Source organism: Pedobacter sp. KACC 23697 (assembly GCF_045348445.1).
Taxonomy (GTDB): domain Bacteria; phylum Bacteroidota; class Bacteroidia; order Sphingobacteriales; family Sphingobacteriaceae; genus Pedobacter.
On sequence record NZ_CP157485.1, the window covers coordinates 403,699 to 519,041 of the forward strand.

103 protein-coding genes (1 of these 103 running past the window's edge) are annotated in these 115,343 nt (G+C 38.3%); 48 read left to right on the plus strand and 55 right to left on the minus strand.

Annotated features, from left to right (window positions below; translation table 11 throughout):
* The first annotated feature begins 71 nt into the window (after positions 1–71).
* Positions 72–359 (plus strand): hypothetical protein, encoded by a 288-nt coding sequence (locus ABEG20_RS01470; RefSeq protein ID WP_406825649.1) that lies wholly within the window; start codon positions 72–74, stop codon positions 357–359.
* Positions 360–436: 77 nt separating this feature from the next.
* On the opposite strand, the gene ABEG20_RS01475 is transcribed toward ABEG20_RS01470, so the two are convergent.
* Both ABEG20_RS01475 and ABEG20_RS01480 read right to left on the minus strand, forming a co-directional pair.
* Entirely contained in the window at positions 437–2,710 is a 2,274-nt protein-coding gene (locus tag ABEG20_RS01475; protein ID WP_406825650.1) for a GH92 family glycosyl hydrolase, read from the minus strand.
* 536 nt (positions 2,711–3,246) lie between these two features.
* Entirely contained in the window at positions 3,247–4,002 is a 756-nt protein-coding gene (locus ABEG20_RS01480; protein WP_406825651.1) for a hypothetical protein, read from the minus strand.
* A gap of 452 nt (positions 4,003–4,454) precedes the next feature.
* On the opposite strand from ABEG20_RS01480, the gene ABEG20_RS01485 reads away from it, so the two are divergent.
* Positions 4,455–5,726: an MFS transporter gene (locus ABEG20_RS01485; protein ID WP_406825652.1), complete on the plus strand. Its 1,272-nt coding sequence runs from the start codon at positions 4,455–4,457 to the stop codon at positions 5,724–5,726.
* Between the two features lie 136 nt (positions 5,727–5,862).
* Here ABEG20_RS01485 and pepE read toward each other — a convergent pair whose 3' ends face one another.
* The 38 genes from pepE to ABEG20_RS01675 form a co-directional block, all read right to left on the minus strand.
* Positions 5,863–6,558: a dipeptidase PepE gene (pepE, locus tag ABEG20_RS01490; protein ID WP_406825653.1), complete on the minus strand. Its 696-nt coding sequence runs from the start codon at positions 6,556–6,558 to the stop codon at positions 5,863–5,865.
* A gap of 201 nt (positions 6,559–6,759) precedes the next feature.
* Positions 6,760–7,155: a hypothetical protein gene (locus ABEG20_RS01495; RefSeq protein WP_406825654.1), complete on the minus strand. Its 396-nt coding sequence runs from the start codon at positions 7,153–7,155 to the stop codon at positions 6,760–6,762.
* A 196-nt stretch (positions 7,156–7,351) separates the two neighbouring features.
* Entirely contained in the window at positions 7,352–7,906 is a 555-nt protein-coding gene (locus tag ABEG20_RS01500) for a WcaF family extracellular polysaccharide biosynthesis acetyltransferase (protein WP_406825655.1), read from the minus strand.
* A 22-nt stretch (positions 7,907–7,928) separates the two neighbouring features.
* Positions 7,929–8,510, minus strand: a complete 582-nt coding sequence (xrtY, locus tag ABEG20_RS01505; RefSeq protein WP_406825656.1) for an exosortase Y — start codon at positions 8,508–8,510, stop codon at positions 7,929–7,931.
* Between the two features lie 13 nt (positions 8,511–8,523).
* Positions 8,524–9,384, minus strand: a complete 861-nt coding sequence (locus tag ABEG20_RS01510) for a glycosyltransferase family 2 protein (protein WP_406825657.1) — start codon at positions 9,382–9,384, stop codon at positions 8,524–8,526.
* A 1-nt stretch (position 9,385) separates the two neighbouring features.
* Positions 9,386–10,618, minus strand: a complete 1,233-nt coding sequence (locus ABEG20_RS01515) for an XrtY-associated glycosyltransferase XYAG1 (RefSeq protein WP_406825658.1) — start codon at positions 10,616–10,618, stop codon at positions 9,386–9,388.
* Positions 10,619–10,671: 53 nt separating this feature from the next.
* Positions 10,672–12,084 (minus strand): exosortase Y-associated Wzy-like protein, encoded by a 1,413-nt coding sequence (locus ABEG20_RS01520; RefSeq protein WP_406825659.1) that lies wholly within the window; start codon positions 12,082–12,084, stop codon positions 10,672–10,674.
* A complete protein-coding gene (locus ABEG20_RS01525; RefSeq protein WP_406825660.1) occupies positions 12,074–13,339 on the minus strand; it encodes a glycosyltransferase family 4 protein in 1,266 nt (421 codons plus the stop codon). The genes ABEG20_RS01520 and ABEG20_RS01525 overlap by 11 nt, the downstream gene beginning before the upstream one ends.
* Positions 13,336–14,643 (minus strand): glycosyltransferase, encoded by a 1,308-nt coding sequence (locus ABEG20_RS01530; protein ID WP_406825661.1) that lies wholly within the window; start codon positions 14,641–14,643, stop codon positions 13,336–13,338. The genes ABEG20_RS01525 and ABEG20_RS01530 overlap by 4 nt, the downstream gene beginning before the upstream one ends.
* On the minus strand, positions 14,633–15,853 hold the full coding sequence (locus ABEG20_RS01535) for a hypothetical protein (RefSeq protein ID WP_406825662.1): 1,221 nt from the start codon (positions 15,851–15,853) through the stop codon (positions 14,633–14,635). The genes ABEG20_RS01530 and ABEG20_RS01535 overlap by 11 nt, the downstream gene beginning before the upstream one ends.
* On the minus strand, positions 15,853–16,575 hold the full coding sequence (locus ABEG20_RS01540; protein ID WP_406825663.1) for an FkbM family methyltransferase: 723 nt from the start codon (positions 16,573–16,575) through the stop codon (positions 15,853–15,855). Before ABEG20_RS01540 ends, ABEG20_RS01535 begins: the two co-directional genes overlap by 1 nt.
* 1 nt (position 16,576) lies before the next feature.
* A complete protein-coding gene (locus ABEG20_RS01545) occupies positions 16,577–17,572 on the minus strand; it encodes a glycosyltransferase (protein ID WP_406825664.1) in 996 nt (331 codons plus the stop codon).
* Positions 17,573–17,589: 17 nt separating this feature from the next.
* Positions 17,590–18,567 carry a glycosyltransferase gene (locus ABEG20_RS01550; protein ID WP_406825665.1) on the minus strand — a complete coding sequence of 326 codons (978 nt, stop codon included), beginning with the start codon at positions 18,565–18,567 and terminating at the stop codon, positions 17,590–17,592.
* A 91-nt stretch (positions 18,568–18,658) separates the two neighbouring features.
* On the minus strand, positions 18,659–19,801 hold the full coding sequence (locus ABEG20_RS01555; RefSeq protein ID WP_406825666.1) for a glycosyltransferase: 1,143 nt from the start codon (positions 19,799–19,801) through the stop codon (positions 18,659–18,661).
* A gap of 3 nt (positions 19,802–19,804) precedes the next feature.
* On the minus strand, positions 19,805–20,512 hold the full coding sequence (locus ABEG20_RS01560) for a hypothetical protein (RefSeq protein ID WP_406825667.1): 708 nt from the start codon (positions 20,510–20,512) through the stop codon (positions 19,805–19,807).
* The gene (locus ABEG20_RS01565; protein WP_406825668.1) at positions 20,509–21,486 is read right to left on the minus strand and encodes a glycosyltransferase family 2 protein; all 978 of its coding nucleotides are present in this window, start codon (positions 21,484–21,486) and stop codon (positions 20,509–20,511) included. The genes ABEG20_RS01560 and ABEG20_RS01565 overlap by 4 nt, the downstream gene beginning before the upstream one ends.
* Positions 21,483–22,418 (minus strand): glycosyltransferase family 2 protein, encoded by a 936-nt coding sequence (locus tag ABEG20_RS01570; RefSeq protein ID WP_406825669.1) that lies wholly within the window; start codon positions 22,416–22,418, stop codon positions 21,483–21,485. The genes ABEG20_RS01565 and ABEG20_RS01570 overlap by 4 nt, the downstream gene beginning before the upstream one ends.
* Before the next feature lie 28 nt (positions 22,419–22,446).
* The gene (locus ABEG20_RS01575; protein WP_406825670.1) at positions 22,447–23,691 is read right to left on the minus strand and encodes a glycosyltransferase family 4 protein; all 1,245 of its coding nucleotides are present in this window, start codon (positions 23,689–23,691) and stop codon (positions 22,447–22,449) included.
* An 89-nt stretch (positions 23,692–23,780) separates the two neighbouring features.
* Positions 23,781–24,776, minus strand: a complete 996-nt coding sequence (locus tag ABEG20_RS01580) for a class I SAM-dependent methyltransferase (RefSeq protein WP_406825671.1) — start codon at positions 24,774–24,776, stop codon at positions 23,781–23,783.
* A gap of 39 nt (positions 24,777–24,815) precedes the next feature.
* Positions 24,816–25,886, minus strand: a complete 1,071-nt coding sequence (locus ABEG20_RS01585; protein ID WP_406827379.1) for a hypothetical protein — start codon at positions 25,884–25,886, stop codon at positions 24,816–24,818.
* A 71-nt stretch (positions 25,887–25,957) separates the two neighbouring features.
* The gene (locus tag ABEG20_RS01590; protein ID WP_406825672.1) at positions 25,958–27,160 is read right to left on the minus strand and encodes a glycosyltransferase; all 1,203 of its coding nucleotides are present in this window, start codon (positions 27,158–27,160) and stop codon (positions 25,958–25,960) included.
* The gene (locus ABEG20_RS01595; protein ID WP_406825673.1) at positions 27,144–28,262 is read right to left on the minus strand and encodes a DegT/DnrJ/EryC1/StrS family aminotransferase; all 1,119 of its coding nucleotides are present in this window, start codon (positions 28,260–28,262) and stop codon (positions 27,144–27,146) included. The genes ABEG20_RS01590 and ABEG20_RS01595 overlap by 17 nt, the downstream gene beginning before the upstream one ends.
* A complete protein-coding gene (locus tag ABEG20_RS01600; protein ID WP_406825674.1) occupies positions 28,259–29,017 on the minus strand; it encodes a class I SAM-dependent DNA methyltransferase in 759 nt (252 codons plus the stop codon). Before ABEG20_RS01600 ends, ABEG20_RS01595 begins: the two co-directional genes overlap by 4 nt.
* The gene (locus ABEG20_RS01605) at positions 29,014–29,439 is read right to left on the minus strand and encodes a cupin domain-containing protein (RefSeq protein WP_406825675.1); all 426 of its coding nucleotides are present in this window, start codon (positions 29,437–29,439) and stop codon (positions 29,014–29,016) included. Before ABEG20_RS01605 ends, ABEG20_RS01600 begins: the two co-directional genes overlap by 4 nt.
* A gap of 2 nt (positions 29,440–29,441) precedes the next feature.
* Positions 29,442–30,386 carry a hypothetical protein gene (locus ABEG20_RS01610; RefSeq protein ID WP_406825676.1) on the minus strand — a complete coding sequence of 315 codons (945 nt, stop codon included), beginning with the start codon at positions 30,384–30,386 and terminating at the stop codon, positions 29,442–29,444.
* A 12-nt stretch (positions 30,387–30,398) separates the two neighbouring features.
* A complete protein-coding gene (locus tag ABEG20_RS01615) occupies positions 30,399–31,370 on the minus strand; it encodes a glycosyltransferase family 2 protein (RefSeq protein WP_406825677.1) in 972 nt (323 codons plus the stop codon).
* 13 nt (positions 31,371–31,383) lie between these two features.
* The gene (locus ABEG20_RS01620; RefSeq protein ID WP_406825678.1) at positions 31,384–32,247 is read right to left on the minus strand and encodes an alpha-1,2-fucosyltransferase; all 864 of its coding nucleotides are present in this window, start codon (positions 32,245–32,247) and stop codon (positions 31,384–31,386) included.
* Entirely contained in the window at positions 32,244–33,185 is a 942-nt protein-coding gene (locus ABEG20_RS01625; protein ID WP_406825679.1) for a DUF6492 family protein, read from the minus strand. Before ABEG20_RS01625 ends, ABEG20_RS01620 begins: the two co-directional genes overlap by 4 nt.
* 13 nt (positions 33,186–33,198) lie before the next feature.
* Entirely contained in the window at positions 33,199–33,993 is a 795-nt protein-coding gene (locus tag ABEG20_RS01630; protein WP_406825680.1) for an FkbM family methyltransferase, read from the minus strand.
* Positions 33,990–35,264: an ABC transporter ATP-binding protein gene (locus tag ABEG20_RS01635; protein WP_406825681.1), complete on the minus strand. Its 1,275-nt coding sequence runs from the start codon at positions 35,262–35,264 to the stop codon at positions 33,990–33,992. Before ABEG20_RS01635 ends, ABEG20_RS01630 begins: the two co-directional genes overlap by 4 nt.
* Positions 35,265–35,312: 48 nt before the next feature.
* A complete protein-coding gene (locus ABEG20_RS01640; RefSeq protein ID WP_406825682.1) occupies positions 35,313–35,684 on the minus strand; it encodes a four helix bundle protein in 372 nt (123 codons plus the stop codon).
* Between the two features lie 111 nt (positions 35,685–35,795).
* Positions 35,796–36,650 carry an ABC transporter permease gene (locus ABEG20_RS01645; protein WP_406825683.1) on the minus strand — a complete coding sequence of 285 codons (855 nt, stop codon included), beginning with the start codon at positions 36,648–36,650 and terminating at the stop codon, positions 35,796–35,798.
* Positions 36,651–36,683: 33 nt separating this feature from the next.
* Positions 36,684–37,835, minus strand: coding sequence for a glycosyltransferase family 4 protein (locus tag ABEG20_RS01650; RefSeq protein WP_406825684.1), 1,152 nt, complete (start codon positions 37,833–37,835; stop codon positions 36,684–36,686).
* Positions 37,825–39,612 (minus strand): asparagine synthase (glutamine-hydrolyzing), encoded by a 1,788-nt coding sequence (asnB, locus tag ABEG20_RS01655; RefSeq protein ID WP_406825685.1) that lies wholly within the window; start codon positions 39,610–39,612, stop codon positions 37,825–37,827. Before asnB ends, ABEG20_RS01650 begins: the two co-directional genes overlap by 11 nt.
* Positions 39,613–39,814: 202 nt before the next feature.
* Positions 39,815–40,321 carry a UpxY family transcription antiterminator gene (locus ABEG20_RS01660; protein ID WP_406825686.1) on the minus strand — a complete coding sequence of 169 codons (507 nt, stop codon included), beginning with the start codon at positions 40,319–40,321 and terminating at the stop codon, positions 39,815–39,817.
* Positions 40,322–40,397: 76 nt separating this feature from the next.
* Positions 40,398–42,806 (minus strand): GumC family protein, encoded by a 2,409-nt coding sequence (locus ABEG20_RS01665; RefSeq protein ID WP_406825687.1) that lies wholly within the window; start codon positions 42,804–42,806, stop codon positions 40,398–40,400.
* On the minus strand, positions 42,806–43,621 hold the full coding sequence (locus ABEG20_RS01670; protein WP_406825688.1) for a polysaccharide biosynthesis/export family protein: 816 nt from the start codon (positions 43,619–43,621) through the stop codon (positions 42,806–42,808). The genes ABEG20_RS01665 and ABEG20_RS01670 overlap by 1 nt, the downstream gene beginning before the upstream one ends.
* Positions 43,622–44,058: 437 nt before the next feature.
* Positions 44,059–44,496: a hypothetical protein gene (locus ABEG20_RS01675; protein ID WP_406825689.1), complete on the minus strand. Its 438-nt coding sequence runs from the start codon at positions 44,494–44,496 to the stop codon at positions 44,059–44,061.
* Positions 44,497–44,986: 490 nt separating this feature from the next.
* Between ABEG20_RS01675 and ABEG20_RS01680 the strand changes: the two genes are divergently transcribed.
* The 5 genes from ABEG20_RS01680 (at position 44,987) to gap (ABEG20_RS01700) (ending at position 49,419) form a co-directional block, all read left to right on the plus strand.
* Positions 44,987–45,553 carry a hypothetical protein gene (locus tag ABEG20_RS01680; RefSeq protein ID WP_406825690.1) on the plus strand — a complete coding sequence of 189 codons (567 nt, stop codon included), beginning with the start codon at positions 44,987–44,989 and terminating at the stop codon, positions 45,551–45,553.
* A gap of 155 nt (positions 45,554–45,708) precedes the next feature.
* Positions 45,709–46,116 carry a hypothetical protein gene (locus ABEG20_RS01685; protein WP_406825691.1) on the plus strand — a complete coding sequence of 136 codons (408 nt, stop codon included), beginning with the start codon at positions 45,709–45,711 and terminating at the stop codon, positions 46,114–46,116.
* A 113-nt stretch (positions 46,117–46,229) separates the two neighbouring features.
* Positions 46,230–46,970, plus strand: a complete 741-nt coding sequence (locus tag ABEG20_RS01690; RefSeq protein WP_406825692.1) for a glycosyltransferase family 2 protein — start codon at positions 46,230–46,232, stop codon at positions 46,968–46,970.
* 215 nt (positions 46,971–47,185) lie between these two features.
* A complete protein-coding gene (locus ABEG20_RS01695; RefSeq protein ID WP_406825693.1) occupies positions 47,186–48,265 on the plus strand; it encodes an MraY family glycosyltransferase in 1,080 nt (359 codons plus the stop codon).
* Positions 48,266–48,423: 158 nt separating this feature from the next.
* Positions 48,424–49,419 (plus strand): type I glyceraldehyde-3-phosphate dehydrogenase, encoded by a 996-nt coding sequence (gene gap / locus ABEG20_RS01700; protein WP_406825694.1) that lies wholly within the window; start codon positions 48,424–48,426, stop codon positions 49,417–49,419.
* Between the two features lies 1 nt (position 49,420).
* Here gap (ABEG20_RS01700) and ABEG20_RS01705 read toward each other — a convergent pair whose 3' ends face one another.
* Entirely contained in the window at positions 49,421–49,810 is a 390-nt protein-coding gene (locus tag ABEG20_RS01705; RefSeq protein ID WP_406825695.1) for a hypothetical protein, read from the minus strand.
* 383 nt (positions 49,811–50,193) lie between these two features.
* Here ABEG20_RS01705 and ABEG20_RS01710 point away from each other — a divergent pair, with 383 nt between their 5' ends.
* Both ABEG20_RS01710 and ABEG20_RS01715 read left to right on the plus strand, forming a co-directional pair.
* Positions 50,194–50,631, plus strand: coding sequence for a GNAT family N-acetyltransferase (locus ABEG20_RS01710; protein WP_406825696.1), 438 nt, complete (start codon positions 50,194–50,196; stop codon positions 50,629–50,631).
* Between the two features lie 6 nt (positions 50,632–50,637).
* On the plus strand, positions 50,638–51,831 hold the full coding sequence (locus ABEG20_RS01715) for a phosphoglycerate kinase (protein WP_406825697.1): 1,194 nt from the start codon (positions 50,638–50,640) through the stop codon (positions 51,829–51,831).
* 102 nt (positions 51,832–51,933) lie between these two features.
* Here ABEG20_RS01715 and ABEG20_RS01720 read toward each other — a convergent pair whose 3' ends face one another.
* Positions 51,934–53,505 (minus strand): PepSY-associated TM helix domain-containing protein, encoded by a 1,572-nt coding sequence (locus tag ABEG20_RS01720; protein ID WP_406825698.1) that lies wholly within the window; start codon positions 53,503–53,505, stop codon positions 51,934–51,936.
* Positions 53,506–54,016: 511 nt separating this feature from the next.
* Between ABEG20_RS01720 and mraZ the strand changes: the two genes are divergently transcribed.
* The 16 genes from mraZ (at position 54,017) to ABEG20_RS01800 (ending at position 73,698) form a co-directional block, all read left to right on the plus strand.
* Positions 54,017–54,484 (plus strand): division/cell wall cluster transcriptional repressor MraZ, encoded by a 468-nt coding sequence (gene mraZ, locus ABEG20_RS01725; RefSeq protein ID WP_406825699.1) that lies wholly within the window; start codon positions 54,017–54,019, stop codon positions 54,482–54,484.
* Entirely contained in the window at positions 54,474–55,379 is a 906-nt protein-coding gene (gene rsmH, locus ABEG20_RS01730) for a 16S rRNA (cytosine(1402)-N(4))-methyltransferase RsmH (RefSeq protein ID WP_406825700.1), read from the plus strand. Before mraZ ends, rsmH begins: the two co-directional genes overlap by 11 nt.
* A complete protein-coding gene (locus tag ABEG20_RS01735; RefSeq protein WP_205056701.1) occupies positions 55,376–55,798 on the plus strand; it encodes an FtsL-like putative cell division protein in 423 nt (140 codons plus the stop codon). Before rsmH ends, ABEG20_RS01735 begins: the two co-directional genes overlap by 4 nt.
* Entirely contained in the window at positions 55,788–57,890 is a 2,103-nt protein-coding gene (locus ABEG20_RS01740) for a penicillin-binding protein (protein ID WP_406825701.1), read from the plus strand. Before ABEG20_RS01735 ends, ABEG20_RS01740 begins: the two co-directional genes overlap by 11 nt.
* Before the next feature lie 78 nt (positions 57,891–57,968).
* Complete coding sequence (locus ABEG20_RS01745; protein ID WP_406825702.1) at positions 57,969–59,426, plus strand: UDP-N-acetylmuramoyl-L-alanyl-D-glutamate--2,6-diaminopimelate ligase; 1,458 nt, start codon at positions 57,969–57,971, stop codon at positions 59,424–59,426.
* Positions 59,426–60,673, plus strand: coding sequence for a phospho-N-acetylmuramoyl-pentapeptide-transferase (gene mraY, locus ABEG20_RS01750; RefSeq protein ID WP_205056698.1), 1,248 nt, complete (start codon positions 59,426–59,428; stop codon positions 60,671–60,673). The genes ABEG20_RS01745 and mraY overlap by 1 nt, the downstream gene beginning before the upstream one ends.
* Before the next feature lie 136 nt (positions 60,674–60,809).
* Positions 60,810–62,198 (plus strand): UDP-N-acetylmuramoyl-L-alanine--D-glutamate ligase, encoded by a 1,389-nt coding sequence (murD, locus tag ABEG20_RS01755; RefSeq protein WP_406825703.1) that lies wholly within the window; start codon positions 60,810–60,812, stop codon positions 62,196–62,198.
* 15 nt (positions 62,199–62,213) lie between these two features.
* Positions 62,214–63,407, plus strand: coding sequence for an FtsW/RodA/SpoVE family cell cycle protein (locus ABEG20_RS01760; RefSeq protein WP_265849519.1), 1,194 nt, complete (start codon positions 62,214–62,216; stop codon positions 63,405–63,407).
* A gap of 237 nt (positions 63,408–63,644) precedes the next feature.
* Complete coding sequence (gene murG, locus ABEG20_RS01765; protein WP_406825704.1) at positions 63,645–64,754, plus strand: undecaprenyldiphospho-muramoylpentapeptide beta-N-acetylglucosaminyltransferase; 1,110 nt, start codon at positions 63,645–63,647, stop codon at positions 64,752–64,754.
* Between the two features lie 141 nt (positions 64,755–64,895).
* Positions 64,896–66,251 carry a UDP-N-acetylmuramate--L-alanine ligase gene (murC, locus tag ABEG20_RS01770; RefSeq protein WP_406825705.1) on the plus strand — a complete coding sequence of 452 codons (1,356 nt, stop codon included), beginning with the start codon at positions 64,896–64,898 and terminating at the stop codon, positions 66,249–66,251.
* Positions 66,244–67,464, plus strand: a complete 1,221-nt coding sequence (locus ABEG20_RS01775) for a cell division protein FtsQ (protein ID WP_406825706.1) — start codon at positions 66,244–66,246, stop codon at positions 67,462–67,464. The genes murC and ABEG20_RS01775 overlap by 8 nt, the downstream gene beginning before the upstream one ends.
* Before the next feature lie 5 nt (positions 67,465–67,469).
* A complete protein-coding gene (gene ftsA / locus ABEG20_RS01780) occupies positions 67,470–68,828 on the plus strand; it encodes a cell division protein FtsA (RefSeq protein ID WP_406825707.1) in 1,359 nt (452 codons plus the stop codon).
* Between the two features lie 129 nt (positions 68,829–68,957).
* Complete coding sequence (gene ftsZ, locus ABEG20_RS01785; protein WP_406825708.1) at positions 68,958–70,589, plus strand: cell division protein FtsZ; 1,632 nt, start codon at positions 68,958–68,960, stop codon at positions 70,587–70,589.
* 165 nt (positions 70,590–70,754) lie between these two features.
* A complete protein-coding gene (locus tag ABEG20_RS01790) occupies positions 70,755–71,996 on the plus strand; it encodes an aminotransferase class I/II-fold pyridoxal phosphate-dependent enzyme (protein ID WP_406825709.1) in 1,242 nt (413 codons plus the stop codon).
* Positions 71,997–72,251: 255 nt separating this feature from the next.
* On the plus strand, positions 72,252–72,428 hold the full coding sequence (locus tag ABEG20_RS01795; RefSeq protein ID WP_406825710.1) for a histone H1: 177 nt from the start codon (positions 72,252–72,254) through the stop codon (positions 72,426–72,428).
* A 100-nt stretch (positions 72,429–72,528) separates the two neighbouring features.
* Positions 72,529–73,698, plus strand: a complete 1,170-nt coding sequence (locus ABEG20_RS01800) for an alpha/beta hydrolase-fold protein (RefSeq protein ID WP_406825711.1) — start codon at positions 72,529–72,531, stop codon at positions 73,696–73,698.
* 67 nt (positions 73,699–73,765) lie between these two features.
* Here the strand turns inward: ABEG20_RS01800 and dapA are convergent, their stop codons facing one another.
* Positions 73,766–74,653, minus strand: a complete 888-nt coding sequence (dapA, locus tag ABEG20_RS01805) for a 4-hydroxy-tetrahydrodipicolinate synthase (RefSeq protein WP_406825712.1) — start codon at positions 74,651–74,653, stop codon at positions 73,766–73,768.
* Between the two features lie 88 nt (positions 74,654–74,741).
* On the minus strand, positions 74,742–76,754 hold the full coding sequence (ligA, locus tag ABEG20_RS01810; RefSeq protein ID WP_406825713.1) for an NAD-dependent DNA ligase LigA: 2,013 nt from the start codon (positions 76,752–76,754) through the stop codon (positions 74,742–74,744).
* A gap of 284 nt (positions 76,755–77,038) precedes the next feature.
* Here ligA and ABEG20_RS01815 point away from each other — a divergent pair, with 284 nt between their 5' ends.
* On the plus strand, positions 77,039–77,254 hold the full coding sequence (locus tag ABEG20_RS01815; RefSeq protein WP_406825714.1) for a hypothetical protein: 216 nt from the start codon (positions 77,039–77,041) through the stop codon (positions 77,252–77,254).
* A gap of 187 nt (positions 77,255–77,441) precedes the next feature.
* Complete coding sequence (locus tag ABEG20_RS01820) at positions 77,442–77,780, plus strand: hypothetical protein (protein WP_406825715.1); 339 nt, start codon at positions 77,442–77,444, stop codon at positions 77,778–77,780.
* Between the two features lie 124 nt (positions 77,781–77,904).
* Here the strand turns inward: ABEG20_RS01820 and ABEG20_RS01825 are convergent, their stop codons facing one another.
* On the minus strand, positions 77,905–78,579 hold the full coding sequence (locus ABEG20_RS01825) for a hypothetical protein (RefSeq protein ID WP_406825716.1): 675 nt from the start codon (positions 78,577–78,579) through the stop codon (positions 77,905–77,907).
* Positions 78,580–78,715: 136 nt separating this feature from the next.
* Between ABEG20_RS01825 and tyrS the strand changes: the two genes are divergently transcribed.
* A complete protein-coding gene (tyrS, locus tag ABEG20_RS01830) occupies positions 78,716–80,002 on the plus strand; it encodes a tyrosine--tRNA ligase (protein WP_406825717.1) in 1,287 nt (428 codons plus the stop codon).
* A gap of 484 nt (positions 80,003–80,486) precedes the next feature.
* Here tyrS and ABEG20_RS01835 read toward each other — a convergent pair whose 3' ends face one another.
* Complete coding sequence (locus ABEG20_RS01835) at positions 80,487–81,689, minus strand: GTP-binding protein (RefSeq protein WP_406825718.1); 1,203 nt, start codon at positions 81,687–81,689, stop codon at positions 80,487–80,489.
* 86 nt (positions 81,690–81,775) lie between these two features.
* Here ABEG20_RS01835 and ABEG20_RS01840 point away from each other — a divergent pair, with 86 nt between their 5' ends.
* Genes ABEG20_RS01840 through ABEG20_RS01875 form a run of 8 tightly spaced genes read left to right on the plus strand, consistent with a single transcriptional unit; the run spans position 81,776 to position 85,957 of the window.
* On the plus strand, positions 81,776–82,177 hold the full coding sequence (locus tag ABEG20_RS01840) for a MerC domain-containing protein (protein ID WP_406825719.1): 402 nt from the start codon (positions 81,776–81,778) through the stop codon (positions 82,175–82,177).
* Positions 82,174–82,332: a hypothetical protein gene (locus ABEG20_RS01845; protein ID WP_406825720.1), complete on the plus strand. Its 159-nt coding sequence runs from the start codon at positions 82,174–82,176 to the stop codon at positions 82,330–82,332. Before ABEG20_RS01840 ends, ABEG20_RS01845 begins: the two co-directional genes overlap by 4 nt.
* The gene (locus tag ABEG20_RS01850) at positions 82,325–82,951 is read left to right on the plus strand and encodes an ABC transporter ATP-binding protein (RefSeq protein ID WP_406825721.1); all 627 of its coding nucleotides are present in this window, start codon (positions 82,325–82,327) and stop codon (positions 82,949–82,951) included. The genes ABEG20_RS01845 and ABEG20_RS01850 overlap by 8 nt, the downstream gene beginning before the upstream one ends.
* A complete protein-coding gene (locus ABEG20_RS01855; protein ID WP_406825722.1) occupies positions 82,951–84,165 on the plus strand; it encodes an ABC transporter permease in 1,215 nt (404 codons plus the stop codon). The genes ABEG20_RS01850 and ABEG20_RS01855 overlap by 1 nt, the downstream gene beginning before the upstream one ends.
* A gap of 3 nt (positions 84,166–84,168) precedes the next feature.
* Complete coding sequence (locus ABEG20_RS01860; protein WP_406825723.1) at positions 84,169–84,606, plus strand: hypothetical protein; 438 nt, start codon at positions 84,169–84,171, stop codon at positions 84,604–84,606.
* 12 nt (positions 84,607–84,618) lie between these two features.
* A complete protein-coding gene (locus ABEG20_RS01865) occupies positions 84,619–85,053 on the plus strand; it encodes a hypothetical protein (protein ID WP_406825724.1) in 435 nt (144 codons plus the stop codon).
* Positions 85,050–85,499 (plus strand): hypothetical protein, encoded by a 450-nt coding sequence (locus ABEG20_RS01870; RefSeq protein ID WP_406825725.1) that lies wholly within the window; start codon positions 85,050–85,052, stop codon positions 85,497–85,499. Before ABEG20_RS01865 ends, ABEG20_RS01870 begins: the two co-directional genes overlap by 4 nt.
* 20 nt (positions 85,500–85,519) lie before the next feature.
* Positions 85,520–85,957, plus strand: coding sequence for a Fur family transcriptional regulator (locus ABEG20_RS01875; protein ID WP_406825726.1), 438 nt, complete (start codon positions 85,520–85,522; stop codon positions 85,955–85,957).
* A gap of 3 nt (positions 85,958–85,960) precedes the next feature.
* On the opposite strand, the gene ABEG20_RS01880 is transcribed toward ABEG20_RS01875, so the two are convergent.
* From ABEG20_RS01880 to ABEG20_RS01890, 3 genes are read right to left on the minus strand one after another with little or no spacing between them, the layout of a single operon-like run.
* Positions 85,961–86,959 (minus strand): acyl transferase, encoded by a 999-nt coding sequence (locus ABEG20_RS01880; protein ID WP_406825727.1) that lies wholly within the window; start codon positions 86,957–86,959, stop codon positions 85,961–85,963.
* 4 nt (positions 86,960–86,963) lie between these two features.
* Positions 86,964–87,323 (minus strand): hypothetical protein, encoded by a 360-nt coding sequence (locus ABEG20_RS01885; protein ID WP_230146602.1) that lies wholly within the window; start codon positions 87,321–87,323, stop codon positions 86,964–86,966.
* 6 nt (positions 87,324–87,329) lie between these two features.
* On the minus strand, positions 87,330–89,759 hold the full coding sequence (locus tag ABEG20_RS01890; protein ID WP_406825728.1) for a penicillin acylase family protein: 2,430 nt from the start codon (positions 89,757–89,759) through the stop codon (positions 87,330–87,332).
* 222 nt (positions 89,760–89,981) lie between these two features.
* Between ABEG20_RS01890 and ABEG20_RS01895 the strand changes: the two genes are divergently transcribed.
* The 5 genes from ABEG20_RS01895 (at position 89,982) to ABEG20_RS01915 (ending at position 99,550) form a co-directional block, all read left to right on the plus strand.
* A complete protein-coding gene (locus tag ABEG20_RS01895) occupies positions 89,982–92,891 on the plus strand; it encodes a TonB-dependent receptor domain-containing protein (RefSeq protein ID WP_406825729.1) in 2,910 nt (969 codons plus the stop codon).
* Between the two features lie 365 nt (positions 92,892–93,256).
* Positions 93,257–95,719, plus strand: a complete 2,463-nt coding sequence (locus ABEG20_RS01900) for a glycoside hydrolase family 31 protein (protein ID WP_406825730.1) — start codon at positions 93,257–93,259, stop codon at positions 95,717–95,719.
* 62 nt (positions 95,720–95,781) lie between these two features.
* On the plus strand, positions 95,782–97,746 hold the full coding sequence (glgB, locus tag ABEG20_RS01905) for a 1,4-alpha-glucan branching protein GlgB (RefSeq protein ID WP_406825731.1): 1,965 nt from the start codon (positions 95,782–95,784) through the stop codon (positions 97,744–97,746).
* A 777-nt stretch (positions 97,747–98,523) separates the two neighbouring features.
* On the plus strand, positions 98,524–98,844 hold the full coding sequence (locus ABEG20_RS01910; protein ID WP_406825732.1) for an RNA polymerase sigma factor: 321 nt from the start codon (positions 98,524–98,526) through the stop codon (positions 98,842–98,844).
* A gap of 217 nt (positions 98,845–99,061) precedes the next feature.
* On the plus strand, positions 99,062–99,550 hold the full coding sequence (locus ABEG20_RS01915; RefSeq protein ID WP_406825733.1) for a Crp/Fnr family transcriptional regulator: 489 nt from the start codon (positions 99,062–99,064) through the stop codon (positions 99,548–99,550).
* Positions 99,551–100,039: 489 nt separating this feature from the next.
* Here ABEG20_RS01915 and ABEG20_RS01920 read toward each other — a convergent pair whose 3' ends face one another.
* The 4 genes from ABEG20_RS01920 to pfkA form a co-directional block, all read right to left on the minus strand.
* On the minus strand, positions 100,040–101,263 hold the full coding sequence (locus ABEG20_RS01920; RefSeq protein ID WP_406825734.1) for an ATP-binding protein: 1,224 nt from the start codon (positions 101,261–101,263) through the stop codon (positions 100,040–100,042).
* A gap of 837 nt (positions 101,264–102,100) precedes the next feature.
* Positions 102,101–103,099 carry a type I glyceraldehyde-3-phosphate dehydrogenase gene (gap, locus tag ABEG20_RS01925; RefSeq protein WP_090499152.1) on the minus strand — a complete coding sequence of 333 codons (999 nt, stop codon included), beginning with the start codon at positions 103,097–103,099 and terminating at the stop codon, positions 102,101–102,103.
* A 6-nt stretch (positions 103,100–103,105) separates the two neighbouring features.
* The gene (locus ABEG20_RS01930) at positions 103,106–103,948 is read right to left on the minus strand and encodes a hypothetical protein (RefSeq protein WP_406825735.1); all 843 of its coding nucleotides are present in this window, start codon (positions 103,946–103,948) and stop codon (positions 103,106–103,108) included.
* A 1-nt stretch (position 103,949) separates the two neighbouring features.
* On the minus strand, positions 103,950–104,936 hold the full coding sequence (gene pfkA, locus ABEG20_RS01935; RefSeq protein ID WP_406825736.1) for a 6-phosphofructokinase: 987 nt from the start codon (positions 104,934–104,936) through the stop codon (positions 103,950–103,952).
* A 111-nt stretch (positions 104,937–105,047) separates the two neighbouring features.
* On the opposite strand from pfkA, the gene ABEG20_RS01940 reads away from it, so the two are divergent.
* On the plus strand, positions 105,048–105,737 hold the full coding sequence (locus ABEG20_RS01940; RefSeq protein WP_090499147.1) for an NrtR DNA-binding winged helix domain-containing protein: 690 nt from the start codon (positions 105,048–105,050) through the stop codon (positions 105,735–105,737).
* A 173-nt stretch (positions 105,738–105,910) separates the two neighbouring features.
* Here ABEG20_RS01940 and ABEG20_RS01945 read toward each other — a convergent pair whose 3' ends face one another.
* Positions 105,911–106,771 (minus strand): N-acetylglucosamine kinase, encoded by an 861-nt coding sequence (locus ABEG20_RS01945; RefSeq protein ID WP_406825737.1) that lies wholly within the window; start codon positions 106,769–106,771, stop codon positions 105,911–105,913.
* Positions 106,772–106,990: 219 nt separating this feature from the next.
* On the opposite strand from ABEG20_RS01945, the gene ABEG20_RS01950 reads away from it, so the two are divergent.
* The 5 genes from ABEG20_RS01950 (at position 106,991) to ABEG20_RS01970 (ending at position 113,850) form a co-directional block, all read left to right on the plus strand.
* Entirely contained in the window at positions 106,991–108,016 is a 1,026-nt protein-coding gene (locus ABEG20_RS01950) for a threonine aldolase family protein (RefSeq protein ID WP_406825738.1), read from the plus strand.
* Between the two features lie 104 nt (positions 108,017–108,120).
* Complete coding sequence (gene accC / locus ABEG20_RS01955) at positions 108,121–109,632, plus strand: acetyl-CoA carboxylase biotin carboxylase subunit (protein ID WP_406825739.1); 1,512 nt, start codon at positions 108,121–108,123, stop codon at positions 109,630–109,632.
* 207 nt (positions 109,633–109,839) lie between these two features.
* A complete protein-coding gene (locus tag ABEG20_RS01960) occupies positions 109,840–110,424 on the plus strand; it encodes a riboflavin synthase (RefSeq protein WP_406825740.1) in 585 nt (194 codons plus the stop codon).
* Positions 110,425–110,570: 146 nt separating this feature from the next.
* Positions 110,571–113,219 (plus strand): family 78 glycoside hydrolase catalytic domain, encoded by a 2,649-nt coding sequence (locus tag ABEG20_RS01965; RefSeq protein WP_406825741.1) that lies wholly within the window; start codon positions 110,571–110,573, stop codon positions 113,217–113,219.
* A gap of 169 nt (positions 113,220–113,388) precedes the next feature.
* Entirely contained in the window at positions 113,389–113,850 is a 462-nt protein-coding gene (locus ABEG20_RS01970; protein ID WP_406825742.1) for a DUF4268 domain-containing protein, read from the plus strand.
* Here ABEG20_RS01970 and ABEG20_RS01975 read toward each other — a convergent pair.
* Positions 113,847–115,001, minus strand: coding sequence for a tetratricopeptide repeat protein (locus tag ABEG20_RS01975; RefSeq protein ID WP_406825743.1), 1,155 nt, complete (start codon positions 114,999–115,001; stop codon positions 113,847–113,849). The genes ABEG20_RS01970 and ABEG20_RS01975 overlap by 4 nt on opposite strands.
* Before the next feature lie 134 nt (positions 115,002–115,135).
* On the opposite strand from ABEG20_RS01975, the gene ABEG20_RS01980 reads away from it, so the two are divergent.
* Positions 115,136–115,343, plus strand: the 5' portion of a protein-coding gene (locus ABEG20_RS01980; RefSeq protein WP_090499133.1) for a hypothetical protein. Its footprint extends 89 nt past the window's final position; 208 of the gene's 297 nt are visible here — the first part of the coding sequence; it begins with the start codon at positions 115,136–115,138; its stop codon lies beyond the right edge, outside the window.

Here is a 115,343-nt window from a genome sequence, read left to right on the forward strand (position 1 = left end):
AATATCCCTTGTCAACTATTATAAAGTTTTACGTTTATTTTGTATAATAGTAAAAATAGAATTAGATGTTAATGATGAATATAGCTGAATTTAAAAAGTTGTTAGAAAAAGACAGGCCTGATGGCCATTTGTCGGTTCAGCTGCGGGCACTCTGGTACGATGCAAAAGGAGATTGGAATACCGCTCATAACCTGATTGATCATTTAGGCGATTTGGCCTCTGCCCGCATTCACGCCTACCTGCACCGTAAAGAAGGCGATATCTGGAATGCAGATTATTGGTATGCTAAAGCTGGCGAGAAAAGGCCACAATTATCATTGGAGCAGGAGTGGGAAGAATTGGTACAGCGTTTTTTATAAGCATACCGTAAATTAGTTAAACTAATGGTAAACTACAGTGGTTTAGCTGTGGAAGATATACCAAAATGATGCCGACCTTATTTTGCAGGCATTTTAAATGAAGGTGGTAGGGAAGCCTCATCCGCTGCCCAAAGTTTGTTTGGCCGTTTGCCCATTACCAGCTCTAATTTGCCCCCCTGCATTAAATCCTCATGAGTAAACCACGATTTATTCCATACCAAACCGTTCAGTTTAGCAGACTGAATGTATTTATTTTCAGGAGAATAGTTTATACAGTTCAACTCAAATTTTTTGTTATTTCCCAAATCTAGTTTGACATTGGCAAAAGTCGGACTACCAATCACATACATGGGTAAGCCCGGGGTTATCGGGTAAAAACCCATCTGCGAAAATACCACAAAAGAAGTAAGCCCACCGCCATCTTCATCGCCAGGAATCCCCATCAGGTCATTACGGAACCACTGGGTTAGTAAACTCCTTACCCTTTTTTGTGTTCGCCATGGTTGACCGGCATAATTATAAAGATAAGGAATATGCATGGCGGGTTCGTTACCCATCGAAAACTGACCAACATTTCCGGTGTGGTCGGGTAACTGTGAATAAAAATCAAACCTGCTTTTACCAAGCGGGGTATTATACATTTTCTCCAGTTCATCAACAAAGGCCTGTTTGCCGCCCATCATATTCACCAGATCCCCGAGGTTATGCAGTACGTCCCACCGGTAGAGCCAGCCATTGTTTTCATCGTAAGTTTCCCTGGCACCAAGTCCTCCCGAAAAACGGTAATCTAACGGTTTAATAAATCTGCCTTCCGCATCCTTAGGATGAAAAAACCTGGTTTCGGGATTAAAAACCGTATGGTAGCTGGTACTTTTATCTAAAAAGTGTTTTGCCTCTTCGGTTTTACCCAGCTGCTGGGCGATATTGCCCAGGCACCATTCATCATAAACCGTACCGAGCGTTACCGCTATAGGTTGGCGTTTTTCGAAGCCATGAACCTCTGCTGCAGTTTCTTTTTCGCCTTGAGGTAGAGCAGGAAAATAGCCCTTATCTTTAAAAAACTGATCTAAAACACCTGCTTTTTTTGACGACCACGGCGCCAGGGTTTTTTCTGTAATGGCTGCTTTGCAATACTGGTAGGCTTCTTCAAGGTTAAAACTTCTTAAACCCTTGTTATAAGCATCAATTATAGTAGCCACACCATGGTTGCTGTTCATCCTTCTGCTATCGCCGGTTACTTCCGGAAAAGTTGGCATCCAATGGTCGTTCATCTGTTGAGCCATTCGCAGATAAGAATTAATCATGTTACTTTCCATTTTTGGCTCAATAATCACGCGGAGCGGATGTGTTGCCCGATAGGTATCCCAAATCCAGTCGTCAGTAAAAAATGGCACGCCATTATCCTCATGCACTTTTCCATCGAAAGCGCTAAAATATTTTCCATCTTCAGATAAACGGATCATCCTTTCATAAGTACGATAAAGGGAAGTGTAAAATATGGTTTTTGCTGTTTCATCCGTACCCGTTACCAGAATCTTTCCAAGCGTGGCATTCCAGATACTTCTTCCCGTCTGCGCCACCTGATTCAGGTTGTAATCCTTAATTTCGCGACGGAGATTATTCTTTGCCTGTTCCACGCTAATAAATGATATGCCATATCGGGTACTAAGCTGACGGGTTTGAGCAGGAAATTTTAAAATAAGATATGCATTACGACCGGAAGCAGACTGTTGCCCCGGATTTATGTTATTTCCACTGTGCATTCCTGATTCAACAGGTGTCAAATCAGTTTCCAAATAAAGATAAACCCTGGTATTATTATCCAGTTTCTGAAAACCACTTACCACATTTTGGCTTACCTTTAATTCACCGTTTTTGCTGTTCAAAATAAGATAAGCCGGAATATTTGTCTGCGAAAAGTGGAGTGCATATATGCCTGATTGATGAGAAGGAGCAAACTGTACATTAATTCCATTGTCATCCAGATCGACCTGGTAATAATAAGGTTTAATCACCTCATTGTCGTAGCCATAAGAAATTACGTTGCCTGCATTTTTAAGCTCGCCCTGAAAAGGACTTAAATTAAAGGCGGAACTGCCCCGGTGACTGGTAACCACAACAGGTAAACCATGTATCGTATTACTGGTAAAATTATCACGTTCCGGGTAAACCCTTAATAAGCTGTTCGGTAAGTGAACGGTTGGGTATGTGGGGACCAGTAAATGGCTGATATTGCCAATGTATGGGTTAACGTAGTCTACGGGCTGATTTTTTGGTTGAGCAAGCGCAAGATTAATACCAACTGTTAGTAAAAATATTGTGGTTAGTACAAAATAGGTATATTTTTTCATGTCAGGACTTTCAATTTGATTTAGAAAAAAGAATACTTTTCAAAAACAGTATTAGCTGTTAATGAGGGTATCCTTATCATTACTCATGTAAATATTTTTAAGATGCCCAAAGTAGTAAAACGATTTATTAAATCTCATGTAAGGGATCAGTTTATCAAAAAAAATACATAAAAAGTTCGTCCCTATTTCGGCGTGCTTACGTTTTTATCCCGGTAAATTATACTGCTTTTGCAAGGTGCAGACAAATTTTAATTAATATTTGTTGTTGTTTGTAGATAAGATGTGATGATGGGCAAAACTTCGCGGCATCCTCAATTATACCGATACAGTTTAGTTATCGACTAAAGAATTTAAAATCTACATTATAAATGCATAATTATCATCCTGAGCTTCCACAAGTTTTGTACAAGTAGTCGAAAAGTTTGGTATAGATGCCTAACAAATTATTTCACTACCTCGTCAAGCTGACCAACAGCTAGTCTCAATATGAAGTTTCGAGTGGATTAGAAGTTACGCGCTACTAATTACTGTAACTACTAAAATTTAATCAATAACTTTTCAGAAACCAGCACATTGTTTTTATAGTACTCAAAAAACCAATTGCCATTCTTTTTTATAACGATGCCGTTTGCGTTGCCGTTGTTTGAGATATAACAATCCGCTATAGAGGTTTTTAGTAAAGTCATTATAATTTTGGGTGTCGCATCTATGAGTTGGTAGCCGTTGCTAACGGGCTGTGCATATAATAGCGCCTCCTGTTGTTCTGTTTTATTGGTCGTAATTTGATCAACAGGTACAGGCACGGTTTTGGTCTCTGCGTTAGTAGTGGCCGGCAGTGGTACTGTGCTGGTTGCGGTTGTTGGTTGATCAGCTACATAATTAAAATCGTTAAAGGATGTAAAAGCGTCCCGCAGTGCCAGATTATAAGAAGTATTATATTCTTTCTCTCTGCTTTTACCTTCATTGCTTTTTATAACTACAGCGCCTCTACAATCTTTAAGTAAAATGGAGACATTAGTTACAAACATGCTGTTTTTTTCCTGGAGTTCTACTACCAGGGCTTTGCATCTATCAGCTGCGATTTCTTGTGGTATTTCGGTGTTGTCAAAGTAAACCGTAAAGCCCTTTTCCTCAAATAAAGTTTTGGTAAGGGTATTTAAGCCATACTGATTAACTTGTTTAAGAAAACTGAATTTCTCCGGCACAATGATATATTTATAATTTGCTACGTTAGACTGTGCCTGAACAGAAAAGGAGATGGCTAAAAGGATAATAAAAAGATATCTTTTCATAACGTTTATTGGAGTTTCAAAGATTCCGCCTCAATTTATAGATTAACACGGAGAAAATCAAATTTATCGTTCCGTAACATAAACGTATTCTTCGATCACTTCGTCGATCAGATCTCACAGGTAAAAGAACAAAGTTTATCATCAGCCATTGCATTAATCGATTCAATTGTTTATTATTATAGCATTTAACGATCATCATCTACTCATAACACTGTTTTTTGGTGTTATAAAACCAAATATTCCAAAAATGGAGGAGCGCCAACTCACTAAATTAGCAGACTGGTTTAAAAACCGGCACATTTCCTGCCTGAAAATTTTACCCAAGGTGTTAGAGAAATCATCGACCTGGCTTCCTGTTAAAACAACAGTACCTGATGTTTGCAAATGAGTTTTTTTCTCAAAATCTTTCTTTATGCTGAAATTAAAACCAACTATAACCTAAATCTTAGCTCATGCTTAACATTCAAACCACAAAACTATTCTGGGCAAGTTGCCTTGCATTACTCGTCACCTCCCTTTCTTTCGGTATTCGTGCGGGGATCATGAACCAGCTGGGGGTCGATTTTCAATTAAGTACCGCTCAATTGGGCACTATTACAGCTGCTGCCTTCTGGGGGTTTCCACTCGCCATTGTGGTTGGAGGATTTGTAGTCGACATGATCGGCATGAAACGTTTGCTGGTCATGGCTTTTATCTTTCACCTGGCCGGTATTATCCTTACTATTTTTGCACAGGGGTATTGGAGCCTGTTTTTATCTACGCTGCTTGTTGGTATTGCCAACGGTACTGTAGAGGCTGCCTGTAATCCGCTGGTTGCCGCTTTATATCCGGAGAATAAAACCACCAAATTAAATCACTTTCACTTATGGTTTCCTGGTGGTATTGTAATCGGTACATTGCTGGTTACCCTGTTTGTTCATCTCGGATTGGGCTGGAAGGTGCAGGTGGCGATGATGATTATTCCAACTTTAATTTACGGATACCTGTTTTCAAAGTTGGATTTCCCCGTTACCGAAAGGGTATCGTCTGGCTATTCCAGTTCAGATATGTATAAAGCTGTACTTTCTCCACTGTTTATTTTTATGTTCATCTGCATGTTCGGTACGGCCATTACGGAGTTATTTACAGGGCAATGGATCGGTTTATTGCTTAAAAACGTAACAGACAATGCCATTTTGTTACTTACGCTTACAACGGGGATTATGGTAATTGGCCGTGGTTTTGCCGAGCCTGTGGTGCACCGGCTTGCTCCTCAGGGGGTACTGCTCTTATCTGCCGTATTTGCTGCAGCCGGACTTTACATGCTGAGCACTTTTACGGGAAATTCAGTTTTTTTCGCGGCAATCGTTTTTGGGATAGGTGTATGTTATTTCTGGCCAACTATGATCGGTTTTGTGGCTGAAAACGTTCCCAAATCAGGCGCACTTGGCTTAAACTTAATGGGCGGTGCCGGGATGTTTGCTGTTTCCATTTATACCATGTTTATGGGTAGTTTCTACGATAGCCTGATTGTTAAACATCTACCTGCTGGTGCCTCGTTTGATGCGTATTTAAAAGCTCCTGAAAATTCTGAATATGCACTGGCGCTGGCCAATGCAAAAAATCAGGCCGGGCCTGAAATTTTACGGGCTACATTAATTATCCCCATCATATTGATTGTGGCTTTTGGCGGATTGGTGATCTACCTGCGTTCACGAAAAAAGACGAATGCTGTGGTAGCCTAATTAAGGGATTACTGTATAGACGATTTTTTCAAAAATTTTAGATATAATAATAGCTACAAGTTAATGATGTCAAATTTATCATCACTTGTAGCTATTTAAGTTTTATTTTTGGATGGCTTTATCCTTATTCAATACATTATAATAGCGAACTGCCAGGCGGGCATTCATATGGGGCTTTGCCTGCTTCAAAAATCCTGGTGTTTTCACTGCCTTCTGTAGTGATTTTTTGATCCAATATCCTGATCCAATTGCCTTCGCGTAAGCCTATAACTTTGATGTTGTTTTGTGTTAAAAATTCCATAATCCTGGTTTCCCTTGTTTCTCCGTTGTGTTTTAATTCCGGATTTGGGTCTAGATAGTGGGGATTGATATTAAAAGGAACCATGCCCATGCATTCAAAGGAAGAAGGATATACAATTGGCATGTCGTTGGTAGTTTTCATATTCAGCCCGCCGATGTTGCTTCCGGCGCTACAACCCAAATAAGGTTTGCCCTTTTTGATGTTTTCACTAAGATGTGTCATTAGCCCGAGTTCATGAAGGGTTTTTACCAGTAGAAATGTATTACCTCCGCCAGTAAAAAAACCTTTGGCCTTATTGATCGCACTAATCGGGTCTTGAAACTCATGCAGGCCTTTAACGCTGATATTAAGTTGGGAGAAAAAATCTCGTGCTTTGATCGTATACGCTTCATGAGAAATACCTCCAGGTCTTGCAAAAGGGATGAATATAATTTCATCTGTTCCTGCAAAGAGCGTAATTAGCTCATCTTTTAGGTATTCGAGGTAATTGCCGCCGAACAGCGTGGAGGTAGAGGCGAGTATGGCATTCATATGGTTTGCTTTATGGGCAATTATAGGCTTTTTCGTTGAAATAACTATTTAGTCAGGAGCGTTTTATATAACAGTTTTTCAGCAAATGATTATTGATTTCATGTTGCTAAAGATACCTGATTAAAGAAAAATTAAAAATAAATTGATCAGGCAAGATTTTGCTTGAAGGTAGTAGACGTTGTGCTCAGAAAATACGATAAACTAATGCTGCGGATTTGTTACTGATGTTGGAGAAAAATATTTCCTTCTGTCATTCATCCAGTCTTTCATTTTTGGGAAAATAAAGAGGACCGCAAAGGCCATTACCGACATCACAAATTGCAATATCAGGTTTATTTTGGTAACCGGGACGGCATCTGCATCTGCAAACACAACCCATAAACGATAGATACTTCTTAAAATGATGAATACTAAAAGGTATTTACTCCATTCAAACCGCCGTTTAATAAGGATAAAGAGAATATAACGCATCATCAGGATAAAGATAAGTACCACAAATTCCTGCGTACTCTCATAATCATAGAAAAACAAGTTTACTATCCCGATTAAAAATGTAATTAAAATAAGTTTGGAGGATAAGGAATACTTATTCTTCATTAATTTGAAATTTACCAACTTAAATAGGTTTGAGGCGACTTATGATGCAAATGTCCTGATAATTTTTTAATTGAAGTAATTTTGAAGGTTAAAGAAATCTTTATTTATTGATATTTGTCAATAAGTGGCAATTAACTATGAAAAATGAGGGTTGCTGTTTAGCCATCTGCATCATGCCTTTATGCTGAATATGCTATTAAGCTTTCATTACACGATCTTTAACCTTCATTGCAGGGTTACCCTGATAAATGCTATAAGGCATTAAGTTTTTAGTCGCTACGCTTCCCATAGTTAAAACAGCATGACTATGTAAAGTTACACCAGGGCCAACTGTGGCGTTGGCACCAATCCAGGCGCCGTCTTCGAGCACAATAGGGCCGGTTATTAAGTCAAAACCAGTATTGATATAATTGTGATTTCCGGTGATGAGAACTGCCTTTTGTGAAATGCAGCAGTTTTTACCGATCTTTATTTCATCCAGGTTGTCTATGTAACAATCTGCCAGCCAGCTGTAATCGTCAATTTCGAGTTTCCAGGGGTATTTAATATGAATACCTGGTTTTATGCGTACCTCTTTACCAACCTTTGCTCCAAATAATCGCAGCAATGCAACCAGTATGGAACTAACCGGCATTATTCCACTTTTAAATAAAAAAACGTTGGTAAAATACCAAAGCAATTGCTTCAGTTTGCTGGCCCCAATTTTAAAATCGCCCGTGTCAAAGTTTTTATGAAGTTGTGTTTTTAACAAAATAGTCTTTTAGTATTGCCACTTATGGCTGAACTGTTTTTGATTTATTGTTTCTTTTAATCCAAAAATAAAGCATGGTAAACACACATATATACACAATAATATTAAAAACTTCGTGGTGATAGGTGAAATTGTTCCGCTGTGATTTAAAAACGGCCATTAAAATGCCCAACCCTGCAATGCGTAGTATATTGAGTATATAAATGGTTAAAATACCGATAAACAACATTTTAAGCGTCGATTTCCATGAAGCTGGGAATGCGAGTACAAATGCAGCTAAAAAACTCATTACACCCAGACCCAGACAAGAATAGTTGATTCTGAGGTATGGTCCGGCAACCACCATTACATCCATCTCATTATAAATGGCATAAAAGCCAAATGCTTTAATCATCCATACTGCCGGTACAATTAATGCTGTTTTTAAGCCCTGGATATAGTTAAAATGATCGGCAATATAGGCATTGTAGAATTTTGAACCAGGTGTTATTACACTGTGCATAAACAAATTGCCCTGGCTAAACAGTATGTACAATATAAAAAGTACAACCAAAAACCTGATGGCTTTTTTATTCGCTTCTTTTTTAGCTTGTTCTGGGTTCATATTTTGTCGGCATTTATAAATATAATTTCTGCTTTTTTATTCCCTTGATTTTTCTATCTACCATTTTCCTGAACCAGAAACCCTGCAGATAATGGAACTTAATTCCGGTGCGACCTTCAAATATACCGAGTTTAAAAAACATCCGGTAGCCAAAGTAAAGATAAGGGCGAAATCCTAATGGAAGTTTCCACCATAATTGTTTTAACCAGGCCCGCTTTTCATCAGGGCTGCCCAATAAATTTGGCTTTAAACTTTGCGTACGCAGTTTCAATATCCTTTCTATCTCCTCCTGTGCTACCAGATCGCTATAACGTTCATGTTTGGCTTTCCAGAATGAAATGTCGTTTTCTTTTAGGTTTTCTTCCAAAATCCAGCCTTTTTTCCAGATTTCGGTTTTGCCCGGAACGATAAACCTGTGGTCCATGTTCTCGTTCAGGTCAGAGAAACCAACTCCTGTTCTGAACATTTTCAGAAGATAAAAAGGATAATAGGTGCCAAACCTGATCCATTTTCCCTGGAAAATGTTTTTCCGGTTAAAATAAATACCGTTAACATCACGATGTTCATCTTCATTGAAATTAGCGAGCATTTCAAAAAGCTCAGGGGTTACCATCTGATCCGCGTCCAGGCCAATGGTCCAGGGGGTTTTTACTTTAAAGTTTTTTAAGGCGAAATCCCATTGTTTCGGGTGATTTATAAATGGATGCTGTCTTATTTCAGCACCATAACTATCTGCAATTTTCAAAGTTTCATCAGTACTTCCGCTATCCAGAATAAATATTTTTGCCTGTAGTGCTTTAATGGATGCTAATAATCTGGGCAGGTGGATTTGCTCATTAAAAGTTAAAATAATAAAGCTAAAATTCGGATTCATTTTAGGTTAAGGGCCATTGTGTAGCCAGAATTTTTTTATAGTATTCTATATATTGTTTGGCCAAGGTATCATCGTTAAAATCAGTATTCACTAAAAAAGGCGCAGTGGATCTGATTTCTTTTCGTTTTTTAATATCCTGATATGCCGAAAGGATTCCGCTTTTAATATCTTCAGTATTTAGTCCGGTTATCCAGCCCAGGTTTTTATCTGCAACATAATCAGCCAAACCGACAAATTTACTGATTATTACAGGTGTACCTACACTTAAACTTTCTACCACCACATTGGCAAAATTTTCATTATAAGAGGTGAGGGCTGTTAAATCATGCCTGGCCAATAAATTAAATTTATCCTCATTTGTTACCTGTCCAATCCAGGAAATTTGTTGATGAATTCTTAATTTTTCTGCTTTTAGCTTAAGGTTCTGCACATACTCTACTTTTCCTGTACCTGCAATAGTTAATTTCCAGGGGATATTTACTATTGCCAAAGCTTCAAAAAGTAGTTCAAGCCCTTTTTTCTCTTCAATACGGGAGAGGAAGAGCAGACGAAGTGTATCGCTATTGGATGTATGAGTACTGGAAACTGGAAATTGAAAACTGACCAGATTAGGAATAACAGTAATGCTTTTTGGTGTAATTATTTTAAGGATATCTTTCTTTTCCTGTTCGCTGGTGGCGTGGATATGGCAGTATTTTAATAATTGTTTTCCAAGGAGTATATGAATGATTGTTTTGGACAATGAATTACGGTTGCCGAGCGTGTATGAAGTAAGCATGCCTCGGGGAGAAAGTATCACAGGAACGCCATACCATTTTGCAACGAGGCAGCTCAGTACCGAAACTAAATTCCACCAGGCATGGATGTGTATTATGAGTTTAGCGTTTGGCGTCTGGCGTTTGTATACTTTATTATTACTGTCATCCTGAGGGTAACGAAGAATCTTTTTCCTTAGTTCTGATAGCAACCCAGGTGAGAAATGGCTGTGATCTTTTGTCTGGCGCTTAAAATAGGTAACGCTTACGCCATCGATCAAAACAGGAATGCCAATTTTTACATCTAGCTCCTTTGTCCCATTGGCTGTAGTTGTAAATACCTGTACATCATTAACGCCTAATCCCTCACCGCTCAGCGCTAACCCGACTAAAGCCTCACACAATTTCCCCACGCTCTGTATCGGCCCACCGTAAATATAGGCTGGCTTATAAGAAGCTGTGATGTGAATTACTTTCAATTTCTATAATACTTTAATCTGCTAACCATCTACCCCTAAACCCTTTCAATAGGCTAATCAAATACCGGCTTTAATACTTTTATTGTCCTCAGCAAGGCAAACAAAAACCACATAATTACATAGCCCCAAAAAATGTTGTTGAACATAAATTCGAAGTTGTTACCCCGCCAAAGCCCCTGAAAAATACTATTGAACATGATAACGCAGCCCAATTCGTAACCACCAAATATTTCCTCGGCTTTATCTGATAAATGTTGTACCAACATGCCATAAAGCAACATTAAAAAGAAGACACCAGGTATACCAAAGCTTAAATAGGCATCTACCACAGGTCGTGTTTTTGCGGAAACCATCGATAATGGATTAGCTACACCAGCATCGTAAACCCGTTGCATCGAAATCGTTTCCATATTGGGTTTTCCGGTCCACACAACTCTTGGAATTAGCCCCTCTAAAGAGTTTTCTACTATCTCCCAGCCGTAATATGAATGATGACTAGGTACATAGTCAACAAACTGGGTGAACATTTCTATTTCGCTCAGCCTTCTTGTTAAAAAACTCCAATTCGTTTCTTCGATTTGTTCCTTGTTTTTTGAATCCAGATTTTCAAATGCCTGATTCTGTGCCTCCTCTGCACTTACCTCACCGCTCCAGCTTTGCCGGACGGTATTGTTGTAGGTAGGTAAAAAATAAAGAAGTATATAAACCAATGGGATAGCTAAATAAAGAATGAGCTTTTTGTAGTATGGAAAAAATACGCAGGTGATCACGATCACATTGATGATAATCGGTTCTTTATATCCTGATAAGGAGGCATGCAAAAAGTTAACGATAAAAATGCTGGCACCAATGCCAAGGTATTTAACGTTCTTGGTAATAACCCCTTTAACAAATAATACTGCAGCACATGATATACCGACTATTGTGAGCGGGATGGCAATTTGATTAAGACTAGGGAACCGTTGGGTTAATGAGCCAATACCAAATACAATGATTCCGAGCCAGATGAGAAAATCATCACTATCAAAAGTTTTTGTGCTTTTAATTTTAATGCTGTTTTTTTGAACCAACAGCATACCGGTAACCAATGCGGCATGGGCCAATAGGCTCATGCGTTGGCAGCTGGCAATCAACATGGTTTGCTCATTTTCTTTAAACTGGGAACCGTAGTTAATCTCGGTTAAATACCGGTATCCTAAGTGATCCATAAAGTAAAATACAGAAGTAACGCACATAAAACCGGCAAAAATGAGTTGCAGCAGAAATATGGGTCGCATGATTTGTTTATGGATAGGCAGATCGGTTTTAATAATGGCTGCAGGAGATAATATGGTGGTATAAAAAATAAAAAGCGAACCAAACCAGGCCACAAAATATGATATAATCGGGCTATTGATCAATACATAAGAAATCAAAACCGGCAAGTATAACGTTAATATCAGTTTTGTAGGATTGTTATTTTGCATGTTTATTTTGAATGGCCTCAATAATCTGGTTCACTTGTTTTTCGAAAGACCAATCTTTGATGATTTTTTGTGAAGCCAGTCCCATTTGGGCTAATTTATTTTTATTTTCAGTGAATACTTTAAGTTTTTGTTTCAGATCAGTTAAATCTCCTGATTTAAATATTTCTCCGTTAATTCCAGGACTAACCAGATCAGTCGCGCAGCCAACTTTATCCGATACCAGGATTGCTTTTCCGGCTGCCATGGCTTCGTTAACCGCCAATCCCCAGGTTTCTCCGGGGCCTTGTGAAGGCAGACAGAATAAATCACAGGCTTGATACACAACAGGCATTTGGCTTTGATTCTGAAAATCTATAAAGTGGATCCTACTTTTGACACTTTCCTTCAAACGTTCAGCCCTCAACTCTGAACTAAATTTACTGTCATCCTGAACATATCCGAACGGAACTTTCTCGGTTAAGCCCTCACCGCTGAACCTTAACCCCTTAACTTTTATTTTTAGCCGCTCTTCCAACATCCCATTTCCAACAAAAAGCAAATGTGAATTTTTTAAATCAAGATCTATAAAAGCATCCAATAAAAGTTCTGGATTTTTTTTTGGCTCCAACTTGCCCGCAAAAAGTATTAAAATTTCATCAATTTTAATACCCAGTTGTGTTCTAAGCACTTCAGCCTCTAAGATATTTCCATTCGCAAATCTATCATTATCTACGGCATGCGGTGCAAAAATCAATTGATCGTCTTTCAGGCCAAAACGCTTAAAATAGGCTTTGTTAGCTGTGCCAACATAAAATGCCTTATCTATATGCTTATAAACCCACTTAAGAAAATATTTTCTTAATAAACGCCTGAAGTTTTGATGTTGGTCAAGTAAAGTAGAATCGCCTCTAAAATAAACCGGAGTTTTACCTTTGAAAAAATGTAAAACTTTTAAGTGGCTTTTCCATGCCCAGCCATAAATTAAAATAGCGTCTGGTTTAAAATCATTTATCTCTTTAATCAACGTAGGATTAAAGATGGCGCTGAAACGATGTGTGCCAGGATCCTTAGCGGTGTTTTCTAAAAACAAATAATCATAGCCGTTTAGCAGCGGTATGTCCCATTCAATTTGCTTTACAAAGCCCTGATCATATTTGGCAACCGATTGATTGCCCCAAGTATAAAATACCTTTAGCTGTATTTTTTCAGCGAGGAGTTTAAATACCGGCGCATAATATTGTATAGGGTGCGTGGTAATGATAGCTAGTTTATTCACAATCTAGTTTGTTTATAAAGATTGATAACCTGCTCGAAAACTGCTGTTTGTTTTGCTGTCAGATAAGAAGCATTAAAAGGCTTGAAGGCCTCCCAATTTATTAATGGCTGCTTTGAACTAAAAACATCTTCAATGTAAGACCTGAAAGTTTGATAGACAGCCGCTGATCCTTGAGTGATATCAATTACCTGACCAGCCTGACACTTTGAAAGAATTTTATAGGCACTGCTTTCTTGATGGAAGATACTCAGAAGGGGTTTATTTGCTAATATATATGGATAGAGTTTAGATGCGGTGTAAGAAGCCTGCTCAGATCCGATAATTATTAAGCCGTGTGCATTTTGAAGGTATTTAATGCTTTCATAAAAACCGATTCTATCAGTATGTTCTTGGATATAATCAGCTAAACCCATCTGGGCGGCTAAAGGCGCAACAGTTTTAATTCCTTTCCCTTTTGGTGCATAGCTTGTGCCAATAAAATGCATCTTTAACTGGTTGAATAATATCGGTTCATTTTTTAGTCCTTGCGCGAAGGCATTAAAAAGAAGATTTAAACTCAAACTCATGTCATTGCCCCCTCTGCCTACATATACCAAGTGTTTAAGCTCATCATCTTGGTTGTATATCATGGGCGAATCATATTCTGCTGATTTGGCAATATCAAAATCTGGCTCAAAGGCACCGAACGTAATGATTGATGTTGGTTTTTCCTTCAATATCGGATACCTTTCGTGTATGGTATCAATATAGGCTTTAGAAACGCTGATTAGCCCGTCTGCATCTTTTAATGCTTTTGGCTCCAGGTATTTGTTGAGCCGATAAGAAAACCAATATTTTTTGGGGCGCTCCTTTTTTGGTTTGAACTGATAATATTCGGAATGCCAGGGATCTTGCATATCGATGATGTAAGGGATATTAAATCTGCGTTTCCAATATGGGCCCAAGATACAAACAGGGAACTGAGTAGTAGAAAAATAAATCAGATCAAAATTTTTGTCTTTTAATAATTGATTACCCTTTCTCCGGATATACCATAAAGATCTTAAGGCAATACTACCCAAACCAAATTTACTAGTCCACTTTTTAGGTAAAGCTTTTACTTTATGTATAGCTATTTCATTCGGTATAGCCTTTAACAGCAAAGTATCCTTAACCATGTCTACATAGGTTTCATGTACCATTATTACCTCTGCTTCCCAGCCAAGGGCCTTAAAATAAGGCAGGCTCATTCTAACGCGTTGCATGTCTGCCGCATTAACAGGGGGGAAGTAGGGAGAAATAATTAAAAGTCGTTTATTTGCCAATAGTACCTACAATCTTTTTAAGGAATTTTTTCTCTTCGTGCTCCCAGTTTAAATCATCATGGGCATATTTCGAAGCGTTGGCCTGATGTTCTTCCAATAATTCTGGATTTGATAAATAATTTTGAATGATACTGGTTAAATGGTTAACCTCTGCTTTGTTATATATGAAGCCCATTTTTGGGTAGCTTTCTAAGAGCCATTTTTGCGCAGACGTATCAGATGCAATGATAGCTAGACCTGATTGTATATAGGTGAATATTTTGTTGGTTAAGCAAATGTCTCGATTTAAGGGTATCCCTGTTTCAGTAGCCAAACCAATATCAAATTGAGAAGCAAATTTTATGATTTCGTTTGACGGAATAGGAGAATAGTAATAGATATTTTCAGGACGAAAACAACTTTGTTCTGATAGTTTTCTGAAATACTCCTTGATTGATGGCATGCTAAAACCAAGTAAGTGCAATTCAACATTCTCTTGATAAGCTAAGGAACTTATTACTTCTTCTAAACCTCTTTTTTTTCCAATATTTTGAGAGAACCAGAATAGTTTCAGATTTTTTTTCTTCTTTTTTAAGCGTTTACTTTCAGATGGAAAAACATTCAAAATCGTTTCTGGATGAATTGCAGGATATAATTTTTTATAAGTTTCACTGATCAAGGGACTAGCAGTAGTTAGATAATCTACCTTTGGCAGATATTTGTCCTCGATATGTTTTTTGAGTTTAAAATCTTTTGAATGGTTATTATTAGTAACTTCTTGCCTATGGAAATCTTCCGCATCAAAACCACATTTAGCATGGTTGGTTTTGGCAGCCAATATAGCTGCTGGTAATGCGCCTAGATTATGAGCTATATATAAATCTGCTTTAAAACCCTTAACCTTACGCATAAGATTTAGACTGCCTCTTGCAATGCATTGTTCAGGTAGGCCAAAATGATAGCCAAATTTAGATGCAGATACTTGAGCAAGTTTGTGTCTTATTCTACTTAGCCAGTATATCCATTTGGCGCTTTTTGGATCGCCCCCAACTCGGATTGACTTCCATTTTTTTTCCGATAGTAATTGCTTATCTAAATCAGTCCCCCAATTGTTCCAATATAAATAGACAACTGTAACATCGTACCCCGCTTCAAACAAACTATCTGCTTCTTTCACTAAACGCGGATTAAGTGACGGTTGACCAGAGGTAACAAGTACTATTTTTTGCATTAGGCCCACCTAGTTGAAGACCTTAAGTAAAAATCCTTTTGTAAAAAAAGAAAATCCGATTGAAATAATGCTTTATCATAAGGTCTTCTCATCAACGAGCAAATGTCGTAGATCAAGAAATTATTTTTTTCCATAAATGCAATCACTTCGGCAGCCAAAGGTGCACCATTATAGATATGCAGAAATGAAACTTCCAATAGAACAGCATTCGCTGATTGAAGCGTTTTTGTAGCGCCTTTAAGTATCTCCAGTTCAAAACCTTGGGTATCTATCTTGATAAAATCTGGCTTGCAAAAAACAGTAGTTGATAAAATATCATCGAGTAATTGCAGTTCCATTTCTTCGATCGACGCTCCCGTTTCGTTATCTTCCTTATAAACCGAACTGGCCGTATCATAAATATTGAATTCAACTGTTTTATTTTCGGCCCCTAACAACGCAATTTTGACTTCAGAATCCGGAAGCAGTTTTTTCTTTTGCAGTAATATCTCTTGTTTTTGCGGTTGACCTTCAATCATCATGATTTTAGACTTGGGGAATGTTTGATTGAAATCTATTGCCCAATTTCCTTCATAAGCACCGATATCGAGTACATAATTAGGATAAAAGCCCAATTTTTTTAGTGACTCCAAACTTTTCCGTTGTGAGGGCACGCCTAAATCATCTTTTAGCTTCTGAATAAATTTGTTAGGTATAAATCTGGATACGAGTTTTTTGAACATCTTATAGATTTAGATATTGTCTGGCAATAATTGAGATATCGAATTTTTTAAAAGCAATTGCCCTGCAGGCAGTTCGATCAATAGATGTAATTTTTTGTAAGGACTGAATCATGGCTTTTTTATTTTTAACAATAAGACCATTTTTGCCATCTGTAATTACTTCAGGTACCGAACCTCTTTTAAAGCCAATTACGGGTGTTCCGCAGGCCATGGCTTCGATCATTACCATACCAAAGGGCTCATCCCACTCAATTGGAAATAGCAATGCCTTCGCTTTCCCCAGGTAATGATTTTTTTGCTCATCATTTAAAGCGCCTAAATAGATAATCTGCTCACCATCAAATTGAGGTTCTAATATTTCTTTATAATATCGATAATTGTCTGCTGTATCAGGAATATTTCCGCCAATCCAGAGTTGATTGTTAGTCGTTTTTGCTACTTCTATAGCCGTATGTAGTCCTTTAATTTTATCTAATCTGCCTAAAAACATAAGTGGGGCATTGGCTTCAACATTTTCCCGGAGCTGATATTTGGAGAAATCTATGGCATTGTAAACTGTCTCCCATCTTCCGGCCACATTGCCGGTACCCACACAATAATCACTACAAGCTGTAAATATCAAATGCTGATTGGCCATAGCAGTTATCTTTTTAATTCCCGCTTGTGCAACAGGTCTACCATAGGTCATTATTTTTTTAACAGAACTATTTAATATTGGAATAAGATAGGCTAATCGGCCGAAATTATGAATAAGGTCAAATTGTTTACGTTTTTGATATAAAAACTTCCAAACAAAGAGCAATTCCTTTGTCTTTTGCCATTTTGATCTTTGTAGATGATTTACACCAAAAGTGTATACCTTCCCAGAGATGACTGAATCTGGTCCGGCCAATAAGGTTACTTCATGTCCTAAATTAGTATACTCCTCTGCAAATATGTACACCAATCTTTCATGGCCACCATAATCAGGTGGAGGCACTGCAATTCCTGGATCCATGATCAGCAGAATTTTCATCAATATACTTCGTTAATGATGGTTAACATTCGCTCTGCACTTTTCTCTAAAGTGAGATGATTTAAAATATAGTTTCTTGGCCTAAATAAGCCATGCTCGATTTTGGTGTAAAAACTTGTAAAACCAAGTTTAAATTCTCCAAAATCCTTAAATGTATCACCGCAGGTTGAGTTGAAATAAGGAACTGAACTGGCTGCAACAGGTTCGGTTTCGCCCCAAGCCAAGAGGTTTTTATCTAACCAAAGGCCTTGGTTCCATGCAAAAATCGGCACATCCATAGCCATTGCTTCCTGACAGGCAAGCCCCTGGCTTTCATGCTCGCATAAGAAGATCATGGCTTTACTATGAGCTAATAACGCTTTATATGCCTTGATATGGTAATCTCCGTAGGTAATGAGTTGATAGGAGATGGCATTTTGACCAAGAAAATCTATAATCGGATTAAGGAGTTCTTTTTTATGCTGTTCCTGATGCCATAAGAACTTTACATAAATAAGAACATGAGTTCTTTCGGCTGCCTTATGGGGTTGCCAGTAATTGGTATCAATTCCAACCGGCCAAATTTTACAGGTATTTTCGCCATACCATTTACTATAAATATTGGCAGTCCATGCAGAATGTTGCAGATAAACTGCTATTGGATAATCTTTAAACAAGGTTGGCCAATCATTTGGATGCGTCATTAAACCTATTCCAGCTATAATTTTGTTCTTTCTATTGTAGCCTTTCAATACATTTTTACCTATCCCCAATACAATGATTTTATCTTCTTCCCTGATTTTATTAAAGGGTAAGTTTTTAATGTATGATATTTCTTTTACTTTAAGGGATTTGCAAAGGTTTATAAAAACACGCTCTAAACTGCTAATATTTTTTTTTCTGAAAAAATGAACCAGTAACCGCAAATAACGATCCCCCCAAAACCATCGGTCTTTTAAATTTGGTTTTTTAAAGTATATGATGAGTCTGCCCGCCAATTTGAAATACTTTATTTTTTAAATTTTAGTAATTGTTTTTATTTAAAAGTACACTGAAAAGTTAAATTCGAACTCCAGGTGAAGAATTGAGTTATTTAAAATACGCAATTATTTTAGCTATTGAATTGGGTATGGATAAAGTATGCAAAGCTTTTAGTTGGCCGTTTATTCTCATCATTTCCCTCTTTTTGGCATCTTTTTCGAGTTCTGTAATCTTTTCGTAAAGTTCTGCAGGATTTGAAAATACATCAATATCTTTCCCGATCTCATAAATTTGATCTAAGCCTGGCGCCAATTCGGTTAAATAACACGCACCGTACATAAGGGCCTCGATATCTCTCAATCGCGAGTATGTATTTGGCCTGTTGATTGGATAATCAAAGCTTGGATACCGGTTTATACCAAGGGTAATCAAGCTTTCACGAGTTATTTTAATATAGTTGTTAAAATCTGGTTTTGCTTTTAATCTGCGTTTCAGTTCGTTCGATAATACAGGATGAACTCTGCTATCCTTTAATTTATTTAAATAAGTTTTAATTCCAAATCTGGAAATAAAATCAATTTGATTTTTCGCCTTTTTCCAGATGAAATTACGCAATTCCTGATTGTTGTCATTTTGTTCCAACCACCCTGTACCACAAATATTGAGCTCAAGATTTGGATATTCCTTTACCAGCTTTTCGAAAAATAAATGCCTTTGGATATCCTTTGAGCCTATAAATGAAATTTCATTTTTTTCTATTGCAGGTTGAGCACGATATTGATAATCGACCCACATAGGCATCGGAAGATTGATATACGGATATTTGGCATTTTGATAAAGTGTGGTTGCCATATATTCGGGAACCCAATTTAAATCAAATATTGCATATTCTTTGGGCGCGCGTTTAAACATTCTAATGTTATCACAAAAGAAGTTAACGCACGGAATACCCATTTTTTTTATTTCGGAAATTGCCAGTACATCTATCTGCTGGGGATATAAATAGCTTAAAAATAAGTCTGGCTTATTTTTTTTTATATACTTTACAGTTTTTTCCCACGAAAAACTCTTCCATTCTTCCAGCTGATCTTTTGACTGGGGTATTAAACCTCTCGCCCAATCCACTTCTTCACATTCTATCCAATTACATTTAGCCTCGTTAATCCCATTTTTAATATAGTATTCCCAAAAGCTATAAGCTGCGATCGGATATTGATGAGGCGACTGCAGAAAAGCTAAAAATATGGTCATCTATTACTCCTGAATAAATTCGTATTTATTTGCACCGGCTATGATACCTTCTATACCCATTCTTTCAACTAATTCTACTTTGTATCCATCTTTTTTTAAGATTCTTGCCCCGGCAAACTCAATTGAAATATTTAATTTAGGATTAAAATCTGGTTTTAAAATAGCTGAAATTTTGCTGAAAAAACTTCTTATACCTACAATCCGATGCGGATAAGTAAATAGTTCATTTAATACCTTCAATAAAAATGCTTTGTAAATTATCTTATTCTTCACAAAATAAGCTCTTGTTGATATGGAACCAATTTTATGATGGTAATTGTAGGTCTTTATTTTAAAATCGTGTGATAAATTAAAGGCTGTTGAGAAACCGGTTACAGGGTAATATCTTCCGCTAATCTTAAAAATCGATTCGTCATCAGGTATTTCTTCTAAAACGGCTAACAGCATTAGCAGTTCATTTATACCCTTGTTTTTAAACTGGTATTGCCTAAAAGATATAATTTGTAAATGATCTGAGATACTACATCTTATTTTAGCATAATCATAAGTACTGATGGAATTATCAATTAAAATAATTTTTTTAAAACCAAATTTTCTGAGTTCAGTTAAGCTTTTAATCGTTTGCATTTCCCTGTCTGCTACTGAGACACTACTTTTAGGCAGGCCGTCTTTCTGAATCGGGTGAATGCAGGATGTTACGATTGCGATCATTTTTGATTAATTATGTATTGTATTAGTCTTGCGGTTTTCCAGCCCATTACAACAGATATTTTTCTGGTTATTGGTCCTCCACTTATTGGCGCGTATTTGTATTTTCCTAGTTTGTTAATTTCTTTAATGATTTTTTTTGTCAAATTTATATATCTTGGATAACATGCAACTGCAAGTGAAATAAGCTGTCGGGCAATGGCTCGCTTTGCATACTCATCCATAGAGTATTTAAAAAGTTCATTTCTTTTTAAGAGAATAGATGTGAAGTTCCTATTAAATGCGTCATAACTTCGTGATGAACTCAAGTTGTTATTTCCGCTAAATTTTCTGTAATAATTAAACACGTCATCCACTTTTACTATTCCTGTTGAATTCAATATTATTCTGGTAAAAAATTCGCCATCGTCATCTAAGCTTAGTTCCTCGTTCCATAGTCCTGATTTTCTGATCAGCGGCATAGGGATTAGCCATGCATTAGGTTGGATCATCGATCCTTTTCCATCAAATCCTCCCCAGAGTTTGATTAGAAACTTAACTGGTTCATCACTTGTTTTCAGAAAATCCTCTTCGTAAGGAGAAGGTGAAAATGAAGTATGTAGCTTTTGATCTTCGAAATGAATGGTGCTGCATAAGGCTAAAGCATCGGTTAAGTGGTATATGGCTAACACCTGTTTTTCAATTTTATCGGCAGAAAGAATGTCATCTGCATCCAAAAACTGTATAAATTCGCCTTTTGCTTCTGATAGTCCTTTGTTTCTAGTGGCGGCAGCACCTTTGTTGGCTTGCTGAAAAACCTTTAGCACCTGGTTATCAAATGACTTTATGATTTTGAGCGTCTCATCTGTCGATCCATCATCAATTACAATAATTTCTTTATTTGTCCAGGTTTGGTTAATTGCTGATTGTATAGTTTCTGCGATATGGTTTGCTGCATTATAAGCAGGGATAATTATTGAAACCAATGGTTTTTTCATCTTCTGAACCTGGGTTTTAATAACCTAATCATTTTTTCTCTGATCCAAAAAGCGGCGAATGGACTAAATTTGCTAACTACATTAAACAGAATGTTCCCATTTACAGTTACAGAACTTATGCCTAATTTTTTTGCAAACATTAACGAGGCTTTAGTTTTTTCCCAATTATTTATTGAGGCCAGATTAGTCGCGATTTCTATAAATTTTTTTGCTATATCTTTATAATAGGCAGGAGCAGCGGTACCAGCTGTTTTTTCCATTACATAAAACTGGGCCTGAAAACATTTGTCTTTGTTGCTTTGCGACATGGAATTATTAATCCTGTAATTGATAATGCTTATTTCATCTTCGCATGAAAAGCGAAGTTGGTGAAGCGCAAGCGAGATATGCAGGGCGCAGTCTTCATTGTATAAAACTTTGGGATCTAGATCATAACCTCCGGCATTCAGAAATGCAGTTTTATGATAAAGACCGCAAAAAGGGTTAATCTGTTCTGTGATGGCATATTTAATTGGATCGGTTTCGAGCATGTGTTTATCGAATTTTCTTAAACTGATAAATTTATTGGTGTCGTAATCCCGATACTCATAATTAAAAAGAACCACTTCTGGACATTCCTCTTTATTCATCCATTGGTGAGCGAGTGTGGTAAAGTTTGGAAGCAATTCATCATCTGCGTCATGAAAATGGATCCATTCAGATTTTACCAATTCGGCAAGTTTGTTTTTACCAAAAGAACAACCCCGGTTCACATCGCCGTCAATAACAACTGCACCATATGCTAAAGCCACGGCCCGGGTATTATCCGAACTACAATCATTGTATACCAAAATTTCATCAAACTTTATATGTTGATTTTGGGCCGATATTAACAATCTTGGTAAACACCAGGCAGCATTATAAGCAGGTATGCAAAGTGCTAGAGATTTCATTGATGCAAATAGCTGTACACTACATTTTTCATCCGTTACTTTGGCGCATGATTTTATTTTTCAATCTTTTGCCGATATATTTTAAAAGCTTACCTAATGGTTGTTGATTTAGAACAATATCGATGGTGTATTTTTTATCTGATGGCAGATATAATGCTTGATTAAATACATTGGGCGCAATTTTTTCAAATTTTTGGATCGCCTGAACCAGTAAATTAATGTTGTCTTTAACAATATCTATATGCATCAGGTTTTTAACAGTTTTCAATGCTTCGCTGGTCATCTTTTCGTATGCAACCTGATTCATATCATTAACAGCAGCTATACACGATGCAAGCGCTAAATGATCATTGGAAGCATATTTAAAACCATTTACTCCATTTTCAATAAGTGATGAAACACCTGCGCCTTCCGAACAGATTACTGGCGTGCCAACACTCATGTATTCCAGACAAGTGAAATTATACATGTCCCAAGTTGATGGAATAATGGCAAATTTCGCTTTTTTTTGAATGTCTGCTAACTGATGATGGGAAACTTGACCCTGGGGAACTATTATACGGTTCCATACTTCAGGGAATTTTTCGAGAAGTTGATCTGATAGGGATAAGCTTTCGGTAAACATGGTGTCGCGCCCATACCAGTTGATCAATAATGGTTTAGGTAATACTTTCACCGCCTTGCATAGCATATCCGGACCTTTCCATTTCTGGATACGGCTGCATACAATTGCAAAATTTTCCTTTTGAATAAATTTGGCCGGAGTAGAATCTGCTTTAAATAATGGTGAGATGAGATTAATCTGTTTATGAGGAAAAATATCTTGCCAGAATGTAAAGTTAGATTGACTATGAGTAACCAGTGCATCTGATTTTTGAAGTAAGGAAAATTCTGTTTGCCGGCATTGGTCTCCAAACAAAATTTCCTGAAGTTCACGTTCATATAGATCAATCTGCCCAGAACTTCCATGCAAACGGGTTACAACAGGAATATTGTGGTAAACTAGCCAGGGAATAAAGCCAAGTCCAAAATCGGTACATTCTACCAAATCAAAACCTGCACCGGCGTTAACCTGCTCCCACATGGCCCATGCGGAGGCAATTGCTTTTTTATAGTGCGGTATAAAATCAAATTTTTTAAACTGATCCAGATATTTCTGGAAAAGTTCGGGTTTAAGGTATTCGACTTCTATATCATGATGCAGAAAGCTATCTAAGGACTGGGTATATGCACTGCCTACCACGACTTTAATTTTTGCAACATGAGACCTCATAAAATCGATATGTTGCAGATAATATGTCGAAATCCCTCCACCGGAATGAGGATAGTATTCAGGTAGAATGAAAAGGATGTTTAAACGGTTTATTTCCTGATCCACATGCTATTAAAATTTCTGCCGAATTTATCGTCAGTTAAAGTCAGGTCATCTTCTTCAGCTTTATATTCTTCTGGCAAATCAGATTTCAACTTGCCAAAAAAACAATAGGTTTTAAAATAAGCCAGCGAAAGGTCCTTTGCCGACTCTTCAAGATTTTTTAAAGATATGCCATTATTGGCAGAATAGGGTAGCCCTTCTACGTGGATATCGGTAATGCTCCACATTTCTGCTGGAGTAAGATGGGTTTTAATTATATTTAAGCGTATCAGTTCTTGATTTACCTCTGCGATATAGGTTTCCGGTTTAATACTTCCCTTTAATATACGCTTAATTTTTCCTGTAATCCTTTGTTTAAGCGTTCTGTTTTGAAAATTAACCCTTATAGCCTGATTAAGGCGTGCTGTTCTATTCTGGTAAGTTTCCGAATTGATTGCCTCCGCAAGGGGATCATGCAGGCTTATAAAAACGCCGTTTGCATTTAATGTATTTTCTATGTTAGAAATGAATTGCGGAATATTTGGAATATGATGCAGAACGGAAGAAGTGATAATGAGATCGAATTTTTCTTTCACGTCTTCAATGTATCCACAGCCTGAATTTACAGGAATATTCCATTTTAGTGAACGCTGCTTGGCCTTCTGAAGCATAACATGGGAGGGATCTAACAGAAATATAGATGCTATTTTTCTGCCAACCAAAGAATTTATTAAAAGCTGTGCAGCCAGACCTGTTCCACAACCGAGATCCAAAACTTTTATTTTTTGTATATTCTGTTTGTCGAACCAGTCAAAAAGATGGTCAATCATGCGTTCCATCTGTTCGGGAAGGTTAATCCACATTTCAGCATGGATCTTATCATAATATTTTGCTTCAATATTATGGAAGGTAAGGTTAACCTTTTCATGAAAATCCCTTATCGAATCCACATTAGACTTTTGCTCGAAAAGCGGGATTAAGGATTTGAAAACATCATTGGTCATTTTAGGTGTAAATAGGCTTTAATGTCCATTTTAACGGACTCAGTTATTTTCTATTAATAATTTTAGCCTGTTATGTATTATCATCGGATTAAAATCCTTTTCTGCAAAATACTGGCATTGTTTAATACATGCTAATCTAAAATCCGGATTTTTAAGTTTATTTATGACTCCTACCAGATCCGTTTTTGTTTCATTGTTAACATAGCTTAACCAGGAATTTTTAATGGCCCATTTACTGATTGCAGCTGATTCGGGTGCGATGATCAATATTGGCTTACCTAGGTGGCAGAATTCAACAAATCTGCTTGGGAAACTGTATCTTGATCTGATTTCCTCATTTGTATCTGAAGAATAAAAAACAATAATTACATCTGTTTCTTCTACCAGGAATTTGAACAGGTCATAAAGCTTTTCAAATCTTGGATATATAGAAATTTTGATTTTATGTTGTAAGGAATCTTTGTATTCCTGATTAAAAGAACCGATCAGCGTAAGGTTTGTATCTGTTTCTTCAACTGCATCATTAATTTTTTCGACTGTTTTTTCAAAAAAATAGGGTAATAACATACCTGAAATAGCAAAAGTGAATTTTTCGGGTTTTATTCTTTTGCCATGGGCAACAAAGGCACCATCAGGTATGGGATAAATGACAGATACATTTTTCCCGCCATGAAGAGAAATCACCTCTTTCATTGGTTCTGAAACCACAAAAAAATGCCTGCAATTTTCAATTATGCTGTTGATTTGTTTTCTAGTGAGGATGTTTTCTTTAAAGTACCGGTTAAAAATATTATCATCATGGAAAAATAAATAAAAGGGGATATCAGCTTGTTTAGCCAGAAAACAGATTAAGTAACTTACATAATCTTCTAATAAACCGATTAAAATATCACCTTTGGTAAAGTTAAAAGTTTGGATTAAAGATTTTGCCTGAAAACGTGTTCTTACCCTGGTTAACAAAGGAGTAACTTTTCTTAAAGGCGGGTGCCAGAATTTTTTTTTGAGATTAATTTGTCTGAAGTTGGAATTTCCATGATCAACCGGACTGCAATTGATAAAGGTAACCTCATAACCTTCCTGTTCAAATCTTTTCAAGTGCCGGTATAACACAATACTTCCTCCAGCAGCATTACTTGATGGACAAAGAGAACTTGAAATAAAAAAAATCCTTTTTTCCAAAGTTATGAAATTTCATCTACTGTACCCCAAGTTCTTTTGATGTGCTTTGCTTTCAGAAAAAGAGAAGTTAGGGCTGCAATGGTCGCGCTTTCGGTATACTGAATTTCTACAGCTTTTTGTTGATATTTAGTTGATTCTTCGTAAAGGTTTTTCATTTGGGCAAAAATTTCGTCTGGATTTAAGGGATCAAAATACCGTGCTGCTTCACCCAGTTGCTCAATATGCCCGTCTAATCGGCTACAAATTACTTTGCATCCCAAATAGTAAGCCTCAACCAACGGCATGTTGGTTGGACCTAAAAAAGTTGGCATTACCAGTGAAACAGCATTTTTATATAGCCATTTCAGTTGTTGTAGGTTTACCACGCCTAGTTGAATAATATTGTTTTCGAGACCTAAGTCTTGAATGACATGATTGATGTAATCGATATTATTTTGGTTTGCCCCTGTAAATACGAGTTTTACCTCTGGAAAGTAAGATGTAAATTTTTGAAAAGCAAGCAGCAGATTATAATGATTTTTATGAGGCCAATACTTGGCCGGATAAATGAAGAATTCGTCGTTTGCTAGCAAATCTACCTGCTCGGGGGCAATTTGAACATTTACAATCGGGCCAGGAATCATGGGTATTACGTGGATTCTGTCGGGATTAACAGGGCAGTAACGGATCAGTTCTTTTTTTCCCGCTTCTGATTCTGCACAAATAATGAGTGCTTTATTGATGTCGCGATTTAAGTTTTCCATTCTGCTTTCAAGCTTTCCGTGCATACTTACTTCAGGGAAGGCAAACATAGAAATATGCCCAAGATCCCAAAGAGTTGATATATGTGGAAAATTGTCAATCTCGATTCCTGGGTTGATATAGTAGATGACTTCAATTCCGGCCCGCTTTAATTTATTGATTAATTTATTATTATAGTTTTTTTTGATTTTATGGCTTAATTTCATCCCGTAAAATGGTAACCGGATACATACGGAGTTGAGTAATTTTAGCCATTTGGTACTGTGGATGGGAGTAAGTGACAATGCATTTGACCCTAATGAAGAAATTTGATCAATGTTGTATCCAATATGAACAATTTCTGTATCTGGAAAAGAATTGTTACTTAAAATTTCATGTAATGCCTGCGTATAAGCAAATGCACCACCGTTTGCATAACTCCCGCCCTTGTAGTGCCAAACACCTATTTTAAACAATTTTTTCATGAATGCAGGTTATGATTGTTTTGAGCTCATCCACCGTTAAACCTAAACCACTAGGCAGATAAAAGCCATTTCTAGCTAATTTTTCAGCTACAGGGTAACGTTCGCCGCCAAATAATTTCATTTTTTTAAATACAGGTTGTTCATGCATACACCAGAAAAATGGTCTTGTACCGATTTTATATCTTGTTAAATGATCAATCAAATCCTGTTTTTTATTTTCAGTTGGTGCCACTATTCCAAAAACCCAATAAATATTTTCTGCATATGATGTGCTGGGAATAGGTAATTGGTATTCTTTACTTTCTAAATAAGCAAGGGCCTTTTGATAGTTTGAACCCATATTCCGTTTTATGCTGATAAATTTTTCTAGTTGTTCCAGTTGCGCTAAGCCAAGTGCTGCCTGCATATTGGTCATCCGGTAATTCCAACCTAATTCATGATGGACGAATCTTGGCCCATCAGGTTCAAAGCAAAGGTTACGCAATTTTTTGCATCTGGCGGCCAACTGATCGTCATCTGTTAGCAACATACCACCTTCTCCTGTTGTAATATGTTTATTAGGGTAAAAACTAAAAATACTGATGTCTCCGAATGATCCGCATTTTTTTCCATTATAGGTTTGTCCGTGCATTTCTGCAGCATCTTCTATAACTTTCAGGTTGTATGCTTTTGCAAGTTGAAGAACGGGTTCCATATCTACAGGTAAACCATAAATATGTACTACAAGTATTGCTTTTGTTTTGGCCGTAATTTTTGCTTCTATCTGAGTTACGTCCATATTCCAGGTTTGCTGATCTGAATCTACTAAAACAGGAATGGCACCAACAGCGGTTACAGACTGCGCCGGAGAAATTATGGTAAAGGTTGGCATAATTACTTCATCGCCGGCACCAATGTGCAAGGCCTTTACAGCAATATCTAATGCTGCAGAGCCATTGCTTACAGCAATTCCATGCTTACGGTTATGGTAAGTGCTAAAATTTTCTTCAAATGCGGCAACAAATGGTCCTTCGCTGCTTATCCAGCCCGTATTTATACATTCTGAAAGGTATTTTAGCTCATTCCCTTTTAGTAAGGGCGTATTTACCTGGATCGGGTTCATGAATTCATTTTTTTAAGCACGTATGCCACTCCCCATGTCGAATTTGAAGGGGTGTTTTTGGTTAAGAATTCTTCGCTTTTTAAAATTTTAAACCCTGTGGCGTAAGCCAGCAGGTCAATTTCATTTTTGCAGAAGTGTCGCATTGGGTGGGTCTCTTGAATAGATATTTGGCCCTTATCTGTTAAGGAAGTGACTAGAATGTCATAGTTTACTTCAACTATATTTTCTTCAGAAAAAATAGATGGTGTCGCTTTTCTGATAATCTGAATCTGATCGTTGCTTAATTTTTTAGTCCGTTCTTCTGGTATCTGGAATACAACTGCCGGCGTATGCCAAACATCGAAAATAAACAATCCGCCTTCACAAAGTGACTCATGAACACGTTGAAAAGTTTTGACCAAACTTGTATTATCGGTTAAATAACTGATGACGTGAAATAACGATAGTGCAATTTCAAACTGCTGATCGACCTTAAAATCAGAAATGTTAGCTTTTTTGAACTTCAGCCTCTCATTTTTATTCTGCCTTGCAATATTGAGCATATCTTCACTAAGCTCAAGTCCCAATACAGAGAATCCCTCTTTTGCAAAGATTAATGCATGTTTTCCTGTGCCAGATCCCAGTTCAATGATATTTTTGGCATTAGGGAAATACTCCCGAATTAGTTCAATTAGGTAAGCCGCTTCTGCAGGATAATCCTTATCGCAATACAACAGGTTATAATACTGACTGTAAAGTTTGAAGTTTTCGTTCATGATTTGATATTGTCAGGAATATGATCGAAACGTACTTTGTCTTCTTCCCCACAGTAAGGACCTTGCTTGATTTCAATAAGTTCTGATGATGTTAACATTTCAAAACCATGTCCACCGGCGGCCAGCAAAATTACATCTCCGGTTTCAACGGTCCTGCTTTCAAGATAAACCTGATTATCATTATAAAAATCTACCCGTACTTTGCCGGATTTCACATATAGTACTTCTTGAGTAAGGGTTACTTTCCGTTCTACTAATTTATGGACATGGGGAGAGATAACATATCCTTTAGGTCGGTTCATGTATCCCAATTGTTGCGAATAATCTTGTGGGGTAAAGAAAACTATCCCTTCCTTATGGAAATTTGAACGGATGATCAGTGCGAGTAGCAATCCTTCTACGGTGGTAACGCTTTCTATCATAGTTAAACCTGATTAAAAATAAATTTACTTCTTTCAGCGCTTATTGAATTCATTTTTTTCCAGAAGATTTTTGAGATCACTTTTCTGGCTATTTTATTCAGTAAACCAATAATTTTTGTGTTTGTCCATCTGTTTATAGGGCCAATTTTACAGCTGATTATTAATTTACGGTAAAAGGAAATGTTAAACTTATTAATAGAAATGTTTTTCGACCCGGCTCCATAATGAATAAAATCTGACCGATACTGATAGGGGAGGTGATGAAACCTTTTACCGGGTAATGCTCTTAATTCATTTTGAAAATAGGCCGCAGAATCAAATGCATGCACTTCACCATCACGGATTTCCTCATAATAGAAATGGGATCTTTTGGATAGTTGAAATGCTTCTTTTTTGTAAATGCAGAACCAGGTGTGGTTCCGTTCATACAAATGCATATTTCTTCCTGAATAGCTATCAAAACAAAATGCGGTTTCATTATAACAGGTGCTGGCGAGTATACAATCTGGATTTTGTAAAGCCAACAATAAATGAAAATAAAATTCAGGGTTTAAAACCTCAAAATCAGCATCAACAGTTGCAATGTAATCTGTATTAAATTTGGAAAGTTCTGAAGTCCAGAGTTCATCATAATTTTCATTGACATCATCTCTTACACGATCAATTCCTTCAGGAGACGTAATCGTTTCGCCGGCAACGAAATTTTTAGTCCTGATTTTTTCTGTATTGTCAAATATTTGAACATAAGGATATGCAGCCCACTTTATTGCATATTCATTAAGATTTTCTGGAGTGAGGGCATTTAAATAAATGAATAACTTAAAATTTTGTTTTTCAATATAGTTAAGTCTGTTGTATATTTTTTCAAAGCTTTTAATACCATAATCTCCAAACATACAGTCTCGGTTGGTTACCAGCATAAAGAATGTGATAGACTTCAATGTCATATTTTCTTTCATTTAGTTATTGAGGTCAATCCAGTTATCTCTCAATACAAGATTTCTCATTTGAGGCCTGGTCATCAGCTTTAGGTCGTAAGTAATGCGGTTGATGTGATAAAAAGTCTGTGCCATTGTAATTCTCCAATTATCCCTGGCCCTTAAAAAGTGCCACGGGGTAACTAACGATTTATATAAAATAGTCATAAAATTACGAAGTATATTAGCGAACAATTTTGAATTGCTCAAGCCATTGGCGGCCCTGTAAATGGTAAAACTATCGCAATTGGCCTGGTTGGCGAACCTTTTATTCAAATAACGTTGCGTCATCCTCGTCTCGGGAATAATATGGCGAATAATGGATGAACCATTATAGGCCTGCAAATAACCCAGATTGAGCAGTTTGATGGATAAACCAGTTTCTCCATCTCCAATCCATTCACCTTTGGTATTTTCCGGATTAAAGCCACCAGCCTTAATAATTGCTTCTTTTAAAATTGCTTCATGACAACTAAAAATATTGATCATCTGATCGGAGATAATTAAAGGAGTTTCGTCCAGATTGAGACTTAAATGGGCATTCAGGCAATACTTTAGTATCCAGTTCGGCGGTGTAATGGCCCATTTTGGCAATACCCGCCCACTCACTACTGCAATTTTATCATTAACTTCGAAAGTTTGAAGCAGGTTTGTTAATAAATCCGGATCCGCAATCATATCATCATCTGTATAATACAATACCTCGCCTTTTGCATACTGAATTGCTGTGTTGCGCGCATAATGTACACCTTGCCTTTGTTCTTCGTAATATTTTATTATTGGGTATTTTGCGGATAATTCTTTTATTACAGCTAATGTATGATCTGTAGAGTTATTATTTACTACAATAATTTCGAGCATATTTGGATAGTTTTGAAGTACAAAACTTTCCAGGGTCTGTTTTATGAATAATGCCCTGTTATAGGTTGGAATAATAACGGAAACAGTTTTCATTTTTTAATTTCTGTTATAAATGCGCGCCGTTAACCCGGATAAGATTCCATTCAGCTAACAAAATCGCGCAAGGGGATTCTATTTTTCCAAAATCTGGAAACCATTTGTCAGGTGCGTATACACGTGCATTTTTAATATTTAAATAAGCTCCCCACCAACTGAAAGTACTATTAGAAATAATACAGATATCAGCATGCATCATAAACTGAAAATCTATAATTTCTGTTGACCGTGAAATATATTTATTATCTAAATATCCAAATTCGGATTCTAAAAATGCTGTGTCGTCGCTAATTAAGATGTAGTAATTATTTTTACTTTCAATGGCTGAAATTGCATCGTGATAATAAGATGCCGGTAATTGTATGTTATAATGAAAATAATCTGATCGCCTAACATGAATAACCACATATTTGTAGCCTCTGGGCAAATCATCAAATATATTTCTAAAATCTGTCTGAAATTTTTCTTTAATCGTAAACCTAGCTTTTATTTCTTCCTTGTATGCAGCGAAATAATACTCCGATTGAAAAAAGCCTGTAAATAATTTTTGATCTTTCAGTTTTAAGCTTTCAAGCTTCGGATCTAACTGATCAGATATATAAACTTCCTCATAGTTCAGGATTTTTCTTAACAGGGTATAAAATTTTTGTTTGAGATAAACTGAAAAAAAATCATCAAATCCTTTAACAGAAAAAATAGTTTGATCTAGGTAATAGAAGATATCTGATGTCTGTTCAAAATATTTAGGAATAAATAAGGATTGAAGCCGCCTATCAAAATAAAACCTGGAACCCAGTTTTTTAGCGGTAGCGTAAGCAAAAGCATACTGGAATAGCTGATTGCCTAGTCTGCCTTGTAATTCAACTCCAATCATATCTGAGCGTAGGAATGAATAGATACAGTTTTGGTAAAACTATTATTTGCATCATGGAAAGAGGTTGCATTAAAGCAATATTCCCTCTTTATCTTTGTTTTCTCGCTGTTCAATAAATAATTTCCATAAAGTTCATACTCCGAAAATCCAGATTCATCATTATAATCAACATTTTCAAGAATAGCCTGATCCCAAGATTTTTTATGAATAATTTCAATTTTGGTTTTCAAATTATTTAAAAATTCTTTATTGAACATCATGTAGTGCGTAATAAAGGAGAGTAAAGAAGTGGTTTCATGATGAAGAATTTTCTTATAAGTTATATGATAGGGCATATGTCTTTCAGTTGAGTGGTCTAAAATAACTTTCCGGTTATGAAAAAAAACTTTAGGCTTTATAAATATTGTATCTGCATCTATAACTAACAAGTTATCCATTTCTACTACTTTATCTGCACCTAGTTTGAGTAGCTGTTGAAAGAGCCAGCCAGATCTGTCAATACCATTGACTATATATTTTATCATTGTTTTGTCATAACCCAAAACCGTTTTTTCATCTATAAAAGATAATTTAAGGCTGTTACAAATATTGAGAATAGATTGTTCTGGATTTGCCGCAACAAATATTTTATTGATAGGATGTTTTACAAATTTATTTATCCCATTAATAACCTGCGTCAGGTGATGAATATCTTTTATAGATACGGGAATAAAAACATCAATTGGTACTTCGCTAAAAATTTTTTTACGGAAATTAACATCATAGTTGATTAAAGGATTCAACACAGACAGTCGCCATAACAGTAAATCCCTTTTACTTGTAAAATTAGGTGCGTAAATCCTGTAGTTCTCATGAAATCCCCTGATTTTTTTTAATAGCCGAAGTAGTAAATAAATACTTACACTAATGGGATTATACTTTTTTAAAAAGGCTACCAAATCAATTTGGGTTTTAAAATAATTTTTTAAGTCTGTTAAAAATTCTTGCTAAGAATGTTTTAATCTTCGATTTGCGCCGTAGCAATGAGAATCTTTCAAATAATTGCCTGACTTTAACTTTAGTTGCAAATTCTTTATTTAGAAATATTGCATCGCCAGAATATTCACCATAATTAGTGAAACCAACTAAGGTAAAGTTTTTGCTTTTCAAAAAACTATTGATTTTTTTGAATAACGGTTGGTTTTTGTAAATTTCCATAAACTCAACCTCTAAATGGATAAGCTTCACTATTGAGATATTTCGTTCCAAACCGTGGAGAGCCATTAATTCTGCACCCTGTATATCCATCCAAAGAATGTCAACTTGAGCTATATTTTTTTCTTTAATAAAAGTGTTTAAAGTAATACTATCAACTTTTATCTCTTCCTGAACATATTGCTCTATAGGGTACTGACCAGATGATTTGAGCATGGATGAAGCACCTTGATTCCCATCTTCCCATGTTGTTATCGTTTTATTTTTATCTATTTTAAAAAATGAAACTTTACCATCTGAGTCAGAAATGGCTTTTTCAGTTAAGATGATATTAGAATAGTCTTCGATGTTTTTTCTGCATTTATCCAAAGTATTCGGATTACATTCGAATGCATAAATTTGAGCACTCGGATAAATTTTAGCGAATTCAATTGTGTCTTCGCCATATCTGGAACCAAATTCTAAAATAGTTTGAATATTACTATAACCGAATAATTCATTTGCAATTTCGGTAACTTTATTTATTGCCTCTGTTGATGCCTCGATAATCATAATTTGATCCAATTTAAACTGGGTCTCACAACTCCATGAAATTTGTCAGTATAATTGCCTTTTCGTGTATCCGAGTCAAAATCTTCCATTACTTCAAAAGAAATATCATGTTGTAAATGAATGTAGAAAGGGTTAGAGGTCGTTATGCCAAGCGTAAAAATATATGATAAATCATTTAATAAATCTTTGGGTATCCAGACAACCCATTTATGGATGCCTAAGGTATAGTCATTCGTTTGTTTAACGGCATGAAAAACTTTTTCTTCATTCGTCGTTGACAATAAAAACGAAAGATCTGGCTTGTATTCAATATCAATTATTTCATAGGTAATTAAAAATCCAATAGTTGTAGATACATGTATGATGTTGATATCTTCCATGTTTTCATTGACTATTTTTAGCTCTTTGAGTACTACATGACTATCTCCAACAGCGTAATCACTTATTCCCTCGGAAAAGTAACTATTGAGGGAATTCGCATAATTAAGTTGGTAAATATTGCTAACATCTTCAATTTTACCACTTTCTTTTATCATTCCGTCAGCTAGTAAAAACCCAGTTTGGCATAATTGCTTTACACTTGCCATATTATGGCTCACAAACAATACCGTCCTACCTTCGCCCTTACTCACTTCGCCCATTTTGCCCAAACACTTTTTCTGAAATTCGGCATCTCCCACGGCAAGTACCTCATCTACAATCAGTATTTCACTTTCCAGATGGGCAGCAACAGCAAAGGCCAGACGAACATACATCCCGGAGCTATATCGTTTTACCGGTGTATCCAAATATCTTTCTATCCCGGCAAAATCTACAATTTCATCCAGTTTGCGTTGGATTTCTTTTTTTCGCATGCCTAAAATGGCGCCATTTAAAAAGATGTTTTCCCGGCCACTCAACTCCGGGTGAAAACCTGTGCCTACTTCTAACAAACTGGCTATGCGGCCACGACCAGAAATTTTACCGGTAGTAGGCGCGGTCACCTTGCTGAGTATTTTAAGTAAAGTGCTTTTGCCAGCCCCATTTCTGCCGATGATTCCAACCGCATCACCCTGTTCAATTTCGAAATTGATATCTTTCAAACTCCATACCACATCGCTTTCACTTTTGGTATGTTGATCATTACTTTCACCAATGCGTAAAAAAGGGTCTTCCTTGCCACGAATCCTCGCATACCAACGTTCCAGATCGCGACTGATCGTACCAGTGCCAATCTGCCCCAACTGATAGGCTTTGCTTAGGTTTTCTACTTTTATAGCGATGTTCGACAAGAGTTTAGGGGGTTAGTGTTTATCAGAAAAAGGTTAGTGGTTAGTTAATTATGGTTTAGACTTGTTAATCTGTGAATTTCTAAGTCCACTAAGTTTAATCGTTATGTCTTCTATTTTTGATCGATGTAATAAATATTCTTCTTGTGTGATATAATCAAGATCCAAAGCTGCGATTAAATGATTTAATGTTTCGAGCGTAGTAGTGTAAGCCATATTGGTATAGTGAGCTTTGTCTTTCGGTGTAATTTTTCCAGAACCTTCAGCTAAACAAGCGCCAATGCTGCTAACAGATCTCTTCAGCTGACTAACCAATCCGAAAGTTTCTTCCTTCGGAAATTTTGGTGTTAACAAATAAATAGATTTTCTTAAACTTCTCGCAAGTTGCCAAACTTCTAATTTCTCAAATGAATAGGTGTACATTTTCCTTATTTTAATAGATGGATAAATAAGGGATGATTGAAATGAATATATGAAATTTTCTGTAAAACTCAAAACAAATATGGTATGCTAAACACTAACCTCTCTAACCATCTAAACCGTATCTACAAAATTCCGTTCTACCTTATTAAAAACCAGCGTACCAAATAACAGTAAAGCTATGGTTACCATTGTGGCGTAGCCCAAACTAAACCAGCTAAAACTTCCTTCGCCGAGAAAGCCATAACGGAATGTTTCTATAATGGGTGTCATTGGATTATACTGAATGATCCAGGCATACGAAGGGTATTTTTTAATGGCTTCAGAGAGCGGATAGATTACCGTAGTGGCATACATCAATAACTGCACGCCAAAACTGATGAGAAACGCGAGGTCCCGATATTTAGTGGTCATGGCGGAGATGATCATTCCTGCGCCTAAACCCAATAATGCCATTAATATAATAATGACAGGGAAGAGGCAAATGGCCCAGCTGATTCCAAAATGAGCACCTGAAAAATAATAGTAAGCCATTAAAATCAGCAACAAGGCCATCTGTACGGCAAAACGGACCAAATTGCTTACCACAATACTGAGCGGCATAATTAATCTGGGGAAATATACCTTCCCAAAAATGCCTGCATTGTCCTTAAAAACGGATGAGGTTTTGGTTAAACAATCGGCAAAGTAATTCCACGCGGTAATTCCGGCCATATAAAATAAAGGCTTGGGTAAACTATCGGTTGAGATACCTGCCAGGTTGCCAAAGATAAAGGTGAAAATGATGGTGGTAAACAGGGGCTGGATAAAAAACCAAAGCGGACCTAAAATGGTCTGTTTATAAAACGAAACAAAATCTCTCCTGACCAATAATACCAGAAGATCGCGATAGGCCCAAACTTCATGTAATTTGAGATCCAATAAAGAAGATTTCGACTCAATGGTCCACTCTTGCTCTTCTTTAAGCATATCAGTTTTGGTTACTTTTCATGTTCAATACTGTCAATAAACTTCAACCGGAGTTGGACTAATTTTCCCATTAAGCAACAGGTTTCTCAGGGATTTTAAGTATTGTTTATATCCAAATGCCTGCATACATTTTTCCTGAAGGTTTTTTTTATCCTCATCACTTTGGTGATGTTGTAACAGCATAGAAATACCATACAGTATGTCTTCCTGGTTATCCGGATCAACCAATAATCCAAGTGCTCCGTTTTGAAGGGCATCTACACTGCCATCCTTATTCCCTGCAATTACCCTGAGGCCGCTGGCCATGGCTTCGATAAATACAATTCCAAATCCTTCTTTTTTACTCGGGAGTATAAAAACGTCAGACAGTAAAAAGTGTTCGGTAAGTTCGGCTTCATCAATAAAACCGACCAGTCTGATATGCTCCTGAAGGTGGTTTATGGCAATTAAATCATCTAGCCGTTTTTTTTCTACAAGGTCCCATTTGCCGGCCAACACATAAACCAGGTTGGGGTATTCCTCCAATAGTTTTGGCAGCAGCTCAATGGTATGGTCATATCCTTTATATTTTTCTGAGGAAGACAACCGGGACAGGGAGAACAGAATTAAATTTTTGCGATTTAAATGATATCGATCTAATAAAATCTGTGGTTTATCGTAATCGCCGGGCAGATAATAAAATGGATCAAGGCAATTGTTTAACACTTCAAGCTGAGCTGAAGGAATGTGATGCATTTCCATGATCTTATCTGCTGTAAACTGACTTACGCAAATAATTTTATCCAACTGATTTAACATCTTAAGTTTGGTGTCTGAAAGCTTTTTCCAGATTTCTATTCCATGGGCCAATAAATAGATTCTTTTATGAGGATGTAATTTTTTGATGAAATAAACAATATTGATCAAATGGATATGACTTAACAAGATCACATCTGCTTTTAGCCCACTTAAAAAAGATTGTACCACGAATCTTTCTTTGTTTCCGTTAAAGCCCCGAAATTGGTTTTTGCTCAGGTATCTGGAATCGCGGTCGGCATTTTTGTCATACATGGAATATACTGTCGATTGAACAAGTTCTTCTTCGCTCAGATCGTATAACACACGCGATAAACTTCTGCAAACCTTCTCAATGCCACCGGTAAAGCTAAAAGTTTTAAGCGTTAAAAATAATACCCTAGTTGGCATGATATATTCTGTATAAGGCTAATGCAGAACTCCAGTGTAATTTGTTTTCTCCAAAGTTTTGTATAAGCGATTTTGCCCTTTTATTTGCATATCGTGATGGGTCGGCAATGTCGCAGCTTTTTCTCATCCATTCCTGAAAAGGAAAGGTAAAACCCATTTTAGATCTTTTCCAGGTTTCTACCGGCAGATCTTCTTTATAAGCTTCTACCAGGAGTTTTTTTTTCTGTTCGTAACTGAACTTGATATCATTGGAGATCGAAAGCACGAGATTGATAAAATTGTTGTCCAGAAATGGAACCCTTACCTCAACGCCATGGCTCATGCTCATAAAATCGGTATCTTTTAACAACTGATTTTGCATATACATGTTAAACTCATACCAGCTTGCCCGGGTTTCGTTACTGGTTTTTTTGATGCTGGGGTGAAGGGGAATCTCTTCGAGACAGTCGATAACTGTTTTCATATCAGTGTCCAGTAAATCTGCAATCACATCAGGTGAATAAACTCCTCTCAAACACAGGTATTCGCCAATAGGAGAGTTTAAACTAAGGTAATACAGCCGTTTAAACTTAATATTATTAGAGAATCGCATACTTCGTAACACGCTTTTACTCAGCCAATTCAGGTTTTGTATTTTATGTATCCGGTCAAAGGATGGGTAGCCTCCAAAAAGTTCATCGGCACCTAAACCCGAGAGCACCACTTTTATTCCGTGTGCTTTTGCTGTTTTGCACACAAACCAGGTATTGATCCCGTCGTTTGTAGGTTGGTCCATATCGGCTAAAACATTTTCGAAATTCTGTACGAAATCGCGATAGGTAATAAGCTGCTCAATTTTTTGAATATTCATTTTCTGAAGCAGGCTATTCCGCTGTTTTTTTTCTGAAAAATCTATTTCATTAAAATTGGCCGAAATGCTTGATAAGTGATTGTGATTGTACTGATTGGCCAGTATGGTAATGATGCTCGAATCAAGACCGCCGCTGAATAATACACCCAAATCAACATCAGAAATCATTTGTTGCTTGATCGAATAACCAAGCTGTTCGCGGATTCTTTCTATCGCGTAGCTTTCGTTGTTAATGCGCATATTGCTTTCAAACTCATGGTACGATTGGATAGTGTATTCCGCACTGCCGATGTTATATTTCAGAAAACAGCCTTTGCCCAGGCTATACACATTTTTAAGGGTAGTGTAAGGCTCAGGGATATGGCCAAAAGCAAGATAATAGATCCGCCAATGATCATTTTCTTGTAAAATATCTGCATGCGCGAAGGCTTTTACTTCTGATGCAAAGGTTAAAGTTTCATGATCAAAATGATAATAAAGTGGCTTTATTCCGTTTTGATCCCGAACGAGGTAAACAGACTGTTCCCGTTTATCGAAAATACAGCATGCAAAAACACCATCGAATTTTTCAAAAGCTGCTTCTCCCCAGTGCTGGTAAGCATAGATGATTACCTCTGTATCTGTTTTTGTCTTAAATATGTAACCTAAATTGATTAATTCGGTTTTAATCTGGAGGTAATTGTAAATTTCTCCGTTATAGGTAATCACCAGGTCTTCTTTATGGCTCAACATCGGCTGGTGCCCGGCTGAACTCAGGTCTAAAATAGCTAAGCGGCGGTTACCCAAACATATGGGCATATTTTCAACAGCATAAAGGCCATAGTCATCAGGTCCACCATGTTTCATACTATCGCACATGGCCTGTACCTGCCGGTTAACGCTTTCAGATGATTTTTTACTATTGATGATGCCTGCTATGCGACACATTTTTTTGTATAAATTTAAACTGTATGCTCTGCACCAGATACAGCTTCGCCTCTTCAGTCACATGATTTTTTCAAAAAATGACCGATTAATTGTCTTTATAAATAAGCGTAAATACCATTTATCAGCATTTAAACGCTGTTAATGGCACTTTTGCCATCTTTGCTCACATACACCACATTCCATCCTCCCTCTTACATTTTCATTACAAAATCGGCTCTATAAAAGCTATCGAAGTATTGATATTAATCGAATAGCCCATATCCTGTAAACGTAAAATAATACGTTGTTTATGATGTACCGATACCAATTCTGCCCTCATGCCTTTAAAAGGCCCTGCCTTAATCAATACGCTTTCCCCCGGTTTAATGTCATAATCTATAAGTTCCAGATCGGCATCTGTAGCGAGCAAGAGCTTAAGGTCATGGATTTGTTGGTCGGGAATAGAAGCGACCCGGTTAGAGAAATAAATAAATCTGGCAACACCATTCGTCATCAAAACTTCTGCATATTCTCTCGCCGAAATATACGCAAATAGATAAGATTTAATCAAGGGCTCTTCTACGATTTTTTTACGGTCGCTCCACTGCTTAACTGCCTTTTTAAGTGGTAAATAAGTTTGGATTCCTTTTCTTTTCAGTTCTCCGTTCGCTTTTTTTTCTGCTCTCGAATGTGTATAAACCGGATACCACCTGTAATTTTGATCTATCATTTGGCTTAACCTTATCCTGAATCTTTTTTAATTTCTGCGCTTTTTTTCCGTTTAAATGCGCTAAACTATTAGCGATCTAACTCTTTTTTTTCCAAAATTCCCACCAGCTTTTCTCATCATCGTAATAGCCGCTTTTTCCATATCCCGTATAATTGGAATAATAATATGTTCCGCTATTGCTGTGTGCATAATTGGTGGTATATATATTTGCATGTAATTTTTCATCCCCAAATGAATTTAGGATAATGGCAATATTGTTTAGGCCATATTCTTTTGATAAACGATCGGGAATAGTGGCTGCTCTGAATTTAGAAACGCCTGAACGGATAATAAAGAGATTGATATCGGCTTTTCTGATGAGTGGTACAGAATCTGAAACCAAGCCAACCGGCGCAGTATCAATAATGATGTACTCGTAACTTTCCCTAAGTTTTTCGATCAGTATTCCCATCGATTTGTGATGGAGGAGTTCTGAAGGATTTGGAGGTACCGGGCCAGAAGTGATATAATCGATATTGTGCCGTTCATCTGTAAATATAATATCGGCTAAATCAGCCTGTTTAGATAGATAATTACTTAAACCAATGTGATTGTCGGAACCAAAGGCATAGTGGAGTTTAGATTTACGCAAATCTGCTGCAATCAGAATTACCTTTTTATCGATAATGGATAGCGTACCCGCCAGATTTAAACTAACGAATGATTTCCCTTCTCCTGAAACTTCAGAAGTAATACAAATAACCTTGGTATCCTGATCGCTGGCCATGAAACTCAGGTTTGTCCTTACAGACCTGACCGATTCGGCAAATATAGATTTTGGACGTTCTATTGATAAAACACTTTCGCCTGGCTGTACTTTTTTAGGATATTTTAAAATTACGCCGATAATAGGTGTTGCCGTTAAACCCTCAATTGTTTCGATATCGTATAAATAAGGATTTAATATTCTAACCAGCAGGATTAAACCCAGACCGGTAAATAAGCCCATAAACAGGTAAGAAGAATAAATTTTCTTTGGCACAGGAGAAATCGGAAAGAAAGATGGCTGTGCCAGGCTGATAATGGTAGCGCCGGAAATTACTGCAGCAGAACTGATCTGTGCGGAGAGTTTTCGTTCAAACAACATCGAAAACATGCGTTGGTTGATGTCGAAATTACTCTGCAGTTTGGCAAAATCGTTCTGTTTGGCCGGAATGCTGCTTAAAGTATTGTTGGCCTGGCCAATTTGTCCCCTCAGGTAATTAATGGTTTTTTGATTACGCTCATGTAACAAACGGATATTGGTTACAATGGCCTGCTTTACTTCATTAATTTGGCGGTTAATATCCTGGATGGGCTGAGCATCGGCATTAAAATTCTGTAATTTATTTTCCCTGGTGATAATGAGTCCATTAAGCTGTGTAATTAAACCCGTTAACAGTGTACTGTTTGTACCCTCTAAGTTTAAGTTAAGTTGTATCCGGTCTCTATTGTTTTTAACCTGTGTTTCCAACTGTTGGATGCCAAGTTCCTGCAGTTGCAATTCTGCAACCTGGTTTTGTAGATTGCTGAGTTTAGAACTTCCCAATTGCTTGTCGGTATTGGGATCAATGAGTTTATTGTCACTTTGAAAACTCGAGAGCTTGTTGCCCGCCTTATGCACCTGTTCATCTAAAAATGCAATCTGGCTATCCAGATAATCTATGGTTTGTTTTGCGGATCGTTTTTTAAGTGTAGCATCATTCTTAACATATTGTTTAATGATTTCGTTGAGTATATCAGCAGAAAAAACAGGATTACTATCGGTATGGGTAACCCCCATTATATTGGTGTTTCTCTCCTGTTCAAATACATTTAAGCCACCGGCAGCCCTGCCATACAAATCTCTGATCCCGTTAAATTTAAAACTGTACTTTCCATTGGCAGGGATTTCGGTTTTAATGGTAAATACCATATTTCCGGCATTTACGGCTTGTCCGTAATGGTATTTTTTTAAATCCTTGTTGTTATCATCGCTACTTGATAGTTCAAAGGTTTGGCGATCTATTGGTTTAACAGAATAGGTAGCCCTGCTAAAATTAACCGAATCCTGAGTCAGAATATCAACCTGAAAAGGTTGTTTGGGGTAAAGTTCGGTTACACGTACCCTGCCTTCCAAATAGTAACTGATTTTATAATCCAGGTTTTTTAATGCGTTTAAAATTACTTCTTCCGAACGCATGATAATACCTTCAGTTTGGATCTGGTTTTGATTAAAGGGACGATAATTTAATGGCGATCCAGGAAGTGAGTTTATTTGTTGCTGTTGGTTGTCATCTAACTTTAGTGAGGCAGAAGTAATATAGATGGGGGTGATACTCCGAACATACAACCAGGCCAATACAAAACTGATCAGCACTGTTCCGGCCACCCAATACCATCTGCTGAGAAAAATCAAGGCGATTTTCCAATAGTTAATGGTCTGGCTGGCTAACTTTCTATTTTCGGTTGGGTTAGTTTGATCCATTAGCGGGTGAGGGTAAAGATTAATACGGCCAGGTTAACTACAACAAGAAAAGGTTGCACAATATTATTCACACTGGTTAGCTTTTCGCTCAGCGCCGAGCTCTTGGTTTGTTGCAGTACAATAATATCATTATTCTGAAGAACCAGTTTTTTGCTGGCTAAACTGTTAATGTCGTTCAAATTGACATAAATGATTTCCGGGTGACTCCTATCACCACGGATGATTTTAAGGGTTTTAGGGTCTGCTGTTTTACTAATACCTCCCGCTTCACCAATAATATCAATTAAGGTCGTGTTTTCGCGTTCCAGTAAAAAATTTCCCTGCCTGCTAAATTCTCCTAATAAAGTAACCTTTAAATTAACTACGCTGAGTTCTATAATAGGATCGCGAAGTAATTGTTTAGCATATAAATCCTGTATTTTAATGGCTGCTTCCCTTCTGCTGAGGCCTGATACCGCCACTTTTCCGATAGCCGGAAGATTTACCTTACCGTCAACATCGACCAGGTAAGAAAGGGTGTTGTTAATAGACCCACTTGCGGTTTGGTTACTCATTGTACTGCTGTTGGTAGCTGGGTTGGCCCCAAATTCCTTGTTTTGCAAGTTTCGGATGGCCAGTTGGTCGTTCACCTTTATTTTATAATAGGCATCACTAATCCCCTGATCATTTACTACGTAGACCTGTTTAATGGTATCGGTAACCATATCACTTGGAGCATTAAACAGACTATGTTCCTTTCTGGCAGCACAGCTGGCTAGTGCAATGCTAATAGATAAAAAACAAAGAAATTTTAAAATTGCTTTTGTTGGGATCATAGTCTTAGTCAGAATGTAAATTGAAGGTTGGGCACACCTGCAAAAATATACGGTAAAGATGCTTAAAAAAAATTAATTTAGAATAGAGGTGCCTTATTACGATCTAAAACGTCAAAGCAAAATATTTGATCTTTCTTACGTTTAATTTTATATGATCCTTATAAACAGCGTCTTTCAATTCTTAATTTTTCAATTTAAAGATTAATTAATAAACGTAATTAAATCCAGGGTAGTTTTTTAAATTGATATAGATCAACCGGAAAGTGTTCTTGCTGAATTGTACGGTTTTTTCTGTAGATAATGGAACTGATTGAATGATATATAATTCGATGCAAATGTTTTAGAAATCGGTTATGATCTTATCTGTTGATTGCTGCATGATGATCATATGGTATTAACAGAAACCCGATAATAAACTTCACTGCTAAAATACGCGTTTATTTAGCCATTTGGTTTAAATCAGAAGCATCTTGTTTGGGCTTTTTAAAATAGAAAAGCGTTAATGCAACAGAGGAAACTAACAACAATCCAATATGATCATCTAACGGGCAATTTACAGTAAAATTTTCGTAAGATGGGTTGTGCACGGTAGATGCATAATCAGTTTTATCTAAATCGCAACCAATCTGAACTGTGCCGGAACCACTTGGGCTAGGTCCGGAAAAAACATTTCCCCCACTGACGCATGATTGTGGTACGGAGTAGTCAGACCCGAAGATATAGCGGTACTCATTTACATTATTAGAATTATTGGGGTCGTACACATATACATTACGTAAATAATGCGTGTACATTCTCGATCCAACTAAACAGCCCTGAGGAGGCGGAGGTACAGAAGAAACAGGTATGGAAGCAAAACCATTGGCAACGCACAAACAAGTTAAAGAAAGAGATATAAGAGCTAAATTAAAAAAAATACGCATCTGAAATTTATAATAGGTATTAGGCTGATTTATATGACATGCAAAGTTAAGATGAAAATTGATATATTTTTTTTTTCGCCTCGCTGATAAAGTTTTTTTTGATCCAGATCAACTATATTGTGTAATCAAAATCAATATAAATGCGTAACCAGATAATTGATTAAAATGGCGTTAGCATGTGTAGCTTGATAAAGGCTGTTCATTTTGTTCATGATAATTGTCAATAGATTGATAATAAGTTTTCGATCACTGCATTTTTCAAAATATGCCTCTAAACATTCCTGAAACAGATTTTGTAACAAATTGCACAGATAAACAACTTTATCGTTTATTTTTTTTATGTCTTTTTTTAAAACCAGGCTGTTTTGGACAATATTTATCACTTCTTATTTTGCAATATTTGCAAAATATTGTAGTATAAAAAATACTACATAGGTTTTTTATGAAGTTTTTATTGTCTATCTCAATCCTTTTTTTAGGATCTTTTTTTAATTTATTATTTGCTCAAACCACTGGAAAGGGCTGCAACTTGGGGAATTCTGTCGCAACACAATTTTTAGGAACAGCTACTTATAATGGGCATTCAGATCAATTTGTAAGAGTTTATAGTTCCAGTTCGGCCACTATTGTACCCATAATTAATGGAAATGGTTATGCCGGCTATAGGTGCGGTTATATAAATATATACCCTTCGGGTAGCAGGTATGTTGCCGCCACTAATTCTAATGTATCTTATAGTGCCGCTAACGAGATTACAGCAACTTACAGTAGCAGGTGTGCAACAGCAGCTTCCCTTCCTGCTAATTATGTTAGTAATAGTGGTGGTGCAGAAAGTAACGAGGAGGTAGATTACAGATACAATGATCCTGCATATTATGCTGATGCTGATCCAAATTATCCATGTGCCAGCCAGCCAAATAATTTACCTATAGATGATTATACTTCCATATTGGTTGTTTCCATTAGTATTACGGGCTTTTTGTGTGTGCGTAAGAGAGCAATAATATAGTTATAATAGCCTAAAATTATTATTTTCTAATATCTGTTCATCCTAAAATAGGAATGGTAGTAAGTGCTTGATGAGGAAAGTAATAATTATTGAACAAAACGAACGTAGTTTGTAGTTATCGGCAGGCGTAAATTAGTGCATCAGTTTTATGGTGTATGAAAAGTTTTTGCCTGCTCGTTTTGATCTTTCTTACCTATGAATGCTCCTTTGCTCAAGGCTCAGCTTCGGGGTGTTTCATACCCTATTATAATAGGGTTTATACTTCTAACGCACTTGAGGTATTAGGTTCATCTCAACTATTCAATAACTCGCCTTCAGTAGGTTTATCTACTAATTATTGTAGTTGGACACCCAGCGCTACTGCTTCATCATGTGTTATTTGCGATGGAACGCTCGGTTTGGATGTATTAGGTGCCAGGGTATGTTTGCTTGGCTCATTTAGATATGGTTCAGCCGGTACTTTCACTATGGTAGAATGCGACCTCGATGATCATACCTGGCTTTTTGGTGCAGCAGCAGGGCTCTTCGGCATACTCATCATCAGAAAAAGAAATAAACTTTAGGCTATTTTCTTTAGCGCTTTTACAGATCCCCTTCTGTGAATTGTTCCTTAATTTTTATATTTACCCGGGTTTAGGTTTTAGATCTTTAAAGCGCTGCAAACTCCTGGTTAATCATGAAAATATCCCTCATCACAGTTGTTTATAATGGAGAGCACTTTTTGCAAGCATGTTTTAATTCTGTAAAGGCGCAAACTTATGCTGATGTGGAATATATTGTAATTGACGGGGGATCGACAGATAGTACGTTGCAGATTATTCAAGAAAACCAGTCTGCCATTGATTATTTTATTTCAGAGAAAGATCAAGGTTTGTACGATGCGCTGAATAAAGGCATTGGAAAGGCAACAGGAGAGGTGATAGGGATTTTAAACGCTGATGATCTGTTTGCAGCAGCTGATGTACTGGCTGCAGTAGCCAAAACCTTTATGGACAGGCCAGAAATAGATGGACTTTATGGCGACCTTAATTACGTCCATCCTGAAACGCATCATATTATCAGAACGTGGAAATCAAAGCAGCATACCCATGCAGATCTTAAAAAAGGCTGGATGCCCGCACACCCCACGTTGTATTTGAAAAGATCGTTGTTTGAAAAAAATGGTGGTTATTCCCTGGATTTAGGCACCACTGCAGATTATGAATTAATCTTAAGGTTCTTTTATATCCATCAGATAGTGGCATTATATCTGCCGGTTTTAATGGTTAATATGCGAGCGGGTGGTATAAGTAACAACTCTTTAAGGAGCAGGATAGCGGCCCTTTTTGATGATTACAAAGCCCTAAGGAGAAATCATGTGCCTTACCCGCTTTTTGTGTTGATGAGGAAAAAACTAAGCAAACTCAGCCAGTTTTAATCCTTTTATTAAGATTTTCTTTGCTGTGAAGATTGCTGTTCCAACAAATGACGACAAGCTGTCTGCTGAAAATTCCTTTTTGCAATGATTATTCCTATGGAGATCCAAACAATATCAGAGAAACTGCTTCCCGTTGACTTTTGTCATGTTAAACATCTGTTAACACTGATTTTTATGGGTACATTCTTTATATTTGTATACCAAGTCATCATGCTTTGCTTAAAGATATTCTGAATACCAACCCTCACTATTTCTGTATTGCCATATTTATTCTGGCCTTTTCCGCTGTGGTGATCAGTATTCCAAGCGTAATTTATACTTCGTTAAAATATGGTCTTTTTGATAAGAACGATCTGTACCGTAAAACCCATAAACGTAATATTTCGCGTTTAGGTGGCTTGGCTATTGTGGGCAGTTTTACCGTAAGCATCCTGCTTTTTTCGGCCATAATCAATTTTAAAGAGGCTAATTTTTTAATCGCATCCTGTATTATCCTGTCAGCCCTGGGGCTAAAAGATGATGTTTATGGTACCAATACCAATACAAAATTCACCTTGCAGATTGTGGTAGCCTTTATCCTGGTGTTTTTTGGCGCTTTCCGTCTAACCAGTTTGTACGGTGTACTAGGCATAGAAGATATGGCACCACTTTGGGGAAGCCTTTTTTCGATTGCATTGATTATTTTCTTGAATAATGCCTTTAATTTAATTGATGGTATAGACGGTTTAGCAGGCAGCATTGGCATCTTAACAAGCCTGATATTTGGTGTTTTGTTTTCTTGGATGGGACAGGTTCCCTATGCATTTATTGCCTTTGCCCTGGCAGGTGCTATTGCAGGCTTTTTAAAGTACAACTGGTTTCCGGCTAAAATATTTATGGGCGATACCGGTGCACTTATTATCGGACTTATTTCTGCTGCACTGGCCATTAAGTTTATCGAACTCAACAAATTTACGGCAGGAAGTAAACCTGCCTTTTATTCTGCACCTGCAATAGCTGTGGCCATATTAATTGTGCCGATTTTTGACTCTTTAAGGGTATTTACCATTCGTATTTTAAAAGGCCGTTCTCCATTTAAGGGAGATCGTAATCATATCCACCATCGTTTAGAGCGCTTGGGGCTTAAACCCAACTGGATTGTACTTTGTACGGCCGGATTTAATCTTTTACTGATTGCTGCAACTATTGTGCTTCAAAACCTCGGGAATTTTATGCTTATTTTCCTGATCATCGGACTCTGCGTAATGTTCAGTCTACTGCTTGCCTTTGGGCTGTATAGAAAGAAAAGTCATTAAGATTTGTTTGATTTCATCAAAAAACGGCTAATAAGTGATTTTAAAAAACCACGGTTAAAGCATTTAATTGGGTTTTTATCATCACATTTCCATGTTATGTTCACCTTACTTTCATTATGGCAAATTAATACTAATTTTGCGCTCTAATTTTTGTAATCATGAGGCTGGCAATAAATGGTTTTGGTAGAATAGGAAGAACATTTTTACGCTTGGCACTAGCTGAAGGCTTTGATGTGGTGGCCATTAACGATCTTGCAGAAGCCAAAACAATGGCGCATTTGTTTAAATATGATAGTGTTCATGGTGTTTTTGCAGGTAACGTTTCGGCCAAGCCCGATGCATTGGTGATTGATAACCTTTCAATTCCGGTTTTTGCCATTGCAGCGGCTGATGAGTTGCCGTGGTCGGCACTGCGTGTAGATTTAGTAATTGATTGTACCGGCAGGAACCTGACCAGATCTTCAGCAGAAAAACACATAGCTTCAGGTGCCAAACAGGTTTTGATTTCTGCCCCGGCAGCTGATGATATTCCGATGGTGGTATTGGGCGTAAACGATGATCGTATTGATTTAATGAGTCCTGTATTGTCAAATGCGAGTTGTACAACCAATAATATTGCGCCCATGATTAAGATTTTGAACGATAATTGGGGGGTTGAGGAAGGTTACATTACCACCATCCATTCCATGACGGGCGATCAGAACCTGCATGATGCCAACCACAAGGATCTGCGTAGGGCAAGAGCAGCTTCATCCTCCATCATCCCCACTACTACAGGGGCAGCAAAGGCCATTACCCATATCTTTCCCGAATTGGATGGCCGTTTAGGAGGTGCAGGAATCAGGGTTCCGGTTTTAAACGGATCTTTAACAGATTTTACCTGTCTGTTAAAGAAGAAAACGACCATCGAAGCAATCAATTCAGCTTTCAGGTATGCTGCCGAAAATGAATTGAAAGGCCTTATTCAGTATACCGAAGATCCGATTGTTTCGATAGATATTATCAATAATCCGCATTCATGTATATTCGATTCGCTATTAACATCAATTGTTGGCGATCTGGTTAAAGTTGTAGGTTGGTATGATAACGAATATGGTTACAGTAGCCGTTTAATCGATGTGGTAAAAAAAATAGGTGCACTTTCTGCAAGTTAAATTAGGGCTTTTGGGTTGATTTTAATGCCCAGTAAACCAGCGCGGGTTGAAAAAACAGGCGCAAAAGGCGTTTACTATCCGTATTAAGGCCAAATGCGCTACGCTTGTGGGTATATTGGGCAATATTTCCCGGGAAAACACCAACGAATAGGCCAGCGGCAATTTTGCCTATCAAAGCTTCGTGTTTTTTAGGTGCTAATACCAACGCGGTGCCTAACGCAATTTCAACAAAACCCGAATATACAACCGTATCGTCTTTTTTTAAAGGTACCCAATCTGGCACCTGCGCCTGGAAAGGTTTGCGGGCAAAGGTTAAATGGCCAATTCCGGCGGTTATTAAACCTGCGCCGAGTACTATCCTGGTTACTGTTTTTATGTTTTCTTCTCTCACCTTGTCTACATTAAGTTCACAATTCAATCTTGTTATCACATTGAGTTCAGTAATTATTTATGGAAATATGATGAGCAGATACCCTTTGGCCGGGCCGTTTGCTGAAATCAAAAAGCTGGTTTTTAATCTATCCAATGGTGCAATAACTTTTTTGAACTCTTGTTATTAGTATTTAACAAGTAATTCGGATGTCTGTTTGATATGATATGCATTTAATCGTTACACTATCCGTAACAGTTAGTTAAATGGGGTTATTTCAAATTTACAGCACTTTCTGGGCATTAATATTAGCGGGTTTCAATTGCTTTATTAACTTTGCAAACGTTCTCGGTGCAAGTAATGGCAATATCCCGTTTTGGATGTCATCTGATGATAATTAAAATATGGTCAAATTTATTCTTCCTGAAGAAGTTCTGCCTTTAAGAAGCCTGGTTTTACGGAATGGCAAACCACTTGAAGCTTGCGTTTTTGAAGGCGACCTGGCTTACGATACCTTTCACCTGGGTTTTTTAAGAGATGGCGAAATAAAATCTATCGCCACATTTATGCGCAATGATTTTTTTCCTGAAGAAGGTGAGGGTTATCAGTTACGCGGAATGGCCACTCATCCGGATGAAGGAGGAAAGGGATATGGTGCAGCACTGGTTACCTTTGCTATCGAATACTTAAAAGAATATAAAACCGGTTATTTATGGTGCAACGCCCGCTCAACAGCAGCAGCATTTTATAAAAAAATCGGCTTCTCTACCGAATCGCCGGAATTTGATATCCCGGGAATCGGTTTCCATTATGAAATGAAATTAAACTTAAATCAAAAATAATAAAACATGAACACCATTGACCAGTTTGACTTTAAAGATAAAAAAGCATTAATCAGGGTAGATTTTAACGTGCCTTTGGATGATGAATTTAAAATTACCGATGATAAAAGGATCAGGGCTGCATTACCTACCATCAGCAAGATTTTAAAAGATGGCGGTGCGGTTATTTTGATGTCTCACTTAGGTCGCCCGAAAGATGGCCCTGCCGATAAATATTCCTTGAAACATATCTTATCTGATTTATCTGCTCTGGTTGGTGTAGACGTAAAGTTTGCTGACGATTGTATCGGCGAAAGCGCTGTAAAACAGGCGGCTGATTTAAAATCGGGCGAAGTTTTATTATTAGAAAACCTTCGTTTTTACAAAGAAGAAGAAAAGGGTGATGTCGCTTTTGCTGAGAAATTATCAAAACTGGGTGACGTTTATGTTAACGATGCCTTTGGTACAGCACACCGTGCGCATGCTTCAACTTCAATTATTGCGCAGTTTATTCCAGATGCAAAATATTTCGGTTATTTAATGGCCTCGGAAGTAGAAAATGCAGAGAAAATTCTGAATCACGCAGAAAGACCTTTTACGGCCATTATGGGCGGTGCTAAAGTATCTGATAAGATTCTTTTGATCGAGAAGTTGTTAGATAAGGTAGATAACCTGATTATTGGTGGTGGTATGGCTTACACTTTTGCTAAAGCACAGGGTGGAGAGATCGGTACATCATTGTTAGAAGCTGACAAACAAGAGCTTTCTTTAGAACTGATCGAAAAAGCGAAAGCAAAAGGAGTAAACCTGATTTTGCCTGTTGATACGGTAATTGCAGATAAATTTGCAAATGATGCCGATAAAAAAGATGTAACCTCAGGACAGATTCCTGCAGACTGGATGGGATTGGATATCGGTCCGAAAACGGTTGAGCTGTTTCAGGATGTAATTAAAAACTCTAAAACTTTGCTATGGAATGGACCGATGGGTGTGTTCGAAATGGAAAACTTCCAGGTAGGAACTAAAGCTGTAGCTGAAGCGGTTGTAGCAGCTACAAAAGATAACGGTGCTTTTTCATTGATCGGTGGTGGCGATTCAGCTGCTGCGATTGCCAAATTTGGGATGGAAGACGAAGTAAGTTATGTGTCTACCGGTGGTGGTGCTTTACTCGAATATATGGAAGGTAAAGAATTACCGGGGGTTAAAGCCATTAACGGATAAGCGATAGCACGATAATATTAAAAGGCCTTGCAAATAATTTGTTGCAGGGCCTTTTTGTTAAACGGCATATTTTTTTCTGTGAGGTCAATTGTTCCATTTAGGCTAAAAAACTTCCAGCCCGGTGTTTAATAGTATAATATAAACAGCTAAATAACAGATTAAGAATCCGGTTGATAGTGCAAAATACCGCGTTACTTTATGGCTTCCTTTTTTAAACGGCAGTAAAAACAAAATATTGAATATTTCAGTTAGCAACGCACAAATGAAATTTAAACAGACGATCACACAGCTAAAAGCCACTACAAAAACAGCTGGCTGGATCATGATTCCAGAGGGCAGTCCGTAGAGCGCACCCATCATAAAACTGATCGGGAGAATAATCAAGGCATATTTTAACCCCGATTTAAAATTAATCACAAAATATTCGCCGAGTTTAGGCAGTGGTATATTGATTTTTGCAGGTTTTAATTCTTTTCCGGTTAACGGAATTTCCGATGTCTCTTCTAAAGCTGCGTGATATTTTTTATGTTTTTTACCCTTTTTTTGTTTTTGATAACGCGGCCACCAGATGATGAAACCGGTAATAAAAAGTGCTAAAGGCATTAAGCCGGCAATAAGTGCCATAAACTGGGTTGGCCGACCGCCGAAACTGCCGTAATGAATGGGGGTTAACCAGCCCAAATAAGCATTGCCAACGTTGGGGAAATCCTTGCGGCTGTTCAACAATACTTTACCCGTATATTGATCAATAACCAACATTTCTCTTTTTCCTTGTTTGGGCAGGTTTCCGCTCAGCATATCTAAACGGTAAGTACCTGTTTTATTCGCTGGGAAGGCTATTCCACCAATATAACCTTCTGGCATTTTTTCCTTTACTACAGCAACAACCTGCGTTAGCGGAAGGGGTATGGCCTGTGCATGCCATGCCGATTTAGCCCCTAAGAGCTGGGCGACGCCCTGAGGCGATTTTCCGCTTAGTAAAAACAACAGTGGAATAACAAGCGTAGAAAAAGTAATAGAAAAACCGGTAAGGCTCAATATCGCTACAATTGGAGAAGAATAAAAACCGAGTGAATTGTGCCAATCGTAATTTTGCCGCTTAAATGATCCCTTAATCCTTACGGTGAGCACCGATTTTAATTGCTTCCATTTCTTTGGGATCCATAAACGAAGGCCCGAAATGGTCAGGATCAAAATGCAGAGTGAGGCAAGTCCGCAAATATATCTTCCGGCTACCGGGATCAGCAATGTTCGGTGCAGTTCGGTAACGATATGAATAAAAGAACCCGTATGAATTCTTTTGCCGCCTATTTTCCCGGTATAGGGATTAATAAAAGTTTCCTCGTTACTTTTTAGGTTCAGTAGGCTATAAGCTTCATTGGGGTTTTTGAAGTTATTTAGCATCAGGTAATCAATCTTCAGCTTAGGATAGTTCCTCTTTATGATTGGTACGATTTCTTCAACCGGCAATTTTTGCTTCTGAGCCATTACTTTAAATAGATCTGGATTTAAAGCCCGGTCAATTTCGTCCTGAAAAACAAGAATACTGCCTGTAAGGCCTACAAAAGCGACAATTGCACCAGCAATAATACCAATATAAAGATGCCATTTACCAAACCACCTTTTTTGGTGTTTTGCCCAGTTTAATTTTTTTAAGTGCTGTTCTGATTTCATTTCTGAGCGCAGTTATGCCGAGATAAATTTTAGCCTGTTTTATTCTCACAAAGAAATCGTTTTAATTGTAATTGTGCAAATTATATTTAATAAGTCTAAATAAGGTGTATTAAGAAGCTTTTGGAAAGTGAGAGGTTAAGCCAATGACGATCCATTTTTTATGTTCACTGCATTAGTTGATGATATTTTTAATTAATGCAATGTTTGGTTGTTAGAGCATCAATAATTAAAAATATATTAATCGTGATGCCCTTATTAAGGTACTCATTTTAAAGTGATTTAAGTTTATGCAGAAAAAATGGGCTACCGTGACACCTTTTTTTAATTTGTTTTTAACCTGCTTATTATCAGTTGTTAATGGTTTTTATGTTGTGCAGATAAGGCTATTGTAGTTATATTGTACAGCCATTGTTGTAACAAAAAAGATGTGGAAAACTTTTTTGTGGTAAAAAGTGGTAAAAAGTGGTAGAACTATTTACTTTTACACTAGATAAAAAGTGTAGATACCACTATGACCCAACTTTTAGGAGAATTTGATTGTAAACTTGACGCAAAGGGCCGCCTTATGGTACCTGCTGCGCTTAAGAAACAATTGCCTGAATCCGAGAAAGAAGGGTTGATCATCAACCGTGGTTTTGAGAAAAATCTGGTCATCTATCCGAAGAAAGTTTGGGATGCTGTTATGGCTGATCTGTCTAAGCTTAATATTTACGATCAGGAAAACCGGGCCTTTGTCAGGGCTTTTACGCGTGGTGCAACCGAGCTTTCGCTTGATGCTGCCGGTCGGGTGCTTTTGCCTAAATCGCTGGTCGATTATGCAGGTATTGGTAGTGATCTGGTGTTGGCCTGCCAGTTAGATCGTATTGAGGTTTGGGATAAAAAATCTTACGAAGATATTTTTGATGATGTGCCGGCTAATTTTGCCAGTCTTGCCCAAAAGGTAATGGGTGATAAGAAAGGGGGGGGCGATGGAGAATAATTACCATGTGCCTGTGATGTTGCAGCCTTGTATGGATGGTTTAAATATTAAGCCTGATGGAGTGTATGTTGATGTAACCTTTGGTGGTGGTGGTCATTCTAAAGAAATTTTAAAACATCTTGGTCCGAATGGAAGGCTAATTGCCTTTGATCAGGATCCCGATGCTCAGGCAAATGTTCCTGCTGACGATCGATTTATTTTTATCGATCAGAATTTTGGTTTTCTGAAAAATAACCTTCGTTTAAAAGGTTTTAGGCAGGTTGATGGTATTCTGGCTGATCTGGGTGTTTCGTCTCATCAGTTTAATGTGCCTGAACGTGGTTTTTCAATTCGTTATAACGCCGATTTGGATATGCGTATGGATCGGCATCGTAATTTAACTGCTGCTGAAATATTGAATACCTATACTGAAGATAAGCTGCATAAGATATTTGGCATTTACGGTGAGGTTAAAAATGCGAAATCTTTAGCGCGTGCTATTGTGACTGCGCGTTTAGAACAGCCATTTAGTGATATCAATAGCCTGAAATCGGCTATAGCTGCTTATATCCCCAAAGGAAAAGAAAATAAATACCTGGCGCAGGTTTTTCAGTCGCTTAGGATAGAGGTGAATGCAGAGATTCAGGTACTTGAAGATTTTTTGCAACAAGCTGCTGAAGTGTTAAAACCTGCTGGTCGTTTGGTGGTCATGTCTTATCATTCGTTAGAAGACAGGCCGGTTAAAAACTTCATGGCGAAAGGAAAATTTCAGGGTGAGGTGGAAAAAGATTTCTTCGGAAATCAACAAAAGCCATTTAATGTAATTACGCGTAAAGCGATTGTGGCTACTGATGAGGAGATTGCGCAAAACAATCGTGCCCGCAGTGCGAAACTTAGAATTGCAGAAAAAATATGAACAGGTTTAGAGAGGAGATAGAAGAAGAGGAAGTTGGACCTGAGCCGGAGTTAAAAGCTGCGCCTAAAAAGCCGAAAACTGCTGAAGAAAAAATGGATAGCAATTCCTTTATCAGCAAGCTTTTTAATGATGGATTGGTAAGTAAAGAGGCGGCAACTGATGCCTTGCCTTATTTGTGCTTCCTGGCATTTTTAGGGATGATTTATATCGCCAATAGCCATTTTGCGGTAAATAATGTACGCCGTATTGATAAATTAAATAAAGAAGTAAAAGAATTAAGATGGGAGTATAAATCCCTTAAAGCCGACCTGATGTTCAAGAGTAAATTGACTGAGGTTGCCAAAAAGGTAGATACCCTTGGAATAAAAGAACTGATTGAACCACCAAAAAAAATAATTGTTAAAAGCGATGAATATTAGAGCAAACATCTTGCTTCGTGTATATCTGGCATTTGGCTTAATTGTGCTTTTTGCTTTCGCGGTATTTTTACGCCTCGGTCAGGTGCAGTTTGTGCAGGGAAAAAAATGGAAAGCTATGGCAGATAGTCTTTCTACACGTTACGTAAATGTAGAGGCTACCCGTGGTAATATTTATTCTAACGATGGTAGTTTGCTGGCTACTTCGGTACCCGAGTACGAGCTGCGGATGGACATGTTTGCCGGGGGGATTGCAGATGATAAGATATTTAATGAAAAAGTAGACTCGCTGGGATATAAATTATCGCAGATTTTTCAGGATAAAACGGCAAAAGAATATGCACGTTACCTGCGTAAAGGTCGTCAGGATAGTGCGCGCTATTTGCTGATTCACCGTAAAGTAGGTTATGCCGATCTTAAAACCATCAGAACTTTTCCATTATATAACATCGGTAAATTCAGTGGCGGTTTAATCGCTGTTCAGCAAAACAAACGCATTCTTCCTTTTCAGGCGTTAGCTGCCCGTACCATCGGTTATAAAAACGAAAATGTGGCTAATGGTGTAGGTTTAGAAGGTGCCTATAAAGAATATATCAATGGCGAAACCGGAAAAAGACTGATGCAGCGCATTGCGGGCGGGGTTTATATCCCGGTAAATGAAGAAGCAGAAGTGGCGCCGAAAGATGGTGCCGATATCATTTCAACTATTGATGTGAATATGCAGGATCTGGCGCAGAGTGCCTTAGAGAAGCAGTTGATCAAATCGCAGGCCGATCATGGTGCGGTGATTGTGATGGAAGTGGCAACGGGTGAAATCCGTGCAGTGGCCAATTTCTCTAAAGTAGAAGAAGGAGTTTATAAAGAGAAATTTAATTATGCCATTGCAGGTAATCAGGATCCGGGTTCAACTTTTAAACTAGCTTCCTATATGGCTTTGCTGGAGGATGAACTGGTTGATACCAATACCATGGTTGGAACGGGTACCTATAAAATTCCAGGGCATACCATTAAAGATTCTCATGGAAGCATTGGTGTGGTAACGGTTAAAAAAGCTTTTGAACAATCATCCAATGCGGCAATCGCCTATCTCATTAATAGTAAATATGGCGCAAACCCTAAAAAGTTTACCGATCATTTGTATGATTGGCATTTGCATGAAAAAATGGGATTACAAATTCCGGGTGAAGCCAGGCCCGCAGTAAAAAATCCGGTGACTAATAAAAGTTGGAATAAGAACATGACCCTGCCGCAAATGGCCTATGGTTATGAAATGCAATTAACGCCATTAAAAATGTTATCGCTTTATAATGCGGTGGCCAATAATGGTAAAATGGTGGCGCCAATTTTTGTGAAAGAGATTAGAAGGCTGGGCAACCCGATTGAGCAATTTAAAGCCAGGGTAATTAATGAAAAAATCTGTTCTGATGTTACGTTGAGCAAGATCAAAAAGATGCTGGAAGGCGTGGTAACTGAAGGCAGCGGTAAGCAGATTGTTTACAATCCGTTATATCCGATTGCAGGTAAAACAGGTACAGCTCAGGTGGCTGATGCTAATAAAGGATATAAAGCAAATAAGCAATATCAGGCTTCTTTTGTAGGTTATTTTCCTGCTAACAAGCCAAAATATTCTATGATCGTGGTAATTAATGATCCAAAAGGCGCTTATTACGGGGCATTAGTTTCCGGACCGGTTTTCAGGGAAATTGCCGATCGTATTTACGCCAGCGACATGCAGATGTATAATGATGTGCCTACCCGCCTGGTTGGTAATACCGGAACACCGCCTACAAAAGCCGGTCAGAGTAAGGCAACTCAGAAGGTATATAAAGCATTTGGATTTAAACCGCTTTTTGCTTCTAAATCCGAGTATTACAATATTATAGATACCAGTGCCGGAACAATTTTCCAGGAAAATAACGAGCGTAAAGGTGTAATGCCGAATGTGGCAGGGATGGGACTGAAAGATGCCCTGTACCTTTTAGGTAACGCTGGTTTAAAAACAAAGGTTTTCGGATCTGGAAAAGTAATCAGTCAGTCTATAGCGGCAGGTACAAAAGTGGGCAAAGGATTAGGTGTACAGATAGAGTTGAATTAGGGTGTAAGGTTTAAGGTAAAAGGTTTGGGATCTTGATACTTGATTCTCAATACTTGATACTAAAAAAATAAAAAAGGAATGCAATTACAAGATTTACTTTATGGCGTAACGATTAAAGAATTGGTTGGTAAAACTGATAGGCAGATCAATGCACTGAATTTCGATTCGCGTAAAGTAGGTAAGGATGATATCTTTTTTGCAATAGTAGGTACGTTGGCTGATGGGCACCAGTTTATTGAGCAAACCATTCAGCAAGGCGCAGCTGTAATTATCTGTGAAAATCTTCCGGAAATCGATGATTATACGGTTACTTATGTTAAGGTAGAAAATACTTCGGTGGCTTTGGGAATCATGGCCGGTAATTATTTTGAGAATCCATCAGCTGATTTAAAACTGATCGGTATTACCGGAACAAACGGAAAAACCACCATTGCAACCATTCTTTTTAAATTATTTAAAGATCTGGGTTTCAAAACCGGGCTATTATCAACCGTAGAGAATTATATCAATGATACTGTGGTGCCGGCTACGCATACTACACCAAACCCAATTGCCTTGAACCAGCTTTTAAGAGATATGGTAAACGCAGGCTGCGATTATTGTTTTATGGAGGTGAGTTCGCATGCAGTATCACAACACCGGATCGAAGGCTTGACTTTCTCCGGAGGAGTGTTTTCGAATTTAACGCATGATCATTTAGATTTTCATAAAACTTTTGATGCTTACCTGAAGGCCAAAAAAGCATTTTTTGATATGCTGCCTAAAACGGCATTTGCATTGACCAATATCGACGATAAAAATGGTATGGTGATGTTGCAGAATACCAAAGCACATAAAAAGACCTATGCCCTTAAACAACTGGCCGATTTTAAAGCAAAAATTATTGAAAACCAGTTCAGTGGCTTGCATCTGGATATCGATAACGAGGATGTTTACTTTAAGCTGGTAGGCTCTTTTAATGCCTATAACCTATTGGCTGTTTATGGAACTGCAATTTTATTGGAGCAGGATAAATTAAAGGTGCTGACAATGTTGAGCCGTTTATCGGGTGCTGAAGGAAGGTTTGATTATATCACTTCTGCCGATAAGATTATTGGTATTGTAGATTATGCGCATACGCCGGATGCCGTTCAGAATGTATTGAGTACCATTGCCAATATCCGCAAAGGAACCGAACAGGTGATTACGGTAATTGGGTGCGGCGGAGACCGTGACAAAACCAAACGGCCAATTATGGCCCAGGTAGCCTGCGATTGGAGCGATAAGGTGATTCTCACATCTGATAATCCACGTACGGAAGATGCCCAAACCATTATTAATGATATGGAAGCTGGCGTTTCGCCTACAAATAAACGTAAAACATTATCCATTTTAGACAGAAAAGAAGCAATAAAAACGGCCTGTCATTTAGCGCAGCCAGGAGATATTATTCTCGTTGCGGGTAAAGGACACGAGAAATACCAGGAGATTAATGGCGTAAGGAACCATTTTGATGATAAAGAAATTTTACTTGAACAATTAAAACCAATCAGCTAATGTTATATTTATTATTCGAATACCTGCATAAGCATTATGATATACCTGGGTTAAGGTTGTTTCAGTACATCACTTTCCGTGCCTCTATCTCTATTATTCTTTCATTGGTCATCACCACCGTTTACGGTCGCAGGTTAATTGATTATCTGCATAAAAAACAGGTTGGAGAAACCGTAAGAAATTTGGGTTTAGAAGGCCAGATGCAGAAACAAGGTACGCCAACAATGGGTGGGATCATTATTTTACTGGGTATTCTTATCCCGACATTATTATTTGCCAATATTTCCAATATCTACGTCATCCTGATGATTATTACGACCATCTGGATGGGGGCGATCGGATTTTTGGATGATTATATTAAAGTATTCAAGAAAAATAAGGAAGGTTTAGCAGGTCGCTTTAAAGTTGTTGGTCAGGTAGGTTTGGGTTTGATTGTTGGCACCACCATGTATTTTCATCCTAATATTGTAGTGAGAGAAACTGTTCAGGATAATGTTAAAAGTACTTCTACAGTTCCGATGGTATTGCGTCAGAAAGGCGAGACATTTTATTATACACAGGATGTAAAATCGACCAAAACCAATATGCCGTTTTATAAGAACAATGAGTTCGATTATGCGAAGGTATTGAAGTTTTTAGGTGGCGATTATCAGAAATATGCATTTATTATATTCCTCATTTTTACCGTATTTATCATTACAGCGGTTTCAAATGGGGCCAATATAACCGATGGTATTGATGGACTTGCTACGGGTACATCTGCTGTAATTGGCATTACCTTAGGGATTTTGGCTTATGTATCGGGTAATACGATCATGGCCGATTACCTGAATATTATGTATATCCCCAATTCAGCAGAGCTGATGATTTTTGCCGGGGCATTTGTTGGTGCATGTGTGGGATTTCTTTGGTACAACTCTTATCCTGCCCAGATTTTTATGGGCGATACCGGAAGTTTGGCTATTGGGGGTATCATTGCCGCATTTGCACTGATGATCCGTAAGGAGCTTTTGATCCCGATTTTATGCGGAATATTCCTGGTAGAACTGGTATCCGTAATTATGCAGGTTTCTTACTTCAAATACACCAAGAAGAAATTTGGTGAAGGCCGGAGGATTTTCCTGATGTCGCCTTTGCATCACCACTACCAGAAAAAAGGATATCATGAAGCCAAAATTGTAACCCGCTTCTGGATTATTGGAATCATGCTTGCGATTATGACCATAGTAACATTGAAATTAAGGTAGTTCAAAGTAGAAGGTTTAAAGGTGGGGGGTGTAAGGTTTAAGTAGAAAAGAAAAAAAATAAAATAAAAAATCAAAATATAATAGTAGTGTCTTGATACCTGATACTAATTACTTAATACTAAAAAGAAATAATACAATGAGCACAAATAATATCACATCGGGCAATACGAAGTCAGCAATGACCGGGCAGGTTCGTGTGGTTATTCTTGGTGCCGGCGAAAGTGGGGTAGGCGCAGCAAAGCTTGCACAGGCTAAAGGTTTCGAGGTGTTTGTTTCAGATTATGGTGTAATTGCTGATCAGTATAAAACTGCATTAGAAAAGCTGGGTGTAGCCTTCGAATCTGAAAAGCATACCGAAGAATTGATTCTGAATGCAACGGAAGTCATTAAAAGTCCGGGTATTCCGCCAACAGCGCCAATGGTTAAAAAGCTGGTAGCTAAAGGTATTCCCGTGATTTCGGAAATTGAGTTCGCCAAAAGATATACCAACGCCAAAACCATTTGTATTACAGGTTCCAACGGTAAATCAACCACAAGTTTGTTAACCTATCATATCCTAAAAAATGCGGGCTTAAATGTAGGGTTGGCCGGTAACATCGGACAGAGTTTTGCTGCACAGGTGGCTACTGAAGATTATGAATATTACGTGCTGGAAATCTCGAGTTTTATGCTTGACGATATGTTTCAGTTTAAGGCAGACATTGCCGTTCTGTTAAACATTACACCCGATCATTTAGACCGGTACGATTATAAACTGGAGAATTATGCCGCATCGAAAATGCGTATCGTTCAAAACCAGACCGCAGATGATGTTTTCATTTATTGTGCAGACGATGAAGAGAGCTTAAAAGCCATGGCGATTACTAAACCGCTTGCCAAAACCTATCCTTTTTCTATTGTTAAGCCGGTAGAAACCGGTGCTTATTTAGAAGAGAATACTTTACATATCCTTACAGAACCTAATAACCAACTAACCATGTCTATTTTAGATTTAGCCTTACAAGGCAAGCACAACATTTACAATTCTATGGCCTCAGGCATTGTGTCTAAAGTTTTAGAGTTAAGAAATGAGTCCATTCGCGAGAGCATGGGTAATTTCAAGAATATTGAGCACAGGTTAGAACATGTAGCCAAAATTTCTGGTATCGATTTTATCAACGATAGTAAAGCCACCAATGTAAACTCTACCTGGTATGCTTTAGAAAGTATGACCAGCGATGTAGTGCTGATTATGGGCGGTGTTGATAAAGGTAACGATTACAATATGCTGAAGGATCTGGTTAAAAGTAAAGTAAAAGCCATTGTATGCTTGGGTAAGGATAATAAACGTATTCACGATGCTTTTGAGGATGACGTTGAGATCATTGTAAATACTTTTTCTGCAGAAGAAGCGGCACAGATTGCTTTCCATTTAGCTAAACGTGGCGATGCGGTATTATTATCGCCTGCCTGTGCAAGTTTTGATTTGTTTAAAAATTACGAAGACCGCGGTAACCAGTTTAAAGCGGCCGTTAGAGAATTATAAAAGGAGGCTCAATATATGTTGCAGGCACTACTTAATAAAACAAAAGGAGATAGATGGATCTGGTTGATCATCATCCTGCTTTCGCTTATATCAGTAATGGCTGTGTATAGCGCAACAGGTACTTTGGCCTATAAAAAAGGAGAAGCTGTAGAAAAACTGTTGCTTACCAAACACCTTATTTTTGTATTGCTGGGTATAGGTATGATTTATATTGCCCACCTGCTTGATTACCGCTATTATGCAGGTATTTCGAAGGTGCTGATGATTGTAACCATTCCGTTGTTGTTTTATACCCTAATATTTGGTACCAACTTAAACGATGCTTCGAGGTGGGTTAAAATTCCGGTAATTGGATTAACTTTTCAAACTTCAGATTTGGCGAAACTGGCATTAATTACCTTTTTGGCCCGGATGCTCACCAAAAAGCAAGAAAATATTAAAAACGTAAAAGAATCATTTATACCAATTATGGGGTCGGTTTGTGTGGTATTTGTTTTAATCGCACTGGCCAATTTATCTACAGCATTAATGTTGTTTGGTGTAAGTATATTGCTGTTGATTATCGGTAGGATCAGTATTAAACAGATCGCGATTGTTTGTGCAGGAGGTTTTGTCCTGTTATTGTTCGTTTTCTTTTTGGGACCAAGGAGAAAAACCTACATGTCGCGTATCAATACGTTTATGCATCCGGAAATGCAGCATTCAGATAAAACTTTCCAGGCAGATCAGGCAAAAATTGCCTTGGCTACTGGTGGTGTTTTTGGTAAAGGACCAGGTAATAGTACGCAACGCAATTTCCTACCACACCCGTATTCCGATTTTATTTTCGCCATTATTATTGAAGAATGGGGAACTGTGGGAGGAATTGTAATCATGATACTATACCTGGTGCTTTTATACCGATGTATCAAAATCGTAACGCGGGCCCCCAAGGCCTTTGGTGCGCTGCTGGCTGCCGGGCTTAGCTTCAGTCTCACCATTCAGGCTTTTGCCAACATGGCCGTAGCGGTAGGTTTGGGGCCGGTAACCGGGGTTCCGTTGCCATTGGTAAGCATGGGCGGTACCTCAATGATTTTTACCAGTGTGGCCTTCGGCATTATTTTGAGTGTAAGCCGCGATGTAGAAGAAAATGCGAGTGCAGCAACAAAAGAGGATAAGGAAAAAGTAAAAAATAAAGTGATAGTTGGAGAGATACCTGCTATGGCTTAATAAGGTTGAAGGTAGGAAGGTTGAAGGTGTAGGGTTGAGAGTTGGAATTTTTAGGGAATTTAAAGTTTGAAAAGTTAAACCAAGGCCCTAAAATACGTTGTGTCCAAGTGCCCTGGTGATAAAATATACTTAGTGCGCTTTGCGAAAACTTTGCGCGCTTTGCGGTTAAAAATTAAAACTCAGTGCCCTCTGTGAGAACTCAGTGCACTTAGTGGTAAAAACAGATAAATAATTAAAATGAATAATTCCCCAAAAATTATCATATCAGGTGGTGGCACCGGCGGGCACATTTTTCCCGCCGTAGCCATAGCCAATGCGCTAAAACGCATGGTGCCAACTTGTGAAATCTTATTTGTGGGTGCAATAGGCCGCATGGAAATGGAAAAAGTTCCTGCAGCCGGATATAAAATTATAGGTTTAAATATTAGCGGGATGCAGCGCGGCTCGATTATTAAAAATCTGGCACTTCCGCTCAAGGTAATCGGTAGTGTGCGTAAAGCCATGCAGATTATCAATGATTTTAAGCCCGATGCTGTAGTAGGGGTTGGTGGTTATGCTTCAGGGCCACTGTTATACGCGGCTTCGTTAAAGGGAATTCCTTACCTCATCCAGGAACAGAATTCTTATGCAGGGATAACCAATAAATGGTTAGGTAAAAAAGCTTCGAAAATCTGTGTCGCCTTTGATGGAATGGATCAGTTTTTTCCAGCCGATAGGATTTTGAAAACAGGAAATCCGGTCCGCCAGGAAGTGGTTGATATTAAAGGTAAACATTTTCAGGGTGCCGAACTATTAAAACTCGATCCATTAAAAAAGACTATTATGGTTACCGGTGGAAGTTTAGGGGCGGGAACGCTGAACAAGGCAGTGGAAAAACACCTGCCTGAGATTCTGGCGCAAGATGTACAGGTGATCTGGCAAACGGGTAAGTATTATTACAAAGGGATTATAGAAAGATTGGGTTTAGAATACCATCCCAATGTTAGGATTCTGGAGTTTTTAAACAAAATGGATCTGGCTTATGCTGCTGCTGATGTAATCATCAGCCGGGCAGGGGCGGGAACCATAGCAGAACTTTGTTTAATTAAAAAACCAGTGATCCTGGTGCCTTCGCCAAATGTAGCAGAAGACCATCAGACTAAAAATGCCATGGCCCTGGTTAAAAATGGAGCCGCAGTATTAATTAACGATCGTTCAGCAGAAGATACGCTGGTAAAGGAAGCGCTGGCATTATTAACGAATAAAGAACAGTGCGAAACGTTAGCTCAGAATTTGGCTAAAATGGCATTGCCAAAGGCAGATGAAATGATTGCCGGCGAAGTATTGAAATTGATTAAACAAGCTTAAAGGTAAAAGTCTGAAGCTAAAAGACCAAAGCAAAGACAGGTCTTCATTGCGAGGTGCAAAATAACTTAAAAGCGATATAAAATAAAAAAAACGGCAGAAAGGCAGCTTTAAGCTTTGGTCTTTCTGCTTTTAACTAGAAAAATGGAATTAAGTAAAATAAATAGGGTTTTCTTTGTGGGTATCGGTGGTATCGGCATGAGTGCGCTTGCCCGTTATTTTGCTAAACGCGGACAGGTAGTTTGCGGTTATGATAAAACCAGAACAAAGCTGACAGAAGCGTTAACACAGGAGGGGATTTTGATTACCTATCTTGATGAAACCGCTGCATTGCCGAATGAATTTTTGGATCATCAGGATGATATGCTGGTGGTTTATACACCCGCGATTCCAAAAGATTCAAAAATTTTAAACCACTTTATAGATAAAGGTTTTACGCTTAAAAAACGCTCAGAAGTTTTAGGGATCATCAGCAAAGGAATGTTCTGTATTGCTGTTGCAGGCACACATGGTAAAACCACAACATCATCTATTGTAGCACATGTTTTAAAAGATACTGGTTATGATTGTACTGCGTTTTTAGGTGGTATAACCAGCAACTACAATACTAATGTGCTTTTTGGAGAAAATAATGTGGTAGTGGTAGAGGCTGATGAATACGACCGTTCGTTTCTCACGCTGCATCCTGATGTAGCTGTGGTGACGTCAATGGATGCCGATCATTTGGATATTTACGGAGATAAAAGCCATCTCGAAGAATCTTTCCGTTTATTTGCCGGCCAGCTCAAAGCCGAAGGTGTACTTTATGCGCATGAAGGATTGCCATTGGACAATAGTATCAGTTATGCCGCAAGTTCAACAGCTACATCAAAAGCAGAAAATTTAAGGGTAGAAGGCTCGAAATTTGTTTTCGATTATAGGGATAACACGCATAGCATAAAAGATATCAGTTTAATGCTTCCTGGTAAGCACAACGTAGAAAATACAACCGTTGCCATTGCTATTGCCTTACAATTGGGTATTAACAAAGAAAAAGTGAAGCAGGCCGTTGCAAATTTTAAGGGTGTTAAACGCCGCTTTGAATATATTGTAAATAATGGCAATCAAATTTATATTGATGATTATGCACATCATCCTGAAGAGTTGAGGGCTTGCTTTGATGCAGTAAGGCAATTATATCCTGATAAAAAATTAACGGTAATTTTTCAGCCTCACCTGTTCACCAGGACAAGGGATTTTGCAGATGAATTTGCAAAAGTTTTAAGCACTGTTGATGAACTGATATTACTGGAGATTTATCCCGCAAGAGAATTGCCCCTTGAAGGGATAAATGCTCAGTTTTTATTGGATAAAATTACTTTGAGAGATAAAAAAATATGGGGAAAAGATTTTGTGGTTCAGTATGTTAAGGACACAAAACCTGAATTAATTTTAACAGTAGGTGCGGGAGATATCGACACGATTGTCGATCCGCTAAAAAATACTTTGAACAATGCTTAAACGGATAAACTGGAGCGCAATTTTTACCGGCTTTGCCTGGCTGATCAGCCTGGCAGGAGTGGTGGTGCTTTTGGGTTTTATCAATGTGAAGAAACAGACCGTTAAATGTACCGATGTTAAGATTCTGATTCCCGGGGCAGATAATTTTATAGAACGCGAAGAGATCGATGCTATTTTGAAAGAAGATCAAGGTATGCTCTTAGGTCGAAATATCGAAAATATCAATATCCATAAAATCGAGAAAAAACTGCAGTCTAACCCTTACATCGGTTTTGCCAAAGTATATGTAGAGATGGATGGAGTATTGCACATTGAGGTAAAACAGCGTCAGCCTATTCTTCGCATTTTAAATGAGAATGGGCAAGACTTTTATATTGATAATGATGGACTGAAAATGCCTGTTTCATCAAACTTCACAGCTAACGTGCTGGTGGCAACAGGGCATATTACAGAAGTTTTTGGCAGTAGGGTAGATACTTTGCATACGCAACTGGCAAGAGATTTATATAAAACGGCACAATTCATTAAAAAAGATACACTCTGGGATTCTCAGATTGAGCAGGTTGTGGTAAATCAGAAAAATGATATCGAGCTGATACCAAGAGTTGGTAATCAGCGTATTATTTTAGGTAATGCCGATTCACTTGAAAAGAAAATGAAAAACCTGTTGCTGTTTTATAAAAAAGCAATGCCTCAGGTAGGTTGGGACACTTATAGAACAATCAATATTAAGTATACAAACCAGATTGTTTGCGAAAGAAGAGATTCTACAGAATTAAGAAAAAAAGCCAAAACAATTTCTGCGGCAGATAGTTTGAGGATACAACGAAGTGTAACCGACTCATTAATCAGAAGTACAATTGTTGCTGCAATGGATGATCGCCCTGAAGCCGGTCAAGAGAAAAAAGAAGAACCCAAAAAAACTGAAGTTCGAAAGGTTGAACCAAAAAAGGTTGAAGTAAAAAAAACTGAGCCTAAAAAAGTAGAGCCGAAAAAAACAACACCAGTTAAAACAGAAGTAAAAAAGCCGGCGGTTACGTCAGCTATAAAACCGAAGGAAACGAAGCCTGCGGATAAAAAAGAAAAGCCGAAGCAAACGGCAACAACACAGCCAAAGCCGGCAAAATCTGAGGCGCAATTGAAAAAAGAGAAAGAAGCAAGAGAGAAAGAAATCAAAGCCCTGGAAAAACAGTATAAAACTCAGCAAAATTAACGAATATGGACAAGGCAAAATTTACCAGTCAGTCGCCCATCGTAGTAGGATTGGATATCGGTACTACAAAAATTTGTGTTATCGTTGGCCGTAGAACACAACACGGTAAGATAGAAATCTTAGGAATAGGCAAGGCAGAATCGGCGGGAGTAACGCGCGGAGTAGTCTCTAACATTCAAAAAACAGTACAGGGCATTGCACAGGCAGTTGAGGTGGCAAGCGGACAATCCAATGTAGAAATACAGGTGGTAAATGTGGGGATCGCTGGTCAGCACATTAAGAGCTTGCAGCATAGAGGAATTTTAACAAGAAGAGAATTAAACAACGAGATCGGTAAAAAAGATATCGATAAGTTAATTGATGATATGTTTAAGCTGGTTATGCCTCCTGGTGAGGAGATCATACACGTATTGCCGCAAGAATTTACCATTGATAACGAGCCTGGAATTAAGGATCCGATAGGTATGGCGGGGGTTCGCCTTGAAGCTAACTTCCATATCATCTCTGGTCAGGTTACGGCTGTAAAAAATATCATCAAATGTGTAAACAATGCAGGCTTGCAAGCCCAGGATTTAATTCTTGAGCCATTGGCTTCATCCGAATCGGTGTTGAGCGAGGAAGAAAAAGAAGCTGGTATTGCCTTGGTTGATATTGGTGGTGGTACTACAGATATTGCTATTTTCCACGAAGGTATCATCCGTCATACAGCAGTGATCCCTTTTGGTGGTAATAGTGTTACCGAAGATATCAGAGAAGGATGTTCTGTGATGCGCAACCAGGCTGAGTTGCTGAAAACGCGTTTCGGTTCGGCACTGGCTGAAGAGAATAAAGAAAACGAAATTATTTGTGTGCCTGGTTTACGTGGCCGCGAACCAAAAGAAATTTCGGTTAAAAACCTGGCTTATGTTATCCAGGCACGTATGGAAGAAATTATTGAACACGTATACTACGAAATCAAATCTTCCGGATATGAGAAAAAACTGATCGGTGGTATTGTAATTACCGGTGGTGGTGCCTTATTAAAACACTTATCTCAGGCGGTTGAATATGTAACCGGTTTAGATTGCCGTATCGGTTATCCGAACGAGCATTTATCTAAATATGAAGATATGCCTAAAGCCATTTACGATGATCTGAAAAGCCCTATGTATGCAACCAGTGTAGGTTTGCTGATTAAAGGAATTCAAAAAGCTGAAGAGTTAATTGAAGAAATGAAACAACCGGGTGTTTTTGTAGAAAAACCAAAAACAGCCAAAGAGAAAGAGAAACGTGGACCAGGTTTGTTTGATAAATTACTGGCAAAAACCAGAACTTTCATTCAGGATGACATGAATGTGAGTGATGAAGATTACCTGAAAAGCTAATTATTTTTCAACAAAGAAAGAGTTTTCCACATTCTTAACACTTGTGGAAAACGTCTGTTGAAAAAGTGTTAATATTACATGGAGTAATGAACAGAATTTAAAATTTTTAAACAACTGATTCATAAAGATATGCAGTTCGAAATGTTAAAAGATAAATCTTCAATCATCAAAGTTATTGGTGTTGGAGGTGGTGGCGGCAACGCAGTGAACCATATGTACCTGTCTGGTATTACTGGTGTGGATTTTATTATTTGTAATACAGATGCCCAGGCTTTGGAATCTAGCCCGATCCCTAACAAGGTACAATTAGGCGCTAGTTTAACCGAAGGAATGGGTGCTGGTTCTATTCCTGAAGTTGGTAAAAACTCAGCTATAGAAAATATAGATGATATAAAGGCCATGTTAGGCAGTACCACCAAAATGCTTTTTATTACAGCAGGAATGGGTGGTGGTACCGGAACAGGCGCTTCTCCAATCATTGCGAAAGCAGCTAAAGAACTTGACATTTTAACTGTAGCCATCATTACTACGCCGTTCTCTTTCGAAGGAAAAAGACGTAGACTGCAGGCTGACGAAGGAATGGAAGAGTTGAAAAAATATGTAGATTCTTACCTGGTGATCTCAAACGATCGCCTGCGCGAAATCTTCGGAAACTTGACCTTGGGTTCTGCCTTTGGCCAGGCCGATGATATTTTAACCACCGCTGCAAAAGGCATTGCAGAGATTATTACAGTTCCGGGTTATATCAACGTGGATTTTAAAGATGTGCGTACCGTAATGAAAGATAGCGGCGTAGCCATCATGGGTAGTTTCGCTGCTGAGGGCGAAGACCGTGCATTGCAGGCAGTAGAGGGAGCTTTGGCTTCTCCATTGTTAAAAGATAACGAAATTGAAGGTGCCCGTTATATTTTATTAAATATCAGCTCTGGTTTACGCGAGGTAACGATGGATGAGGTTTCGATCATTACAGACTATATTCAGGAGAAAGCTGGTTTATCAGCAGACTTGATATGGGGTAACTGTACTGACGAATCTTTAAGCGATAAACTTTCTGTAACCATCATCGCAACAGGTTTCCAAACCTCAGAAGAGCGTGTGCATGAAGAAAAAAATAAAAAGAAAATATCACTTTTAACACCAGAAGAAGCACCGCTTATTCGCCCTGTTGAGCCGGTAAATTCTTTTATCCAGCCTAAAGCAGCACCATCTTATGAACCTGTTTTAAAAACCAAGGAAGAAGTTTCGCAAGCAGACCTTTTTGGTGGTATGTTCAATAAATCTGAGCCTCAAAAAGTTCAGGAACCGGAAAGTAATGTGGTTCGCCATACTTTAATTGAAGAAGAGCCCCAGGTAGAAGAAGCAAAAGAAACCGGATTTGAATTCGAAGTTAAATTAGCTGAAACTAATTTTGTATTCGAAACACCGGTAGCTAAAGCAGCGCCTATGCCGCAGCCCGAGCCAGAAATAGAAATGCCGGTTGTTGGATTAGATGACGACAAAAGTGACGAATCAATGGAAGAGCAATTGAAAAAATCTAAAGAACGTATTCTGCGTTTAAAAGATTTGAGCATGAAATTGCGCACAACCAATGGTTTACAGGAGCTGGAAAACGAACCTGCGTACAAACGCAAACAAATGCAGTTACAACAGGTTCAGCATTCTTCAGAATCACAGGTAAGCAGGTTCACTTTAAGCAGCGACCAGGATGGTGGTACAGAGATCAGACCTAATAATTCTTTTCTGCACGATAACGTTGATTAAAACAAACCAAATATAATTATAAAGCCCCGTTGTAAAATCGGGGCTTTTTTGGCATAAAATTAGCGCACAAATATCTTAATTCGAGACTTGAAAAATCATTGGGTTGATTTTAAGACGAATAAAGCTTAAATTCGCAAAATTTCATCATAAAAACACATACATACATTGGATATATTTGATAAGATAGCAAAGCACATGGGGCCACTTGGCCAACACCAGAAATGGTCTCATGGGTATTTCTCATTTCCAAAATTAGAGGGAGAAATTGCACCACACATGCAGTTCAAAGGAAAAGAGCATTTGGTTTGGAGTTTAAACAATTACTTAGGCTTAGCCAATCACCCTGAAGTTAGAAAAGCAGATGAAGAAGCTGCAGCTCAATATGGTATGGCTTACCCTATGGGGGCCCGCATGATGAGTGGAAATTCTAAATTTCACGAGCAGTTGGAGCAGGAACTGGCCGCTTTTGTTGGTAAACCTGATGCATTTTTATTAAATTATGGTTATCAGGGGATGGTATCAATTATTGATACCCTTGTTGATCGTAATGATGTAATTGTTTACGATGCCGAATCACATGCCTGTATTATTGACGGGCTTCGGTTGCATATGGGTAAAAGATTTGTTTATCAGCACAATGATATTGACAGTGCCCGTAAACAATTGGAACGTGCTACCAAGTTAACGAAAGAATCCGGAGGTGGTATTCTTTTAATTACCGAAGGTGTTTTCGGAATGAGTGGCGCCCAAGGTAAGTTAAAAGAAATTGTTGACCTTAAAAATGAGTTTGAATTCCGTATCCTGGTTGATGACGCACATGGTTTTGGTACCATGGGTAAAACCGGTGCAGGTACTCATGAAGCACAAGATTGCATTGAAGGCATTGATGTTTACTTTGGTACATTTGCTAAGTCAATGGCAGGTATCGGTGCTTTTGTCGCTTCAACAGAAGAGATTACCAATTTCTTAAGGTACAACATGCGTTCGCAAACATTTGCCAAAGCCTTACCAATGCCAATGGTAATTGGTTTATTAAAGCGTTTAGAGTTATTGAAAAGCAAACCAGAGCTTAAAGATAAATTGTGGGAAATTGCGACAACCTTGCAAAAAGGGCTTCGAGAACGTGGTTTTGATTTAGGTGTAACCAATTCAGTTGTGACACCGGTTTTCTTAAAGGGTGAATTGTCTGATGCTACAGCCATTACCTTCGATTTACGTGAAAATTATAGTATCTTTTGTTCAATAGTTGTATATCCGGTAATTCCTAAAGGAATGATCGAATTACGTTTAATCCCAACAGCTGTACATACACTGGAAGATGTACAACGTACTTTAGATGCTTTTAGCGAAGTTGCCGAAAAATTAGAAAACGGATATTATAAAGAGAATCTTTTCGCTACGGCTTAAGATCAATATAAATTTTACAAAGCCCTTTAAATATGTTTAAAGGGCTTTTTTTATGGTTATTTTTTTGCAATTGCTTGTTTTTCAGTTGGTTGATTGTGGTTTTTATAGGTTTTATGTTTATAAACCCTCCATATGTTGAAAAAAGCCGTTTAATGGACTGTTTTTTATTGTTCCAAAAATTTTTTTATTTCCTTAAACCCTTTAAATTAGATAATTAAAACTAAAAACCTTAAAGAACCATAGGAGTAATTAAAAATGAAAAAATTCGAAGAAGTAAAGAGTTTAGTGGCGGCTTTAGAAGCTGATGCAGACAAATTTTATAACAAAGGCAACAGCGCGGCAGGAACCCGTATACGTAAAGGTATGCAGGATCTGAAAAACTTAGCTCAGGCCATCCGTTTAGAAGTGCAGGAAGCCAAAAATAAAGCTTAAGCGATTTTAAATAAATAGTATACCAGATGGCCTCTTTATGCGAAGAGGCCATTGTTTTTATTACACAAAATTAAATCATCAAGCTTCCCTTATCCTTACCATGAAAAAACTAATTCTACTTATGTTGCTTGGTTGCACGCAGTTCATGTATGCCCAGGAAAATTTAAATTTTGGCCGTCAGAAAGAAATGATATCACCACAAACGAATCCTGATGGTACTTTTACTTTCAGACTTAAAGCACCAAATGCCAGGAAGGTTGAAATACAGGGTGATTTTTTGGTTTCGAAGCCAAACACTCCATCCACACAGGAGATGAAATTGGGAACAGATAGTATTTGGACCTATACTTCGGCAGTTTTACCCTCGGAGCTTTACAGTTACAGTTTTATTGTTGATGGTTTGAAGATTCGGGATCCAAACAATGTTTACCTGATCAGAGATGTATCATCTGTTGTTAATGTGTTTTTAGTGGGAAATGGTAAGGCAGATTTATATATGGTTAAAGATGTACCGCATGGAACGGTGGCAAAACGTTGGTATCAATCCGCCGGGCTTAAAACCAGTCGCAGACTTACTGTTTACACGCCGCCAGGTTATGAAGCATCTAAAGGTAATTATCCTGTTTTATATCTGTTACATGGTGTTGGAGGGGATGAAGAAGCCTGGATGCAACTTGGTAGAGCTTCTCAAATCTTAGATAACCTCATCGCTGCTGGCAAAGCCAGGCCGATGATTGTGGTGATGACCAATGGCCACACCAGTAACACCGCTGCACCGGGAGAATCTTCAAAAGGACTGTATAAACCGATTATGATGACACCTGATGTTTTTAATGGTGATATGGAATCCTACTTTAAAGAAATTATCGATTTTACAGAGAAAAACTATCGTACCGGTAAAATCCAGAATGAACGGGCCATTGCAGGTTTATCAATGGGGGGATTTCATTCCCTGTATATATCGGCCAACTCTCCTAAAACTTTTGGTTATGTTGGTTTATTTTCTCCGGCGATATTGCCACCAGCCAGTGCAGCAAGCCCTGTTTACAAAGATTTGGACTTGAAACTTGAAGCGCAAAAGAAAAATGGCTATAACTTATATTGGATTGCGATAGGCAAAACGGATTTCTTATATAAAAATGTGAGTGAGTTTAGACACAAGCTTGATGGAATGAGCTTCAAATATGATTATAAAGAAAGTGAGGGTGGGCATACCTGGTCGAACTGGCGGGATTACCTATCAGCGTTTACGCCGATGTTGTTTAAATAATTGTTGCCAAACTTAAAAGGCTTCCAAATGTTGAATCTGGAAGCCTTTTTACGATTTAATCATGAGATTAAGCCGTTTGAATTATTTTATCAAGTTCAGCAATAATTAATTGTTCTAAAGATGAAGATGCTTTAACCAATGGCAGCCTTACTGTATCGCCACAAACGCCTAAATGCTTTAGTGCAGCTTTTATCCCTGCCGGATTACCTTCTGCAAAAGCCAAACGGGTGAATTCTATTAAACCTAAATGAGCAGGCAGGGCAGTTTTATAATCGCCGGCTAAACAAAGGTTGACCATATCAGAAAACTGCTTAGGCAGGGCGTTTCCAATTACGGAGATGATACCTGCTGCACCTAAAGCGATCATGGGCAAAGTAACCGGATCATCACCGGAGATTAAAAGAAAATCCGTAGGCTTATCTCTCATAATCTGGTTAAACTGGTCAAAGCTTCCTGATGCTTCTTTAGTTGCAATAATGTTTTTAAAATCATGCGCCAGTCTGCAGGTTGTTTCCGGACTCATATTGCTTCCGGTACGACCAGGTACGTTATATAAAATGAGGTCCAATGGAGAAATTTCAGCCAGATATTTATAGTGCTGATAAATTCCTTCCTGGGTAGGCTTATTGTAATAAGGACTAACAGATAAAATTGCACTGTAACCTGAGGCATCAAAAGATTTAATGTCTTCAGCCACAGCTAAAGTGTTGTTGCCACCAATACCTGCAACCAAGGGTAATCTATTGTTGTTAATTTCAGCAGTAAAGGCCCACACCTTCTTCTTCTCGTCCTTGGTCATTGTAGCGGTTTCGCCGGTTGTACCTAAAGAAACGAGGTAATCTATCCCTCCTTCTACCAGATGATTAATCAGGTTTTTTAAACCATTATAATCAACTGATCCATCTGTGTTGAAAGGTGTAACCAATGCTACACCAGTACCCTGAAATTTGTTCATTTTAATTTATAATTATTGAATTTTGAATGAGTGAATAATAACATATTTACCACATTTTATCATTCACTCATTCAATCCTTCTCTCACTTTATTTTATCATTTCCAATAGCTCAGCATCGCTAATGATCGGAATGTTTAGTTTATTCGCTTTTTCCAGTTTAGATGGCCCCATATTATCGCCTGCAACAAGGTAATCCAATTTGCCCGAAATACTACTCAGCATCTTGCCGCCATTGGCCTCAATCATATCCTTAAGCTCATCACGGCTAAAGCTTTCAAAAACGCCCGAAATTACGAATGTTTTTCCAATAAGTCGATCACTATCCAGCGTTATTACTTTTTCTTCAATTTCAAACTGTAATCCGGCTAATTTTAATAATTCTACCTGCTTTAAATGCTCAGATTTTCCAAAATACTCAACAATACTCTCCGCAATGCGCTGCCCGATTTCATCAATGGCGATTAATTCTTCTACCGTAGCATTACAAAGATTATCGATGTTTTTTACACCAGCGGCGGTTTTTCTTGCTACTGTTTCGCCAACATAACGAATACCTAGTCCAAAAAGCACTTTTTCGAAAGGCATTTCCTTCGATTTTTCAATGCCGGTGAGCATATTTTCTATCGAACGTTCTCCAAAGCGGTCTAAGGTTTTGAGCTGATCTGATTTTTCATGTAAAGTATACAGATCACTGATGTGCCTAATTAGGCCATGTTTGTAAAAGGTTTCGATGGTTTCGTCGCCAAGTCCATCAATATTCATGGCCTTCCGTGAAATGAAGTGCTGAATTTTTCCGACAATCTGTGGCGGACAACCTTCATCATTAGGGCAATAGTGTACCGCTTCACCTTCTTTTCTGATCAGTTCAGTTCCACATTCAGGGCAACGATGAAGATAATGTACTTTTTTTGATCCTGGTAACCTTTTCTCTACATTTACTTTAATGATCTTCGGGATAATTTCACCACCCTTTTCTACATAAACTGTATCACCTTCATGCAAATCTAAACGGTCTATTTCGTTGGCATTGTGCAAAGTGGCGCGTTTAACAGTGGTTCCGGCCAATAAAACAGGCTTCAGGTTGGCAACTGGCGTAACTGCTCCGGTTCTGCCTACCTGATAGGTTACCTTTTCTAAAACAGTTTCAACCTCTGCGGCCTTATATTTATATGAAATGGCCCAGCGCGGTGATTTAGATGTAAAACCTAATTCCTGTTGTTGTGCATAACTGTTTACTTTAATTACAATACCATCAATATCATAACTTAATTTAAAACGTTCGTTTTCCCAATGGTGGATAAAATCAAGCACTGCATCAATGTTTGGCACTAATTTATTGTGTTCGCAAACATGAAAGCCCCAATCTTTTACCGCATTTAAACTCTCCCAGTGCGTTTTAAATTCATTTTTATCTGTGTACAAAAAGTAGATAAAACCATCCAACGGCCGTTTGGCCACTTCCTTGCTATCCTGCATTTTAATCGTGCCCGATGCAAAGTTACGGGGATTTGCATAAGGGATTTCACCAAGTTCTTCACGAAAAGCATTCAAGCGTAAAAAAGCCGCCTTGTGCATAAAAATCTCGCCACGGATTTCGAAATGTTCAGGTGCTGGAGCAGATTTGATCTGATGCGGAATAGTATGGATGGTTTTTACGTTATTAGTCACATCATCGCCTTTAGTGCCATCGCCACGGGTAACTGCACGTATAAGTTTGCCATTTTCGTAAGTAAGGCTAATAGACAGGCCATCGAATTTTAACTCACATACATATTGGAAATTGTCTCCAATGGCTTTACGGATGCGTTCATCAAAATCGCGTAAGTCCTGTTCATTGTAGGTATTCCCCAAAGATAACATGGGGTATTTGTGTTTTACAGTAACAAAATTTTTGGTAATATCGCCACCTACACGCTGGGTTGGCGAGTTCGGATCGGCAAAATCAGGATTTGCTTTTTCGAGCTCGGCAAGATGCTTTAATTTTTTATCAAACTCATAATCGCCAATGGTAGGCATGGCCAGCACATAATAGTTGTAATTGTGCTGGTTTAATTCGGCCACCAGGGCATCTATTTCTTCTTTTATTGCAGTTAGCGACATAACACAAAGATAGAAAAAGGATAAAGGGGTTTTCAAAACGAGTTGAAATAAATATATAAAATACTCCGTTTTATTTATAGATCTAATCATTTAAATTGATCGAATGAAGTCTGCGATTTTAATGATTATTAAACTACTCTCTGTAAAGGCAAAGGCTTTAATAACGATTTCCTCATTTTTGATTTGTGGCATTGAACTTGTATTTTTTGCATTAAATTAAAGTATTTCTATTATGGCGCTGGATAATGTAGAAACAGAAACTAAGCAAGAAAAATATCTTTGTTTTGCGTAATCTGCTTGCGAAGAACTTCGGCCGGAATCTGCCGTTTCTTATTCTCTCTAATAAGCTTCCTAAAGGTCAGGTTTATAAAGAATATAGTGATGGTCGCATAGAGATTCAGGAAATTTCGTCAGCTGGAAAAAAAATTAAAGTTAAGGTATTGAAGACTTTGGCAGTAAAAGAAGCAGATCTGGTTCGTATTGAGTATGGATTATTCTGATCCAACCCTTTTGGTAATTTCAGGTCCGAATGGAGCTGGTAAATCTACCTATATTCAAAGTATGCTTCCTTAAGAATTTGAAGGAATATGGTCTTACAACAAAGATGAGACTCGCATTCATTTCGAAACCCAACTTGTAGAAGAAGGAAATTCCTAAAGCAAATAGATTAAAAAGAGAGCGACAGCGATGATGGAGGCGAAATTAATTAATGAAATGAAAAGCGCTATAGCAGGGCAACAACATTTTGTGCTGGAAACTCCTTTGTCTGATCCATATTATTGGATTTATTTAAATTTATTTGAGGATGCCGGTTATCATATTCAAATTAATTATTTATGCCTGGATACAGTTGAACATTGTAAGGCAAGAGTTCAGCAAAGGGTTTCCGAAGGTGGGCATGCAGTTTCTCCTGAAACAATAAAAGGAGTTTATAATATGAATCTAGTTCATATAAATAGTCAGATAGCTAGCTTTAAAAGGTTGGAATTTTACGACGGAACTATTATCCAACTATGCTTTGTGTAATTGAAAATAATAAGGTAGAATATTTTACTCCGGAAGCTTTGAAAAAGAAATGGATAAAAAATGGACTTCCAGTGATTTATAATTTATTAAAAGATGCCAAACTTTAAAAAAGGTTTACACAAGACTAGACTAGTTTTTCCTCAATCTCCCTAAATATATCCATAAAATCCTTTTCTAAAACTGTTTTAAAAATCCCTAATGCTAAGGTAAGTTGCTGCAGTTGTTTTTCATCCAATGTTTCAGGCCAAAGCCGCATGCAGATCCGGTTCAGGGCATAACTGATGTTTTCTAGCTTCTGGTAACTCAAAAGATATTTGCTGCTGATAAACTTTTCCAAAAAATTAAAGAATATCTCAGGATTTTTAAGGTTACAGTGTGTTAGGAAATCACTTAACGATTCTTTTTTTACCGCACTCAGCTTTTCGTAAAAATCCTTTACCTGAATTAAATTATGTTCAACCAATAAATGATCTAACAATAACTCCAGGCCGATGTGCGCTAGGAAAGATGGTCGAACCGGGGTATTTTCGACAATGGGCTTAATGAGCTGTTTAAGCTCAGTGGTTTTCTCCAGGAAGAAATTTGACGAATGAAAAAGCAGGTCAACAGCTAAATGTCTTTTCCAGCCAAGCAGCAGATTTTCTTCATCTGAATTTCCTTTAAACAGGAATTCATTCTTCTGAGGGTATAAATTGGACTCTTTTGCCGCATTTTTAACCAGATCTGGCAAAACCGTTCCCATTACCACATTGGCATCATTATTTGTCCGGTCGAAATAATAATGGGATAAAAAGTTCATCCTGCAAGGTAATGTTTTCTGGTATGGTTATAAAGGCAGCGTTTAATTATGATAACTGATTTACAAAACCAACTAATTTGCTTTAAACTAAGCTAAAATTTTATCTTTGCACGCACATTATTAAAGTGTTTGTACAATGACGAATTTTGTTGAAGAGTTAAGGTGGCGTGGCATGCTGCATGATATTATGCCGAATACGGAGGAAAAGTTAAACGAGGGTATGACTTCTGGTTATATCGGGTTCGACCCTACTGCAGATTCGTTGCACGTTGGTCACTTAACGCAGATCATGACACTGATTCATTTTCAAAATGCCGGTCACAAGCCCTTTGCTTTGGTTGGTGGTGCTACCGGTATGGTGGGCGATCCATCAGGAAAATCTGATGAACGTAATCTTCAGACCCCTGAGATGATTGAGCACAACCTGAAAGGGATGAAAAAGCAATTGGCTAAATTCTTAAAATTTGAAGAAGGTGGAAATGGCGCAGTAATGGTTAACAATGCCGATTGGTTTAAGGACATGAACCTATTTACCTTTATCAGGGATGTAGGTAAACACATTACCGTAAACTATATGATGGCAAAAGATAGCGTTAAAAGACGTTTGGAAGGTGATTCTGGTCTGTCTTTTACCGAATTTTGTTACCAGTTGATCCAGGGTTACGATTTCTATCACTTGTGGAAAAACGAAAACTGTTTGGTGCAAATGGGCGGCTCCGATCAATGGGGTAATATTGTTACCGGAACAGAGTTGATCAGAAGAAAAGATGCGGGTACAGCTTATGCTATTACTACACAATTGATTAAAAAGGCTGATGGAACTAAATTTGGCAAAACCGAAAGCGGTGCCGTTTGGCTCGATCCGGAGAAAACCTCTCCATATAAATTTTACCAGTTTTGGTTAAATGCATCAGATGATGATGTAAAAAAATGGATCCGTATTTTTACGTTAAAAAATAAGGAAGAAATAGAAGCCCTGGAAAGGGAACATGATGCTGCACCGCATTTACGTATCCTTCAAAAAGCTTTGGCTGAAGATATTACCATAAAAACCCACTCGGTAGAAGCTTTGGAAGCCGCAATTAAAACATCTGAGTTTTTATTTGGCAATGGATCGTTGGCATTTTTAAAAACTTTAACCGAAAATCAGGTTTTGGAAATGTTTGAGGGTATTCCACAATTTAATATATCGAAATCTGAATTAGCTGAAGGGATTGATGCGGCTACCTTGCTTGCAGAAAAGGCCAACGTTTTTCCTTCTAAAGGCGAAACTAAAAAACTGATCCAGGGCGGCGGAGTTTCCGTAAACAAAGAAAAAGTGGCTGATGTGATGCAGGTTTTCAGTACCGAGCATTTGATCAACGACAAATTTATTGTGGTACAAAAAGGCAGAAGAAATTACTTCCTTTTAATCGCCGGGTAATATTTACAAGCCCAATGAAGATTTTTATCTCATTGGGCTTAACGTAATCGGCTTTCAAATTGCATACGGTTTCTGGTGTATTCTTTACTTATTTTGTATCTATAACTCGCTCTGGATTAACTCAAATCAGACCTATTTAAGCCGTCATGCTATATCTGCTATATAACCGGCCAAAATAAGCGCTAATCATTCAAGATAGATCCTAATTAAATACGTAAAACTTATTAAAGCACTTATAACACTTGTACCGCTTAACCGAAATCCATGGCATCAGGGTTTTAAAGATAAAACCTCTTGGTACCCGATAGGTTTCGAAATTTTTACACTTCGGACAATACAGTTGGGTTTTAACCAAAGTTAATTCTTCTGAGGGTTTCATAATTAGCATGAGTTTGATTGGGTAAATCAAATTTATACAAAATAAAACATAAGAATATCATAAAAAAACTACCATTTCATCGATTTCATCTACTTATTTTTAGATTTAACCCAAAATACGTTCAAAAGGATTCCTAAAGTTGTTTTTTGTTTTGTAATCTTTAATTTCTGTATCAGTTAACAGACAATATTCCAGCGATTTTTTCAGCTCCTCATTATCCATTTCCTGTCCGATAAAAACAAGTTCATTTTTGCGGTCCCCAAAGTCGTTGTCCCATTCCGCATCAATTTCTGTCCTGTTCTCCAGATAGTCTGCATATTGTTCACGTTCGTGCCCGGGCATGCTTGCCCACCATACTCCAGCCAAATCAATACGTAAAGAACCACCCGCTTGCGAGAAATTGATGGCCTGTTCAGGCATGGCAGCTAAATAGAAAATCCCCTTCGACCGGATGATGGTCTGTGGAAATTCCTTATTGATGTAATGCCATAATCTTTCCGGGTGAAAAGGCTTTTTGGAGCGGAATACGGTCGAACTGATTCCGTATGCTTCAGTTTCAGGTTGATGGACTTCTTCCAATTCTTTTTTCCATCCGGCTCCATCAGAGGCCGAATCAAAATCAAATAAACCCGTATTTAAGATTAAAGCCGGATTTATTTCTCCAAAAAGTGTTTGATAAATTTTTGCTGTAGGGTTAAGTTTTGCAATCAATGCCTTCAATACCTGAAGGTCGGCATCGCTTACCAGATCAGTTTTGTTCAATAAAATAACGTTGGCAAATTCAATCTGGTCGGTAAGTAGATTTACAATCGTGCGTTGATCAGCTAAGTCATCAACCATATTACGGTCGGCAAGTTTATCTGCCGAGCCAAAATCCTGATAAAAGTTATAAGCATCCACAACGGTTACCATCGTATCTAATTGGCTAAATCTACTGAGGTCAATACCCGAAGCTTCATCAATAAAGGAAAAGGTTTGCGCTACCGGAATAGGTTCGGATATTCCGGTACTTTCAATCAGCAGATAATCGAACCGGTTTTCTTTCGCCAACCTTTCCACTTCAATCATCAGGTCTTCACGCAGGGTACAGCAGATACAGCCATTGCTCATTTCTACCAGTTTTTCATCTGTTTTGGACAAGGCATGCTGATTTTTAACCAAAGCAGCATCAACATTTACCTCACTCATATCATTTACAATTACGGCCACTTTTAGATCTTGCTTATTTCTTAATATGGCGTTGAGCAGCGTGGTTTTGCCGCTGCCTAAAAAACCGCTTAACACGGTTACGGGTAATTTCTTTATCATTTTAATGCAATTATGTTGCAAATATAATGTTGAAAATTTTAAATGCAACTAAATTGCTTTTATATTTGGGCACAAAATTTATTTCAATGAAACAGAGGATCTACAAAATCAATCTCGACCGGATAGGCATTACGGCCTCAACACTTTGCGCCATACACTGTGCCGCATTGCCATTTTTAATTACCGTTTTGCCTTTATGGGGGATAGGTTTTTTAGCTAATGAATGGGTTGAAATTACCATGATTGCCCTTTCATTGGTTATTGGTATCTGGAGCTTAAGTTCCGCATACCGCAAACAGCACCGTCGTATCATGCCAATTCTGGTACTTGTTACTGGCTTTGTCTGCATCGCTTTTGGCCATTTTTCGGGCATTGAATTATTAGAACCCATTTTAATCCCTATCGGTGGGCTTACCATTGCTGCTGCCCATTATATTAATTTAAGAATGCTTAAAACCTGTCCATTGGATAATCAATTACATCAATGAAATATAAAATCTTATTTGTCCCTGCATTCTTATTTATTTCGATGTTAAGCCCTGCTTGTAAACATGGCACAAACGATGGTATAGAACTTTACAGGCGTTATGCAATAAAAAATCTGGTTATTAAAAAAGCACAAAAAGGAATACATCATGATTAGGGTAAGTTCGTTAGCACATGTTTATGACAAGGGGAGGAGGTTGAAGTTTCCGTGTTGGGAAATCGGCGATATGGAGCAATGGCTTTTACTGGGCGCATCAGGTAGTGGCAAGAGCACACTCCTTAATATTATTTCAGGTCTTTTAAAGCCGAGCCAGGGTGGAGTTTCAATTAACGGAACCGATTTATATAATTTGTCTGTAAAGGAGCTCGATAGGTTCAGGGGAAGGCACATCGGCATCATTTTTCAAAGGCCGCATCTTATCCGTTCTCTTGATGTGCTTGATAACCTGGAACTTGCCGCGGTAATGGCGGGTTTGCCAATAGATCAGGAAAGAAACCGCTCGCTTTTAGCTGATCTGGGAATTGGCGAACTGGCTAAAAATTATCCTGATCAATTAAGTCAGGGACAGTTGCAAAGGGTTTCGGTAGCGCGTGCATTGGTAAACAAACCCGATCTCTTGATTGCCGATGAGCCAACCTCCAGTTTAGATGATGAAAATGCCAATCAGGTAATTCAGATGCTGACTGCCCAGGCTAAAGATAATGGAGCTGCACTGATTATTGCCACGCATGACGCAAGGGTTCGGGATCACCTCACTAAAACCTATCTACTCTAATGAATATCTTTAAAATCAGCAGCAAAAATCTCTTCAGGAATAAGCTAACAACCATTCTTAATATCGTTTTGGTTGCTTTTGGGGTAGGCATCCTGTCTGTTCTTTTTCTGGCTTCTACACAGATTAACAATAAACTGGAAAATAATGCGAAAGATATCGATCTCGTTGTGGGGGCAAAAGGAAGTCCGTTACAATTGATATTGAGCAGTGTTTACCATATGGATAATCCAACTGGCAATATTCCGGCTAAAGATGCCTACCAATTAATGCATAATCCCATGGTTAAAAGAGCTGTTCCACTGGCCTTGGGCGACAATTATAGTGGTTACCGGATTGTGGGTACTGATAGTACTTTCACGAACCTTTACGGCTTATCCATCCAAAAGGGGAGTTATTGGCATAAAGATTTAGAAGTAACCCTTGGTAGTCAAGTTGCGCTAACATCAGGACTTAAAATTGGCGATTCTTTTTTTGGAGCACATGGTTTAACCGGTAGCGGAGATGTACATAAACAGCATGCTTACCAGGTTAAGGGAATTTTAAAACCACAGGGAAATATAACCGATAACCTGATCCTCACCAATATTGGAAGTGTGTACAAAATGCACGAAGAGAAGCATGCCGAAAACCATAGCCATACTGCAGCGGCAGAAGCAAAAGAAATTAACGATAAACAGATTACAGCATTATTGATCCAGTATAAATCACCCATGTCGGTGATTGTTTTTCCGCGGATGGTTAACCAGAGCACCAATATGCAGGCCGCCTCTCCGGCAATGGAAAGTGCAAGGTTGTTTTCGCTTATCGGTGTTGGAATTGATACCTTAAGATGGTTTGCCATATTTATTATGGGGATTGCTGCGCTGAGTATTTTTATCAGTCTTTATAATGCAATGAAAGAACGGAAATACGACCTGGCCATTATGCGTTGTTTAGGTGCATCAAAATTTAAGCTGTTTTTTTTGGTCATGTTTGAAGGGGTTTTGGTAACGTTTATCGGTACCTGTTTGGGATTGTTGATCGGACATGCTGCGCTGGAGATCATCGGAATCTTTCAGGAAGCTGCTCAAGCAAAATTAACAGGACTTACCGCTTTTCCGCAAGAAATATATCTGATCTGGATCGGGCTGTTCATCGGCGCTTTGGCTTCGCTTATTCCGGCCATGCAGATTTACAAAGTTGATATTGCTGCAACATTAACGAAAGACCGTTAAGTGATGAAGAAATCGGTTTTTTTAGTTTTCTTATGTTTAGGTTACCAGTTATTGGCTGCGCAGGTTAAGGTACATACCGACATGCGCACGCCAACCTGGAATTTAATCGGGCTGAGGTACGATGCCGAAATTGCACCCCGCAAATGGGGAAGTGTTTTTCCGCCAGCATTAAAAGCATTAAACAACAAGATCATTGAACTGCCCGGTTACATCATTCCAACAAAGGTAGGGTCGAAATTTAGCGAATTTATGTTTTCTATCGTACCCATCGCATCTTGTCCTTACTGTGGCTCAGGCGATATCCCATCAATGGTACAGGTAAAAATGTTAAATGCTATCCCCATTACCGAAAAACCCATTAAGCTTAGGGGTATCTTCCTCATCAACGATTCAGGCGATGACAGGAGTGAATTTTTTCTTTTAAATGCAAAACAGCTATAATCTCAATTGATCATGAAGAAATACATGCCGGTACTTTTGGTTTTAATCTCCATAACCACATTTGCCCAGGTAGCTGTTCATACCGAAACGCGGACCTCCACCTGGAACCTTATTGGTTTAAAATACGATAAGCAGGTAAAACCCTTGGTTTGGCAGGCTGTTTTCCCGCCGGCACTAAAGGCCATGCATAATAAGGTAATTCAACTTCCGGGTTATATTATTCCTACTAAAGTTGGTAATAGCTTTAAGGAATTTATGTTTTCTATGGTTCCTGTTGCTTCCTGCCCATATTGTGGTACGGGCGATATCCCATCAATGATAGAAGTAAAGGCTTTAAAACCCATCAACTGGACAGATGCGCCAATTACGCTTCAGGGAAAATTTATAATCAATGATTCTGGGGATAGCCGGTCTACCTTTTTTCTTTTAGATGCAGTAAAAAAATGAAGCATTTGTACACTATTTTCCTTCTGTTTACAGTTTGCACAGCCACTGCACAAACGCAAAAACACAACGCAAAAGATCAGTTGCGATCTTTAAACTGGGATGTAATTGCTTCTGTAAAGTTTGAACTGACGGATAAGAACGAATTATTGCCCCTTTTTACAGAAACAATCAGGCGTTTTGAAAATCGGGAATTTGATCTAACGGGTTACCTGATACCTATAAAAAGCGGACAGAAACAGCAAAAATTTCTTTTGGCCACCTTGCCCATTAATCAATGTTATTTTTGCGGACAAAATGGTATTCCGGTGATGATTATGATCGAGATGGCGAATGCGGTCCCTTATTCCGAAAAGCCCATTCATGTACAGGGAATTTTAAAATTAGAAGAAAAGGATGCGAGTTATAAGCCACCAATAACCATCAAAAATGCCAAACTCATTGATTAATTGCTTATTTTTGTAATGCTATGGAAGATAATACTGCACGTTTCGAAAAACTTTTGGTTAAAAATGGACTGAAAAGAACTGCTCCGCGTTTGCAGGTGCTGGAAATTTTAAGTGGGAGGGATTCTGCCACATCTCAGCCTTATTTAGAGCAGGTGATGGGAAAGGATGCAGACCGTGTTACCTTATACCGTGTATTGCAGGCTTTTGAAGAAAAAGGGATTATCCATAAGGTTTTAGACCAGCAGGGAACGGCCAACTATGCCATCTGTTCTGATGGTTGCAGTGCGCATGAGCACCATGATGAACATGTACATTTTAACTGCGATAACTGCCATAAAATTTACTGTTTAGATACGGTTAAGATTCCGGCATTAAAAGTTCCTAAAGGATTTAAGGTAGATCGCCTTAACCTGATCGCTACGGGTTTGTGTGCCAGTTGCTCAGATAAAGTAAATTAAAAATTATTGTACCAAAAGATTGCATCCCCTGATATCGGCATGATCAAACCGGCCCAATACTTCAAAACTTTGATCGGGATTGATTCTGCCCAGATCTTGTGTCGCAATAAATGAACACGAGTTGATATTGGCCAGGTCGATTACATTGATGCCGCCTGTTCTGCCGGTTTCGATTAAACTCAAAGGATCATTGGTGTCGCGGATCAAAATCTGCATCCAGTCAGGGCAGTTGAAAATACCTTCACCCAAAGAATAGGCCTGAGATAGTAGTTCAGTCATCCCATATTCGCTATGTATAGCTTTCACGCCAAATCCTTTGGTCAATTGCTCATGAAGTTCCTCGCGTACCATTTCTTTACGTTTCCCTTTCATTCCTCCGGTTTCCATTACAATAAGATCAGGAAAATCGATGTCGTATTGTTCTATAAAATCAAGCAGGGCATAGGTTACACCGATTAAAACTGTTTTCTGTTTTTTTGATTTCAGATGGAGCAGCGTCTGTAACAAATCTTCATGGTTATCTAAAAAGTAACCACTTTGCGGATGGCTGCTCTTTTCGATCAGATCGTTTACCATATAAATTAACGATGAACCCGACCTTTGTTGATAGGAGGGTAACAGTGCCAGGAAACAATATTCGGTTACATCGCCATAAAACCGTGCAAAAGCCTGCAGGTAACTTTGTTCATATAACTTAACATCGGTTACATGATGACTGCTTTGGCTCATACCTGTTGTACCCGAACTGCTGAAAGTAATTTCTACAGGTTGATTACTGTTCAGAACAGCATGGCTTTTAAAAAAGCTGATGGGCAAAAAGGGAATCTGTGCAATTTCGGTTACTTGATCAGCATCAACACCCAGATGAAAGATATATTCGCGATAAACATTGCAATTTTGGGCCTGTAATTTAAAAACATTTAGGGCAAGGTTGTTAAATGTATGACTATCTTTTACAGAGAAAATCTCTTTAGCGGTTAAATTCACAAGGCAAAAGTACAAAGCATTATGCTATTTTTTCGTCAGTTTTTTTGGCCAGCATCGCCATGCGGAACTGATAGCCGCAATAACCGCTAATTCCGGCCACCAGGCCGCTTAAAATACCCGTAACTAATAACAATGCCCACCAAATTTTTATGCCCGTCATTACCGCCACACGGCCAGCAAGTACATTGTCGTTAGGCAGGCTTTTGAATAAGGCATAGCCGATCCAAAGTAAGAAAATAGCAAGGAAAGATTGCCAGAAGGCTATTTTTCCTGTTTTGCCGATAATACCACAGGTGGCAAAAGATATTACGATGATGATCCACCAGGGGGCAATCATTTGTAGAAGGAAACAGATTATTAATATAACAATGAAAACCATTTTAGCCTATTTAGAAATTTTTAAACGAGAAATAACTTTGCCCGATTGATCATCAGGACTTTGCATATAAAACAGATCGTATAATTTACCATTTGCCCAGGTATCGATCATGTTATCATAGAATTTGCTTCCGGGATTACCCGATTGGCCACCCGGATAAACACCGTGCCCTTTTGGTGTTTTACCCAACTCAATCACCATCCGCCAGGAAGGTCCGTTGGTTTCGCTCAAGGCATTAATGGTGCTTTTGGCACCACCAATCTGTAAAACCTTCGAGCCGAATCCAGGTATTTTGGCCAGATGCGGTACATTGGTCTGTTTTACATTTGCCCAGTCCCAATCTTTATTGATGGGACCAAAGCGCCTTTCTAAACTATCGCAACTATATTTAAAAGCTTCGTTAACCACATCAGATAACGTTTCTTTTTTGCTGGTATTGATGTTATCATACCAGGTTGCATTAGGCTCTTTTAAGATCATCTCTACCGTACGGTCTCTTGAAGGATAACGCATCGGGATGCCTTTCACTTCAAATTCGTCTGCCCATATATTATAGGATAAACGTTTGGTCCAGATTTCGAATACGCTGGCTGCAATTTCATGTGCATCATAACGTTTGTTCCACTTCTTCAGGTAAGCTAATGCTTCTTTTTGTGTAGCATTTAACTGTTCATTGTTCAATAAAGGCAATAAAGCCGGAACCAGGTTCTGTGCTATAATGCTATAGTTATCAGTCTGCATGAGCCGTATACTGTCTAAAGTAGCTTTGTTCATTACCGATAAACGGTCGTTGATGCGCTTGCCCCGCTCATAGGGTGCAAATTCCCAGTTGATATAGTATGGGTAAGTGGTATCGGTAGAAGACTGGTTGGCTGAACTCACAAAACCACGCGGCGGATTTTTAACGGTCGGATTCTGTGCATTCGGAATCCATCCCTGCCAATCGTAGGCAGGATCTGTTCCATCCAGTATAAATTTACCCTGATCTTTCCATTTTAAAGGGAATTTACCATTTGGTGTAATGGCGATATCATTATCAACACTGGCAAAAACAAAGTTTTGTGCAGGTGCTGTGTAAAAACTCAAAGCCTTGCGGTAATCATTATAGTTTTTACCCCGGTTAAGGTAATAAAAAGTCATGAGTTCGTTTGATTCATCATGCGCAATCCACCTGAGTGCATCGCCAACAGGTACATTGTCGGCCCTGCCATATTTTGGTTTCTGGAAATACACTACCGGGCCATGATGGGTATAGTAAACGGTATCTACTTCGTCCTTTCCGCCACGTATTTTAATAGTCTCTAGTCTTTTGGTGGTGGCATTCCATTTATTGTTATACCAATATGCGTTATGGGTCGAATCCTTAAATTTGATCTGATAAAAATCGAGTACATCAGCAGCCACATTGGTTACGCCCCAGGCTATGTTCTGGTTAAAGCCAATGATAACCCCGGGTGCACCAGGTAAAGAAACACCATAGGTATTTACGCCGGGTGCATGTAGCTGAATCTGGTACCAGATGGATGGGAGTGTTAAATCTAAATGTGGGTCGTTTGCTAAAATCGGATATCCTGAAGCAGTTTTAGCACCCGATAATGCCCAGTTATTACTGCCAATACCTTCTATTTTTTCAGTGGTTTTAACCTCCCCGGTTTGGGCCTGGGTAAAGCTTTCTGGCGTTTTAGGTATTGGTAACGGAGCGAAATTCCATTTGGTGCCAACAGGAATAATCGGATCTTCACGGAAGGGATAATCCGGAAAAAGGTTTTTGGTTACCTCCGGGCCAAATTTTTTCAGAATATTGGTCATGTAAAATTCGTCTGAACCCATGGCTAACACTGCCGACATCTGCTTTAGCAGTAATGCGCATTTTACGGGTGTCCAGTTTTCGGGCTTAAAGTCTAAAATTTTATATTCTAAGGGATAATTGGCTTTAGAAAGTGTTTTGATGTAGGCATTAATCCCTTCGGTGTAGGCCAGGATCATTTCTTTAGCTTTTGGGTCGGCCATCATCCCTTTTAAGGAGTTTTCAGCACCATAAACCATGCCCATCCGGCGTTGATACCGGTCTACCTCTATCGCTTTATCGCCCACTACTTCACTAATCCTTCCGGCCGCAAAGCGCGTCTGAAAATCCATTTGCCAAAGGCGGTGCATGGCCGTTACGTAACCTTGTGCCAGATATAGGTCGTGATCATTCTGTGCAAAAACATGTGGGATCATGCGGTCATCGAAAACGATTTCAATTTTATCAATCGCCCCTTTTATTTTCGCTTTATGGTTAAACATAAAGTGATTATTCTCTGCATTTTGCCAGAAACCCATAAAAGGATTTAGAAATTTTAACACAGGAGGCATATTGCCTAATTTGGTATTAAATAAAAAAGCTAATGCGATCGGAATGACGATGCAGAACAGGGCTTTAATTTTATTCATAATGGCTAGCTAACAAGTCTTTCGCTAAGATAGGGCAAAATGACGGTTTATGTCTAATGCAAAATACAACAAACTGTATATCAATCAAAATTATAATTTGATTTGGAAACTATTATGCTTGCATCATTTGTTTAATTGAAAAAAAGAATTTAAGTTTATGTAACTAATCATACAAATAAACAGTATAATTAATCTTTCAGGTAACCAAATTAACAATCTTTTATGAGCAGAATTTTTACAAAGATCTTCTATGTGTTATTATTTGTGTTTGCTGATAATATGGCAGCACGGGCACAGGGTATTACGGTGAGCGGAACCGTAAAGGATAAGCAATCTAAAGAAGGATTGGCTGGGGTTAGTTTAACCATCAAAGGCCAGTCGGGCGGTACGGCATCTACAGCTAACGGTAGTTTTAGTTTTACGACAACGGCAAAAGTGCCGTTTACTTTAGTGGCATCTTATGTAGGCTACGGTGCAGTGGAACAGCAAATTACGGGAAGTACTTCCGGTATTAATATTGAAATAGAAACGGCAGTTGTATTGGGTGGGGATGTGGTGGTTTCTGCCTCGCGTACACCAGAGCGTATTTTAGAATCGCCGGTTTCCATCGAGCGGATGAGTGCAGCTACCATCAGGGAAATCGCTGCGCCATCATTTTACGACGCTTTGAACAATATGAAAGGGGTAGAAAGCAGCATGCAGAGTTTAACTTTCAAGTCTATTAACACACGTGGTTTTAATTCTAACGGTAATACCCGCTTTAATCAATATATAGACGGAATGGATAATCAGGCTCCAGGACTTAATTTCTCTGTAGGTAACATTGTAGGGATTACCGAGCTTGATGTAGATAATGTGGAACTTTTACCAGGTGCTTCATCTGCGCTTTATGGTGCAGGTGGTATCAGCGGTACCTTGCTAATGACTTCAAAAGATCCATTTAAATACCCGGGCGCTAGCTTTCAGTACAAAACAGGCGTTAACCATGTTAACGATAATAACAGCACGGTACAGCCTTTTAATCAACTGGATGTTCGTATGGCCAAATCATGGAACAATAAGTTTGGTGTAAAAGCAGCATTCTCGTTTTTACAGGCCAAAGATTGGTTTGGAAACAATTATTCAAATTTTGACCGGATTGCAAGAACAGCGAAAAGTGGTGACCGCAACAGCGATACAAACTACGATGGGATAAATGTTTATGGTGATGAGGTAAGTCAAAATATGCGAAATGTTGCCTTGAGCGTACAGAATGCAACTATTTCAGGGATTAATGCAGGTTCGGGAGGTTTAATCCCTAACATTAAAGCAGCCATGGATGGCGCTTTTGGCGCAGCTATACCAAATGCTGCGCAACAAGCTGGTTTTCTTGCTGGTTTGCCTGCGGCATTACGTCCGGCAGTACAAAATTATTTGCCTTTTTACGTGGGCTTAAAAGCCAATTTAATTCCTGATCAAAATGTTTCCAGAACGGGTTATAACGAAGAAAACCTTGTTGATTACAATACCAAATCATTAAAAGCTTCTGGTGCTTTATACTACAATATCAGTAATACCGTACAGGCTGTAGCACAGGCCAACTGGGGTACAGGAACTTCGGTTTACACCGGCTCAGATCGTTACTCGTTGCGTAATTTTAATATTGGCCAGTATAAACTGGAAATAAAAGGTGAGGATTTCTTCGTTAAAGCATATACTACTCAGGAGCGTTCTGGTGATTCTTATATATCATCTATTTTGGGAAGTTATGTTAATGAACTTTCGAAACCCTCAACAACATGGTTTCCACAATATATTGGTAATTATGTAGGTGCAAGAGCTGCCGGTCAGGGCGATGCCGCAGCACATGCTTTAGCCAGAACTGCAGCTAACCAGGGCCGTTTTGAACCAGGTTCTCCACAGTTTAATCAGGCAAAAGATCAGATTATGAATACCACCATCAGTGCTTCTGATCCATCTAAAGGTATTTATGGAGCAAAATTCGATGACAAATCAAATCTTTATCACTATGAGGGAATGTACAACTTTACCAATCTTTTTGATAAAGTGGTTGAATTTCAGGTTGGTGCTTCTTACCGCCTTTATGACTTAAATTCGGCAGGAACCATTTTTAATGATTTAATTAATTCAATCGACATTAAAGAATATGGTGCATTTGGGCAAATCGGTAAAAAGTTCTTTAACGATAAGGTTAAATTTACTTTTGCCGGCCGTTATGATAAAAGCCAGAACTTTGAAGGCCGGTTTACACCGAGGATAACCGGAGTATTTACGGTTGCCAAAAATAACAACATCAGGGTTTCTTACCAAACCGGTTACCGTAACCCAACCACGCAGAACCAATATATAGATTTATCTGTAGGTGGTGGTTCGCAGCGCTTAATCGGTGGTTTGCCGGAAATTATCTTCGACAAATACCACTTAGATACCAACAAGCCCTATACGGATGTGAGCTACCGTGCATTTCTGGCATCGGCTGCGGCTACAGGAACGCCAAATCCGGCGCTTTTGCAACAATATAATTTTGATGCCAAAGGTGTACGTCCAGAGAGTGTACAATCTTATGAATTAGGTTATAAAGGTTTGATCCTGCCTAATTTATTGATTGATGCTTATGGTTATTACAATATTTATAAAGACTTTATCACAGCTGTTGATGTTTACCAGAATGTAAATGGAAGCTTTGTTAAATTCGGTGTTCCCGTAAATGCCGAAGGCGAAGTAACCTCTTATGGTGCAGCTTTAGGTCTTGATTACCTGGTAGGTAAATGGAATATGAGCGGTAATGTTTCTTACAACCAGATTGGCGATTTGCCAGTGAATTACATTAATGATTTTAATACGCCTAAAATCCGCTATAACCTAGGCTTGGGCAATAAAGAAATCATTAAAAATTTTGGTTTTAACGTTTCTTACCGTTGGCAAGATCAGTTTTACTGGAATTCATCTTTTGCCTCCGGACAGGTACCTGCATACAGCTCTTTAGATGCACAGGTGAGTTTAAGAATTCCTTCGGTGCAGTCAGTTGTTAAACTAGGCGGTTCTAACGTGCTGAATAAATATTATATCACTTCTTATGGTAACCCTATGGCCGGGGCAATCTACTATGTTGGATTGACTTTTAATCCGTAATTACTTGTTAATTTTTAAGCCCGCTGTATACCAACTCAGCGGGCTTTTTTGTTTAAAATGAATTTGAGTTTATCAGATCGCTCTCATACATTCAAAATGATATGCAACCGGATATAATTTTGCTTTTTATCTAATTTTTATATCCGATCGCATATAGTTTCAAAAATGATTGATAAGTTGGTTTAAAATTAATTTCTCACCTTTAACACTGGTTTGACACAACCTTCTTAGTGTAGATAATACACTTTAATCAACAGGCCTTGAAAAAAAGCTTGATTCCTTTTAATAAAATATTTGTATTATAGTACTTTCTTAAGCACATCCCGGTTTAAGAGCTATGAATTTAAAATTTTGAATAAATAAGGATGGAAGCGCAAAACGACAACCCTAACGAGGCAAGTGATCTGATTGAAAAGGAACAGGAAGTACAGCATTTAAACAATCCAGTTGATATATCGGTAAAACCAATTGTTAAACAATACCTTGGTGAGGTAAAAAAAGTAAAGAAGGAGGGCAATCGTTTTTATTTCTCAGACGGAGATGCAAGAGTAGAAATTCGGGTGGTAAGCGATGAGATAATTAGGGTACGCCTGGCACCTCATGGTGTTTTTCTCGACGATTTTTCTTATGCGGTACCTGAGGTAGACCAGAAGGTTTCTGTTTTTAAAATGCAGGAGCATGATGATCATTATACCGTTTCTACCCATTCGGTAACCTGTAAAATAGAAAAGGCAAATTTCCATATTTCTTTCCACGATAATGTTACCAACGTGATGATGGTTGATGAAGCCAACTCTATGCATTGGGAAGAAAATGTAGATTTTGGTGGTTATTATATCTACGCCACCAAAAAATGTCACCCGGAAGAAAATTTCTTTGGTTTGGGTGATAAGTCGGGTAATTTCAACCTTCGGGGCCGTCGTTTCGAAAACTGGAATACTGATGCTTACTCTTATGGCTGGAACCAGGATCCGCTGTACCGTACCATACCGTTCTACATTGGTTTACATAACCAGGCCGCGTATGGTATTTTCTTTGATAATACTTTTAAATCGTACTTCGATTTTGGTTCAGAAGACGTCAATAAAACCAGTTTTTGGGCTGATGGTGGTGAATTACAGTATTACTATATTCACGGACCGCATATCATGGATGTAGTTAAGCGTTATGCTACTCTAACGGGTACACACCCAATGCCGCCAAAATGGACTTTAGGTTATCAGCAATGCCGCTGGAGTTACTATCCGGAAACTAAAGTTAAAGAAATAGCCAAACAGTTTAGAGAGCGTAAAATTCCTTGCGACGCCATTTACCTGGATATTGATTACATGGATGGTTATCGCTGTTTTACCTGGAATAAAAAATACTTTCCGGATCCGCAGAGAATGATCAAAGAACTTTCAGATGATGGTTTTAAAACCGTGGTCATGATCGATCCCGGAATTAAGGTAGACGATGATTACTGGGTGTTTAAAGAAGGTAAAGAGAAAAGATTTTTCTGTCGCCGCAGCGACGATTATTATATGGAAGGCCATGTATGGCCTGGTCGTTGCCAGTTTCCCGATTTTACCAATCCTAAGGTCCGTACCTGGTGGGGTAATTTATACAAAGAGCTGGTCGATATGGGCGTAGCCGGTTTCTGGAACGATATGAATGAGCCAGCGGTATTTGGCTCCGGCACCTTTCCGAACGATGTACGACACAATTACGATGGCTATCGCGGCTCTCACCGCAAAGCACACAACGTTTACGGTATGCAGATGGTGCGTTCTACTTACGAAGGGCTTAAAAAACTGATGCGCAACAAACGCCCGTTTACCATTACAAGGGCTGGCTATTCGGGTATGCAGCGCTATGCAAGTGTGTGGACCGGCGATAATATTGCCACGTGGGAACATTTAAAGATCGGGAATATTCAGTGCCAGCGTTTATCGGTTTCTGGTGTGCCTTTCTGCGGAACAGATATCGGTGGATTTAGCGGCGAGCCTGATGGTGAATTATTTACCCGCTGGATTCAGCTGGGTACTTTCTCACCATTTATGCGTGCGCACTCTGCTGGCGATACAGCCGAGCGTGAGCCCTGGAGTTTTGGTGAATTTTTCGAAAATATTAACCGCAAGTTTATTGAGCTAAGGTACCGTTTAATGCCTTACCTATATTCAGTGTTCTGGGAGCATCACCGTTATGGTTTTCCGATTTTGAGGCCACTGGTCATGCTTGAGCAGGAAAACATCAGCAACAGTTTCCGTCAGGATGAGTTTTGCTATGGCGATAAACTGCTGATCTGCCCGGTACTGGAGCAGGGAGCCATTTCGCGCAAAGTTTACCTGCCTAAAGGTACGTGGTATAATTTCTGGACGAATGAAATTTTAGAAGGCGGTAGCGAATATACTGTTGATGCCAAGATAGATAGTATGCCGATGTTTGTACGAGCAGGCGCTGTTTTGCCAGAATATCCGGTAATGCAGTATGTAGATGAAAAATCAATTACTGAAGTGGTTTTAAATATCTACCATAGTGATTACGAAGTAAATTCTTATCTGTACGAAGATCATGGTGATACCTTTGCTTACGAGCAGGATATTTACCTGGAAAAGAAATTTACCGTAAAAGGCGATATGCAAACGATAAAGGTACACCAACGTATTGAAGGATTATATACGCCAAATTATGAACTCTATGTTTGTAACGTTATTGGTGTTAAATTCCAGGTGAGGAAAATTATTATCGATAGTAAAGAAATCACCGATTTTTATACCGACGATCAGCAGATACTGCATTTTAAATGCAACAAAAATTTCTCCCAGATACAGATTTTAAGTCTGTAAATCTTTTAGCCCTAAATGTTGTTTAGCATTTGGGGCTAAATTTATCTAGCCAAAAAACAGCTATGCCATCAGCCAAAAAAGTTACTGCAAAAAAAACAGCTTTATCCAAAGCCGACCACTCAAAAGCGGTTTGGGTACACAGTTTATTTACCGATTACGATATTGATCTTTTTCTGGTTGGAAAGCATTTCAGGCTCTATGAGAAAATGGGTTCGCACCTGATTACAGTAGATGGTACAGCCGGAACTTATTTTTCGGTATGGGCACCAAATGCCATTGCTGTAAGTGTGGTAGGTAATTTTAACGATTGGGCACATACCTCACACGGCTTAAACAAAAGATGGGATAAATCAGGGATTTGGGAAGGTTTTATTCCGGGCATAGCCAAAGGTGAAGTTTATAAATATTTTGTAAAAGGCTTTGATGAATCAGAACATTTGAAGGGCGATCCTTATGCGCGCAGGTGGGAGCATCCGCCGCAAACTGCCTCTATTGTTTGGGATACCGATTACACCTGGAAAGATAAGGCCTGGTTAAATAAAAGGGCAAAGTTGAATGCTTTAGATCAACCCATTACCGTGTATGAAGTTCATTTAGGCTCCTGGGAGCGCGATCCGGAAAATCCGGAACGTGTTTTAAACTGCAGAGAAGTGGCCAGCAGATTGGTGCCTTACGTAAAGGAAATGGGTTTTACACACGTAGAGCTGATGCCTGTAATGGAGTTTCCATATTTCCCGAGCTGGGGCTACCAGATAACCGGTTATTTTGGGGCAAGTTCGCGCTATGGCTCCCCGCAGGATTTAATGTATCTTATTGATGCTTTGCATAAAGCCAATATTGCTGTAATATTGGATTGGGTACCTTCTCATTTTCCTGGCGATAGACATGGCTTGTATGAATTTGATGGAACGCATCTTTATGAACATGCCGATATGCGCAAGGGTTTCCATCCCGATTGGAAATCGTACATTTTTAATTACGATAGAAATGAGGTTCGGTCTTTTTTGATCAGTAATGCTATATTTTGGTTAGATCAATACCATGCTGATGGATTGAGGGTAGATGCAGTGGCTTCGATGTTATATTTCAATTTCTCCAGAGAAGATGGTGACGCTGCAACAAACGAATATGGCGGAAGTGAAAATCTTGGGGCCATACAGTTTTTGCAGGATTTGAATGTTGCTGTTTATGGAAATTTTGAGGGCGTACAAACCATTGCAGAAGAGAGCAGTACTTATCCTGGCGTAACGCATCCGGTACATGCCGGTGGTTTAGGTTTTGGTATGAAATGGATGATGGGCTGGATGAATGACACGTTAAAGTATTTCAAAGTAGAAACCCTCGCCCGGAAAAACCACCACCATCAATTAAGTTTCAGCATGACTTATGCTTTTACCGAAAATTTCATGTTACCTTTCTCTCATGATGAGGTGGTACATGGCAAATCGCCGATGCTTTACAAAATGCCTGGTGATGACTGGCAGAAATTCGCCAACTTAAGAGCGCTTTATGGTTACATGTTTACGCATCCGGGAGCAAAATTGCTATTTATGGGCAATGAGTTTGGGCAAACCGGTGAGTGGAACTTTACACAATCATTAGATTGGCATTTATTAAAATATGCGCCGCATAAAGGTATGCAGGAAACCGTTAAAGCTTTAAATTTTCTGTATCGTAAAGAGCCTGCATTATATCATTTCAATTTTAGTTACGAAGGTTTTCAATGGATTGATGCCGACAACACAAACGAATCTGTATTTGTGTACATGCGTAAAGGACCTAAGGCTAAAGATACTTTGGTTATTGCCATCAACTTAACCCCCGTGGTTCGGGAAAACTATAGGATTGGAGTGCCGTTTAAAACCAAATGGAAAGAGATTTTTAATACGGATGATCTGGTTTATTATGGGGGCGGTATCAATAACAGAGGAGAAATCGTTCCTGACCAGATAGATTATAATGGGCAGAAATATTCTATAACTGTTGATTTACCACCTCTGGCTGTAGTGATTTTTAAGAGCAGGTAAAAATATTGTAGGGCATTATATCCTGCCAAACCGTAAATAAATAGTTTTGGTGTGATTTTTTTTATATCACAACAAAATTAAATTTTTTGATTGCATTTATCGTTATTAGTCAGGTGTTTAGGTGAAAATTTTTAAGAAGGGCTGAAGAATACTGGAAGATTATATAAATCTGATGAGACTGAATTCACGCACTATCTTTGACTACGGTTACAACTCATATGTTGCAAATGGCAATCATTATCCGGGTTTGGTACAAAAAGAAATCAGGATGTGCTGTCTGATAGTGAGCCAGAAGAATGATGATCAGTTAAATAAGAAAAGCTTCCCATTACTGGAAAGCTTTCTTAAACACTGGAGTGGAAGCTTCCAGAGCGGTTGCAAAGATACAATAACCATTGTCTCTTGCAAATATTATTTTAATAATCGTTGAGCTAAAAATATAAGTATATCATGTAAAGCATTGAGGGAGCAGTGTTCCTTATTTTGTATCTCAGATTCTTCTCTCCGCATATGTTCACTATCACTAAAAGTTAGATTAAGATAAACTATTGACCAGTAAGGTATATTAGTCACAAAACCTGCTTTTTACTGATGAAATCAAAGTTTTGAGAAGTGATTAAAATGATCACTTTAAAAAAAAATATGATAAGCCATCCTTACAAAATGGCCAGATGCTTTGATGTAAAATTTTTTATACTCCATTCGGTTGTTTGATTTTAATGACCTTGCATAAACAAACATTAATCTAATGTGTTATTATTCAATATCAAATCACTCATGCAGGCATTATATCAAAGTATTACTCATCAAAAACCAAGTGTCGGCATTGAAGCTGATTTGTCTGATGATAAGTTCTTTTTTACAATGTTACAGGCTTATGATGGCGCTGCATTTAAGGCGTTGTACCTAAGATATTCTGCAGCAGTTTATGGTAATATTATAAGGCAGGTGGATAATGAAGAACAAGCTAAGTTGATTTTAGAACAAACGTTCTGCGAAGCCTGGCAGTCTTTTCCGGAATTTGATAAAACTAAATTCAGAATTTATACCTGGATAAATCGGTTTGCGATTCAAATTATTAAGAAGTCTAAATCATAATGCGTAGCATAATGATCATAACCATAATCTAATATATTTTTATATTTCGTTCGAAATTAGTATAATTATAGGTCTAAAGTCTATTCCTATTTTGTATATGCTCGAATCCCATAAGGTTTTTTTGATCAATGCTGTCTTAAACTATTTCAGCAAGCTAAGTCCTGTAACATCCGGATTTATCAAGAAAATTGAAAAAAATGCAGAGCCTCTTCAAGTCATGAAGAATAAACACATTTTATCACCTATAGATAATAATAATCGCATTTTTTTTGTGGTATCGGGTTTGGTGAGGGGTTTTATTAAAGATGGGAACAAAGAGATTACCACCTGGATTAGCGTAGGAAATGAATTTGTTGGGGCAATTCAACACCCAGGCGCTCCCCCAAAACCCTCTATAGAGTATCTGCAGGCGTTATCTAATTCAGAATTAGTTGCCATTCCGTACCTATTAATTGATGAGCTTTATGCAAATTATCAGGAAACAAACATCATATGGAGAAAAATACTGGAGCTCCAGTACCATGCCGCTTCAGAGCGATCAATGCTGGCACGTATCCCATCTGCCGAAAGGCGTTACGAAAAATTTATTGAGCTAAATTCTTTTGATGTATCTCGGGTGCCCTTGCGCTGTGTGGCTACTTATCTGGGGATGCGCCTCGAAACGCTGAGTAGAATCCGCAGTAAAATAGTGAAGCAGCTGGTGTAACTTTAGGGTGTATCTTAAATGAATACGGTAATAATGGCATTGGATTTCATTCAATCATTGATATATTTTTTTGATGTAGGGCAAAAAAATGAAAGAAATTTCAATTGATCTTACCATAAATAGAAATCTTCATCAAATCTTAATCTTTCTGCCGTAATATTGTAGGCATAAGGGGTGAGAGCCTTATACAACTTCATAAGTTGAGAGCGTTAATTTAGATAAGGATGTAGCCAATTGGTTACATCCTTTTTTCTTTTGGGTTTGAATAGTGTGGGGCAGTCAGTGTATTTCAATTACAGATTTATGAGTGATGATGCTTCTCTTCATCATCACATGCATTATGTTAAAAGCTTTCCTCTATAGAAATCAAAGTTTTATGGTGATCATCAATGAGATAATCAGCATGGATAATACTTTTGTTGCCAGGAAATGAATTGATTTCAGGATCTTTTGAAATAAATGATCAAGCAATTCTGGGGTTAATTGGTGCTAATCTGTTGTTGGCAGGCTTTCTAATTTAGGTAAGGAAATAAAAAAAGAACTGCCCAGGTTTTTACCTCCGCTGGTGGCCCATACTTTACCGCCATGCAGCAGCACCAGTGTTTTAACAATATAAAGCCCAATACCATTAGAACGCTCTTTTGCTGTTGGCAATGATGATAGTTTGGCAAACTTGGTAAATAGCTTGCTGAGATCTTCTGTAGTCATGCCTAAACCATTGTCTTTGAATTCGAATATCATGTTACTGGCTTCTGCACTGCAGATTATCTCTATCGTTTCACCTTCGTGTGAATATTTAATCGCATTACTCAACAGGTTATTGAACACGTCATTAATGCGTTCTTCGTCTACCTGGATATAACCATCCGTTTGGCAATTTATTTTAAGCGTTTGTTGTTTTTGTTTCAGTGTATAATCAAAAGTTGCAGCTACTGCGTTGATCAGGTCTATTACTTTAACGGTTTCGAATTTGAGGTCTATAGCAGCATTCTCATTTTTAGCTTCAATCAGCAGGTTGTTGATCGTTTGATCAATTTTTCGACCAGTTTGCTCAATTTTATTGCCCAATGAAGCAAGTTTTTCCGGAGTGAATAAGCCTTTGTCTAAAAGTTGACCATAAGCAATTAGCGAGGTTGCTGGGTTTTTCATATCGTGGGCCAAACGGTGTAAACGGTCATCGTAAGCCCTAACCGAGATACGGTTAATCAGTCGGGATTCAAGTTTTTCCAGGGTAATCCGGGCCAGCCATTTCAGTACAATCAGCTGGTCTTCTTTAATATCATACCTGGGCTTATCGTCCATTACACTTACAGTTCCAATTATAAAGCCTTCCATGGTGGTAATCGGTGCGGCAGCATAAAACCTGATTCCCTTTTCCAATTTAACGTAAGCGTTATCTTTTACTTCAGCACAGGTTTTGGTATCTTCGATCAGCGTAACTTCTGCCGATTGTGAAGCCGTAGTACATAAGCTATCTTCTTTTTTAATTACTGAAACCTGTACCGGGCTTGTGTTAGCTTTAAAATACACCTTTGTTTCATCAATAAAGGAAACAAATGATCCGGCTACTTTAAAAGTGATTTTTGCTATTTCAGCAATCAGATCGAAAAGAAGTTCCGGAGGTGTATCAATAATGTCGTAACGCCTCAGTTTATTGAGCCGCTGAGATTCATATTCTGTTGTGGTGTTTGAGGGCGTGTTAAACTTACTCATTAATGGAAGCTTTTTTAAAAATTCTGGATGGTTGTGGTTACCAACAAATATAAAACAAAGAAGTTTTATTCAGTAATTTAGCTTAGTCAGATCAGGAATGTTTCAAACAGGTTCATCCGGATTGTAAGTTGTTTACTGTTGGGGGGCGTAAATATCTTAATTCGCTGCAAAGAACTGTACGATGTTTATCCCTTACTGCCTTTGGCTTAGTATATTCAGCCATTTTTCAAATCAATAAAAAAGCCGTATAAAAGAAAAGAGATACTCCATCCAGACGTATCTCTTTTTTCTAACCAAATATAAACCTGTTATGAGCCAGGCTTTGTCTTTAACTTTCTTTCTAAACCTGGGTTTATCCTGAAAGTGATTTATCTTTTCTATTGATAATAAACATCGTTCCGTTTATTATGATACAAATATAGTAAAAAAAATGATAGTGTAAAAAATACACTAAGAAAATTTTAAGTATTTTTTTTGTCATTTTTTAATTCCTGTTCCTTTTTAAGAAGATTTTAGGATTTAAAACACCGATAAAGCAAATATCAGGCAAAAATATGTTAAGAAATTGTTAAATATCATTAATTTATCTGTGCTGTGTTTAGAATTGTATCTCAGTATAGCTTAAAAATAGATTTTGCATCAATTTTTAATGGATTTTTATTTTTTTAATGAATATTACATGGATTTGTAATGCTGGATTTTGATAAAATAAATTTTAATTGTGTTTTTAAAATTGATTTTTATCCTTGAAAAATGTTTTTTAAAATAAAAAGGCAACATTAATCAATTAATGTTGCCTTTTATATAGTCTAAAAATTTGCTTAATGCATTTTTTTGTTACAAACTTGCGTAATATTCTACAAATTTAGCTAATGCAGAAGAGTATCCCCATTCGTTATCATACCAGGATACTACTTTAACGAAGTTATCATTTAGTGAAATACCTGCTTTAGCATCAAAAATCGAAGCATGGTCATCGCCAATGAAGTCAGAAGAAACAACTTCGTCTTCAGTATAAGCCAACACACCTTTTAATTCGCCTTCAGAAGCTGCTTTCATCGCGGCTTTAATCTGCTCATAAGTAGCTGGTTTTTCTAAACGTGCAGTTAAATCTACCACAGAAACATCAGCAACAGGCACACGGAAAGACATTCCTGTTAATTTACCTTTTAACTCAGGTAATACCATACCTACTGCTTTAGCAGCACCGGTAGAAGAAGGGATGATGTTGGAAAAACCACCACGGCCACCTCTCCAGTCTTTAGCAGAAGGACCATCAACAGTTTTTTGCGTTGCCGTTACTGCGTGGATTGTGCTCATTAAACCTTCAACAATACCAAAGTTATCGTTTAAAACTTTAGCAATTGGTGCTAAACAGTTTGTAGTACAAGATGCGTTAGAAACAATAGTTTGATCTGCAGTTAATTTATCGTGGTTAACACCCATTACATAGGTAGGAATGTCGCTATCTTTAGCAGGAGCAGAGAAAACTACTTTTTTGGCACCTGCAGCAATGTGTTTTTCAGCATCAACACGGGTTAAGAACAAACCTGTTGATTCAATTACCACTTCAACACCTACAGCATCCCATTTTAAATCAGCAGGATTTCTTTCTGCAGTTACGCGGATGGTTTTACCATTAACCACTAAGTTACCATCAACAACTTCAATGGTGCCATCAAACTTGCCATGTGTAGTATCATATTTTAACATGTATGCCATATAATCTGGCTCGATCAAATCGTTAATCGCTACAATATCTAATCCTCTTTTTAATGCAGCTCTGAAAACCAGTCTGCCAATACGGCCAAAGCCGTTTATTCCAATTTTGCTCATTGTTTGTTAATTAATGTAATGTTTTAATAAATTTTGTATGGGTTCTTTAATGATGCTTTTAATTTTTAGATTGTATTTGCCGGCCACAAACCTTAAACGGTCTTCAAGTTCGGCAGCCACTTTGCCTACTATATGCAGCTCGCTGTCTTTATGCTTTTGCGATGTAGGCAAAATATAGGTTTCGAAGTATTTTTCAAATCCCTCATCAATCAGTTTACAGATATACTCATGTTTGCTGTTGTGGGTAATGAAATCGAAAAACGAAGTTAGAAATATATTTGCCTGCGGCTTATTGTAAATACGTTCTAGTATTTGAGGGCGGTCTAGATTGTATGTTAATGTAAATTTGGCCTCTATGTCCCTGGGCATTTTTTGACTTAAAAATTCTTTCAGGAGTATTTTTCCGAAATAATTTGATGAGCCTTCATCACCAAGGATATAACCTAATCCAAAATTGTTGTTCAGTGGTTTTTTTCCATCAAAATAGGCACAATGTGCACCGCTGCCCAACATACCAACAATACCTGGCTTATTATAACAAGCGGCTTTTGCTGCCCCGAATAAATCATTTTCAACTACAATTTTGCTGTATCTGAAAAATGACGCCAGGGTTTTGGCCAGTACCTCTTTTCGATCTGATGATGATGCCCCGGCTGCAAAAAAATAAATCTTCTTGATATTTTCTGCATGGTTAACCAGGATAACCTTTTTATTTAAAATCTGTAAAATTGTTTTCGGATCAACAAAGCAAGGGTTTAGGCCGGTAGTATTACAATGTGCTACTACCTGTCCATTTCGTGTTATTTTCCAAAATGCCGTTTTTGATCCGCTATAAACAACTGCTACCATATTATATTGAAAGTACTTCTGTCATTTCCATTAAATCGGGTTCGAGTTTAAAAGAATGAGCGGTTAAAGCCTCTCTTATGCTGGTTAATTTGATCTCGTTTCCTTTTAAACCTACCATTTGCTCTGTTTCGCCTGCAATTAACGCATTTACTGCGGCAAAACCTAAACGACTACCCAGAATTCTGTCGAAACTGCTCGGGCTTCCACCTCTTTGGAGGTGACCAAGGATGGTTACTTTGGTATCGTAATGGTCAAAAGTTTCTTTTACCTTTTTAGCAATATCGTAAGCGCCGCCCTGTTTATGGCCTTCGGCCACGATAACGATGCTCGACGATTTTTTTGTTGCTGCACCCAGGGCCAGTTTATCAATTAATTCATTAACACTGGTTTCCCTTTCCGGCAGTAATACTGCTTCGGCACCGCTGGCAATCGAACTTCTTAAGGCAATACAACCAGAATCACGGCCCATTACCTCAATAAAAAATAAACGGTCGTGTGCATCGGCGGTATCCCTGATTTTGTCAATGGCTTCAATTACGGTGTTAATAGCTGTATCGTATCCTAAAGTAAAGTCAGATCCAACTAAATCGTTATCAATCGTTCCCGGTATACCAATTACCTTAACCCCGAAAGTTTCCGAAAAACGTCTGGCTCCGGTGAATGTACCGTCGCCACCAATGACTACCAATCCGTCAATGTCATTTTTCTTTAAGTTGTTGTAGGCAATCTGCTGACCTTCGTCTGTTTTAAATTCTAAACAGCGCGCAGTTTTTAATATGGTACCGCCCAAGTGTAAAATATTACTTACAGAACGGGCATCCATCGGTTTTATGTTGTCGGTTATTAAACCTTGGTAGCCTTGCATTACCCCAAACATGTTAATGCCGTGGTAAATTCCGGTACGAACAACAGCTCTGATCGCTGCATTCATTCCGGGGGCATCGCCTCCAGATGTTAATACAGCTATATTTTTTATATTTGGCTTCATCTTTATAACACGAATATAGTGTGTATTTTTTACACTAAGTAATTTATTTTATTTTTTTTACTTAATATTGAAAGTCATACCTTTATCTGCTTAAAATAACTAATTTTTACTTTGGAACAAATTTTACCTCATTTAGATTCTGTATTCTCGATAGATTGCGTTTTGTTTGGATTTGATGGTAAGGAATTAAAAATCCTGCTAATCGAAAGGAATGAAGAACCATTTAAGGATTGGTGGGCACTGCCTGGTAACATTGTTGGTCCTGATGAAAGTTTAGATCAATCTGCCTCGCGGATTTTATACGAACTTACCGGTTTGCGGGGTATTTATATGGAGCAGTATTATGCTTTTGGCGATCCGGGCAGGCACCCGCAAGGTAGGGTAATTACTTTGGCCTACTATGCTTTGATCCGTTTAGGCGGAGATAAGGAATTACGCCCCATCAGTACTTACGCCAAGCGGGCCAATTGGTTGCCAATTACCGATCTGCCCAAATTGGCTTTTGATCATCAGAAAATTTACGATAAAGGATTAGAAAAAATAAAACGGCGGATTAAACACCAGCCTATTGCCTTTGAGCTCTTGCCAGAGAAATTTACCTTAACGCAATTGCAGCATGTTTATGAACTGGTGCTGGGTAAAAAACTGGATAAAAGGAACTTTAGAAAAAAAATTGTAAGTTTTGGTGTGCTGAAGGAACTTGATGAAAAACAAAAAGGTGTTTCCTATCGTGCAGCTACCTTATACCGTTTTGATAAGCGTAAATACGCAAAGCTTTTTGGTAAGGAGATTTCGTTTTAGCGTTGAGCGGAAGCGTTTGGCATTGAGCGGCAACTAAAGACCGAAAGCCATGTGGCTTTTTATAAATAAAAAATCCCGGTTTGAAATTCAAACCGGGATTTTTTTGCTTGTTATTATATACGACTCTGGAACTAAAGACTCCAGACTTAGGGCTGAAGACTTAGGACTGAAAACTAAGCCTTAGGCGCTAACTCCAGGTGATAATGCACCAGATCATCTATAGGCGAGCGGATAATTTTGCCTACGCCCATTTCGTAACGGTCGGCTACAATACTTAAAATATCACGGAAACTATAACCTACCGAGCCCACACAGTTTAATTTGTGGTCTTTATAGTTTGGATAGTGGATAACCAAAGCTTCGAAAAATGCAGTAAATGCATAATCAATAGTGCTGAAAGCATAGTCTTCGTAGTTATCTTTAAAATCGTACAAGAATTTACTAAAACTTGCACAGAAACGGTTAGGCAGTGGTTTATTGTAAATATTATCGAAAATATCTTCGTTTGTTAAAGCATAGTTATCGTAAAACGCTTCGCGCAATCCTTTTGGCATGTAACCTTTCATGTAATCGCTTAAAATCCGTTTACCGATATACGAACCGCTACCTTCATCCCCCAGGAAATAACCTAAAGAATCGATGTTCATGGTAATTTCAGTTCCGTCATAAAGGCATGAGTTTGTACCTGTGCCTAAAATAGCAGCAAATCCCGGCTCGTTTCCAAGAAGTGCTCTAGATGAAGCAAGTAGATCATGACCTACAAAGATATTTGCATTGACGAAGATCTGTTGCATGGCATCAGCTACAATCTTAACATTTGCAGGTGTAGAACAACCGGCGCCGTAGTAATAAACCGCTGTCAATTTTTCTCTTTCCAAGTGGTCCGGAAGAGTCTCATTCAAAGACTTTACAATGTACTCTCCTTTAGAAAAATATGGATTGTAACCTTCGGTGTTAAAGTAAATTTTTCTGCCGGCCTCGTTAATCAAACACCAATTTGTTTTGGTAGATCCGCCGTCTGCAATTACTATCATTTTATTTATTTTTGGTTTTAGCACGATAAAAGTATAAAAAGTCTTATATTTTGTATTCTTTTTTTTAATAATTTTTTAACAATTTGTTGTTGCTGAAAATGAAGTGTGTAAAAAATACACTATATAAGGCGCCTAATTGCCGAAAAACCTTAAAATTATACTAGAAAGGGCAATGGTCTTTTTTTTAACTTCAATAATATTTTACAACAAAATAGCGAAATGGACAAGCGACTTTTAGATTTTAGGAGTGATACGGTAACCAAACCAACCCCGGGAATGTTGGATGCGATGATGAATGCAAAAGTTGGCGATGACGTTTTTGGCGAAGACGAAACGGTGCATGCTTTGGAGACAAAACTGGCTTCAACTTTTAACATGGAAGCTGGATTGTTCTGTCCATCCGGAACGATGACCAACCAGATTGCCATCAAGTGTTTTACCCAGCCAATGGACGAGGTCATCTGTGATCAGACGGCACATGTTTATCGTTACGAAATTGGAGGTATTGCTTTCCACTCCGGTGCATCGGTAAGATTGTTGCATGGGGAACGTGGAATTTTGACGCCGGAGCTGATAGAACCTGAAATCAACGAAGACAATATCCACTATCCCAACTCCAGTTTGGTTGTTTTGGAGAATACTGTAAATAAGGGTGGTGGAAGCTGTTATACCTTATCGCAGATTGCGCCTATTCATCACCTTTGTAACATAAAAGGATTAAAACTGCATTTGGATGGTGCCCGTGTTTTTAATGCACTGGTGGCCACGGGCGATCAGGCAGGCGAATACGGTAAGTATTTTGATGGCATTTCGGTTTGTTTATCTAAAGGACTCGGGGCACCGGTAGGTTCGGTATTATTAGGCAGTAAACAAATGATCCATAAGGCGCGTAAAATTAGAAAAGCTTTTGGTGGAGGCATGCGCCAGGCAGGTTTTTTGGCTGCGGCGGGCATTTATGCGCTCGATCATCATGTAACACGCCTTAAAGAAGACCATGCCCATGCGAAGGCACTGGCCAATGCACTGGCCAGCGCAAAATATGTAAAATCGGTAATGCCGGTTGAAACCAATATCGTTATTTTTGAAGTAGAAAAGGGATCAGCAGAAAAGATTGTACACCAGCTTAGGGAAAAAGGACTGCATAGCAATACCACCAGTGCCAGCACCATCCGTTTGGTAACACATCTGGATGTAAGCGCCGAAATGATTGATCAGGCAATAGAAATAATATTACATTTGTATTAGCTGGAGGTCCGAAGTCGGGAGTCCGAAGTCAGATAGTTTTATAGTTCATGGTCAATAGTCAGGTAGTTCATTTACAATCTGCATATACACAAAGTCTAACCAACATGCCCAATAACGCCAAACTCCAAACCCCAATCTCCAAACTTTTAATTGCTAACCGTGGCGAAATTGCTTTGCGCATTATGCGCTCAGCAAAGGAAATGGGAATTAAAACGGTTGCTGTTTTTTCTGAAGCAGACCGGAATGCCCTGCATGTACGCTATGCAGACGAGGCCGTTTGTATTGGTCCGGCGCCCTCTAACCAGAGTTATTTGGTTGGTGAGAAGATTATCGATGCCTGTAAACTAACAGGTGCAGAAGCCATTCATCCAGGCTATGGGTTTTTGTCAGAAAATGCAGGTTTTGCACAAATGGTTGCCGATGCCGGACTTATTCTGGTTGGTCCTTCACCGCAGGCCATGGAAACCATGGGCAACAAATTATCTGCCAAGGCCGCAGCATTAAAATATAATATTCCCATGGTTCCCGGAACGGAGGAGGCCATTCAGGATGTAAACGAGGCAAAGCTGCGTGCAATAGAAGTTGGTTTCCCGATTTTGATTAAAGCTGCTGCAGGAGGCGGAGGTAAAGGGATGCGTATTGTAGAGCGGGCTGAAGATTTTGAAGAACAGATGCAACTTGCTGTAAGCGAAGCTACCTCGGCCTTTGGCGATGGGGCTGTTTTTATCGAACGTTATGTTACTTCTCCAAGGCACATTGAGATACAGGTTTTAGGCGATACCCATGGCAATATTGTGCACCTGTTCGAGCGTGAATGTTCTGTGCAGCGGCGGCATCAAAAAGTGGTCGAAGAGGCGCCATCAGCGGTACTGACTGAAGAAATCAGGCAAAAAATGGGCAAATGTGCGGTAGATGTAGCCCGTTCTGTAAATTATACCGGAGCAGGTACGGTAGAATTTATTTTAGATGAAAATCTTGATTTCTTTTTCCTCGAAATGAATACCCGTTTGCAGGTAGAACATCCGGTAACTGAGCTGATTACAGGGATAGATCTGGTAAAAGAACAGCTAAAAATTGCTTCTGGTAAAAAATTGAGTTTTAGCCAGGATGACCTTAAAATCAGTGGACACGCTATCGAACTTAGGGTTTATGCCGAGGATCCGGCCAATAATTTCCTGCCTGACATAGGTACTTTGCAAACTTACATCACACCCAAAGGCAATGGGGTAAGGGTAGATGACGGCTTTGAACAGGGCATGGAAATACCGATTTATTATGATCCGATGATTGCAAAACTGATCACCTATGGCAAACATAGGGAAGAAGCTATAGCGCGAATGGTCAGGGCTATTGAAGAATATGATATTACGGGGATAGAAACTACTTTGGGTTTTGGTAAATTTGTCATGCAGCACGAGGCTTTTAAAACAGGTAAATTTGATACACACTTTGTTGGTAAATACTTTACAGCAGAAAGTTTAAAAAAACAGGATGAAACAGAAGCATTGATTGCCGCTGTAATTGCTGCAAAACTATTCGGAAAAACCGATATAAAATTAAGTGGCGAGGTGGTTAAAAGCAGTTCTGACTGGAGAAAAAATAGATTGAAATATTAAAATATAGAGAAGTCCGGATGGGACCGTCATGCTGATCCGATAGCTATCGGATTTGTTTCAGCATCTTTCTCGGTAATAAATACTAAACCATCATTGCATGGAATCGTCATTCCCATCTTGATTGGGAATCTTAGTGCCTTTAAAGCTTGTTTTTGGCATTAAGATTCGCGCGTGCGCGGGAATGACGGACTTTAAATAAATTACAAAATGTTCACAGGAATTATAGAAACACTTGGCACGGTTACTGCCATTAAAAACGACCATACCAATATCCACTTTACCATATCTTCGGCAATTAGTCATGAATTCAAAATTGACCAGAGTGTAGCCCATAACGGGGTATGTTTAACGGTAGTAGCTTTAAATGATGGAACACATACCGTTACCGCTATAGATGAAACGTTGAACAAAACCAATCTGGCCGGTTTGAAGGTTGGCAGTAAAGTTAACCTGGAGCGCTGTATGCAGATGAATGCCCGTTTAGATGGTCACATTGTGCAGGGCCATGTAGACCAGACCGCGGTTTGTGTGAAACGCGAAGAATTGGACGGTAGTTGGGAATATAGATTTAAATATGACGCAAGCGCCGGAAATGTAACCGTAGAAAAAGGTTCTGCCTGTGTAAACGGTATCAGCTTAACTGTGGTAAATTCAGCTGACGACGAATTTTCGGTATTTATCATTCCTTATACTTTCGAACATACCAACTTACAGGAAGTTGAAGTTGGCGATACGGTAAATTTAGAGTTTGATATTATCGGCAAATATGTTGCCCGGTTGATGAACCGGTAAGCTTATTTTATCTCCTTTTTGATTGAAGGATTTACATAACCTATTGGGTTCATGTTAATGTTTAATTTTTCATAACAGGATAGGATTGTTAGTTAAAGAATATTGCTGATATTGTAGCGTTAAGATTAAAATTAGCGCTAACCAATATGAATCAAAATTTCCTCAGCTCAGGCAAACTAATTCCACTTGTCTTTTTGCTATTATTCACAGCGAATGCTTTAGGGCAGAAAATCCTGGTAACAGATTTAACTGTTGAGCATTTGGTAAATCCTTTTAGTATTGATCATCCAAAGCCCCGATTCAGCTGGAAAATAATTTCGGATATAAAAAATACCAAACAACGCCGTTACGAAATCAAACTGGGTAACTCGCCCAAACTTGAAAAGGTGTTATGGAAAACCACGGTAGATCATGATCAATCGGTGCTTGTGAATTATGACGGACCTCAGTTATCATCAAAAACTAAATATTACTGGCAGGTTAGGGTAAAAGATAATCATGGAAATACTTCTGCATGGTCACCTGTACAATATTTTCAAACGGGGTTAAAAGCTGAAGATTGGCAGGCGAAATGGATCAAGGTAGCTGGAAAAGACACTTCATTAGCGAGTCCATTGTTCAGGAAAGAAATTAAGCTGAAAAAACAAGTCAGCTCTGCATTGGCTTATATTACCGCCAAAGGTTTGTATGAGGCCAATATTAATGGTGGCCGTGTTGGTAATGCTTATTTTGCACCAGGCTGGACCAGTTATCAAGATCATATTCAATATCAGGTTTATGATGTGAAGCAATCGCTAAAGAAAGGTATCAATGTAATTGGCGTGATGTTAGGCGATGGCTGGTACAAAGGACGTATCGGGTTTAATAATCAAAAACAGTTTTATGGTGATACCAGGGCATTGTTAATGCAGCTGGAAATAGAATACACTGACGGGAGCAAAGAAACCATTATATCGGATAACAGCTGGAAAACAAGTTATGGACCGATATTGGCCGCTAACATATATGATGGAGAAACTTATGATGCCCGGCTAGAGCGCCAGGGCTGGAATAATATTGGCTATCAAGAAGGTACTAACTGGAAGCCGGTAGAGGAAATGGCCTTTGGCCCGGAAAAACTGGTTGGAATGAGTGGACCACAGGTAACCAAACATGAAGAATTTAAAGCCTTAAAAATATTTAAAACGCCAAAAGGTGAAACTGTTGCAGATTTTGGTCAGAATTTAGTGGGATGGGTAATGCTGAAAGCAAAAGGACCAGTTGGTACAAAAATATCCATCAGCCATGCCGAAGTATTAACCAAAGAAGGAAATTTTTATACCACTAATCTCAGAACGGCCAGGCAGCAGAACAATTATATTTTAAAAGGTGAAACGGAGCAAATATTCGAGCCACATTTTTCTTTTCAGGGCTTTAGATATGTCAAGATAGATGGATATCCTGGTGAATTAAAATTGGAAAACCTCACTGCCGTAGCGGTTTATTCTGATATGAAAACCAGTGGAAAATTCAGTACCTCTAATCCACTGCTCAATCAATTACAGCATAATATTAGTTGGGGACAAAAAGGGAATTTTGTTGATGTGCCAACAGATTGTCCGCAAAGAGACGAACGTTTAGGCTGGACAGGCGATGCCCAGGCATTTGCCTTAACTGCAGCATATAACATGGATGTATCGGGCTTTTTTACCAAATGGCTGAAAGATGTTTCTGCAGATCAGCTTCCCAACGGCAGCGTTCCTTTTGTAATACCCAATGTGCTGACCCAAAACGATGCAGGTTCTGCCGGATGGGCAGATGTGGCAACTATTGTTCCCTGGGATATGTATGTATCATATGGAGACCAGGGTATATTGGCAACGCAATATAATAGCATGAAAAAGTGGGTTGATTATATTTCTTCAAAGGCAAAAAATAACCTTTGGAATACGGGTTTCCACTTTGGCGATTGGTTGTTTTACCGCCCGAATGATGACAACGACGGCCGTGCCGCAGTGACCGATAAGTACATGATTGCCCAAACGTTTTATGCACACTCCACCCGGTTGCTGATCAATGCTGCAAAGGTATTGGGCAAAACAGAAGATGTAATGAAGTACAATGCGTTGTTAGATCAGATAAAAGCGGCCTACATCAAAGAAAATATGACGCCAAACGGTAAATTGATTTCAAATACCCAAACGGCATATGTATTAGCCCTGCAATTTGATATGCTGCCAGAAAACTTACGTGCGCAGGCTGCACAGAGACTGGTGGATAATGTAAAAGATTATGGAAACCACCTGACAACAGGTTTTTTGGGTACCCCTTACCTTTGCCATGTATTAAGCCGTTTTGGACACGAAGATGTAGCCTACGACTTGTTGCTGCAAGAAAGTTACCCTTCATGGTTATACCCCGTTAAAATGGGCGCAACCACCATATGGGAGCGCTGGGATGGCATTAAACAGGATGGCTCATTTCAAACCGCAGATATGAATTCTTTTAACCACTACGCATATGGCGCTATTGGCGATTGGATGTATAAAAACATAGCCGGTATTAACCCGGTTGTTGCAAAGCCGGGTTATAAAGCCATTTTAATCGCACCAAGACCTGGCGGTAAATTAACCAGTGCTTCGGCAGAGCTGGAAACGGTTTACGGTACGGTTAAATCATCATGGGCTATTGCAGATGGAATTTTTAAGCTGGATGTAACCGTGCCAGCCAATGCAAGTGCTACAGTTGTATTGCCGAAAGCAGATAAAAAAGAAGAAATAGGATCAGGTAGCTATCATTTTGAATACAAATATTAATCGCTAATATTGCAGCCTCGTGTTAAAGGAGATGAACATATATATAGATTTGTCATCCCGAGCCTGTCGAAGGACCAGCATAATGTATGGCAGGTGTTTCGACGGGCTCAACGTGACAATTCGAATCGAAATTAACTTTATAATATCTCGCTTACCGACTTTAAAATAAATGTACAGTAAAGAAGAAGCAGCCCGTTTACGGCAACAATTTTGGATCAGTTTTGGGCAATACATGAAACCCGTCCCTTCAGCAAGTGGTTCAACCGTAAACTGGACGAACTACAAAACTGGTGTGAAGAACATCTTCTTTAAAATGGATGTTGATGGTAAGAAGGCATTTATCAGCATTCAGCTGTCACACCCAGATCCCGGTATCAGACATCTTATTTTCGAACAGTTTGAAGAATTTAAACTCTTATTTACCAACACAGTGGGCGAAGAATGGGACTGGATTAAAAATGCAACTGATGATTTCGGTAAAACGGTATCTCAGATTTCCATCAGCATAACCGGAGTAAGCATTTTTAATCAACAGCACTGGCCGGCACTAATTTCTTTTTTTAAACCCAGAATAATTGCCCTGGATGAATTTTGGGACAGTGTAAAGCCTGTTTTCGAAAATCTGGTTTAATTGGTCAGTTTTAGCTGTGCAATTCTATTTTTTGAAAATTTAATTTCTTCCTTATCATCCGTTAAGCTAGGCTTACTTTTTATATAAAGATTATAGTATTTGAGCGCGTTTTTACCCTGTTTTAAACTGGTATCATAAAATACGGCTAAACGATAATACAATGTTGCAGTTGCTTTAAATTGCAGCCCTTTTTTATAAGCTGCGCTAGCCAGGGCCAGTTGGTTATTTTCTTCATATACCAATCCCAATAAAGCATAATAACTGGAAGTATTGGGCGAAATAGCCTCATCGATCGTCTTTTTCGTATAAAGTGCTGATTGGCTATAATCTTTTAACGCCCGGTAACTGAGTGAGGTGTAGTACAGGGTAGCTTCATTCTCCATCGCCACAGCTTCCAGTTGCTTAAAAAGCGCTATCGCTTTTTGATACTTTTTAGTATAATAATAAGCCTTGGCTACATCTTTTATTACCCCTGCATCTGCACCATCCTTTAATAATTTTTCACCTGAAGCAATTACTTCGGCATATTTTTTAAGTTGGTTGGCAATAGGCAGCTTTGATCTTTGCAAAACTAAATTATTACTATCACCCCTGATGGCAATATCAAGTACATGATAAGCCTTTTCATATTGTTGATTGGTGGAATAGGCTTCAGCAAGGTCGGCAGCAACATCACTTTCTAATGGATTAATAAAATTGGCTTTTAAAAGGTAGATAAGTTTAAGCGAGTCATCCTTCGGAGAATGATATAAATTGGCTAACAGTTTATACACATTAAAATTATTACTGTCTATTTTTACAATTTCGCCATAATACAGTTTGGCTTTTTCGGTATTGCCTCTTTTAGTGTTAATATTACCGAGACTAAAAAGAACGGGCAGGCTCCCGGGTTGCAGCGTGTAGGCCCTGGCATAAAATTTTTCTGCTTCAACATTATTGCCTGCCATTAAAAAACAATATCCAATCTGGCTGAGTATTTTAAAATCATTCACTTCTTCTCCATAAATGCTTTTAAGGTACTGGGCAGCCTGGTCATAACGCTGGGTTTGGTAAAGGTCGAAGAGTTTCTCCTTATCTACAGTTTTTGCATCTTGTGCATAACTAGTTGAAGTTAAAATGAATAAAACTAATGGAATAAGAAGATTTTTCATGACTGGTTATTTTTAAACTAATTTATTAGTTATTTTTGATTCTTCCAAATCTGTTCATTAAAAGATTGATGAAATAAAACAAAACCTGCACTAAGGGGTTTATAAGGAATAGTTTAACTAAAAAATAAGAACCTATGAATACTTTAAAGAAGTTTGAATTAATGGAAAAGATTGTGCGTGAATTGGAAGATTTACAAAATTCTAAGCAGGCACTTATTCAGAAAATTGCTAAAATTGAAGTAGATAATATCGAATTGGGCGACAGTCGTCTGGAAAAAGATTTACCGGATATTCATCAAAATTTAGCTGATAACTTAGATACTATCTCAGGAATTTTAGATT

Excerpts from the sequence above, each read along its gene's own strand:
- ABEG20_RS01590 (WP_406825672.1), bottom strand. The coding sequence starts at position 27,160 with ATGAAAAAATTGTTTAAAATAGGTGTTTGGCACTACAAGGGCGGGAGT.
- ABEG20_RS01545 (WP_406825664.1), bottom strand. The coding sequence starts at position 17,572 with ATGGATCCAGGAATTGCAGTGCCTCCACCTGATTATGGTGGCCATGAA.
- ABEG20_RS01845 (WP_406825720.1), top strand. The coding sequence starts at position 82,174 with ATGAAATATAAAATCTTATTTGTCCCTGCATTCTTATTTATTTCGATG.
- ABEG20_RS01630 (WP_406825680.1), bottom strand. The coding sequence starts at position 33,993 with ATGATTATCGAGGCATCAACAGAGGCAATAAATAAAGTTACCGAAATT.
- gap (WP_406825694.1), top strand. The coding sequence starts at position 48,424 with ATGAGGCTGGCAATAAATGGTTTTGGTAGAATAGGAAGAACATTTTTA.
- murC (WP_406825705.1), top strand. The coding sequence starts at position 64,896 with ATGGAATTAAGTAAAATAAATAGGGTTTTCTTTGTGGGTATCGGTGGT.
- ABEG20_RS01565 (WP_406825668.1), bottom strand. The coding sequence starts at position 21,486 with ATGAAAAAACCATTGGTTTCAATAATTATCCCTGCTTATAATGCAGCA.
- ABEG20_RS01965 (WP_406825741.1), top strand. The coding sequence starts at position 110,571 with ATGAATCAAAATTTCCTCAGCTCAGGCAAACTAATTCCACTTGTCTTT.
- ABEG20_RS01865 (WP_406825724.1), top strand. The coding sequence starts at position 84,619 with ATGAAGAAATACATGCCGGTACTTTTGGTTTTAATCTCCATAACCACA.
- ABEG20_RS01910 (WP_406825732.1), top strand. The coding sequence starts at position 98,524 with ATGCAGGCATTATATCAAAGTATTACTCATCAAAAACCAAGTGTCGGC.
- pfkA (WP_406825736.1), bottom strand. The coding sequence starts at position 104,936 with ATGAAGCCAAATATAAAAAATATAGCTGTATTAACATCTGGAGGCGAT.
- ABEG20_RS01535 (WP_406825662.1), bottom strand. The coding sequence starts at position 15,853 with ATGCAAAAAATAGTACTTGTTACCTCTGGTCAACCGTCACTTAATCCG.
- ABEG20_RS01720 (WP_406825698.1), bottom strand. The coding sequence starts at position 53,505 with ATGAAATCAGAACAGCACTTAAAAAAATTAAACTGGGCAAAACACCAA.
- ABEG20_RS01745 (WP_406825702.1), top strand. The coding sequence starts at position 57,969 with ATGCAATTACAAGATTTACTTTATGGCGTAACGATTAAAGAATTGGTT.
- accC (WP_406825739.1), top strand. The coding sequence starts at position 108,121 with ATGCCCAATAACGCCAAACTCCAAACCCCAATCTCCAAACTTTTAATT.
- ABEG20_RS01555 (WP_406825666.1), bottom strand. The coding sequence starts at position 19,801 with ATGACCATATTTTTAGCTTTTCTGCAGTCGCCTCATCAATATCCGATC.
- ABEG20_RS01640 (WP_406825682.1), bottom strand. The coding sequence starts at position 35,684 with ATGTACACCTATTCATTTGAGAAATTAGAAGTTTGGCAACTTGCGAGA.
- ABEG20_RS01610 (WP_406825676.1), bottom strand. The coding sequence starts at position 30,386 with ATGACATTGAAGTCTATCACATTCTTTATGCTGGTAACCAACCGAGAC.
- ABEG20_RS01475 (WP_406825650.1), bottom strand. The coding sequence starts at position 2,710 with ATGAAAAAATATACCTATTTTGTACTAACCACAATATTTTTACTAACA.
- pepE (WP_406825653.1), bottom strand. The coding sequence starts at position 6,558 with ATGAATGCCATACTCGCCTCTACCTCCACGCTGTTCGGCGGCAATTAC.
- ABEG20_RS01775 (WP_406825706.1), top strand. The coding sequence starts at position 66,244 with ATGCTTAAACGGATAAACTGGAGCGCAATTTTTACCGGCTTTGCCTGG.
- ABEG20_RS01680 (WP_406825690.1), top strand. The coding sequence starts at position 44,987 with ATGAAGTTTTTATTGTCTATCTCAATCCTTTTTTTAGGATCTTTTTTT.
- tyrS (WP_406825717.1), top strand. The coding sequence starts at position 78,716 with ATGACGAATTTTGTTGAAGAGTTAAGGTGGCGTGGCATGCTGCATGAT.
- ABEG20_RS01735 (WP_205056701.1), top strand. The coding sequence starts at position 55,376 with ATGAACAGGTTTAGAGAGGAGATAGAAGAAGAGGAAGTTGGACCTGAG.
- ABEG20_RS01820 (WP_406825715.1), top strand. The coding sequence starts at position 77,442 with ATGATGGAGGCGAAATTAATTAATGAAATGAAAAGCGCTATAGCAGGG.
- ABEG20_RS01835 (WP_406825718.1), bottom strand. The coding sequence starts at position 81,689 with ATGATAAAGAAATTACCCGTAACCGTGTTAAGCGGTTTTTTAGGCAGC.
- ABEG20_RS01870 (WP_406825725.1), top strand. The coding sequence starts at position 85,050 with ATGAAGCATTTGTACACTATTTTCCTTCTGTTTACAGTTTGCACAGCC.
- murG (WP_406825704.1), top strand. The coding sequence starts at position 63,645 with ATGAATAATTCCCCAAAAATTATCATATCAGGTGGTGGCACCGGCGGG.
- ABEG20_RS01690 (WP_406825692.1), top strand. The coding sequence starts at position 46,230 with ATGAAAATATCCCTCATCACAGTTGTTTATAATGGAGAGCACTTTTTG.
- ABEG20_RS01740 (WP_406825701.1), top strand. The coding sequence starts at position 55,788 with ATGAATATTAGAGCAAACATCTTGCTTCGTGTATATCTGGCATTTGGC.
- ABEG20_RS01540 (WP_406825663.1), bottom strand. The coding sequence starts at position 16,575 with ATGTTCAAAAAACTCGTATCCAGATTTATACCTAACAAATTTATTCAG.
- ABEG20_RS01715 (WP_406825697.1), top strand. The coding sequence starts at position 50,638 with ATGAACACCATTGACCAGTTTGACTTTAAAGATAAAAAAGCATTAATC.
- ligA (WP_406825713.1), bottom strand. The coding sequence starts at position 76,754 with ATGTCGCTAACTGCAATAAAAGAAGAAATAGATGCCCTGGTGGCCGAA.
- ABEG20_RS01930 (WP_406825735.1), bottom strand. The coding sequence starts at position 103,948 with ATGGTAGCAGTTGTTTATAGCGGATCAAAAACGGCATTTTGGAAAATA.
- ABEG20_RS01795 (WP_406825710.1), top strand. The coding sequence starts at position 72,252 with ATGAAAAAATTCGAAGAAGTAAAGAGTTTAGTGGCGGCTTTAGAAGCT.
- gap (WP_090499152.1), bottom strand. The coding sequence starts at position 103,099 with ATGAGCAAAATTGGAATAAACGGCTTTGGCCGTATTGGCAGACTGGTT.
- ABEG20_RS01975 (WP_406825743.1), bottom strand. The coding sequence starts at position 115,001 with ATGAAAAATCTTCTTATTCCATTAGTTTTATTCATTTTAACTTCAACT.
- ABEG20_RS01575 (WP_406825670.1), bottom strand. The coding sequence starts at position 23,691 with ATGAGGTCTCATGTTGCAAAAATTAAAGTCGTGGTAGGCAGTGCATAT.
- ABEG20_RS01950 (WP_406825738.1), top strand. The coding sequence starts at position 106,991 with ATGGACAAGCGACTTTTAGATTTTAGGAGTGATACGGTAACCAAACCA.
- ABEG20_RS01660 (WP_406825686.1), bottom strand. The coding sequence starts at position 40,321 with ATGATAGATCAAAATTACAGGTGGTATCCGGTTTATACACATTCGAGA.
- ABEG20_RS01710 (WP_406825696.1), top strand. The coding sequence starts at position 50,194 with ATGGTCAAATTTATTCTTCCTGAAGAAGTTCTGCCTTTAAGAAGCCTG.
- xrtY (WP_406825656.1), bottom strand. The coding sequence starts at position 8,510 with ATGAACCCAGAACAAGCTAAAAAAGAAGCGAATAAAAAAGCCATCAGG.
- ABEG20_RS01600 (WP_406825674.1), bottom strand. The coding sequence starts at position 29,017 with ATGAACGAAAACTTCAAACTTTACAGTCAGTATTATAACCTGTTGTAT.
- ABEG20_RS01480 (WP_406825651.1), bottom strand. The coding sequence starts at position 4,002 with ATGAAAAGATATCTTTTTATTATCCTTTTAGCCATCTCCTTTTCTGTT.
- ABEG20_RS01840 (WP_406825719.1), top strand. The coding sequence starts at position 81,776 with ATGAAACAGAGGATCTACAAAATCAATCTCGACCGGATAGGCATTACG.
- ABEG20_RS01670 (WP_406825688.1), bottom strand. The coding sequence starts at position 43,621 with ATGATCCCAACAAAAGCAATTTTAAAATTTCTTTGTTTTTTATCTATT.
- ABEG20_RS01890 (WP_406825728.1), bottom strand. The coding sequence starts at position 89,759 with ATGAATAAAATTAAAGCCCTGTTCTGCATCGTCATTCCGATCGCATTA.
- ABEG20_RS01945 (WP_406825737.1), bottom strand. The coding sequence starts at position 106,771 with ATGATAGTAATTGCAGACGGCGGATCTACCAAAACAAATTGGTGTTTG.
- ABEG20_RS01495 (WP_406825654.1), bottom strand. The coding sequence starts at position 7,155 with ATGAAGAATAAGTATTCCTTATCCTCCAAACTTATTTTAATTACATTT.
- ABEG20_RS01855 (WP_406825722.1), top strand. The coding sequence starts at position 82,951 with ATGAATATCTTTAAAATCAGCAGCAAAAATCTCTTCAGGAATAAGCTA.
- ABEG20_RS01665 (WP_406825687.1), bottom strand. The coding sequence starts at position 42,806 with ATGGATCAAACTAACCCAACCGAAAATAGAAAGTTAGCCAGCCAGACC.
- ABEG20_RS01760 (WP_265849519.1), top strand. The coding sequence starts at position 62,214 with ATGTTGCAGGCACTACTTAATAAAACAAAAGGAGATAGATGGATCTGG.
- ABEG20_RS01650 (WP_406825684.1), bottom strand. The coding sequence starts at position 37,835 with ATGCCAACTAGGGTATTATTTTTAACGCTTAAAACTTTTAGCTTTACC.
- ABEG20_RS01510 (WP_406825657.1), bottom strand. The coding sequence starts at position 9,384 with ATGAATCCGAATTTTAGCTTTATTATTTTAACTTTTAATGAGCAAATC.
- dapA (WP_406825712.1), bottom strand. The coding sequence starts at position 74,653 with ATGAACAAATTTCAGGGTACTGGTGTAGCATTGGTTACACCTTTCAAC.
- ABEG20_RS01920 (WP_406825734.1), bottom strand. The coding sequence starts at position 101,263 with ATGAGTAAGTTTAACACGCCCTCAAACACCACAACAGAATATGAATCT.
- mraZ (WP_406825699.1), top strand. The coding sequence starts at position 54,017 with ATGACCCAACTTTTAGGAGAATTTGATTGTAAACTTGACGCAAAGGGC.
- ABEG20_RS01615 (WP_406825677.1), bottom strand. The coding sequence starts at position 31,370 with ATGAAAACTGTTTCCGTTATTATTCCAACCTATAACAGGGCATTATTC.
- ABEG20_RS01860 (WP_406825723.1), top strand. The coding sequence starts at position 84,169 with ATGAAGAAATCGGTTTTTTTAGTTTTCTTATGTTTAGGTTACCAGTTA.
- ABEG20_RS01520 (WP_406825659.1), bottom strand. The coding sequence starts at position 12,084 with ATGCAAAATAACAATCCTACAAAACTGATATTAACGTTATACTTGCCG.
- rsmH (WP_406825700.1), top strand. The coding sequence starts at position 54,474 with ATGGAGAATAATTACCATGTGCCTGTGATGTTGCAGCCTTGTATGGAT.
- ABEG20_RS01595 (WP_406825673.1), bottom strand. The coding sequence starts at position 28,262 with ATGAACCCGATCCAGGTAAATACGCCCTTACTAAAAGGGAATGAGCTA.
- ABEG20_RS01900 (WP_406825730.1), top strand. The coding sequence starts at position 93,257 with ATGGAAGCGCAAAACGACAACCCTAACGAGGCAAGTGATCTGATTGAA.
- ABEG20_RS01960 (WP_406825740.1), top strand. The coding sequence starts at position 109,840 with ATGTTCACAGGAATTATAGAAACACTTGGCACGGTTACTGCCATTAAA.
- ftsA (WP_406825707.1), top strand. The coding sequence starts at position 67,470 with ATGGACAAGGCAAAATTTACCAGTCAGTCGCCCATCGTAGTAGGATTG.
- murD (WP_406825703.1), top strand. The coding sequence starts at position 60,810 with ATGAGCACAAATAATATCACATCGGGCAATACGAAGTCAGCAATGACC.
- ABEG20_RS01570 (WP_406825669.1), bottom strand. The coding sequence starts at position 22,418 with ATGAAATCTCTAGCACTTTGCATACCTGCTTATAATGCTGCCTGGTGT.
- ABEG20_RS01605 (WP_406825675.1), bottom strand. The coding sequence starts at position 29,439 with ATGATAGAAAGCGTTACCACCGTAGAAGGATTGCTACTCGCACTGATC.
- ABEG20_RS01620 (WP_406825678.1), bottom strand. The coding sequence starts at position 32,247 with ATGATTGGAGTTGAATTACAAGGCAGACTAGGCAATCAGCTATTCCAG.
- ABEG20_RS01485 (WP_406825652.1), top strand. The coding sequence starts at position 4,455 with ATGCTTAACATTCAAACCACAAAACTATTCTGGGCAAGTTGCCTTGCA.
- ftsZ (WP_406825708.1), top strand. The coding sequence starts at position 68,958 with ATGCAGTTCGAAATGTTAAAAGATAAATCTTCAATCATCAAAGTTATT.
- glgB (WP_406825731.1), top strand. The coding sequence starts at position 95,782 with ATGCCATCAGCCAAAAAAGTTACTGCAAAAAAAACAGCTTTATCCAAA.
- ABEG20_RS01560 (WP_406825667.1), bottom strand. The coding sequence starts at position 20,512 with ATGATCGCAATCGTAACATCCTGCATTCACCCGATTCAGAAAGACGGC.
- ABEG20_RS01470 (WP_406825649.1), top strand. The coding sequence starts at position 72 with ATGATGAATATAGCTGAATTTAAAAAGTTGTTAGAAAAAGACAGGCCT.
- ABEG20_RS01645 (WP_406825683.1), bottom strand. The coding sequence starts at position 36,650 with ATGCTTAAAGAAGAGCAAGAGTGGACCATTGAGTCGAAATCTTCTTTA.
- ABEG20_RS01580 (WP_406825671.1), bottom strand. The coding sequence starts at position 24,776 with ATGACCAATGATGTTTTCAAATCCTTAATCCCGCTTTTCGAGCAAAAG.
- ABEG20_RS01875 (WP_406825726.1), top strand. The coding sequence starts at position 85,520 with ATGGAAGATAATACTGCACGTTTCGAAAAACTTTTGGTTAAAAATGGA.
- ABEG20_RS01915 (WP_406825733.1), top strand. The coding sequence starts at position 99,062 with ATGAAGAATAAACACATTTTATCACCTATAGATAATAATAATCGCATT.
- ABEG20_RS01970 (WP_406825742.1), top strand. The coding sequence starts at position 113,389 with ATGTACAGTAAAGAAGAAGCAGCCCGTTTACGGCAACAATTTTGGATC.
- ABEG20_RS01895 (WP_406825729.1), top strand. The coding sequence starts at position 89,982 with ATGAGCAGAATTTTTACAAAGATCTTCTATGTGTTATTATTTGTGTTT.
- ABEG20_RS01800 (WP_406825711.1), top strand. The coding sequence starts at position 72,529 with ATGAAAAAACTAATTCTACTTATGTTGCTTGGTTGCACGCAGTTCATG.
- ABEG20_RS01685 (WP_406825691.1), top strand. The coding sequence starts at position 45,709 with ATGAAAAGTTTTTGCCTGCTCGTTTTGATCTTTCTTACCTATGAATGC.
- asnB (WP_406825685.1), bottom strand. The coding sequence starts at position 39,612 with ATGTGTCGCATAGCAGGCATCATCAATAGTAAAAAATCATCTGAAAGC.
- mraY (WP_205056698.1), top strand. The coding sequence starts at position 59,426 with ATGTTATATTTATTATTCGAATACCTGCATAAGCATTATGATATACCT.
- ABEG20_RS01885 (WP_230146602.1), bottom strand. The coding sequence starts at position 87,323 with ATGGTTTTCATTGTTATATTAATAATCTGTTTCCTTCTACAAATGATT.
- ABEG20_RS01825 (WP_406825716.1), bottom strand. The coding sequence starts at position 78,579 with ATGAACTTTTTATCCCATTATTATTTCGACCGGACAAATAATGATGCC.
- ABEG20_RS01850 (WP_406825721.1), top strand. The coding sequence starts at position 82,325 with ATGATTAGGGTAAGTTCGTTAGCACATGTTTATGACAAGGGGAGGAGG.